This is a genomic window from Moritella sp. F3 (assembly GCF_015082335.1).
Classification (GTDB): Bacteria; Pseudomonadota; Gammaproteobacteria; order Enterobacterales; family Moritellaceae; genus Moritella.
Genome location: NZ_BLRL01000005.1, coordinates 173015 through 281493, shown reverse-complemented (window position 1 = coordinate 281493; position 108479 = coordinate 173015). Strand labels below are relative to the sequence as shown.

Sequence of the window (108479 nt, the reverse complement as noted above, 5' to 3'; positions counted from 1 at the left end):
AGTTGGTAGAACGGTGGACTGTTAATCCATATGTCGCTAGTTCAAGTCTAGCAAAGGGAGCCATATTACCTAAACGGTTTATTACATAGCTGTTTATAAAAAGAATAATTCCCCTTTAGTTCAGTTGGTAGAACGGTGGACTGTTAATCCATATGTCGCTAGTTCAAGTCTAGCAAGGGGAGCCAATTTGTTTAAGTCAAGAATAAGACTATATTGAAATAACCTATGAAGTGTTATTCAACAGATTAGCTTCAACAGAAGCACACAATTTATTCCCCTTTAGTTCAGTTGGTAGAACGGTGGACTGTTAATCCATATGTCGCTAGTTCAAGTCTAGCAAGGGGAGCCAATTTGTTTAAGTCAAGAATAAGACTATATTGAAATAACCTATGAAGTGTTATTCAACAGATTAGCTTCAACAGAAGCACACAATTTATTCCCCTTTAGTTCAGTTGGTAGAACGGTGGACTGTTAATCCATATGTCGCTAGTTCAAGTCTAGCAAGGGGAGCCAAATTCTTTTTAATTAAAGAACGAAGACCCAGTTATGTACATAACTGGGTCTTTTTTCATTTACGATAAAAATAGTGTCCCCTATCTCATATTCTCTATCCCTTTCCACCTATACGTATTTTTATATACCTAAACAAGGTACCCTAGCCACTACAGGGATGTAAAAAATACTATAGGGATAATGAAAATGACGGATTATTTTCGCTGCAATCTTTTTATCACATTTGTTTTCTTATGCATGATGTTCAGTGCATTAGGTTTCAGCTATAACTCATTAAACTCATCATTGGCAGTTCAAGGCAGTGCGGTTAATGATGCATTAAGTCAAAAGATAACGATTGATGCAATTACTGATGATAATACCAAATTACTGACAGACAGCCTCGCGTTAAGCCAGCTATTCATTCAAACAGAATCAATATCTTCAAGTTGGAAATCCAATTTCAACTACCCCACTCTAATCCAACTTATCTTTCCGCAGTTAGCGAAAAATTTTTCAGGGGCGACTGACTTATTTAGTTATAAGTTTAAGTTAAGGTTCAGTGAAAAAGATAATGTCGTGATCCAACTGTTAAGTACTTTTACTATTTCACTCTTGATCGCTTACTTATTATGCCTAGCCTCAGTTAAACGATTATTCGTACGTTTAGAAAAAAACATTTTGCTTGAAATCGGTAATACCACAAAACCAAAGCACCCATCATTTCCAGCTGTAACGCGTCTTTTAGCTCAACATAAAGCCGAGCATCATAAAGAATTACAAAGCCAACACGATGAAATTGAAGCACTATCAAAACAAATCAACATGGATAATTTAACTGGTTTATACAATCGGTTTTATTTTCGTGGTGAGCTTGTGGATATTTTATCCGAGAAAAAACAATCTCAGTCGGCCATCCTCGCGTTAGTGCGAGCGTCTGCGTTAGGGCATATCAATAAGCACAGCGGCTTTCAACTCGGGGATAGTTATTTAAAAGATATATCCAATATGCTGAAGCAATGCACTAAACGCTATCCGGATAGCCAGTTATACCGTGTTTCCGGACCTGATTTTGCGATTATAATTCCAAATATGACGGCCGCAGTCGCACATAAATTAGCGCGAGAGATCAAAGCCAACTTAGACGAATATCAATCGCTGCATGAATTAGAAAATGTCGCTTATATTGGCATAACCACCATTCATTCAGGCCATCACCCCGAACAAGTACTGGCTCGTGCAGATACGGCATTAGCCAAAGCGCAACTTGAAGGTCCAAATTATTGGGCTTTCCAACAACAAGATAGCCAGCAAGATAATCAAGGGCAAGCTTACTGGCAGGATGTGATAGAAGATATCATCAATAAGCGTAGTCTGATGCTACTAAGCCAACCGGTGCAGCCAATTCATCGCAATATGAAAAACTATCAAGAGATATATACCCGCTTTATTGGTAGTAATAATTCGATGTTGCCTACACACACCTTATTTGCGATGGCACAACGCTTAGATTATACCGTCAAATTAGATCAACTCATCATTGAAAATATTATCAGTAATAGCCGCACCCAAATGGATGGTAATAGTCACTGGGGGGTGAATTTAACCTCGCATTCTGTACAAAGTAGCGCATTTATCGTCTGGTTGGAGCGGCTGTTGTTACGTGAACCTAATATTGCAGCCAACCTTGTTTTCGAAATAGATGAAGTCATATTAGAACGAAATATCGTCTCGAGTAAACGCGTCATTGATATGCTACGTCGTGTCGGTAGCCGGTCTGCAATCAGTAAGTTTGGTCACGGCATTAGTTCATTCAAGTTGTTTAAAGAACTGAAACCAAATTATATTAAGATAGACAGCGGCTTAATTAAATCAATTACTGACGATAATGCTAGCCAACAATTTTTGCGCATGATTGTCGATGTCGCCCATCGCATGAGCTGCCAGGTCATTGCAGAAGGTGTTGAAGAGTTAGCACAAAAACAATTACTTGAATCTATGCACGTCGACGGAATTCAAGGTTATCTCATTGCAAGACCTGCCCCGCTCAGTAAAATAGCCAGTTAAAGCCTAGAAACCCAAGATAACGTATGGAGACTAATTGATTATTAGCCTTTTTACGTTATCAATTTACGACTTTTCTATTGTAACAATGATACAGATACCCGATAATATAGCCTCCCATAGTAACTGTATTACTTCATCATGACCGAATATCTCTTACTGCTTGTAAGCACTGTGCTTGTTAACAACTTTGTGCTCGTTAAATTTTTGGGTCTATGCCCATTTATGGGTGTTTCTAGTAAATTAGAAAGTGCAATAGGTATGTCGTTTGCGACAACGTTTGTATTAACCATCGCAGCAATGTCTTCATACCTCGTCGAAACTTATATTTTAACGCCGCTCGGCTTAGAATATCTTCGAACGCTCAGTTTCATTCTAGTGATCGCCGTGGTTGTGCAATTTACCGAAATGGTAGTGCATAAAACCAGCCCTACGCTTTATCGTTTGTTAGGTATTTTCTTACCGTTGATCACGACTAACTGCGCTGTACTTGGTGTGGCATTACTAAACATTAATGAAAAACATAACTTTGTCGAAAGTGCTGTGTATGGCTTTGGTGCTGCAGTCGGTTTCTCATTAGTGCTTATATTATTTGCTGCTATGCGTGAGCGTATCGCAGCTGCAAACGTCCCGGCCCCTTTTAAGGGTACTTCAATCGCTATGATCACTGCAGGTCTTATGTCACTTGCGTTCATGGGCTTCACGGGCTTGGTTAAACTTTAACTATTGATAACTATGACTACTATTCTGATTGCAATTATTACCCTTGTTATTCTCGCCGCTTTGTTTGGGCTGGGCCTCGGCTGGGCTGCTATTCGTTTCAAAATTGAAGGTAACCCTGTCGTTGAACAGATCGATGCAGAGTTACCACAAACACAATGTGGCCAATGTGGCTACCCTGGTTGCAAACCCTATGCTGAAGCGGTTGCTAACGGTGAAGAAGTAAATTTATGTGTGCCTGGTGGCGCTGATACCGTTGAAAAGCTTGCCGATATTATGGGCGTTGAAGTTAAACCAATCGCAGAGCAAGAACACGACGCCAGTATTAAACTGGTCGCTCGTATTATTGAAGAAGACTGCATTGGTTGCACTAAATGTATCCAAGCCTGCCCTGTTGATGCAATTGCAGGTGCAACACGTGCAATGCACACTGTGATTGTTGATGCTTGTACGGGTTGTAAATTATGTGTCGCACCATGTCCGACCGATTGTATCGTGATGGAACCAGTACAAACTGCCTGGAAATGGCAGCTAGATTCTATCCCAGTAATCAATATTAAATAGGTCACATGATGTCATTAATCGAACAAATCAAAAATGGTAAACTGTGGCGCTATCTTGGTGGTGTACATCCACAAGAAAACAAAACGCAATCTACAAGCTTAGCGATTACTACAGCAAGTATTCCTGAACACCTTATTATCCCTGTTAAGCAACATATTGGCCAAAGCGGTAAAATCATAGTCGCAGTCGGCGATCGCGTTCTAAAAGGTCAGCCACTAACAGCGTCAGATTCATTTATGACGGTGCCAGTTCATGCCCCTACATCAGGCGTAATCGAACATATAGCCCAGTACCCAAGTACTCACCCATCAGCAACACCTGAAATTGCGATCAAGCTTGTTTGTGATCAATTAGATGATGCAATACCTGCGCAACAAGCGTTAGATTATAAACAGTTATCAACGGCAGAATTACAGCAACATATTAGCCAATCAGGCGTTGCTGGTATGGGTGGTGCAGGTTTCCCCACAGCCGTTAAATTAAGCGACCGACAACCGATCGAATTCTTATTAATCAATGCAGCAGAGTGTGAACCTTACATTACTTCTGATGATGTATTGATGCGTGAACGTGCTGACGATATTATTCAAGGTATTGAAATATTACGTCACATGATCAACCCTGCACTTTGTGTTATTGGTATTGAAGATAATAAACCTGATGCAGCACAAGCGTTAGAAAGCGCGATCAGCAAGCTTAAGCTAAACGATGACATTGTCGTGCATAAAGTACCGACAAAATACCCGAATGGCGGTGAAAAACAGCTCATTAAAATGTTAACCGGTAAAGAAATCAGCAAAGGTCAGATCCCAGCACAATCTGGCATCGTGATGCAAAACGTCGGTACCGTTTATGCGGTTAAACAAGCGATTATTGATCGTCAGCCACTATTAAGCCGTATCGTGACGTTAACAGGTAAAGCCTTTCCACAGCCACGTAATGTACAAGCTTTGATTGGCACACCGATTAAAGCACTGCTTAACGAATTTGAATGTAATGAAAAAAAAGCGGCGGCCATTATTTATGGTGGCCCGATGATGGGCTTCACCTTGCCGCACGCACAATTTTCATTAACCAAAACTGGTAACTGCATTTTAACGCCAATTAAAGATGAGATCCCACAAGTCAGAGATGCCGATGCTTGTATTCGCTGTGGTGAATGCGCCGAAGCCTGCCCTGTTGATCTATTACCACAACAATTACATTGGTACAGCCAAGCTAAAGACGTTAAAAAGTTAGCAGATTACAACCTGATGGACTGCATTGAATGTGGCGCATGCAGTTATGTTTGCCCAAGCCAGATCCCGCTTGTGCATCAATATCGTATTGCTAAAGTTGAGGTCCGCGAAAGCGATGCTGAACTTGCTGCTGCAGCCATTGCCAAAGAACGTTTTGAAAAACGTAACGAACGCTTAGCCTTAGAGAAAGCACAACGCGAACAACGCCAAAAAGACGCTGCTGAAAAACGTCGTGCCACAGCTAAAGCTACAACAGGTGAAGATCCCGTTAAAGCGGCAATGGAACGTATCCAAAAAGCCAAAGCTGCCGAGCAAGCCGATGGCCAAGCAAGTAAAGGTTCTGCTGTTGCAGATGCAATTGCACGTGCTAAAGCGAAGAAAGCCGCCACTTCAAATGACTCAGGTACTGCTGTTCCAGACAATGCAGCTGTAATTGCTGAGCGTAAAGCGAGAAAAGCCGCAGCGAAAGCAAAACGTGAAGCTGAAAGTGCACAACCAACTGCGGTCACGACAAGTCCAGCAATTGAAGCTAAAAAAGCGGCGGTTGCTGATGCTATTGCTCGCGCGAAGGCCAAAAAAGCGGCCGAATCAACTATAGCGCCATCTGTTGATGGGAAGAAAGCCGCTGTTGCTGCTGCAATCGCCCGTGCGAAAGCGAAAAAACTGGTTGCTCAAGAAAATACAGTAACAACAACGGCTGATGAACCAGAATCACTAGCGCCTGCTGTTGATACCAAGAAAGCCGCCGTTGCTGCTGCAATCGCCCGTGCGAAAGCGAAAAAACTAGCTGCTCAGGCAAACACAGCTGTAACAACGGCTGATGAACCTGAATCACCTGCGCCTGATGTTGATGCCAAGAAAGCTGCCGTTGCTGCTGCAATCGCCCGTGCCAAAGCGAAAAAACTGGCTGCCCAGGCAAACACAGTGACAGCAACGCCTGATGAACCTGAATCACCAGCGCCTGCTGTTGATACCAAGAAAGCTGCCGTTGCTGCTGCCGTCGCCCGTGCGAAAGCAAAGAAACTGGCCGCTCAAGAAAATACAGTGGCAACAATGGCTGATGAACCTGAATCACCAGCGCCTGCAGTTGATGCCAAGAAAGCTGCCATTGCTGCTGCCGTCGCCCGTGCCAAAGCAAAGAAACTGGCCGCTCAAGAAAATACAGTGACAACAACGGCTGATGAACCTGAATCACCAGCGCCTGCAGTTGATGCCAAGAAAGCTGCCGTTGCTGCTGCAATCGCCCGTGCCAAAGCGAAAAAGCTTGCTGCTCAAGCAAACACAGTGACAACAGCTGATAACCCTGTATCTGTAGAAATAAATGATGCAAGTGACACAGTTCAAACAACCGAACCTGTTGATAAGAAAAAAGCAGCTATTGCCGCGGCGATAGCAAAAGCGAAAGCAAAAAAACTAGCCCAACTTGGTGACAAATAACATGGCATTTAGATTAGCAAGCTCTCCCCATAATCACAGTGGTAGCAGCACCAGTAAACTGATGCGTACCGTTATTTTAGCTACAATTCCAGGCATTGCCGCACAGTGGTATTTTTTTGGTGCCGGTAATCTGATTCATATCGTCCTGGCTTGTTTTGCAGCCATCGTGACTGAAGCTGTGATCCTGAAATTACGTAAACAACCCATACTCAGTCGAGTACAAGATAACAGTGCTTTATTAACCGGTCTATTAATCGGTATCTCAATTCCTGGTTTCGCCCCTTGGTGGATAAGTATCATGGGTGCAGTCTTTGCGATCGGTATTGCCAAACACCTTTATGGTGGATTAGGTCAAAATATTTTTAATCCTGCGATGGTCGCTTATGTGATGCTGCTTGTATCATTCCCACTGCAAATGACCACCTGGCCACCAGTAAGTGAAATTACAGGCTATGAATTATCATTATGGGATGTATTCAACGTTATCTTTGCTGGCGTGACCCTCGACGGACATACTGCACATCAACTGATGCAAAACATTGATGGCATCACGATGGCAACCCCGCTTGATACTTTAAAAACAGGTCTGGCAATGGGTCATACCGTTGCAGAAATACAAACCAAAGATCAATTTAGTTGGTTATCAGGTTTAGGTTGGGAATGGATTAACTTAGCCTTTCTTGCTGGCGGCGTGTATTTAATGAGTAAACGCGCGATCCTCTGGTACATCCCAGTTGGCTTGTTAGGTGGCTTGTTTGCCATTAGTTTCATCGGTTACCTGTGGGAACCAGATTCTGTTGGTTCGCCAATATTCCACCTGTTCTCAGGGGCAACTATGTTAGGTGCATTCTTTATTGCAACGGATCCAGTATCAGCATCTACAACACCAAGAGGCCGCCTTATATACGGCGCATTAATCGGCGCATTAATCTATATTATCCGAACTTGGGGCGGTTACCCTGACGCAATGGCGTTTGCAGTCTTACTCGCCAACATGTGTGTGCCATTAATTGATTATTATACTCAACCCCGTGTATACGGTCATAAATAGGAGATCACCATGTTAGTATCAATGAGAAAAAATGGTGCGATCCTGGCCATATTCGCCTTAGCTTGTACCTCTGTTGTAGCCATCACCAATGCTGTCACAAAAGATCGTATTGCAGAGCAAGAACAAACTCAGCTTTTGAAAATTATTAATCAATTATTACCTGAAGATGCCCATGACAACAATATATTTCAAAGCTGTAAATTAATGACAAATGAAGCACTGTTAGGCTCTTCAGAACCACAACGTATCTTCACTGCAACCAAGAATAATGAACTCGTCGGTTATGCTATCGAAGGTATTGCACCCAAGGGCTATAGCGGTAATATTAAGCTTGTTGTCGGTATAGATACCATAGGTAAAGTAACCGGTGTACGTATTCTTGGTCACAATGAAACTCCCGGATTAGGTGACAAAGTTGAATACCGAAAGTCTAATTGGCTAGATGATTTTGTTGATCAAACCTTAACCAAAGAAAATGCGCATACTTGGGCTGTAACGAAAGATGGCGGTGACTTTGATTCGTTCACTGGTGCTACAATTACACCTAGAGCGGTGGTAGGTTCAGTGAAAAATATCCTTACATTTTATCAGTCAGAACAGTTTTCTAATTTAAACAGCGCGCCTTCTTGTTGGAGTAAATCATGAGCCAATATCGCGATATTATCTACCAAGGATTATGGAAAAATAATCCTGGCTTAGTACAAGTATTAGGACTATGTCCCCTACTTGCTGTAACAGCAACCGTTACCAATGCTATGGGCTTAGGCATCGCAACCTTATTAGTACTTGTGGCATCCAACATTACTATTTCACTAATACGTGAATACGTACCGAAAGAGATACGTATTCCCATTTTCGTGATGATCATTGCTTCATTTGTAACAACGGTACAGTTATTAATGAATGCCTACGTTTATGAATTATATCAATCCCTTGGTATTTTCATTCCGTTGATTGTAACCAACTGTATTATTATTGGTCGTGCTGAAGCATTCGCATCACGCAATAAAGTATTACCTTCTGCTGCTGACGGCTTCTTTATGGGACTGGGTTTTGCTAGTGTGTTGATCGTATTAGGTGCAATCCGTGAAGTGCTCGGTCAAGGTACCTTATTTGACGGGATGGACTTGCTATTAGGTGATTGGGCAAGTGCATTACGCATTGAAGTTTTCCATGCCGATACCAGCTTCTTATTGGCGATCTTAGCACCAGGCGCATTCATTGGCATGGGCTTTTTGATGGCATTCAAACATGTAATTGACGACCAATTGGATAAACGTCGTAAAGCGCAGCCTATTGTTGAAATAAGTGATGATGCTGAATCCACAACAGCAACCGAATCAACGACTAATTAACTATTAATCCGTTACCATAACCGATAATTAAGACTACTTACTTAAGCCATGTTGATTTACGATCAGCATGGCCTTTTTATAGGATAAAGGCATGAACAAAGATAAACGCCGCATCATTTTAGAGCGTCTGCGTGATAATAACCCCCATCCTGAAACTGAGTTAAACTTCTCTTCAGCATTTGAGTTACTTGTAGCTGTAACACTGTCGGCGCAAGCAACCGATGTGAGTGTCAATAAAGCCACGGATAAACTATTTCCAGTCGCTAACACACCTCAGGCTATCTTTGATTTAGGTGTTGAAGGGCTAAAGACCTATATTAAGACCATTGGCTTATACAACTCGAAAGCCAATAACGTTATTAAAGCCTGCCAGATATTAATAGAGAAACACAACAGTGTGGTTCCCGAAAGTCTTGAAGACTTAGTTGAACTGCCAGGCGTCGGTCGTAAAACTGCAAATGTGGTATTAAATACCGCATTTGGTTGGCCTACAATTGCTGTTGATACACACATTTTCCGAGTATCGAATCGTACTAAACTGGCGATGGGTAAAAACGTAGACCAAGTAGAAGAAAAGTTACTTAAAGTAATTCCAGCTGAGTTTAAAGTAGATGTACATCATTGGTTGATCTTACACGGTCGTTATACCTGTATCGCCCGTAAGCCGCGTTGTGGTTCTTGCATAATTGAAGATCTGTGTGAGTTCAAAGATAAAATCTACCCTGAAGAATAATGACTATACCCAACAAGCCAAGATCCAGCTACTCGCTGGATTTTCGCTGCTCTCAGTCCTCTGCGGTTAACGGTAATATAGAACACCAAGATGAACAGATATATAAGCTAATGATATTTAGTGTAAAGACACAGTTTCAATATTGACTTAAAGTATCATAAAACTTACAATCCGCTCGAATTAATCAAGCAAAGGAAATAACATGGAAAGCGATCATTGTAGGAGAGCCTATATATAGATGTTGGATAGTAAATAATCCCCCCCCCTCCCTCTATTTATACCTCTCTCATTATATAAAACGTCCATAATCTAAATACCCATCATGATTAGACGAATTAAACTCATTATAATTAATGCTTCGTTACGATTTTTTAATCGTCAGTGTTAATAAATATTATATTGAATCATCAACTGTGTTTACAGGTTGGCTATATTGTAATAATCAACAATTATTACCCAAATCATCACAGCCATAAATAAAGTAAGCAATTGATATATAGGAAAGTAAATAAAGTAAGCAATTGATATATAGGAAAGTAAATGGAAATCGACATTCCTCCTAGTCTACTACTGTTCCAGAAATGCGATGTGTAGTGGTATGTGAAATAATATTTAATACGTTCAGTTAAAATAAATCACAATAAAATATCCCCGCAATCGCTGTTATTCACATTATAAAATATTTAATCCTATTATATTGGAGGACTAATCATGTCCAATAATACAGCGCTCATAAACAATAAAAACACATTAACATTAAATAATGAAATTAATCATCCATTTGAATTATGGAATAATGAAACGAAGCATAAATTAATTTCATTTTTAACAAATAATTCAATCGAGGAACTACGTCATTGGTTTAGTAATAAAACCTTAAATCAATATTATCAAATAAAGAAATTATCATTAGATAATATTGATTTAAAAAAACTATTACCCGCTTGGCTACTTGCCGATATCGAGTTATTAGCAACGGCCAGCAGCCCCGTCTTTTCTGTGATATCACCAACCTCCCCTCTATTGCTAAATCATAATATGTCAGTTGCAGAGACTATAAACCACGTTAAGTCGATGAACAAAGACCTCAATGCTAAAGTGGCAATGCTTGTTGACCAGTATGGACGCTATTATGCGCTGCTGGAATTACACACACTGCTTCAGCATGATGAGGACCTGTTATTAGCAGATATTGCATTACAAGTTGAGCCTTGCCATGTTGGTGAAGATCAAGAATATGCAGTCAGCCAACTACAAATTGCCAATTCAGAATACCTACCTATTATCGATATACGTGGACACCCTGTTGGCTTATTTCAATGGCAACAAGCCTCACAAGTGATGCAAGTTGAGCAAACGGAAGACGTCAATTTACAGATGGGGATTCAAAGTAGCCTAGACGAACCAAGTTATCTTGATATGTCGGTAATTGATCATGTGCGTAAACGAATCATTTGGGTTTTGGGTTTAGCTGCTATCGGCATTTTTTCAGGTATGATCATTCAGAGTTATGATGACGCGATAGCGGCATTAACAATACTCGCGTTGTACATGCCTATGATTGCAGACACAGGCGGTAACGCTGGAAGCCAATCAGCTACCGTGATTGTACGATCCCTAGCATTAGGGGAATTAAAAGTTAAAAACTGGTTAGCAGTTGTCTGGAAGGAGTTACAAATCGCTAGTCTGATCGGTTTAGCATTAGCAGCCGCTTCTTTCGTCAAAGTCGAGTTTCTATCAAGTAGCGCGGTACTGCCGGGTAATATCACCTTAACATTATTAGGTTCAGCGATTGCATTGGCCTTGTTTCTGCAAGTACTTACGGCGACCGTTATTGGCGCAACCTTACCTTTAATAGCTAAATCCTGTCGATTAGATCCAGCCGTTGTAGCAAGTCCTGCGATCACTACCTTTGTTGATATTACAGGGCTACTCATTTATTTCTATATCACCACGACATTACTGGGTATTGCCGCTTAGTCATTCCGATTTAGTCGTACTCATAATCACAAAGTAAAATCAGGGTATATAATGTTATATTTCAAATCTATAAATACAAAAATGCAATACACACACGCAGTGCACTTTAAATTAGCACTGCAATGGCTAGCGGCTACTACAATGGTTATTTTGATGCTTGGCTGCTCTGAGCCTCAGCTAAGCAATAGCACTTTTAAAGGTCAAACCATGGGCACATTTTATGACATAAAAATAGCCCACTTTCCATTATCGACGAGTAAACAGTCGTCTATACATGCTGAAATAGATCGACGATTAGAGCAAGTTAACGAGCAGATGTCGACTTATCGCCCACACTCCGAGCTATCCCGTTTTAATCTAAGCCCGGCTATTAATAACTTTCCTGTATCAGAAGACACAGCCAAGGTGGTTGCAGAGTCTATTCGAATATATGAGATAACATCAGGTGCATTCGATATCACACTTGGCCCACTCGTTAACTTATGGGGATTCGGTCCTGGTGATGTACCACAGCAAAAACCAACAACTGATATGATAAAATCAGCACTCTCACGTGTTGGCATTCAGCACCTAAGTAGCACTAAGCATACTTTAAGTAAGAATATTGATAGTCTTTATGTCGATTTATCAGGCATAGCAAAAGGCTATGGTGCTGATGTTATCGCAGAATATTTAGAATCGTTAGGCATTGATAATTATATTGTTGGCCTTGGTGGCGATTTACGAGCAAAAGGAATAAATGGGAATAATGTAGATTGGCAAATTGCCATTGAAAAAGCATCGACAATAGAGCACTCAGTACAGCATGTTGTCAGTGTGGGAAATAACGCCATCGTTACATCAGGTAGCTATCGTAATTATTATGATCTTAATGATGAACGTTTTTCTCATACTATAGACCCAATAACAGCTCTGCCAGCACAGCATAATTTGGTTTCCGTGACAGTGATCCACCCTTCCGCGATGACTGCAGATGGCTTTGCTACTGCATTTATGGCGATGGGCGAAGAACAGGCAATGGCGTTGGCAAAGCAACAAAGATTAGCGGTGTACATGATCTATAAGTCTGGGGACTCGTTTAAAGAAATGTTTACGGAAGAATTCTCACCTTTCTTTCAACCTGATTCGCATTAATTAACGCACTAACAATCAAAAAGGCGCGTTCAATGCATTGAACGCGCCTTTATATTTCTCACTGTATGTTACGTATAGTACTCAGTGTTTAATCAGCTATATTTTCCTGTTATTCAGGATAAAGCTTAGCAATGATTAAAAAACAGGTTTACCTACAGGTAATACTTCACGGCCATATTCGCCATTCAGGATTTGCGCCATGCTGAAGTACATCGCGCTTAAACCACAGAAAATACCAACATAACCAGCAATAACGCCAATCACTTCACTACCGCTAAAGTCACGGATAGAAAGTAAGAAGAACAATGCCGTTAGTGAAGCAAATACGATCTGTTTTGCACGTGGATAACGTAATGAACCGATAAATAAGCCCGCAGTAAATAGACCCCATAACAGCAGGTACCAACCCATAAAGCCAGCAGGACTCGCAGCAACACCCATTTTAGGCATCAAGATCAGACCAACCAATGTTAACCAGAAAAAGCCATACGAAATAAAAGCAGTCGTGCCAAACGTATCATTACGTTTGTAACATAAAATACCCGCAATAATTTGGCTAATACCACCGTAAAAAATACCCATCGCAAGTATCATAGAATCCATTGGGAAAAATCCCGCATTATGGATATTTAATAAAACGGTAGTCATACCGAAGCCCATTAGGCCCAGTGGTGCTGGATTAGCTAGTTGTGTAGACATTAATAATAAAACCTGTCGGATATAAAGAGGCGGCGATTGTAGGTTAATAATTCTGGCGGGGCAATTGCAAATAGTTTAAAAATCCAGCTAATTAATAATTATCATCATTTAAAGTGGGCTTTGTATCTATATAAACAAATTAAATATTATGGCGTTCATTAATAACTAATTAATATTAAAAACAACACGAACCACGCTACACCATTGTTTTATATGGCTATTTAGATTTCACTTGTGGATATTTAGGCTGGGATTAATGTGTTAATTGAGTGGTAGTCGCATGAGAATCATTAATTTAAATTTAGTTATTCTCATTATTTATAATAAACAACATAAATATATCAATCAGCTATATAAGCATGTTTTTATATATTTATAGCCATAAGAACTTATTTATTATAACTTTAAAGCATATTAATCTTAATTTGCGCGTATCACTATTTTTATTAATTGGGCGCATTAATTGAGCGCAATAGATTAATCATAATGAGATATTACTAGTTGCGCTCATACGTAGTATTTTTACGGGGTATTTATACGGGCTTAGACTTATCAAGGCAGCTATATTACGAGCCTATTACCTTACAAGCTTATTATCTTAAAACCTTAGCTTACCACTCACCAATATTTTGCATTGAAGCCCATGGTTCTTGGGGTGTTAGTCTGTCACCTTTCTGCAATAACTCGATAGAAATACCATCCGGTGAACGGATAAATGCCATATAGCCATCACGCGGCGGACGATTAATTATCACACCAGCAGCCTGTAGTTCAGCGCATGTTGTATAGATGTCGTCAACTTCATAAGCAAGATGACCGAAGTTTCGACCACCTTCATACGCTTCTTCATCCCAGTTATAGGTAAGTTCAAGTGTTGGTCGAGAAGTTTGTTTCGCTTGTTCAGCATCGCTAGGCGCAGCTAAGAAGATAAGAGAAAAGCGAGCCTCTTCATAATCATTACGTTTAACTTCGATTAAACCAAGTTTATTACAGTAAAAATCTAAAGATGCTTCTAAGTTTTTAACACGAACCATAGTATGTAAGAATTGCATAACACGTCCTATTACAACTGAGTGATATTAAAGAGTCGGTTGACCCAATGATATCACAACTCGTTGATTTTTTTGTCGCTCAATAATATTACTATTCGATGCTATTTGGCTTTTCTCGCCATAACTATTGGTTTTAATTTCGAGGTTTTCAAATCCGTTAGCTAAGAAGTACTGCTTGATATTCTCAGCTCGTAATGAAGAGGTTTCTAAGTTTTGTAGTTCATCACCATAACTGGCGGTATAGCTGTCTACAACAACGACATTAATATCAGGGCTGTACTGTAAAAACTCGCTAATCATCGCCAAGCGTTGCTGGCTTTGCTGTGTCAATTCATCACTTGACGCATTGAAATCAAGCACTGAATAAGCAATATCATCCAAACTGTAAGGTAATAGGTTACTTACACACTCTAAGAATTCTTGATATTTATTTTGGAAGTTAACAGAGGATAAACCAACACTAATAAATTCACCGCCACGATACCAATCTCGGAAATAAAATGTTGGGTAATCACCAGAATCTAATGCATCAAGCATGCGCCAAGCAGGTTGCTCGCTCACATATCCTGAAAATTGGCGATAGAGTTTAACATCAGCCAGATCTTTCGCAGCACTGCCTGGTTTCCAACTTGGTGGAACCGAACGTAATGAAGCCATTTCAGCTTGAGCGGGTAAACGTTTCATGTCTAATTCAAAATTAAGGTTAATTAACTTCGATGCTCTACTGGTGAAAATTGCTTGACCATAACGAGGAATATCATGCTCCAGGCTGCATTGTACAGGCGTAGAACGACTATTTTCCCATTGAGAAAATTCGTAATTAGCCGCATAATTTTTCATGCTAGCTGAAGCGCTTGTTGAACCGACAGCAACAAGTGAAGCAATTATAAAATGTTGACAATTATTCATACGGTTCAAAATCCTGTTTCTTCGGTGCCTATATAGCTTATCGGTATTAACTCAAATAACTTGAGCCTATTTTCTAAAAGATTTAAAAATACCTAACTAAACAGCCCTAAATGTCATTCCTTGTAGATTATCCCGACAACTAACAACAAATTCGCAAAGTTGATTAGAGGACATGCAATTATTATGGCATAATCCCAACCAAGTCAACACTAAAAAATGATCACATGAGCACAACTGAAAAATCAGCTTTTAGCCAACGATTCCGTGGCTACTTCCCTGTTGTTATCGATATCGAAACAGCGGGATTTAATGCACAAACAGATGCTATGTTAGAGATTGCCGCTTCAATCCTCGAAATGGATGAAGATGGTTATCTTAAAATTTCGCATACCCTGCACTTTAATGTAGAGCCGTTTGAGGGTGCTAATTTAGAGCAAGCAGCCTTAGATTTTACCGGTATCGACCCAACGAATCCATTACGTGGTGCAGTACCTGAACGCGACGCGATCACTGAGATCTATAAAGCAGTTCGTAAAGGCTTAAAGGATACTGGTTGTCATCGTGCAATAATGGTTGCCCACAATGCCGCGTTTGACCATGGTTTTTTAAGTGCAGCATCGAGTCGTGAAAAGATTAAACGTAATCCTTTCCACCCTTTTGCTACATTTGATACCACTACGCTTGCTGGGTTAGCCGTTGGTCAAACTGTACTTGCTAAAGCATGTATGGCTGCAGGTATTCCTTTTGATCATAAACAGGCACACTCCGCTAAATATGATACAGAGCAAACAGCAAAGTTATTTTGCTACATAGTCAATAAATGGAAAGACATGGGCGGTTGGCCACTTCCTGTACCAGAAGACGATGTTGAAGAAGCTAATGCTGTTAATGACAGTAGCTTAACTGATAGTACGTTAAGTAATGGCATCTTAAGTACGGGCACTGAAACAGAATAAGCTATTATGCCCCTGCGTGATGAACAATACAGACGCTATAACTCTCGAGTTAAGCACTGGATTTTGACGCGTAAAGGGGCAAAACTCTAATAATATAAATAGTTGTTAAAACTTGCCTTCCACACCAATTATCGTCGTATCAGTCTCACTTTCATAATGAAAATATAATACAGTCGCACCATAACTAAGCCCTGCCACGCAACCTAACATATTTGCAGCCATATCATTTTTATCGAATTTATTCCCTTCCTGAGTACTATCATAAGTCTCTTTCAGCGCACCAACCGTTAAACCGACCAGCATGGTTTGCCACCAACTTTCGGTATACATCATAGTCGCTCCGCATATTACGGTCTCGGCAATAAAATGTTGCTGCTTATCATCATCAACACTTTCTGCACGTACAGATAAAGACGCAAATAGCATGGCGATTATCATTACATTGCGAGATAAACGGTATAGTTGATAGAAATTCAAGGTCAATACAGAGCGACAAAAACCTTTAATATTGGAAAGAAAATAAGTGTTAGCGTATGTTGTTGGTACATTACTACTTATTTGATAACGATTTACTTCAGCTATATGGATCATGAGTTTTTAAGCGCCATAACGAATCTAGCAAAGTGGCCTAAGCAAACTCAAGCGAGTCATAACACCTTAAAAATCAGGCTTAAATGCTAAATTAAATTTATATAAAGCATCCATGCGCCATGTGTAATCACAAGTCAGAATAAAACACCAAGTGATTAACGCAATGCTAGCAGCCAAAGTGCAATCTGCAACAAATTTTCAATTCATTATTAATCATCAAATCGTTAATATCATGAAGTTAAAGCTTAAGTTATTCACTAAACCTATATAAATACCCATAAATAGACGTAAAATTCACTTATCTTATTCACTATAGTTTTATATACTACATTTAATGAAATTATTAACATTGGAAAGTAGATAGATGAATCCTGTAGTTATCGCGGTGCTGACTATGTTAATCCTGAGCTTTATGCGGATTAATGTTGTTGTAGCGCTCACAATTAGTGCCATTTTAGGCGGTTTAATTGGTGGTTTACCTTTAGAAGAAGTTATTGCAGCGTTTAACTCAGGTTTAGGTGGTGGTGCATCAATTGCATTAAACTATGCCATGTTAGGTGCATTTGCAGTTGCTATCTCAAAGTCAGGTATTACTGACATATTAGCGGCTAAAATTGTTAGTCGTTTAGGCACTGGCGGCACGCAACGCCAAATAAACGGTTTTAAATATGGTTTGCTCTTTACGCTGCTATTAGTCGCAATCTCATCACAAAACGTTATCCCTGTTCATATTGCGTTTATTCCGCTACTTGTTCCGCCTCTACTTGGTGTGATGAATAAATTGAGATTAGATCGCCGTGCTGTCGCTTGCGTGATCACCTTTGGTTTAACTGCAACGTATATGTTCTTACCAATTGGTTTTGGTGGTATTTTCTTAAATAATATCCTACTTAAAAACCTAAATGATAACGGTGCAAACGTCGTTGCCGAGCAATTACCTACCGCAATGGCACTGCCTGTACTCGGTATGGTTATAGGTCTTATTACCGCAGTGGTGTTTAGCTATCGTAAGCCACGCGAATACTTGACTGAAAGTGAATTAACAACGAAAGAAGTACAGAAAGTTGAATATAATCCTCGCCATATTATCGTTGCGATGGTTGCGGTTGTTGCTGCGCTTAGCTTACAGTTAATCTATGATTCAATCATTTTAGGTGCGCTAACAGGCTTCATTATCTTTACACTCGGTGGCGTGATTAAATTCCACGAGACTCAAGATATCTTTACCCGTGGCGTTCACATGATGGCGATGATTGGTTTTATCATGATTGCAGCATCAGGCTTTTCTGAAGTAATGAAAGCAACAAGCGGTGTTGAATCATTAGTTGGTTCGATTGGTAGTGTTATTGGTGATAACAAGGGCTTAGCAGCACTGTTAATGCTAGTAACTGGTTTATTGGTGACAATGGGGATTGGTTCGTCGTTCTCGACTATTCCAATTCTTGCGACTATCTATGTGCCATTGGCACTGCAGTTTGGTTTCTCTCCACTTGCAACAGCATCACTAGTTGGTACAGCTGCAGCACTGGGTGATGCCGGTTCACCAGCATCAGATTCAACATTAGGTCCAACATCTGGTCTAAACGTTGATGGTCAGCACGATCATATCCGAGATTCGGTGATCCCAACATTCATCCATTATAATATCCCGCTTATTATCTTTGGTTGGATCGCAGCTGTTACCCTGTAATCGTATAAAATATGTTAACGATTAAATCGTAGATATAAAAAAGGGAAGCAATTGCTTCCCTTTTTCGTATGCTCATTATAGTTAGTAGCGATTAATACCACCGACTAAGCATAATCAACCCATTCAATATTACTCAGCTTTTGCTTTTGCAGCAGCTTCAGCGATTAATGGCTGCAATTCGCCTTGTTGGAACATTTCCATGATGATGTCACAACCGCCAACAAGCTCGCCGTCAACCCATAGTTGTGGGAATGTAGGCCAGTTCGCGTATTTAGGTAGCTCAGCACGGATATCTGGATTCTGTAGGATATCAACGTAAGCAAATTGCTCACCACAGTTGATTACAGCTTGTGATGCTTGTGAAGAAAAACCACAGCTAGGTAGTTTTGGTGAACCTTTCATGTATAGGATGATTGAATTCTCAGCAAGTTGCTGTTTGATTTTATCTAAAGTTTCCATTGTGTCCTCACAAATCTTAGCGTTTACATCTATTGTCGTTATTATTTGAATCTAGCTATTTGAATCTAGTTATTTAAACTCTAACTATAGAATGCATTATATAAATACAAATTTAGTCAGTCATTTTATGCTAATTATAGCTCCGTTAACACCGTTATTTTGTAGGGTTATTTTGTTTTATATTTAGTCTAATTGTTAAATTTTTACTTTGCTGGTTACAATTTATTAATTGAGCAGTACAATTACGCTCAAATACTTGAATATATTCAACGCTAGCGTTAGTATTCTTGCAATAATTAAATCAATAATGAGCAATGGATAGCCTTTGGCTATCAATACATAAGGAAATACCTATGAGTATTACACTACCAGCTTTACCGTACGCGCAAGATGCACTTGAACCACATATCTCTGCAGAGACTCTTTCTTTCCACTACGGCAAACACCACAACACTTATGTGGTTAAGCTTAATGGTCTAATCGAAGGTACTCCTCTTGCTGAAAAGACTTTAGAAGAGATAGTTAAATCTTCTACTGGTCCAGTATTCAACAACGCTGCGCAAGTATGGAACCACACATTCTATTGGAACAGCCTTACTCCTGCTGCAAAAGGCCAACCAGAAGGCGCTCTAGCTGACGCTATCAACGCTAAATTCGGATCTTTCGAAGCGTTCCAAGCTGCATTCAACGATAAAGCTGTTAACAACTTCGGTTCAAGCTGGACTTGGTTAGTTAAAAACGCTGAAGGCGAATTAGAAATCGTTAATACTTCTAACGCTGGTACGCCAATCACAGAAGCTGGTGTTACACCGCTAATCACTGTTGATCTTTGGGAACACGCTTACTACATCGATTACCGTAACCTACGTCCTAGCTACCTTAACGGTTTCTGGGCACTAGCTAACTGGGATTTCGCTGCCGCTAACTTCGCAGCTTAATTACTTGTTAGCCTTAGGCTAGATAGTAATAAATCGATTGTATTAAAAAAACCGATAGTGAAGTGATTCACTATCGGTTTTTTGTTATTGAACTAGCATTATCTATACTTAATTGTTATTCTTCCGTCATTAGATTGATGACAAGGATGTTATTACTTATTTTTAAAGACCGAGGTCATTATGAATTTTAGTAGTACATTGAAAGCCTTGATAACATTGTCTATCCCAACAACACTCATGTTTACTGTTCTGTACCTATCAATTAATTAGCTAATTCGTTGTCGACCAAGTAGTGAATGGGACAAGGTCGTTCCATCTACATACTCTAATTCACCACCCACAGGTACACCATGCGCAATACGGCTTGCTTTCACGCCATATTCTTGTGCAATCTCAGCAATATAATATGCAGTAGCCTCGCCTTCCACAGTTGGATTGGTTGCCAGAATAAGTTCTTCATAATGGCCAGACGCTAATAGTTCAGCTAATTTATCTAAACCAATTTCATCCGGTCCGATACCATCTAATGGTGATAAGTGACCCATCAATACAAAATATTGACCACTAAATTGGTTGGTCTGTTCAATCGCAGCGACGTCAGCCGGCCCTTCAACCACACAAAGGGTCTTTTCTGTTTGACGTTTTGGATTGGCACAAATAGCACAGATATCTAATTCAGTCAGTGTATTGCACTGTTGGCAGTGGCCAATCTCAATCATTGCTTTCTCTAAAGAATGCGCCAAAGAAACTGCACTATCACGCTTACGCTCTAAAATATGAAAAGCAATACGCTGGGCAGACTTAGGGCCAACACCCGGTAAAATTTGTAGATCATTAATTAATTGATCTAACAAGGGACTGAACTTCATTAATAACTCCAAAAAATGTCGGCACAAGCTAAATTCACCGTCTATATTGAGCGCAATACTACATTAATTCGATTGCTTTAGCATATAATTTTACTTAAGTGTAAGTAGCTAGGCTGCAGATTGATTCGATGTTTATCTAGGCTTTAACTAAACTTCAAATAAGCGTTAAAATATATACAATAAGAGGGAAATAATAATGTTAAATCCCGAGATCTGTTCGTTAGCGTCCAGGAAACACATTAAGCCTCAACAATAGCGGATTTGTGTTGTGCTATGACCTTTCAGCCGTTAAACTTTGCCTCCCAAATTATTGGTTGCGCTAAACTCTCACAGGTAACATTATGATTAACCACTTTAGTGTGCTTGGTATCAAGCCGAACGCAAATGAAGATGACGTTAAAAAAGCCTATAAACGTCTATCGAATCGCTTTCACCCAGATAAATTACTCGGCGCATCAGACGATGAAAAAAAGCATGCTGAAGCTCAGCTGCAACGCGTAAGAAACGCCTATGAAGTGCTTTCAGATCCGAAGCTAAAACGCGAATTTGTAAAAAACTTCAGTAATGTTATTGTGACCGACCCTGCTGCCGCGATGCGCGAGCTGTGGGATCAATTTTATTCTATAAGTTAATTTCTGAGCATTTATGACAAAAGCACTAGATCTATCACGTATTGATGAATTAAAAGAAAATGCATACAGCAATATCGAATCTTATAACGATCCCGATACGCCAGATGCACTTGCGAAATTTACCAGCCAAATTAAGACTGTTTTATTAGCTGATCCGGAGTTACTTGAGTCTGTACCAGAGTACTTGCCGATTGCACTTTATGAAAAAGTTAAATTTCCACCTGAAGCTAAAATCCAATGGGCTCATTGGGTCAAAGAAGGGATTCAGCCTGAGTGGGATGATTTTAAAACTACCGTCGCATTTAATAAGGAAGACTTACCGCTTGTATTAGCTGTAAAAAACTTCTCTGAGACCTTATTAATAGAGAGCTGTATCGTCCTATTCTTGTTGGCAAATGAAAACCAGTCGACGCCAACTAGCCAAGCTCAAGAACAAGATGATAATGACTACCTAGATAGCGAAGAAGGTTATTACGATCAATTTGACGAGGAAGAGCATTAATGAATAGCTTAATTGAAACAGCCGTAATTGAGATCAAACAACTTGCTGATGTAGAACCGCAACAAGCAAGTAAGAAATTTGAGTTAATGGCAAACACCATGACTGATGAAGTATTAGTTGAAGTGATCGAGCAGATGGATATCGTCACATTAACACAAATAAACAGTCACCATGATATCTCTTGCCCTTCTATCATGTCAGAACTGATGACGCCTGAACAGATCCGCGACATCGTTTGCCAGCAACCGCTGTATTGGGAAGAAAAAGTAAAAAACAACGCTGATGAATTAATTCAGCACACGTTTGATTTTTTAACTTATCTTATCCGTATTCAAGATAATGAAGCTAAACAAGCCGCTATTCTAGAATGTATTGCTGAAGATCAAGCGGGTCTGTTTTATCTGTCGATCCCGTTTATTGAATACCTGTTAGCACCCAAGGTCGAGGCTGATCACCACAGTCACATCACAGACAATTACGATGATGAAGATGATGGCGAAACAGTTGGCTTTACAGACCGTAGTGTTGAAGAAGAAACACACAGTTTAAGTATTGACGATCCACGTAGCTTATTAGCCTTGATCCGAGATATAGCACCGGAAGTTGAAAAATCAATTAAGAACTTACTGCGTAGCGAAAACTCAAGCTGGGTTGCTATCATCGACAGTTTCGTTAATGAATTAGTACTGCAAGCAAAAGAAAAGAACGCAGTAGAAGATGAATACGAAGAAGTTGATGACATGTTTAGCTTTCTTGATTAAGGGTTCCGTTAATGAACATTGTACTAAGAGACAGTAATCAAGGCCCTTTTTTAACGAAAGTATTAGATTATGCGCAAGCAGAATCGTTATTGGATGAATCTCAACTTGCTGAAATAAAAAACAAAGCGATACTAATGAGTCTTAAGCTAGCAGATAAATTTTATAACAAGCATAAAATGCACCTGCTAGAAAATGCCGCGTTCGATGTGATCGGAGTCGCTAGCTTAGGATTAATGTCGCTAAGTAATCACGACAAGGCGATAGCATTTAAACTGCTTATCGCGCCAAATGGCATGGTAAAGTCCTTCCAGAAAGGCTGGAGCATGCTTAGTCGTGTGAGTAAGTACAAGCTCAACGGTAAGTCAATATATGGCGATATCGATCCACTACTACTCGATAAAATTTCAACACCGAGTGATGCGGATGAATGGCAAGGTTGGCAGAGCTACCAAGACGCACTATTAGACTTTAATAGTGAAGAGTCTATTGTCGGTCTACTAAACCAGTTTTACGCGCAGTCTACCTATGATCCACTAGACTGTTTAAGCTTAGAAAACGTATTTGCAGAAGTCGTGTTATATCGCCTTCTTTTTGGTCCAATAAAAGTAAGACAAAATCTGAAGCAAAATATCGCTAAGATTGAGCTGGATGATGCTTGGTTTACACTTGAGTTCATTGAACAACAGATTGAAGTCACGCTATCTGAGTTACCGTCGACACTCGCTGAGACAATCAGAACAGACCAAGGTAAATACTTTTCCGCAGGTTTACTACGCACATTAACGTTCGCTAAAAACTATCGAAAACTGCGTTTAGACAATGCTAGTCCAGAACGTTTAGAGCGATACGAAGATAAAGAAGGTCTTATTGGTTTATTAGGCTGGCCTGTTTATCTCGTCATGTGATAGTTAAAGAAGCTAAAGCATTTTAAACAATAACTAATAACATAACGGGGACATCCAATTGGGTGTTCCCGTTTTTCTTAGCTTATGCTCTAGCCGCTGTATAACTATACGTAAGCATGTACGGTTAGAGACACATTGAAAGGATTCCAAGGGAACAAGCCGCGTGATAATATCTACGCAAAAGATATGTATTTTGTGAAGTAACAGCTATAAAAAATGGCAAGTACCAATCTTATATTAAGAAAGGTTACTTGCCATTTTTTCGTTGTATCTAGCTAACAAATATTAACTATCAACCATCATTCTAATTAAAGAATTAGAACGGCATTTTCATACCCGGTGGTAATTTCATACCGCCAGTAACATCGGCCATTCTTGATTTGTTTTCTTCTTCAACACGACGAGCAGCATCGTTGATAGCAGCAGCGATAAGATCTTCTAACATCTCTTTATCGTCTTCCATCAATTCAGGGTCGATTTGTACACGACGTACGTTGTGGCTACCAGTCATCGTAATTTTAACCATGCCTGCACCAGATTCACCAACTACTTCCATGTTAGCTAGGTCTTCTTGTACTTTAGCCATCTTGTCTTGCATTTGTTGAGCTTGCTTCATTAAGCCGCCCATTCCGCCTTTACCAAACATATTAAACTCTCTTTCTATTGACTATCGCGAACAACAATAAGTTAATACTAACTGTTACGCATTGAATATCCATACTATATGGGTATCACTGGAAAAAAATCAAGGTTGATAACGATTGATATCAACACTATAAAAAATTATAACGGCACGATTGAGCTATCATCAATAACAGCGCCGAGGCGGTTCATAAAGAACTGAATATACTTATCATCATACAAGTTTTTAGTCGCATTCGCTAAACGTTGTTGATAAATAATTTCTTCAAGTTGCGCTGGCGTTGATTTGTTTGGGTTTTCACCGAAATTAATCACGAGCTCAACAGGCTCAGATAATACTTGCTGCAACGCATCGCTTAATTGCTGACGCGACTTATCATTAGCAAAGTAGCGTTGGTCTGGATTCATAGTCAATGTAATTCGACCAGGCTCCTGCTCCATGACACTATGCAATGCCAATTGGCGTACACGTCCACCTAAGCTCATCTGATTAATATAACAACACCATGGGTCATTTTCATCTCGTAGCTTATTATCTAGCGGTGCAGTCGCTGTTGATTTACCTGATTTTTGCGGCTGGAAAGCCGGTGATAAATCATTAATATCAACCTTAACCTGGCTGAAACGATCAATTTGACGTACAGCTGGTTCTGCAAAACCTTGTGCTGGCATTTGGTTGTTATAACCACCCTGCCCTTGGTTCTGTGCATTACCTTGATAATGAGCAGGGCCAGAATCTTGATATTGTCCTTGATCTGGATAGTTACCTTGATCCTGATAAGAATCAAGTGGCGGCAACTCGTCCCATGTCGGTGGAGACTGTTGCTGTGTTTGTTGTTGCTGCATAGATTGGCTTGCAGGCGTATTAAAACGACTCTGCGACGCTGGTGTATGCTGGATAACAGGTGCTACCGCTTTTTTCGGCGGTACATACGACGATGGAGCCTGTTCACTCTTCGCCGCTGTCGACTTTTTTGCAGTTGTACCTAAACGACTGCGTAAAAAGTTACGTGTTTTACGTCCTTGGTCAACACCGCTTTCAGGCACAGCAGCTTGCGCTGGCACTTGTTCTTGTGATTTCAGTGGCTGCTGTTGCGACGCAGGTGCAGTGCTTACTTGCTCTTGCTGAATTGGCGCAACTTGTACAGGTACGTTATTCATTGGCTGCGGAGCGTATTCTGGTGTCACACTATTTTGCGGAACGGCATAATGTTGCGGCTCTGCGGTTTGCGGCTCTGCTATCTGTTGCTCTGCCGTTTGTAGTTCGAAATGACCCATCGCTTGCGCTGCTTGTAATAGCTCGTTTTGCTCTAGGTTTAAATTCATCACCGCGTCATCAGGTTGTTCAAGTGCTGGCACTGCGACAGGTTGTACTTGCTGCTGTGGTTCAAGCTGTTGAATTTGCTGCGGTGCTTGTTGTTGCAATGGTGCAAGCTCAGGTGCTGAAACTTGTGCCTGTATTGGAGCGGCTTCAAGTACTTCAGAAACTGGTGCTTGCGCAACGGGCGCTGCCACGACAGTTTCAGCCATCACCGGTGCGATTGTCACAGGTGCAGGCGTCACATCTCTTTCAGGTGCTTGTAAGCGTCCCTGTGGACGGAATGCAAGCATACGTAATATCGTCATTTCTAACGCACTACGTGGATCGGGGGCTAGTGGCAGCTCTTTGCGACCTGTTAAGGTAATTTGATAATACAACTGCACATCTTCAGGTGACATTTCATCACATAAAGCTTTCACTTTATCTGCATGCTCAGAATCAACCACAGATGACGGTAAAATCTGCGCCATCGCAATGCGGTGTAACAAACTTGCTAACTCTATGTGTAATTGGTCAAAATCAGGCCCTAACGAACTAACCTCAGCAATTTTAGCCATACAGCTATTTGCATCACCAGTGACAATTAGGCGCAGTAGCTGCAACATATGACTGTGATCGAGAGTCCCTAGCATATCTAATACGGTTTGATGTAAAACTTCACCCGCACCATGTGATAACGCTTGGTCAGTTAAACTCAACGCATCACGCATACTGCCATCAGCCGCTTTAGCGATTGAATTTAATGCTGATAACTCGTACTGACAATGTTCACGCGATAAGATATGCACTAACTGCTGAGAAATCTGCTCAGGCGTTAATACCTTTAAATGGAACTGCAAACAGCGCGATAAAATGGTAATCGGCAATTTTTGTGGATCTGTTGTCGCCAGTAAGAACTTCACATATTCAGGTGGTTCTTCTAACGTTTTTAATAACGCATTAAAACTGTGCTTAGAAAGCATGTGTACTTCATCGATTAAGTACACCTTAAATCGGCCTCGAGCTGGCTTATACTGTACGTTATCAAGTAGCTCACGCGTATCTTCAACTTTAGTTCGTGATGCCGCATCGATTTCGAGTAGATCGACATAAGAGCCTTGATCAATCTCGACGCACGTTGAACATTCACCACAAGGTTTACTGGTGATGCCTTTCTCGCAGTTTAAGCTTTTCGCTAAAATACGGGCGATCGTTGTTTTACCAACACCGCGCGTTCCACTGAGCAAATAAGCATGGTGTAAACGGTCTTGCTCTAGCGCATTAACTAAAGCGGTCAGCACGTGTTGTTGACCAACAACTTGCTGAAAATTATGCGGGCGCCATTTACGCGCTAAAACTTGATAACTCATAACAGTTCAACGATTACTTAATATTGAGAAGCACTAACATGCTCGGGACTGAAAATAGCTGGCAGTCGGCCACCAGCTAAGAACGATTATTACGATGATGAATGTAACAACGAATTACTCGCCGTCAAAATCCACTAATTTAGTAATATTAACATTAAGATTCTTCAATACCGTTTCACCACCTAGATCAGGTAGTGAGATAACAAATGCCGCATCTTCAACAATACCACCAAGCTGGCGAATCAGTGAAACAGTTGCAGCTACAGTACCACCAGTTGCTAATAGATCGTCAACGATAAGAACTTTATCGCCCGCATCAACAGCATCAACGTGAATTTGTAACGTATCAGTACCGTACTCAAGCTCGTAGCTTTGTTCGATAGTTTTACGTGGTAGTTTATTCGGCTTACGCACAAGAATAAAACCTAAACCTAGTGCTTTAGCAAGTGGAGCACCAAAAATAAAGCCGCGCGCTTCAGTACCTGCAATTTTAGTAAAACCAGCATCTTTAAAACGCTCAGCAAGTAAATCGATTGTCGCAGCGAATGCTGGACCATTTTCAACAAGGCTTGTTACGTCACGGAAAATAATGCCCGTTTTTGGATAATCTGGAATCGATTTAATACTGTCTTTAATAAACCCGAGTGTATCTTGGTTCATGCTTTAACCTACTAATTTGATGAGCGAACTGTCATATCACCAAATAACTTGGGTATAAAACATGTGCTCAATATATAAGAATAATAATGGGGATAAATTTTATGTAACTGCTTGTTGATATGCAAGCGAGTATTAAGATTAACGCCCTTTTGAAGAAATTATTATACGATATATTTGGCAATTATGGTTAATTCTGTTTTAATCGCTCATTTTGCCAACGCAGGACCATCATATGCGCGTAGTTTTAGCCCCAATGGAGGGCGTTGTTGACAATTTGATGCGCGAGTTACTCACTGCGCAAGGCGGTTACGATTTGTGCGTAACCGAATTTATTCGAGTTGTTGAACAGCTATTACCAGAAAAGATTTTTTATCGTTATTGTGCCGAGTTAAATAACGGTTGTCGTACCCAAGCTGGTACACCTGTTCGCATTCAATTATTAGGTCAGCACCCACAATGGATGGCAGAAAATGCCGTGCGTGCAATTGAACTAGGCTCTCACGGTTTAGATATCAATTTTGGTTGCCCAGCAAAGCAAGTGAATAAATCTTCAGGTGGTGCAGCCTGCCTTCGAGAACCTGAACTTGTGTACCAAATCGTCAAACAAGTACGAGAAGCTGTATCATCAGAGCACACTGTTAGCGCGAAGATCCGTCTCGGTTGGGAAGACAGTAACCAAAAATTAGAAATCGCTGATGCAGTGCAACAAGCAGGCGCTAATGAGCTAACAGTACACGGGCGAACAAAGGCCGATGGTTATCGCGCAGCGGCTATCAACTGGGAAGCCATTGCCGATATTAAGCAGCATGTATCAATTCCTGTTATTGCTAATGGTGAGATTTGGAACTACGAAGATGGCCAGCGTTGTCTCGCAGTCACCGGTTGTGAAGATCTTATGGTAGGCCGCGGCGCCTTAAACTTACCAAACCTAGGCTCTGTGGTTAAATACAATCAAGCACCTATGCCTTGGGCTGATGTAGTGACTTTATTACAAAATTACTGCCAATTAGAGATTCGAGGCGATAAAGAGAAGTATCTGCCGAACAGAATAAAACAATGGTTTAGCTACTTACGTAAGCAGTATCCTGAAGCGGTTGACTTGTTTACCCAATTAAGAGCCTTACGTCAGTCAGAAGAAGTGATTAATACACTAAATAACTATCGAAGTTAATAAGTTAAGTACACTTGACTCCATTAAATCGCGATGTTAATAATAGTGTTCAAGTCATATATTATGCATAATTCAAGGATGAATTACCGTGCGTATTACCATAAAAAAAGCCCTCATTAGCGGTGTGATCCTACTACAATTTGTCACATTAACCACACTGCTCGTCTCGAGTTACGTCTCTAACCAGCGTTCTTTTAATTCTCACGCCCATAAGTTAATGATTGATTATGCCGATAATATTATTAACAACTCAAAACGTTTTCTGGATACCGCAGAAGCCACCACGTTATTAAGCAGCGAGTTATTGAGTGCCGATGTATTATCGATAGACCGCCCTGAAGATCTTAGCTTATATTTTTTTCAGCAGTTAAAACAATCTCCGCATATCTCAGGGATTTACTTTGCAAACACCCAAGGCACCTTTGTACACGTCCAGCGAGAACAAGGTTTCAAAGATCCATTATTTTCACGTAAGTTCATCGTATTTGATAACAAGGATGTATTAACATCATCACAGCTATTCACCCACGATAATATTTTCACCCAACTTTCCGTCAAAAATATACAGCAAGAATCCTACGACCCACGCGATCGTATCTGGTTTAATAAAGCACTGGATAACGGCGCTTTATCTTGGACCGACCCCTATGTGTTTTTTTCCTCACGTAAGCCAGGTATCACTAGTTCAATGCCGGTTTATGATAAAGATAATAAACTCATTGGCGTCGTGGGTGTCGATGTATCACTCGCCACCATTTCATCTTTTTTCGATAACCTTGATCTCGGCGAAAACAGCACGGCTTTTGTCACTAACCGCCTCGGTGAGATTATCGCTTATCCCGACCAAAAAATAATTCAAGATACTGCAAGTGAAAGCCTACGATTCCCCCGTATCAATGAGATTAATAATCCAATCGCTTTAACGGCTTGGCAGGCTTTGCAAGAAGAAACCCAGTTGTTTTCGACCGGCAGTACAGCAACAGCAGTGGCATTTAGTTTCGGTAATAATAAATATCATGGTTTATTTAAAGAGTTTACCCATCATGAATGGCCTTGGATTATTGCGATCTACATGCCTGAGCAATTTTTCCTCAGTGAGCTCATCACCAACCAAAAGTTGAATATTTTGTTTGGCTTAGTGATCAGTATTTTCGCCTGTCTCACGTCTTTCTTTTTCATCAATCATATTACTGATTCATTACGAAAAATTAAAACCATTGCTGAGAACATACGCTGTGGTCAATTCATCAAAACCAATATCACCGAATCAAGTTTTATTGAATTACAACAAACCCAATACGCCTTTAACAATATGATTGATAGCTTGATTGCATCCCGTAAAGAAAATGAGCAATTACATTTAATGCTAGAAAAGACCAATGTCGAAACGATTACACGACTTGGGTTAGCCGCAGAATACAAAAATGATTCATCGCCAAACCATATTCGCCGAGTATCTCGTTATTGTGAGTTAATTGGTTTAAACATGGGGATGTCAAAAGACAAAGCAAAAGAATTATGCGCCGCAGCAAAATTGCATGATTTAGGTAAAATTGGTATTCCAGAGCAGGTTTTATCCAAACCAGCCGCGCTAACAATGCAAGAGTGGATCATGATGAAAACGGCACCCGTGATTGGTGCTAAAATTTTACAAGATGCAGAGTCAACCACATTGCAACTCGCGCACAATCTCGTCCTGACCTTACACGAACATTGGGATGGTAGTGGCTACCCTAATCAACTGCAACATAATGACATCCCATTGTCGGCACGTATTGTCGCCGTTGTAGATACTTTTGATACAATGATCCACCCACGCTGTTATAAAAAAGCAATACCGATTGAAGTCGCCATCACTCAGATTCATACATTATCAGGTAGCAAGTTTGACCCGAACGTAGTGGCCGCGTTTGACCACTGCTTAATGGATATACTCAATGTTTATAAACAGTTATCACCGAGTGTTGAAGTTAGTCAACTACCTCGACGATGTGGGTAGAGGCAGTAAACTCGCAATTTAAACAAGTTCACCTGCGCCTTTAACTGATTGCTCACTATTTTCAACCAAGAGTGCCGTCGCCGTGCGTTTCAATACTTCCCATTCACCCTCATCTACTGAAATACCCTCGTACCAGGTATCACGTTGTGCATTATTTAGCGATGAAGACTTAATGTGCTTTGTGTAACCAGCTGAGTAACCGGCAATATCGAAATTTTTCACTGATAATTGAATGGTCATATCGTGTAATGTTCGGCCTGCTAGATCGAGATGGTCAGATAGAAACAGTTCCGGTGACACACACCCTTGATTCAAAATATACAGGGTATTTTGTGGTGACGAACCATTATTCCACTGCGCTTTACACGCCAACCCTTTCGCCGCTAGTTTCACCAGTTCGTTATACGCAAGCCAGCGGTTGTGACAATTTTTCAATTCAATCGTCAGGTGCTTTTTACCGACCATTTTTTCAAGCGCGTAATCGATCACAACTGGTAGGTGACAAGCTAAGCTACAACCATGTAAATCAACAACCAGTCCACCTTCATTAGTAATAAAGATATCAACAGGGGAGTCTTTTTCCGCCGTTAAAAACTGCGCAGCGTTGTTAAAGTGGCCGATACCATTTAATCCAACAATCTGTAAACCAGCAACCATATTGGCTATCACATCGGCTTCACCACAGCTACGACGCATCCCTAAAAAGGCTTTATTCACCACCGAGACTAATTCATTATGTGAAACGATCATGATACTTCCCCTTCGACTACAGCTTGATTTAAGGCATTACTTGGTAATAACGGAAACAACCACTCTCCATCATGGAGTTCGTTAAGTAACGGTGCGCCTTGGAAAAAAGTAACACGTACCCAACGTTCAGAGCGAGGGTCAAATTTAGTTGCACCCAGCACCGCTAACTTACAGCGCAAGAGATGCATAGGTAACGACTTCTTATGTAATACATTCATCTGTATTTCACCCATTTGCTTATTCCCTAGCGTCCAAACACGACGTGAAATGGCTCGGTATTGAGGCTGTAATACTAAAAATTCAGCCAACTGCATATTGGGTTTACATATCAATAACGCATGATAAAGGCGATTAGCTTGACGACCAATATCCAAGGGTAATTCACGATCTTCACCCGGTTCTTCACCGCGAACACCTAACCGTGGTTCTTCTTTGTCTTGTGAGCGATACCAGAACCAATAGTTATTTTCCGGTTGCTTAAAATCAGTCTCAATAGCCCAGCGATAACTACTTTCCAATACCGCTAACAAATCTTCAATACGCTTACCACTCGGTAGGTTTAAGCTTTCATCACAATTCATTTTAGTTTCATAGTTATCCACCAACGCAGGATAGATCTCCATCAAGCACGACAATAGAATTTCTTGCGTTTCCAAACTATAACGACTGGTATATTCAACTAACTCTGACCAAGTTTGACTCTGTATAAGCAAGGTTTCGAGTTTAGTCAATAGATCATGTAATTCAGTTATTGCAGTATTATTAAGGTCATCTTGATTTTCATTAATCGTAATGATTTGCTCTAAATGGCAAAGCCCTTTTTGTAATAAATGCTGTAGTGGTGCTAATTTATGTACTTCAACAGCAGCATTTAATACAGCCGTCAACGCAGACTCTCGTGATGATAACCATTTATCCACAACACAAGGATGATTGATCAAGTACGGTGCCATGCCCAAGCCTGTCGCATTACCGATCCCTAGGTAACGTTGTAAGCCAAGATCTAAACTAACCGCTTTATCTCCACCTTGCTGCCGCGCTAAATAATGCACCCAGTCGAGGCTGAATTCACGCAAGATATACACAGCACACATTTGCGCACTGAAGGACTGATTAAAGTCTTCGGTCGTTTCCAGCCAGCCAAAATCAGCAATACCAAACTTACCATTACCGTAAACAGCTGTCGTACGTAGGATATAACCAACTTCTGCGAGTTCTTTGGCATTCGGCTGCTGCCCTTTAGCAAGGTGTGATACTAAATGTTCAAACACCCGTACACTTTTGTTCGCTCTTGCCAATACCAATACTTTATTTGGATTTCGTCCAGCTTCTTGCAACGGCACGTTAGTGCGTAAGCGACTCAATAAATCAACATCAACATCGCCATAAACCAGGGCGAACGTTACGTCCCACTTTTCGGCAATAACACGATCATTACGATCTTCATCGGCAATCTCATCACAAAAAATAACTAAGTGATAAATATGATTCAGTGTTGTCAGTTTGTAAATCACATGACCAAAGCCTTCTGCTGACAACTGCCAGTCGTGCTTAGTCACTTGCCATTTTTGTTGTGCCATTTTACGAATTAAAGAGCGCACAAAGCTGATCCGGTTCTGATGCATTGCACCAAGTCTTTCTGGCGCCATAACGGTTACAGGATCACGCATATAAGTGCCACCGCAAGTTGAAGGACGAGCATCCATATTATTAACTTCCATTGTAAATATAAGAATTTTAATTAGGCGGCTTGCTAACCGCCCTGCTTCACATTGTTATTCACGGTCAGTCAATCAATCGACTGACCATTAAGACGTGCTATAAACCTTGGTCTTTCGCCATCTGAATCGCGATTTGTGGTGCGTTCCAGAGCGAAGGTAATAAGATTAAAGAAACCGGTACTGCAGTTATAACAATGAAAGATTGCAGTGCGGATATCCCTCCCGAGCCCAGTGAAATAAGCACCAACGCAGTGATCCCCATCACCACACCCCAGAATGTACGAATAAAGGCATTTGGTTCTTCTTCACCACTGATCACCACACTAATGGTGTAAGTCATCGAGTCACCCGTCGTCACGATAAAGATCGTAGTCAGGATAAGAAACAGTACAGACGTAATCATCGGAAATGGTAACTGCGACGTTACAGCCAACAGTGCACCAGGTAAGTTAAAGCCCTCAAATGCAGAACTAACAGACCCCGGATTTGCTATTTCAAATGCTAAACCTGAACCACCGACAATCGTGAACCAAAAACAGGTAGTAAGTGGTGCAATGATACTGATCGTGGTGACCAATTGACGGATCGTTCTGCCACGTGAGATACGTGCAATAAAGATTGCCATCATCGGGCCATAACCCAAGAACCACCCCCAGAAGAATACGGTCCACCAGCTCAACCAACCTTCATCGCCACGGTATGTTGCCATCGGGATGAAGTTATCAACCATGCTACCCACACCTTGGATATAGCCATTAAATATAAAGTTAGTTGGACCAAAAATAAGAATGTAAGCCATCAATAAACACGCTAAAACAACGTTGTAACGGCTAAGCATTTGCATGCCTCGATTCAAGCCACTCAATGCCGAAATGGTATATAAAGCAATGGCAAATAAAACAATGATAAGCTGCGTAGTAAATCCGTCTGGGATCTCAAACAAAACGTTTAATGCGTAGCTCACCTGTAGACCAAGGAAACCAATCGGACCGATAGTCCCTGCCGCAACAGCAACAATACAACAAGCATCAATCAACGCGCCGGTGTGTCCCGTTAACACCCGTTTACCAAACACAGGATAAAGTAGGATACGCGGTTTCAGCGGCAAGCCTTTATCATAATGCAGGTGCATTACTACGATAGAAGTAAGACTACCGACAATAGCCCAAGCCAGAAAACCCCAATGCATGAACGATTGTGATAAAGCATTAACAGCCGTTTGTTGAATGTTTTCTTGAGCACCATACAGAGGTGGCGGGTTAACAAAATGTGCTATCGGCTCAGCTGCAGCCCAGAACACACCACCACCAGCAAGTAATGTACAAAAGATAATAGCCATCCAACGAAAGCCATCCATTTCAGGCTTAGGTAATGCACCTAAAACAACTTTACCTGTACGACCAGCGGCTAACGCGATGCCAATCAAAAAAGTTAATAGCAACAATACCTGCCAATAAGGACCGAAGACTGTAACAGCCCATGAGAATCCCGTATTAACAAGACTTGATAACAATGCTTCATCGTATAGTGCTAATAGTACAAACAAGGCAAGAAAACTGCCGCTGTACCAAAAAGCGGGATTACTAAAACCCAATTTATCCGCTGTAGAATTACTATCACTTACTTCGCTATTATTTGATGAGCTTACGGTATTACTACCATCACTATCTAAGCTCGCCGCTTTCGCGATTTTGGTTAAATCTGACATGCTCTGACTCCAGAGGTATGCTTTGCAACTGCAAAGGTGTGTTTACGTCAGTCCTCTCGATTTATAATAATGGACTGACGTTCTATGTGTCGTAACGATTTACGAAATAGGCTCTAATCCTTGCTTTAAAAAGTTAAACCAATTTTCGCCTAATACTTGCCCCGCTTCAGATTCTGAAAATCCGTAGCGCATTAATCCGTTATAAATATTCTCCATGCCTGCGCTGCCGCAGAACCAAGGCAATGAATCAGGCCACCCTGAATTGTTTGCTGAACCTTCACCGTAATCCATCGCTTTAGACCAGCGACCATTACGCATCCATTCCAATACAGCTTGCGGTTGGTTAAGACACAAGTCACTACCAATCCCCAAGTGTTCAACCCCTACCATATCTGCCGTTTTAGCAACCATCTGACAAAAATCATCTAAGCTGCATTGACTGCCATTAGGTAAGTGAAATGGGTATAAACTGAACCCTAATAATCCGCCGCGTGCTGCTAATGACTTAATCACCGTATCCGACTTGTTACGCAACGCTTCAAACGCAAACGTCGGGTTAGCATGACTAATACAAATAGGGCGAGATGATAAATCAATCGCTTCAAGTGTAGATCGCTCTGCACTATGTGACATATCGATGATCATGCCAACACGATTCATCTCAGCAATTGCTTGCTTACCAAAACGGGTAATACCATTATCATTTTTTTCATAACACCCGGTTGCCAATAGGCTTTGGTTGTTATAAGTCAGCTGCATAATAAGTAAACCTTGTTGGCGCATTACTTCAATTAAACCGATTTCATCATCAATTGATGAGCAATTTTGTGCGCCAAAGAAAACCCCCACTTTACCGAGAGCTTTGGCCTTTTCGATATCAGCAACAGAGTGAATCGGCATGATCAAGTCCGCATTTTGTTCAAACCTTAAATTCCACTCAGCAAAACGGCTCAACGTTTCACGCGCAGTCTCGTGATAAACAATCGTTGCGTGCACAGCGGTAATGCCACTGTTTTTCAATGTCTGGAAGTACTCTCGATCCCAATTGCAATACTGCAATCCATCAATCACAATCCTTTGGCTATACATACCGACTCCTAATTATTCACCTGACTTTCATCCATTTAGCTATGCTCTAGCTCGACTTAAGACCAGCTAAAGCACAGCATTAAAAACCGCTTAATAAGCGCGTTGATAAGCAGTTTTCACCACGGTATAGAATTCTTTTGCATACTGGCCTTGTTCACGAGGGCCAAAGCTTGATTCTTTACGGCCACCAAACGGCACATGGTAATCGGTACCTGCGGTTGGCAAGTTAACCATCACACAACCTGTTTGTGCTTGCTGTTTAAACAATGCGCTTGTACGTAGACTTTGAGTGATGATGCCACTGGTTAAACCAAAGCGAGTATCGTTTGTTGTGGCTATCGCTTCCTCTAAATCAGCAACACGAATAACACTCGCCATCGGCGCAAATACTTCTTCTTGGTTCACCGACCAATCATTTTTAGTATTAATAAACAGTGTAGGCGACATGTAGAAACCTTCATGTTCTAAGTTTAAACGTTCACCACCAAATGCCAGTTCACCACCGCTTTGACGTGCTGTATCAATCCAATCGAAGTTCGCATCTAACTGCTTACCATCCACAACAGGGCCCATAAATACGCCATCTTTCAAGGCATGTCCCACTTTGAGTTCGCTCATACGCTTAATCAGTGCTTCAACATATGCATCATGAATACCATCCATCACGACGAGGCGAGAAGATGCGGTACATTTTTGCCCTGCGCCCGAGAATGACCCCGCGATAGTCGCTTCAACGGCGATATTAATGTCGGCATCATCAGCAACGATTAATGCATTTTTACTGCCCATTTCTAATTGGCAACGCACAAAATTGGGTGCGGTTGCAGCTGCGATCTTACGACCTGTATCTACTGAGCCCGTAAAACTAACGCCATTAACTTCAGTTGAATTAATTAGTACATTACCCACTTCCGAACCACTACCAAGCACAAGGTTAAACGTACCTGCTGGTAGGCCTTGACGGTGAATAATTTCAGTTAATGCCACCGCACTTGCTGGTGTTAGATTTGCAGGTTTCCAGATAACACTGTTACCAAACGCTAAAGCAGGTGCAATCTTCCATGCTGCAGTCGCAGTAGGGAAATTCCACGGAGAGATAATGGCTACAACACCCACAGCTTCACGTGTTACTTCAACTGACACACCAGGTCTAACAGAGGCTGCGCTATCGCCAATTTGACGTAGTACTTCTGCTGCAAAATACTGGAAGAATTGACCCGCACGATAAATCTCGCCACGGCCTTCTAAGAAGGGTTTACCCTCTTCACTTGATAGTAAGCGACCCAGCTCATCACAACGTGCGATCAACTCATCACCAATGCCTTGTAGCACAGCTTGCTTTCGTTCTAGTGGCGTCTTTTCCCATGTTGGCTGTGCATGTTTTGCAGCCGAAATAGCCTGATGAACTTGCGCCGTATTAGCTTGGGCGAAGTTACCTAAATTTTGGCTGATATCAGACGGGTTGATATTAGCAATAGTGCTTACACCTGATTGCCATTCGCCGCCAATATAAAGTGAGTTTTCTGCTTGCCATTCACCACCGATATGAAGTGAGTGCTGTGTTTGAGTTGTCATACGACTTTCCTTGTTGTTCTTTATTGCTACGCAGACTGGTAACAAATAGGCGATACGTTAAGTTAAATTGATTCGTTAAAATAGATCATATTCGTTAGTATAGTTCGGGTTTATAGCGTTATAAATATTGGTTTTATGTTGCTTTTGTTTAAGTTAAAAATGTGCTGATTATTCACTGACAGCAGCGTAGACAACAAACTCAACGAGCATTTCTTCACGTGCAAGTCCTGCGACGACCATGGCAGCGCGATTTGGGTAAGGCGCATCAAAGTATTCTGCATATACTTGATTAACGGTGGCGAGATATTCACGGTCAGTGACATAGATTAAGACTTGCAGTACTGAATTAAGAGATTCGCCGGCACATTCTAATGTGTGGACTAGATTGTCAAAGGTTTGGCGAGTTTGTGCTTCAATGCCACCCGCAACAACAGCGCCTGTTTGATCAATCGGGATCTGCGCAGTATATAAAGTACCATTATTTACAATCGCCCATTCGAGTGGCGCTTTAGACGCAAATAATTCAGTTTTTACAGGGTAGCTTTGAGTTGTCATGTTTACATCCATTTTGTAACAGCTTTGTTTCGATGTTGTGAATATTGCCAGTTGACTCCTGATAAATCTAACGGTAAATTCTGTTCAATTGATAAGTAAAATTTATCACCCCGTAAAAGCGTGATCACAACATACTTTTTATGATGATGTTCTTTTTTATGAATACAGAGTTTTATCACTACACATTGCATGGATTATTAAATATGGATATTAAAATACAACAACTGAGACATTTTGTTTTAGTCGTCGAAGAAGGTGGATTTCGCGCCGCATCAAGCAGAGCAAATCGCTCTCAGGCCGCGCTATCGACCTCTATCAAAGAACTTGAGCGTACATTAGAGCAGCCACTCTTTGAGCCAGGAAATAAATCCACGCTTACGCCTTTTGGGCAAATATGTTTACCCAAGATCACGCAGTTTTTATATATTTATAAAACCCTAGACAACGACCTACGAGCCGCAGCGGCAGGCCAACAAGGGCGCGTCCGCATTGCCAGTGTCCCCTCTGTTGCAGCAAAATTGATCCCTAATGTGCTAGGACGATTCTGTAAGGAATACCCTAATGTTGAAGTCAGTTTGATTGATGATAATGCCGCTGGTGTTGAAGCAAGATTAGTGTCAGGTGAAGTCGATTTAGCACTCGGAAATTGTGCGAACCTAGATGCTGATGCTGTGGATTTTACGCCGCTAATTTCAGATCCTATTGGTGTGGTATGTTTAAAGGATAATCCAATAGCGAATAATGTGAATGGCATTGAATGGCAGGCGTTATTAGATCAACCATTCATTCATAATGGTACCTGTAGACTGCTAGAGCCGACTGCCGCAAGGGTTCTGATTGATAAGGCGCTCTACTCTGTTGAGAATATCACTTCGTTGTTTTCAGTATTAAAACTGGGGATTGGTATAACCACACTACCAAAACTGGCTTTTTCTAGTAATGAAACTGATCTCGTGTGGTTACCTTTGCTTGATCCATCGTTAGAACGCAAGATGGGGATTTTTCGTCTGGCTGAGCATACTATTTCACCGCAAGCTCAAGCATTTTATGATCTGTGTATTGAACACCTAATCTGCTCCGATGAGTTTAATGGCTGATAAATTAGTCAAGTATTTACTCAGTCATCTATTTACTATGTATATAGTACTATTTTGCCCAGCGCTATTTATTCAATACTCGTTATTCGACAATTAAAACATTGCCATCTACCGCGACGATTTTAACTCGTAAACCAACATCGAGGGAGCTAACCGTCGCCGATTCACTTAAGCGGGCATTCCAATTAATACCGGAATGGCGAACCTTACCACCATTAATAGTGACAGTTTCACTCACCGGTACGGTTTGACCAATCATATCGCTACTCGTATCTTGCACAGTGCGATTGCCCTGAAATTGCTTAAGTGGTTTCCATAATAATAACGCCACGACACCTGACAGTAAGCCAACCGATAATACTTCAAGCTCCCAGCCTTGGATAACGCCAATACTCACCAATAACCCAGAGATCAGACAGCTAAGACCAAAAAATAATAATGGCCCGCTTAACCCAGTCACACTCAACTCAATAATCAAGGCAATCGCGCCAACCACATAAAGCAATTGGTCATGATTGTTCTGTAAGTAGTCAATTAATGTATCCATTTAGTAAACTCCATGATAGAAGATAGCCTCACTATTCAGATAATTTTAGTGCGCTTGAAACTGCAATCGCTTGAGCAACTGTATTACCGATATTCTCACTGGTTTTACCATCCGTTAAAATAACCGAACCTTCAGCAGCGATCGCTTTGTGTGCTGAAATAGCATCTTGTGCGAGCTTTAAGCGTACCGCTTGTTGTCCTTCGCTAGTAATGGCAACTTCACCAACAACATGTAATGCCGAAGAGTCTGCATTTGCCACTAATCTGATCGCCTCAGCTTTACCCGTTGCTTCTAATATTTGTGACTCTTTACTTGCTTCAGCGGCCAGTACCTGCTCTGCCTTAGCCGCTTCCGCATCTAAAACTCGGGCTTGTTTCAAACCTTCAGCTTGCGTGATCGCAGCCGTCTTAACACCTTCAGCAGTCAGGATCACAGAACGTTTTTCACGTTCTGCAGCCATTTGTTTTTCCATGTCTTCTTTAATTGAAATCGGCGGGGTAATATCTTTGATCTCGTAACGTGTCACCTGCACACCCCAAGGTTGAGTTGCTTCAGTCATTGACGCTAAGATAGACGCGTTAATGTTATCTCGATTCTGAAAACACTGATCGAGTTCCATTGAACCAATGGCATTACGCATTGTTGTGGTCGCCAGTTGTACTACCGCTAATTTATAGTCAGTGATGTTGTTCGTCGCTGCTGCGGCATCAATCACCTTCATAAATAAAATACCATCAAGTTCCAAGGTAATATTGTCCTTGGTAATAGCCAGTTGTGAAGAGATATCTAATGACTGTTCTTTTAAATTACGATCTGCAGCGACTCGTTGTATAAAAGGCACTATAAAGTTAAGGCCAGCTTGTAATGTGCCGCTATAACGTCCAAAGGTATAAATAACATACCCTCGGTTTTGCGGAATAAATAATACGCTTCTTTGAATGGTAAAAATAACAACAATCGTAATCCAAAGCCACGGAGTTAGGAGTATATCAATAGCAGTATTCATAAGTGTATTTCCTTAGTAATTAGAACAAACAAGATATGGTTCATCATAGGATAAATGATTACAGACCACGGCACAGTCGTTTATATAAAATTACCCTTAAGGTTTTCACCTTTACCTCTAAAGTGTGACCTGGAACTATAATATTCTTTATGTCACCTCGTAACACCTTCGAGATACAGCAGCATAAACCTAAAATCCCTTTTTATTATAGAAACAAAGACATATACCTCATCATATATCCAATCTCAATCAGAAGATAAACTTTAGCATTAGTTTCATCAGCCTATCTAGCCCAAATAGATGACCAATAATAAGGCTAATTAATCCTTTAAAATTAACATAAACATTAACAATCTCATCATAAAGTTGATGGTTGAATACCCTGATAATCCAATACTTAATCCAAGTAACATCATGTTGCTTTAACAAAAACAAGGTCATAAGGGTACTTATATGACAAGGATAAATAATATAAGCGCTTGTTGCTTATTAACACTTTCTGGTTATACATTCGCGGGGGGTCTTTCTCCCTACGAACCGCCGCCAGAGTTAGCTGCTTTATCAGAGCTAGCTCCAAGTGGTAACTATTCAAATATTGAATTTGATGGTGCTTATCTCTCTAAAGTAAAAGTTTTACAAAATCGCAATGGTGGATTAGGTAATAAAGCACATGTCCAACAAAGTGGTGTTCGGAACAAAGCAAAAATAAAACAAGAAGGGAGTAATAACAGCGCTTATACCAAGCAAAGTGGTCGCTTCAACATTGCTAAAACGATTCAAGTAGGTGAAGGGCATGAAAGTGCCATTATACAACACGGGAATCGTAATGTTGCAGTACATATTCAAGGTGGTAATGCGCAACATAAAGGTACGATAAATCAGTCTGGTAATCACAACCTGGCTTTTATTAAAGATACAACGAATAGCTCACATGATTTTTCGGTCAACCAAACCGGGCATGCGAGTATTATTATCAACAATACTTTTTAATCAAAATATAAGATCATTAAGGGAATTACTATGAAAAAATTAACAATCGCAATCGCAGTTTCTTCGGCACTTGTATCTGGCGCTTCTTTCGCGGGCAATGTCGATACCATGATTTTTCAAAATGCAGACGACAATAATGTGACCGTAACACAAAATACCAGTGGTACTAGCCTCGCCGATGGCAATGAGGCTCACGAGACCATCATCTATGGTGATCATAATAAAATCGACATTTTACAAACAGGTAAAAGAAATCTATCTAAGACTGCTATTAATGGCGAAGCTGGAAAAAACAGTAATCGTAATAAATTGAGCGTAGATCAATATGGTGATGATAACAAAGCCAAAATCACGCTTAACGGTGGTAAATCTGACCATAATAAATTAACGATAATACAAGAAGGTGATCATAATAAATCAAAAATCATGTTAGAGAAGGGCACTGACCGCAACACTGCGAAAGTAAATATTCATAATGACTCTAATTACAATAAAACCAAGAGTACATTTGGCCGTGGCGCTGACGATAACCGATTAAATATTGAAATTGAAAAAGGTGCTTATAATAAAGTTAAAACAAGTGTAGCGAATCATTCAGATGATAACAAAGCGAAAGTTGGGATTCACTATGGTTTAGGTAATAAGGTGGTTATCGCACAGGATGGTAATAAAAATAAAGCAAAAGTGTATATGACAGCAGCGGGTTACAACGATGTAAATATAGCCCAAGATGGCGCTAGAAACAAAGCAAAGGTGGATATTCACTATGGTTTAGGTAATGTCGTCGCTATTGATCAAGCTGGTTATAAAAATAAAGCGAAAGTTGATATTACTGCAGGTGCCTATAATAACGTCGATATCGACCAAGATGGTGCTAGAAATAAAGCCAAAGTTGATATCTCTCTCGGCTTTGCCAATAACGTAAATATCGCCCAAGACGGTCATCATAATAAAGCCAAAGTTGATATTACTCATGGCGCTCATAATGACGTCGATATCGATCAAGATGGTTATGACAATGTAGCTAAAGTTGATATCTCTCACGGTAATGGTAATGACGTGGATATTGAGCAAACTGCGCATAATGCAACGGCCAAAGTATCTATGTATCAGTCAAACTATAATACTATTGATGTCACGCAAAATATCAATGATAGCTCAACGATAACAGCGAACTACAGTAACAATAATAGTGCAATCGTTGTACAAAACTAAAGATCTGTGACTTATTTAGTCAATCGTAAAAAATCAGCGGCGTTTAATGCCGCTATTTTTTTATTTGCACTACAGCAATCACAAATGTTGCATAGTGAAGAGCAGCTGAGAATAAAGCAAGATGAAGTGAAACAAGAGGCTAAAGAAATGAATATTCTTTGTCAAGATATCGGTAGCAGTATTAACCTGCAGATTACTAACCAAGATGATAATCATCATACAATTAAGCTAACCTCGAATACCAGTAATCAATTCACAACCAGTATTAATAAAAATGCACAAGTTAATTTAAGCTTATCAAAAGAACAGTTCCCTATAAAAATCATCACTTCCTCTTCTAATAAAATCACTACTTTCATAATTGATAAAAATTGTAAAATATCATCATCCCCCCACTAAGCGGCAATAACTAAAAGATTACCAGATCCCCCAAAAATACTACACCATGCTTAGTTCAGCACTCGATATACTGATGTAGTTTAATTCTACCGGCCACTGCTAAAATAATTTAATGTTAATTAAAGTTGAATATTGTACGCAGCTAGGCAGGAACTAAACAATAAAGCACAGGCAGTAAATACCATACTGATCAGGACATCATAAACTTAAAATGCTATGCCCCACTCTAATAGCTACAGCAAAAAGACATTGAAAAACTCAGTCTTCATTGCCAGGGAAAGCGATTAAGATTTCATTTCAATGCAGAGCCTATGAAGATATACCCTACCCGAGTTGCATATAAAACAATGAGCCTAAACCTTTGTGCTTTCTACTACAGGTTATCAAATAGAGCACAAGCTAATGGGGTCAGTACACATAACACACCAACAACACTATTTATTAGCAGCTTCAAACACAAGCATATGTACTATTATCGATTTAAAACAAAGAAAGACGCAGAACTTGAAGCGGCCAACTATGTATTTTGGCTCAACTATTTATTTGGGGTCGCTATTTATTTGAGGTCAACGATGTGTTTTGGATTATCTTGCCGGTTACTGTCGCACGCGACAACATACAACATACAACATAAGGGGATTTATCACCAACGGTATTTGGGCAACAAATATTGCTTCCGAATACCGTTATCGGATATCGTTCACTCAATATATGGAGGGGGTGTAGTAGTGATTAAAGTGAGGGAATGGTCTGAATTGTAGATAGGTTTATATTAATCAAGGAGGTTATCCATTGATATGCCGCTAGCATAGGTATTCAAGGCTTTATCATCCTTCGATGGCCCCTGAGGATCTGGGGACATCGAAGTAACTATAATTATTTATTAGAATACAAAAGCGTGACTAAAGTTCGATAAATAAGCACACTAATTTGTAGCTCTGTAATTTTTAGGGGTCGACGCATTTTTGGCCTTCAATTCAGAAGCATACTTTTTAAATCTGTCATTCGTATTAAATTTGTCAGTCGTACTAACCTGTTTAGCATTTGTATCTAGGGTGCTAGGTTGAGAAGCATACTTTTTAAATACGGGAGAATCTAGGCTATCTAAGGAACTCGGAGACCATAATCCTTGCTCTACACCATTAACAATCAAGTGAATAACGGCTGCATCAATGGCTGACATTAAAGCAATATTGACCGGTTCATTATTGGTATAACCCATTTCTACTTCAAGTAACTCTTTATAATCGACAAAACGAAAGGCACCCGCCGCTAACTCATAAGAAAGAATTGTTTTGGTTGTGGTAATACTTGATAGAATTTTACCGCTGCGAATATCCACAGCGCGAATATTTACCGTAATTTGATCTGTTCTGTATTTACCAGAACCACCAATACCGAGATATTTAGCGCCTATCCCCCCTGTTTTTATATTGGTATCATAAGCCACTATCCCACCTTCTATCATCACATTTGCTGATTGTAATGAAGGCAAGTCAGCACCATGATTAGATACGACTTTATCTTTATTCTGTGCAGCTCGGATTATCTTTCTTTCCGTCAACAGGTTTTGTAAACCTTGTCGCTCTAATGGATAAAACCACTGAGAATCCAAGAGTGCCATGGTTAATAGTGCCGTAGCCCCCTGCGGAACGGCTGTTGAGAAGTTACTATTTGGTTGCGGTTTATATTGACCAGTTTGATCTCTGAAGTCATACACTGCAACATAGATTTTCCCTTTTGGTTTCGGTAATGCTACCAGGTCATTATAGGTATTACCCCTTTGCATTAAACTCGGTGTATCCGAAGTATCTGGAATACTCAATGAGTTTGAGCATCCAGTCATAATCATTATAAAAAACAGCCATAAAAACTTCATTTATTGCATCCTTTATTTGCTTTTTAATTCGAAGTAATGCCGCCAACTTGAATAGTTGAGCTCTCACCAGTTAAATTATCCACGAGGTGAATGAGCAATGCGCCCCCCTCACCTTCAACAACATTGACAGTAAAAGCCTCGGTTATAAGTTGCCCGGTTTTCCCCTCACTTGCATCGGACAATATTTGACTTATTAACCTCGATTCCAAGCTAGATGCCAAACGCTCCAAAGCTGACTTCTCTTCAAATCCTGAGTCAATTTTTGGCCCAGAGTAATCATTGTTCGCGGCAGCTGTACCTAATAAGTAGCTACTATTTAACGGGTTACCACCAAAACTCGGGTTCACAGGTGTATAAACTAATTCACTCGCGATTACATGACTGCTGCTTAAAATAAATGAAAGAGTGAATAGTTGCGTAGTTATCTTCATCATATCCTCCTTATAACTCTGATCGTTCTAGATCAAAAGTATCTTGAAATTGTTTTTCGGCTTTCCATTTAACAATATAATTTCGCGTTACATACATAGCTTCCTCTGCACGTTGTTCTGCTTGATACCTCCCTGGTGAAAGAGCTGTTTTATAAATAACCCGATTAAAATGATGGATTGTAATAATACTTCCCGATAGAGCGGTTGGTACTTCAGAGATCGTTAAGTTAACCTCAAGATCACCATATTCACTGTTCATTTTCATCGCAAAGGTAAAGTAGAAATCTTTGCCAAGGCGAGTTAATGTTCGATCGATAAGAAGCCCTTGAATTTCGACGAGACTATCATCATTACTGCTTGATTCTTCTAGCGGAGATTTATCATCAATTGCCTGTAGGTTTGTGCTAATACAGAGCCCACTAATACACAAGGCATAAAACAAAACCTTTCCTCGTTTTGACTTCATTATTGAGCCCTTTGAAATTGTTGTCCCTTTGCCCACATCACAGCTTGCAGCCTGCTTCTTACTTTTATTTTCTTAAACACATTATGTAAATGCGTTTTAACCGTGTTTTCGCTCACGAATAATTGCTCTGCGATTTGAGAATTTGAAGCACCTAAAGTGAGTAACTTCATAATTTCTTCTTCGCGCCGAGTCAGTTCAGCGATCACACTGGAAGTGAAATATTTATCTTTTCGATGCACTGTAATAATAGACGTCGTAATATCTCTAGAAAGCCAAAGCTCGCCATCTAATATTTTTTGCATACCTTTCGACATCAATTCCATGGTATCGCTTTCATAAAACAGTCCGGTTAAATTAGGTAGTTTCATCAAGTCATCAACAATGACGGAAGGTTCTGAATTTATTAGAACCTCTTTAGTATTAAGATGTTTTTCATCGACAATAATTAAATACTTGCTGAGGTAATCGTCTTGTAAATGGTTTAAATCAATAATAATGTAATTGAGGTTGTTATTAGTTTGCTTAGAAGAGATCGTTTGAAGTAGTTCGGTAAAGGATACATCTAAAATAATGATATCAAGTGATTTCTCTAGACTTTGTTTTAATAAAGAAGATTGTAAACTTGATTTTGATACTAAATAACACGTATATTTTTCATTCATCATAAGATTCAAGCTCTTGAATATAAAAAAGGTGCTTTGGTCTTTTTTAAATTATAAACCCGCAAATTAATCATTCCGAGTTTGTCCTGCAATAACATGAATATAGTTTAAAAAAAATATATGGAGAAAGCCTTTTAAATTATTTATTAATTGTGTTCATATCTGTGCATATTCAATAAAGTAAGCTAAGTATTACCATATACTTTCAGCACAGATAGACACATAAAATACTATTTTTCTATTAATATCAGCCCCCTTAAACTATATCGCCAGTCTGAAAAATAATAGCCATTCTACTATCACACTTTCCTCCTGATGAAACGTCATCAAAGTCACCTTAATTATAATTATTTTTACAGTACAACCTTTTAACTGCTCCGACCTTTAGCTAAAGAGCGTGGATTTGTGCATAAAGTGGTAGTTAAATATTGAGTCGTTTTGATCTGCGCAGTAGTATAGACACTCTATTTTTATTGATTGTCATTTTTAGGAAGTGTTATGTCATCTATACGCGGCTGTTTGGCCTTTGTATTGTGGTTTGTAAACTTACTGTTTTGGGTTATCCCAATCATGATTTTAAGCCCGATCAAATTACTACCAATTAAAATTATACAAAGAATCTGTTCTTCATTATTAGTCTTCTTTGCAAGTAGTTGGATCCGCGTAAATGGCGTCATCGAACACTTTATTCATCCCGTTAAGGTCCATTTGCATAATGCTGACATAGAGCTGTCTGAAAAAGAATGGTACATGGTCATTGCGAATCACCAATCTTGGGTTGATATCCTGATCTTGCAACGTGTATTAAATAAAAAGATCCCCTTCTTAAAATTCTTCTTAAAAAAAGAACTCATTTTTGTGCCTTTCTTAGGCATGGCTTGGTGGGCATTAGACTTCCCTTTCATGCGTCGTTACAGCACAGCACAACTAAAGAAAAATCCGAAATTACGCGGGAAAGATATCGAAGTAACACGTAAGGCTTGCGCTAAATTTAAATCCAGTCCAGTGAGTGTGATGAATTTTGTGGAAGGTACGCGCTTAACCACTGAAAAGCATAACAAACAAAAATCACCGTTCAAGCACCTGTTAAAACCAAAAGCAGGTGGACTGGCATTTGCACTTTCTGCATTAGGTGATCACATTCATAAAATTGTGGATGTTGCCATTTATTACCCAGGTCAAACGCCTAGTTTCTGGCAATACCTGTGCGGAGAGGTGAAAGATGTACATGTACATATTCGAGTTGCGGATATTGATGAGAAGATGCGTGGTGATTACCAAAAAGATCGCGCATTTAAAATTGGCTTTCAACAACACCTCAATGATGTTTGGATAGAAAAAGACGCTATCTTAGAAACAATGGCACAAAGCCATAAGGCCTACGCAGGTAAAACTAAACTGCAGAAGTAAGTAACGTTTCGTATATCACTTAAAAGACCGGCTCATTTATTCACCGAAATAAATGAGCCGGTTTTTTTCGTTCACACCCCAACGTGAACTTTATGCACAAAATGCGCGAAACGTTATTAATTACCATTATTTACACTTTTCACTCCATCACAACAACACCGGCAACATTAAATTAACATCACCTTCCATAAGCGTTAACCCCACCAACAATGGAAAAGCGCTAGCTATTAACATGTAATGTTAAATTCAACTTTTCAACAATGAACACAAGGAATGGAAACCATGCTAAAGCAATTTAGAAAATGTGTAACCTCATCACTGATTGTCGCCAGTATTGCCACATTATCGTCAGCCGCTTGGGCTGCTGATTTAGAAAAAATACACTTTATCGTACCAGGTGGTGCAGGCGGTGGTTGGGACATGACAGCCCGAGGGACTGGTGATGTATTAATGAAAGCGGACTTAGTTGAAAAAGTCTCTTATCAGAATCTTTCTGGCGGCGGTGGCGGTAAAGCTATTGCTCACATGATTGAGACAGCTGCACGTCAACAAGACACTTTAATGGTTAACTCGACTCCGATTGTGATCCGTTCTTTGACTGGTATTTTCCCACAATCATTCCGAGATCTAACGCCCGTTGCCACAACGATTGCCGATTATGGCGCAATTGTCGTGGCAGCAGATTCGAAGTTTGAAAACTGGCAACAAGTAGTAACAGCATTTAAAGAAAATCCACGCAAAGTTAAAATTGCGGGCGGTTCCGCACGCGGTAGCATGGATCATCTGATTGCAGCAGCCGCATTTAAAGGCGAAGGATTTGACGCCCGTAAAGTACGCTACATCGCTTATGACGCTGGCGGTAAAGCGATGGCAGCAGTATTGTCAGGTGAAACCCCACTACTTTCAACCGGTCTAGGTGAAGTACTGGAAATGTCTAAAAGTGGTCAAGTACGCATTCTTGCAATCACAGCACCAGAGCGTCTAGCCGCGGCACCAAATGTACCGACGCTTACAGAAATGGGCAATGAAACCGTCTTTGCTAACTGGCGTGGATTCTTTGCTTCACCAGGTATCAGTGACGCTAAAGTTGCAGAGTGGAACAAAGTACTAACTGAGATGTATAAGACAGATCAATGGGCAACTGTGCGTGACCGTAACGGTTGGATTGATAATTACAAAGCAGACAAAGACTTTTATGCATTCTTAGAACAACAAGAAGAACAAATGGGTGCCTTGATGCGTGAGTTAGGTTTCCTAAAATAAACTAACTCATCTCTATGATCCAGCCACAGTCATTATTCACTGTGGCTTTCTTTTAAATCGGAGCATCCCATGCAATCAACAGCTTTACCGCGCTTAAACCGAGATCGAGTCAGTGGATTAATATTTCTACTTGTCTGCTTAATCTACGGATACCAAGCGACCCAAATTCAGCTTTTCCCTGGTGACGAATACGAGGCCTTCACGGCACGTACTTTACCCTATTTACTTACCGCCAGTGGCATTATCATGTCACTGCTGCTTATCGTCATGTCACCCACAAACATTTGTAGTACTAGTACTTGCGAAAATACCAATGAAAGCAGTTTAGATTGGCGCTTGCTTGGTGCGTTCGTTGCCTTAATGACAGCCTATGGTGTCGGACTCACTTGGCTCGGGTTTGTATTAGCCACCAGTTTATTCTTATTGGTCGGCTTTTGGCTGCTTGGCGAGCGACGTAAAGCAGTCTTGTTTGGTGCATCTTTTCCTTTTGTAACTGTGTTTTGGTTACTACTAACTAAAGTTCTGGATATTTATCTTGAACCTGGTTACCTCTTTTTAAGCTTCTAGGACGATAATTATGTTAGATGGAATTTTAGCAGGCTTATCCACAGCAATCATGCCAACCAACTTAATGATGGTTATGGTCGGTTGTTTTGTCGGTACTTTTATTGGTATGCTGCCAGGTCTTGGGCCAATTTCCGCGATTGCGTTAATGATCCCCATTACTTATGGATTAGACCCGTCTTCGGGGATGATCTTAATGGCTGGCGTTTATTATGGTGCTATTTTTGGTGGTTCAACATCCTCAATCCTGATCAATGCACCCGGCTGTTCATCCACTGTGGTCACCGCATTTGATGGGTACCCGTTAGCTAAAAAAGGCCAAGCTGGTAAAGCATTAGCACTTGCTGCTTATGCTTCATTCACTGGCGGCACCTTATCGGCGATCATGTTATTAATCGCCGCACCAGCCCTGGCCAAAGTATCATTAAGTTTCCAATCATCGGATTATTTTTCCTTAATGCTCGTAGGCCTTTCTGCCGTTGCAGCATTTGCTGGTAAAGGCCAGGTATTAAAAGCTTGGATGATGACTATTTTTGGATTGATGTTATCCACCGTCGGTATTGATAAAGGCATTGGCGTTGAACGTTTCACCTTTGGCTTAACCGATTTGATGGATGGTTTTAGTTTCTTATTATTAGCGATGGCTACCTTTGCTCTCGGTGAAATATTATTCAGTATTTTAAAACCGGAACCAGATACCTCCGCTGAAGAAAATAGTGCCTTATCTGAAATTGGTAGCATGAAAGTAACAAAAGAAGAGTTCAAAGAAGTTGCACCCGTGGCCGTTCGTTCTTCGATTCTGGGTTTCTTTGTCGGCGTATTACCCGGTGCAGGTGCAACAATTGCAGCCTTTTTAAGTTATGGCTTAGAGCGTAACCTTGCGCCTAAAGATAAACGAGATGAGTTTGGTAAAGGTAGTATCCGTGGTCTCGTTGCCCCTGAAGCGGCGAATAATGCCGCATCAAGTGGTTCATTTGTACCGCTACTAACCTTAGGTATTCCAGGTTCTGGTACTACAGCTATTATGCTCGGTGCAATGATCTCTTACGGTATTCAACCTGGCCCGCGTTTGTTTGTTGATAACCCAGAGATTTTCTGGTCTGTGATCATCTCAATGTACTTCGGTAACCTCGTATTGATGGTGTTGAATCTACCGCTGATCCCGTATATTGCCAAACTGCTTGCGGTACCAAGAACGGTATTGCTGCCGATGATTATCTTCTTCTCAATCACAGGTGTTTATCTGGTTTCCTTTAATACTGTTGATGTCTTTATTATGATCTTAGTCGCGGTGATAGCCATATTCCTCAGGCTCGCGACCTTCCCCTTAGCACCATTATTACTGGGCTTTATTCTGGGTGGTTTAATGGAAGAAAATCTACGTCGTTCATTAATGATCAGTGATGGTGAATTAAGTTTCTTATGGGAACGTCCAATAACACTGACTTTCACTGTTATTTCAGCCTTAGTACTAATTGCACCGATACTGCTAACCGCATTTAATCGCCGTCGTGCAAAGAAAGCAGTATTTGTTGATGAGTGTGATTAATAATCGCAAGAATCGTCACCGTAGGCGTAATTGAAACTATAAATAATATGGAAAAAAAACAGCGCTCGAAGCGCTGTTTTTTCATTTAACTTTTAATTCAATTTTTATTTATCTAATTATTAACGATTAACCAGCAACCACAGTTAGCATGAACAAGTATTATCTAACTTGTTTTTTATAGGTTCTTTCAGGGCGGCCTACAGTGCCGTAATTTAAATCAGCCATCAGTTCGCCCGTACTAATCAAGTGTTCTAAATAGCGTCTTGCCGTGGTGCGACTCGCGCCAATTAATACCCCTGCATTATCCGCAGTAATATCAGCATGTTCAGCAAACAAACCGCGTACTTTATCCAAAGTGACACTATCGATACCTTTCGGCAAACGCGATGCCGTAGGGCTTTTAACACTAACAGATATCATGGCATCAACCATGTTCTGATCTACATCATCGAGATGAACAAATTGATTCTTCTGTTTAAGATACTTATTTAATGATTCTTCTAAGCGCGCAAAAATCACCGGTTTTAAAATGTAATCAACCACCCCACCACGCATAGCAGCTTGTAGTGTATCCGCGTCACGATCTGCTGTAATTAAGATCACATCACAGGCATGCTGCTGTTGACGTAAATCACGTAGAATATCCAAACCGTTACCATCAGGTAAATACACATCTAGCAAGATTAAATCAGGCGTTAGTACATCAAGCAGCACTTCAGCTTCAGCTTTAGTTGTCGCTATCCCAATGACGTCTAAGCCATCTATTTTCATTAGATTTCGGCGGTGGATTTCAGCGATACCCACATCATCCTCAATGATTAATACTTTAATCGTATTAGCTGATGTCATGTTTAATATCCTTATCTGCATGCTGTTTTGGTAAATACACCGTCATTCTTGTTCCTTTATTATCAATACTTTCCATCATTAACTGACCGTTATATTGGTTAATGATTTTATCGACAAGATGCAGCCCTACGCCTCGGTTACTGTCCGATTTGCTGGAAACACCTTGCTTAATTAATTCTTGTTGGGCGATACCTTCAGGTAAGCCACAGCCATTGTCTTCAACTTCCATGATGATTTCATCACCAAAGTCAGAAATACTCACCGATACTTTTCGTTCTGACTTTAGCGTGTTACTGCTAATACAAGCATCGAAACCATTATCGATAAAGTTACCCAATATAGTCACTAAATCTTCTGCGCGAATATGCTCAGGTAAAGCTAATAACTGTGAACCATCATCAATATCTAATAATAGCCCTAACTCTCGCGCTCTTTCACTTTTACCCAGTAATACGCCGGCAATCATCGGCTCGTGAATCGCTTCACGTAAAAACTCAATTAAATGCTGATAACGTTCCGTTTCCTGTCCGATCAAACCGAGTACTTCTTCATTTTTACCTAGGTGGATTAGGCCACTGATGGTATTTAATTTATTGCTATGTTCATGGGTTTGCGAGCGTAATAAATCAGAGTATTCACGCACTTGTGATAACTGTTTAGTCAGCTCGCTGATCTCATCTTTAAGACGAAAACTCGATACAGCGCCCACAACTTGATTATCAACAATGAGGATTTGCCTGTTGGCTACGATAGCTTGGCCCTTAATCATCATTTCAACATTATATTCGTTGGCTTTAGTGGTCAAAATTTCCGTTAAGTTATTCTCGGGTAATACTTCATCCATTCTATGATTAAGCACATTTTCCGCTTTGACCTTAAAAATATCACAGGCGCTACGATTAATAGAGCGTAAGTAACCATTCGCATCAATACTCACCACCCCTTCTTTAATCGTACTCAGGGTAACCTCAAGTTCCATATACAAACGGCCAAATTCTTCAGGCTCAAAGCCAAATATCGCATTCTGAAATTTCTTCGCGGTAAAGTTAGAAATCAAGGCATTCGTCAGTACGACCAACGTAATCATAATAAGCAGGAATATAAGGAAATGATCGGCTTTACTCTCAATGCTCGTTAGCAGGTAACCAACCGAAACGACACCAATAATATTACCTTTGCTATCAATAATCGGGGTTTTTCCTCTGACAGACCGACCTAATGAGCCGGTGGCAACAGAGACATAAGATAACCCTTGTTTTAAGGCTCTATCATTATCATCACCTTTCATCGGTTTACCAATCCGCGCGTCAATAGGATGAGATAAACGAATACCGTCTTTATTACCCACGACAATAAACGCAGCATTAACCGACGCGCGTAAATATTCAATTTTATTACGGATCAGTTCAGGGTTATTAGTTTCTATCGCTTTTACAACACATGGCGATGTAGACAAAAATTTAGCGATACCAAGGGCATTATTACCACTGTCTTGTTCTTCCCAGTGCTTTAAATAAATAAATCCGGCAATAGATAAGATCAATAATTTAACAATACCTGACAAAGTCATGATCAATAATAAGCGCCGTCTAAAGCTTAATTTTTGCCAATTAAACAAGGCGTTATTTTTTAAAATTGTAATCATGCCAATAAAACCGATGGTAAAGAGAAGCTAATGATAACATTAATCCGTATTTATAACTCGGAATTAGCATAAACTCTGCTTAACACCCTGTTCAATAAAATAGTATTAACATTATTATAAATACTGTCCTGCTAAAGCCTTGATTTAAAAATAGTGAACAATAATATAGTGAGTAATAATATATTTACACAAATTTAACTTTTGAACCGCTATTATCAAAAAATTTAAGGTATCATGCACCCTATTAAGAGGCATATTAAATACCGGTTTAATATGCGTGATGCGGCGACAATGGAGATAAACAAGTAATGAATAAAAGAAACACTCAGGTCATTAATGAAGAAGTTTCATTTGATGTGCAAGATGAATTAGTTTCTACCACCGATAATCGGGGGATCATTACATACGCTAACGCCACATTCTGCCAAGTCGCAGGTTTTGAACTTGGTGAATTAGTCGGTAAAAATCATAATATTGTCCGCCACCCAGATATGCCCGCAGCAGCCTTTAAAGACCTTTGGACTAACCTACAAGCCGGTAAACCTTGGCGCGGCGCAGTTAAAAACCGCTGTAAAGATGGGCGCTATTATTGGGTTGATGCCTTCGTTACCCCAATCTATGAGCAAGGCCAATTAGTGGGTTACCAATCAGTTCGAAAAAAACTAGCCCTACAAGATAAACAAAGAGCAGAATCAGCCTACGCTACCATCAATAACGGTAAAAGTTTATTTAAGTGGTATCAGCGTCCAGTATTAAAACCACTGGCGTTTTCTATCATCAGCGCATTGATCTTGTTTTTCGGTCTGAGCATGCCTTATTTAAACATCGCATTACCCTTACTGCCTTTTATCATATTCTATAATGAGTTGATCACAGTACCACGCTACTTTACCAGCTTGAAACAAGGTTACGACAGTGTCTCACGCTATGTATTTTCGGGTTTTAAACCACAAGGTATTGTCGATTTTCAGCTTAAGATTGAAGAAGGCAAGATCCAAACTATTCTAGGCCGCGTGGTTGATAGCAGTCGCGCACTAGAAACAGGAGCTGATAACCTCACCTCTGCCGCGCATCGAGCGAAAGAAGGTGTAGAGCAAGAAACAGCTGAATTGCATCAAGTCGCCACAGCAGTAACAGAAATGGCATCAACGATTGCCGAGGTATCGCAAAATACACTATTAACATCAGAGAAAGTACAGCTCGCCCACGACGATTGTGAAAATGCCACCAAAGCCATGTCAGAGACCATGTTACAGGTAGGCCAACTCGCCACGGATGTTGCACAGTCTGCCGCATCAGCGAGCATGCTATCTGATGAAGCTCAGAAAATCAGCGCGATCATGTTAGAGATCCGCGGCATTGCAGACCAAACTAATCTATTAGCATTGAATGCTGCTATTGAAGCAGCGCGTGCTGGTGAACATGGACGTGGATTTTCGGTTGTTGCCGATGAAGTGAGAGCATTATCGACTCGTAGCCATAAAGCCACAGAGCAAATTCAAACCTCGATTAACGAGATCCAACAAACGTTAGTAAAATGGTCCGCAACCATGCAACAAGGTAAAGAGTCTGCCGAATTGTGTGTCGGTGAATCGCAGCGAACTCAAACCATGATGCAAAATGTATATGGTGCTATCACCGATATTTCAGATCTTGCGATCCAAATATCTAGTGCGTCAGAAGAACAGAATATGGTGTCGCAAGAGATCAGCCGTAATATCGTCAATATCAGCGATGCTTCACAGCACAACTTACAACAAACAGAGTTAGTCGAGCGTGAAGCCGATGATATTAATACCAACTCTAAATCGCTAGCAGCCTTGGGCTTAACCTTCTAACTCTTGATTTTAACACTCGATTTTAATAATCGTAAACCAGGTTAGTATCATAAGTGTTGTTTAAGATAATCTAAAAACACCCTAATTTTAGGGGAAATAAGATCTCGCTTTAAGTACAGCGCATACGTTGAACTTAGTCTTTCATAAGGACTAAAACGGTGTTGCGCGAGTACTTGCACCAAACTGCCATTGATTAACTCACTATTCACCGCCCAGCGTGCAGCTAACACCAAACCGGCATGGTTTAATACTAATTGCTTTTGACCATTCACTGAATTGACAATCAAGCCTTCTTTGATAGCAAGCTTACGCGGTTTATCATCCATCAAATACCAATCACGCCAGCCACTATAACCATAACAAATACAGTTAAAATTGATTAAATCATCCGGCATTTCAGGCGTGCCATGTGTGGCTAAGTATTGCGGTGTTGCACACAACAAAAAATCATTATCAGCTAACTTACTGGCAATCAGGTTAGAATCTGGAATGCGGCCACTGCGAATGGCGATATCGGCATTGTCCTCGACTAAATCAACCACTCTTTCTGTCAGCTCTAACTCAATATTTACATCGGGATAAGTCTGCATAAACCCCGGTACTAGTGGTAATACACACGATTCTCCAAAACCCACTGTCATGCTGACTTTTAAATTACCTTTTGGGCTTTGCTGTAAGTCATTCACCGCGCGATTAGCTTCATCCAGTTCAGCAACGATGCGTTGTGAATAGTGATAATAAGTTGAACCCGCCTCTGTTAAACCGATATTACGCGTAGTGCGGTTGAGTAAACGAATACCGAGTTCAGCCTCTAACGCCGCGAGTTGTCTTGATATAGATGAAGGTTGCACATCGAAAAAACGACTTGCCGCAGAGATACTGCCTGTTTCGACAACACAATTAAAATAATGCAGCCGTGTGATCATACTCATTTTCTTATTACCTAATTATTTAACTAAAGTAAGTTTGTTATATGCATTGATTTTAGCCCGTGAGCCCTCAGCTGTTACACTGCCCTCAACGATTGCACTACACACACGGTTCCGACCAAGATCTTTGGCTCTATAAAGTGCGCTATCAGCCGACTCAACCAAACTATAATGATGCGTATTTAATTCTGGTCGACATACAGATACGCCAACACTAACAGTCACTGTCTGCGCACAATCCGAAAAAGAATGTGGTATATCAAGGTTAATAACCGCGACCCGACATGCCTCAGCAACCGCTTCGGCATTATCAGTATCCGCGAGTACTAATGCAAATTCTTCACCACCATAACGCGCAGCCAAATCACTAGAGCGACGAGAAACATCGCTTAGCGCTAAGCCGACTTGTTTTAAGCATTCATCCCCCATTACATGGCCATAATTATCGTTGTATTGTTTGAAAAAATCGATATCGATAAGAATAAATGCCAGCTTAGCATTACTTCTTAACGCTCTTAACCATTCTTTATCCAACGTCTCATCAAGTAGACGGCGATTGGCAATACAAGTCAGTTCATCTGTGCGAGATAATAGCTCGAGTTTATTGTTCGCTTCAATCAGCTCATTTGTCTTCTTTTTCACGAGTGATTTAATGATCTCTGTTCGCTGAGTATTAGTGCGGATATACCACATCATCAACAATGTTAACCCAAGTCCGACAATAAAAATTAATTGTGGGAGAATACTTCTTCTTGATTCAATATAAGCAACGGTCGGCCGCGCCATCAGGCACCACTTACGTCCCCAGATTGCAGGTAAATCTTTACGGTAAGTCAGATTATCATCGATAGCAGAATGAATTCGGGATTGATGCCGATACAAGATCTCAGGGCCTGCTCTTGAAGTTTTATCAACCAATGTCATTTGAATACCAATGGCTTTATTACTTAATGCCGAACTGGTAAAAATATCCTTAATACGATAAACACCGAGTACAAAACCCAGCAAATTATTTTGACGCTCACTAATATTAGCGGACTCACCACGGTAAATGGGCAAGAATGCTAAGAAGCCTCGTTCTTTACCACTATCTTGCACTAGACTGATACTCGAACTTGCAAGTGCTTGGCCTGAATCTCTCGATTTCTCTAAAGTTTTCAAACGTTTCAAGTTTGAGGACACGTCAAACCCTAACGCCGTTTCGTTACCTATTAGCGGGGTAACAAAAGTGACCGGATAGTATTCATCTCTGACTGTTGCCGCCTTCATCACTCCTTGTTCATCTAGTTGCCGAAGCTGATAGCTGGGGAAATTTTGTTTATTATTTTTCACATGTTGCAGGCGTGATTCATCACTAACACGTGGGATCCATTCAAATGCTTGAATATCATCATGACGCTGCAGAATACGCTCAGCTTCTACGTTAAAGCGCTTATATTCAGGCATATCGTCGCCACTAAATAAAATAGCAAGCGATCTTAATGTTTCAAAATTAATGAGCAATTCACGATAAATGGATGCGGCACGTTCATCGACATCTTTTTGAAATTCATGTGCTATCGTTTTAGTTTCATGCTGATAAAACAACAACGCACTCATGCTTGATAGCGTAATAGCAACCATCCAAGTAACGGCAACAAACATTTTCATCCGTGAGTTTGAGTGCATAACCTCTCCAAAAATACATAAATGATTCAATTTCTTACATCATACTAGTACATCAATAACGCTAAGGCTGATTTCGATGATGTTTACTGTATAAATTTGCGAAAGGTTGTGCGCTAAGTCCATGTGCAAAAATACTCATTAGAATCGTAATCGTTACTGTGGCATAAACAACGTCAAATCCTCCAATATCGCCGACGTTATGCGCAACAATCAACACATATAAGATAGAGGCAATACCACGGGGACCAAACCAAGCAATGAAGATACGACTCGACAAGTCTAGTTTTGTGCCGAGCAATGCGATAATAACAGGAGCCATACGCAATACAGTTAGACTCAATAGCGCATAGATAATCACATTCAAACTAATATCATGTAGTGTTAATGGTACAAACGCGAGCCCAAACAAAAAGAAGCTAATGAGGATAAATAGCTCCCCTTCACTCTCTGCAAATTCTTCAATATGCTCCCGCGCTTGTTGACTGGTATTGCCAATGTATAAACCAGCAAAAAACGCGGCGATAAAGCCATTACCCAGTAAAAGTTCAGCAAGGTAGAAGGCTAAGATCGCCAAGGCTATCGGGATCAAGTTTTGATAGCTTTCTTCTATCCAATTAAATTGAATCGCTTTATTTAATAGCTTAGCCCCAAGATAACCAACAACGCCACCGACCAACATACCAAAAACGATTTGCTCGATCACATACCAAACCCAACCATAATCATCAGCTTTGGTTAAGCCACTGGTTATCAGCGCCACAACCGTCAATATTACAGGGAATACAATGCCATCGTTTAAGCCACTCTCGACATTGATACTCGAGCGAATAACTTTAGGGACTTTCGGGTCAGACACCACCGCTTTACCTAACGCCGCATCCGTTGGCGTTAATAGCAACGCGAGTAAAATCATATAAGTGAGCGGTTGCTCTGGGAATAACCACACTGCAACAGCTGTGCCAGTAATAATGGTCAAAGGCAGGCCGATAAAGAGTAACCTTGCGGGTATCTGCCACGAACGTCGGAGTAACTTAAGATCTAATAATGCCGCATCACTAAATAATACCAGCACCAGTGCAATTTCCACCAGGACAGTGACAAATTCAGCATCAATTTCCACCGCGGTAATGTTCAATCCAAACGGTGAAAAAATAAGTCCCAATACGGTAAACACCATAGGACCGGATATATCATACTGTGCAAGTTTTTTGGAAATGAAACCATAAAACAAAACAATTAAGGCGATCATTAAAATAACGACATGTTCGTCCATGACTAAAACTCCAATCTAAAGTGCATTGATTTCTTTGACCATCGCAATCACTTGCTGATGGGTCTTGGCGTTTATCTTTGCTGAACAACAATAATTTTCAATGGCAGCATGCTTACGCACTAACTCGACAAACTCAGTCACTTGAATTGGTTTGTTCAAACTCGAAAACTGGCCATAGACTGCCACACTGTTAGTCGTAGGCAATAAAAAAGTAGCGCCTGAGCCATCGATTAACCGGTCTTCTGTTTCATAATTAGGTTGGTTCAAGTCTGCGTCATTTAACCACTCCGTCAATGACTCAACATGAACAAGTTCATCTTCACCGTGATACTTGATCACTGCTGGCCAGTTCACCATTTTCAGGTTCCTTACATGCTTAGCTGTTAGCATATGTAAATAGACTACTGTAACAGCTTGTTATTCGCATTTCAGTTATCAAATTCAGATACTTAGCTTTTAGTCTAGATACCTATCTCTACAATAGTTATTTTTTATCATATTTATGTGGATGAAACTGGGTATAATGCAGCCATCATCACCTCACATAAATGACCAATGTGGAAACAGAACAAATAACCTCAAAAAATAACTTTCGTGCAACGATGGATACCATTTTAGATAATATCCATGAGCATGGCTACGCAGTCATCGAAGATGCATTTCCAGAAGGTGTTATTGAAGCATTACTGGCAGATTGTCTTGAAAACCAACCTGATTTTAAAGCGGCAGGTATAGGTCGTCATCAAGATTCACAATTAAACAAACAAATACGCAAAGATAAGACGCTATGGTTAACAGGATCAAGTCCTGCACAAGCTGATTTCATGGCGCTAACGGATGAGATTAGACTGGAAGTTAATCGCAATTTTTACTTAGGCTTGTTTGATTACGAATGTCATTACGCAAAATATGAAGTCGGTGACTTTTATCAAAAACATCTGGATGCGTTTAAAGGTAAATCTAACCGCGTGTTTACGACTGTCTGCTATCTCAATACACCAGATGCTGGCGGCGAGTTACTTGTCTATGCACAAGATTCAGATGATGTGATCGCACGCGTATCACCAAAAGCAGGTACCTTGGTGGTATTTGAAAGTGAACGTTTTCCACATGAAGTACTTGCAGCTGAGTCTGAGCGTTATTCAATTGCAGGCTGGTTTAGAACGAACAATTCAATTGCTGGCACCATAGACCCAACCTCATAGGCTGTTCTCAATACAGCTATCACGCTGCTATACCTGTGATCCAAGTATAAAAAGACGAGTGATATTGCTATCGCTCGTCTTTTTTCATTCTACAAAATACTGTCTCAAACTAACACTGAAAATAGTGTTTAGCGTTCTCCTTGTACTTCAAAGTCATCAGCCGCTAATAACGCGCTGCCATCTGCTTGAATACGCCATTGTTCGTGGTGAACTTCGCCAAATGCTTTATTCATTGTCCATTTAGCTGTTAATACATAGCTGTCGTCATTCATCGCTACCCATTCAACGTCTGTGTAATCAACATCGTTAAAACCTTGATCTATGATACCTTGCCAAAATGTTTGGATCTCTTCACGACCAGTGAATGTGCCAAACGGACGCGCGTGCATCACAGTCCCTTCTTCATATTGCGCAGCACAACCTGCTGCATCTTGATGGTTAAAAGCGGTCTGCCATGCTGTGATTGCTGTTTTACATGCTGCTAAGATTTGATCTTGTGTCATTGTTCTTGCTCCGATGAAGTATCTGGCTGTTATATAAGTGTATGGCGTTACTTTAGCGTTATAATTAACAAACAAAAACAGACTAATTAGAAAACACTGTTAAAATAAACAGAACAATAGCCGTAGCCAATAGTCATAACCAACAGCGCTAAATGATATTAGGTAAGCATAAACCATGAGTAAATTGAAACAGATGACGGTATTCATGTATGTCGTCAAACTCGGTTCGATAACCAAAGCAGCAGAAAAGCTAGACGTATCGAAGTCGGTTGTCAGCCAACACCTTAAACAATTGGAGTCAGAGCTTGCTGTTACCTTGCTTAAACGTACTACGCGTAAGCAGAGCCTGACAACCGCAGGTGAGCACTTTTATCAACAATGCTGCACCATGCATGAACTTGCCGAGCAAGCTTGGCAAGACGCTCAGCAATTGCAAGTTTCCCCGCAAGGGTTAATTAAGATCACTGCACCACATGCGTTAATGGATCATTTGGTGTTGCCTGCGCTGCACGAAGTCTTTCATGCCTATCCTGATGTTGAGCTGGAACTGATTAGCCATGATGGTCGCTCTGACTTGATGCAAGAAGGCATTGATATAGCAATACGCGTTGGCGAATCAAAGGTAAGTAACCTCAAACAAAAACGTATTGGTGACTTTAGGGATGTGCTGTGTGGTTCAGTCGCAACGATTAACAACCACCAAGCAGATATAGCGGCATTAGAAGTGGAGAATATCAGATACGTTGCTAATCACTGGCAAGAAAAATCGATTCATCACAGCTTTAGTCGTAAGAACAGTCGCAGTGATAAAAGTGGCTCAAATAGGAATGGCACACCACGCGTTGAACTTAATTTTAAAACCCATCATAAGGCTAATACCCTGCCCACCTGTTTGAGTATGCTAGAACAAGGTTTTGGTGTTGGTATTATTCCGGACTTTATCTTTGCCAAGCATAACAATACATTGGCAGAGCTGTTACCAGACCATCAACTCGACAAGGTCAATGTCTATGCATTGCATTCTTATCAAGCTGCGGTGCCGATTGGCGTGACGATGGCCATAGAGGCTATTGCCAAGCGGCTTGGGTAATTTATGGCGGCTTTATATAACGATCTATAACGTTAAGTTTTAGCTTTTTGGCGGAGTTCAGTCACCACTTCGCCACCGATACCCCAGTTATCCGTATTCACTTCATCGATCACGACAACGGTGGTTTTCGGATTCTTCCCTAATACATCCACCAGCAATTGCGTTGCCCCTGCGATTAACTGGGCTTTTTGCTCTTTAGTGACTTGTTCATCAGTGATTTTAATATTGATATACGGCATAGTGTTGCATCCTGCATTACTTTAGAGGTAATAACTTTACCTGAGATATAGTATTTATGCTATTGGCAGTGTTGGTTTTTGAGGAGTTTGGCTTGGAGTTTAAACTTTAAATAGTAGTGTTAGCATTACAGAAAATATGCCTAAATTGAGATTAACGTCCAGCTAATATGTGAAGTAAATGCTGGGCGGACGATTTTCACGAAAATGGCGTGACAACTTGGTGAAGCTTAATTTAGCTGTTTGTCATGTTTAATTCTGTTCAAGGCGTACGAAAAATTTTACTATAAAGACTATCACACAAGCAAAGATAAATGGGCTTAACAAAAGCACCATCTTTCGGTCTAAGCCAATCACCACAGACCAATAAATGGCATATAAAAAGCAGTAAGTTAAACCTAAGTATTGCCATGGCGCAACCAAGGGGTTTTTAATCCAAGTACCTCCCACCGCTTTCATAGAAACATAAAGGCCAGCAATCATGTACGTTGCAATCCAGATGCACGTGACGGCTATATCAAACCCTTTCTCGTACCACATTATAGAAAAAATAACTGGCAACAATAAAATGTAACGTATTTGAGGTGTAGTCATAAGCCTTTTAAACATAGCATTTGTATAACAGGACTCTTGATTTTTCAAATTAATTCACCTCAATAAAATTAGATTATACTTCAAATTTATTAATCACATGTTTATGGGAAAATGAACCGTCCTGTAAATTATTTATTTAACCTTATAAGTTATATACAAGGCTAACTATATAATTGATTATATTGACATTAAACTGAGTCTACAAGATAAAGCTGACTGCATTTTGAAAAATTGAGACTGCGTTCACCGAAATATCAATAACGCTGTATAAAATCAGCCTATTTAGTTTTTTCATTACACATAAGTAGGATTAACTTAGTTGGTAAATTTTGCATGATAAAATGTATGGTAAATTGATGTGGATAAATACTTGGTGAGTAGATACTCTAAGCCACTTTGGGGCAAGAATTTGTCAGAATCGCGGTTAATTGGCCCCCAACAAAATAGGGTTCCTTTCGACTAACAATCAGTACCTTCTGAAAGTAACAATGCGTCTTCTAATTCAACGCCAAGGTAGCGGATCGTGTTTCTACCTTTGTATGTTCCAGTAAAAGCTGCACCGCTCGAATATTTTTCGTTTTTGCATAGACTAATGTCGCTTTGGTTCGCCTCATCGAGTGAGCACTGTAGTTGGAAGGAGATGAACAAAGACGTGTTTCAAGTTGACCTAATGAATGTCCGGAAATAACTTTAGCAACTAAATCTCTACGACATTATCCCCTAATAGTGATAAAATCTCCGCACCAAAATAACCGAGAAACTCTATGTTAATCCATCATGTTAACGGCATCGACTGGCTGGTGATTACAGCTTTTGAAGAACTGAAAACTATATTTATCGAAGAAGCTGGTGCGATCACCTTTTGCTTCTCTACCGCCAGCGAATTGAACCTGATTGATCAAGCCAAGCGCACTTATGGATATTTGCCTACACTCAGGGGCGTAATTACCGATACCGGCACTTTTCAAAGCCAGGATAACGAAGAAGATTTGAACCCACAGCTTGCCTGCCTAGTTGAAGGGCGTGGTCGGGTATTTATCATCACGGCGGCTTTGTAGCTTTTGTGGATGACGAGCAAACCTTTATTACCCGAATGGACTGAAAATTATTCAGCTAGCCTATATGTGGCTAGCCAAATCCTCTCATCCACTACACCCTTAGCTAGAAACTAAACGACTTTTATCAAAAGCAAAATGCAAGGCCTGACCGTATTCGCTGTATTACCTCTATTTTGCACGCATTGACGCTAGTTCATTTTTGATACTGCGTGCTGCTCTACCATGAACGCAATCACTTCATCACTTAAGCAAGATTTACTGACGTATTGGCGCTGTTTTCCCATATGAAGGATAAACCCTAAATCGGTTTGTTGAAGTTGGTCGATTTCAGTCCATGCGATATTGCGGGTGTTTTTACCGTTTTTATAACTCACACCGTTAGCGTCACCCTGAAATACCACTTTACTGCCTGAGTTCAAGCTGAACTTTTGTCGGCATAACCACCAGCTTCTCTTAAAATAAATACTGAACGCCTCAATGATACTCAAAGCAATAAAGAACCAACCAACGTAACCGCTGGGCAATAGCTCAAACTTCACTAAAACCACACCAAAAATAAGAAAAATTATTCCTTTAAAATAGGCTTTTGGAAATTTAGCAGGACGGTTAGTTTGACCATAACACTCAGCAAAAAAGGGCTTGTCGAGGGTGTATTCTGTGGTGAAATCAAAATCTTTAAACATATGTGACTACTTTGAAGTTTTCTGTGAATGAGTATCCATGCTGCGATCTTGCAACTCGAGTATTGTATAGCTTTTGGTGCTTTTCTTTAGCTGTTTTGATCCTCTTTTGTAAATCTAAGACTTAGCTAACTTTATTGCCCATCTTAGAATATCCAAATACTAAATGAAGCACTTCGGCCTGACTTTTACCTTCAGACATTAATCGTGTGATGTCTTCAACGATATTTTCTTGAACAGCTAGCGGAGGTGGTGTTTCTATCTCCATATTCATAATATCGTCGATGCTAATTTCCATTTTATTCCTTATCATTGATTTGTTCATGTTATTAAATAGCCGACTCAGTTTAACATGTTTGCTATATTAAAATTCAGTCCATCCCCTACCCACGATTAAAATACTGGGTATTCGCAAACCAAACGCCGATACTTACCGCCGCCATCGCAATAAGCAAGCTCAGCTTAACTGGTTCATCAAACACAAACAGCGCACTGATACCAGCAATCACGGGTACCATTGCCATCATAGTACCCATATTCGCAGCGCCAATAATCTGCACCGCGCGTACATACAACAGCATTTGAACTATGGTCGCCATGAACCCCTGATAAAAGCTTTGCAGTAACATATCGCGCCACAATCCAGCGTTAATCAATTCCAAGCTGATATTAGTCGGTAGAAACAGCAAATAAATCGGCATGTAAATGCTGCAGGTGATCATAGCGAGGCTCGCGGTCGCTTGCCAAGGCGTGACTTGCCAGCGGCTTAACAACACCGAAAATATGCCCCAGCAGAACGCCGCGCCAGTCAAACTTAAATGACCAATAGATAACATCCCTTGAGCAAGAAACTCTTGTAAAAACAACACAACAATGCCCAGCGTAATAATGCCAACGCCGAGCCATTTACTCCAAGGGTGTTTTTGCTTATTCATCACCACAGACAACGTAATAATCATCACCGGGATCAAGCCAGGTAGCAACACCGCAGATTGCGAACCCGGTGTGGTTTCAAAACCTTGGAAAGCAAATAACGCATAGCCCAAGCCGCCAAATAGGCTGCAGATAATAAACTTGGGTTGCCACAATTTGAATCGAAATCTAAACAGCCAGAAAGGAAACACTAAAGCCGCACACGTGACATAACGAATGGCTATAACATCATAAGACAACAACTCGCTGATCCCGCCCATGCGTGACACTAAAATAAACCCTGACCAGATCAGCACTGCGCCAAATGCAGCCAAATATCCCTGTCGTGTTGAATTATCCATAATCAGTCCTTAATTAAGCTTATGTGCCACAGTATAAGAGCAAGATACTCATATTAATATTAAATTTCAGTTATTTAAAAGCATCCGACCAGACGCCTAAACAATGATAAATTATTTTATTGCTTTATACTGCGATGAAATTCTGTGTTTTCGTACTTCAACAAGGAAAATCAATGAGCCTGCTGCTTATCTCTTTACTTATTATCATCTTTTTATTACTGCGTTTCTTTAACTGTCACCGCACCAAGTCAGTCGTATTATGCATCACGGTGTTACTCACTCTACTCATCAGTACAGGCGTTATTCCTAAGTATTTACTGGATAAACTTCAGCAGGATTACGCGCAAAAGCCAACAATACAATGGCAAAATAATAACGCCATTATTGTACTCGGCGCAGGTTTAGAAAAAGTCGATGACCATATTGATGATACTGCGAATAAGGTTAATAATATCGAACCGCCTTTCCATGCTTTTGGACGTATCTACGAGGCCGCAAAGCTTTACAACGAATGCATAGGCGAAGAACAGCAATGTAAGATCATTGTCAGTGGTGGTGATACCCATAAATTAGGCACGACAGAAGCAGTTGTTTATAAACAACGTTTAGTGAAAATTGGCATTAACTCTGCTGACATTATTACCGAAGCAAACAGCCTTAACACGTGGCAAAATGCGCAATTTACCAGTGAAATACTCAGTAAGGGTAATTTCGACAATACTGTGTTAGTTTCATCAGGATTACACATCAAACGCAGCCAGCTGTATTTTGAACACTTCGGCGTACGTGCAACGCCTATCAGAGCCGATTATATGTCAGCACAAGTATCATGGCTGCCACTAGGTTATAATTTTGCCCTGACTGACTTTGCTCTGCACGAATGGATTGGTTTTTGGCGATATGATATCTACAACATGATTGGCGCAAACCAAAAACGTGTCGATGCAGGGGATGCCTAGTTAAATACTCTCGTGAATAGATAAAGTTAGTGTGGCCAACGACCACTACGTTTAAGTCGTTGGCTCACGAGATAATGATAAGTACGCGCCAACATAGGTCTGAGTAGTGGTAAACCTATGAGGTAAGCTAAAGGCCGTAATAACGGTACCCTCAACATTAATTCAATATAAGCATCCAATTCAGATACTATCCGACCATCACTTGTTTTGACATGCAACTCAGTTAAGGCTTTTATTGGATCTATACCCAACGTGAGTAACACCGACTCCTGCCCCGTTATATCGAACCAATATACTTGCTGGGCATTACGACCAGCAAGTTTCAGATAATTATCACGGTCTTTCACACAACGCGGACAAGCCCCATCATAATAAACCGTAATTTGAATCCCCTTGTTATCCACAGTTGTCACCTTTATAACAGCCCTTCATTAATCATAGCCTGTTATAGCAGCAACCAAATGTATCTATTTAGCCTGTACTCCAGTAACAGGGATCTGTAACTCAGCGCAAATATGATGAGCAAAACCAGCACCCGCTTCCTGGTACATGTTGAAAACCGGATTAACCCCCAATGCTTTTAGCTCATCTTCATCACTTTTAAAATGTGCCAGTGCGGCCACTTGAAAACCACAACGATCCATTTTCTGTAATTGCTCTGCCGCATAGTGGTTACCATGGTGATCAGGCATCGCCAATAACACCAATTTGATGTTGTCAGTCATTTCTAGCTTATTCCAAAAGTCCGTATCCAATGCATCACCGGTGATCACACGGCGGCCTAATTCAACATGATTCAAGGTCTTTTGGTTATTGTAATCAAGGCCTAAAACTTTATCACCGTATTGAGTTTTCAATTCATCATAAGCACCCGCACCGATACGACCCATCCCCATGACTAATATTTCCGCGTCACCTAGCGACACAGGGCGATCTTCAATGTGCAATACTGTCGCCTGAAAACGCGCTAACTTGTTAGTAAAGCGGTTATAAATATCATCAGCGTATTTATTTAATAACGAAGCAATGACAAAGCTCAATGATACGGCCAGTGCAGTGATAATCAACCAATCCTGTGATAACCAACCTTTATACGTCGCCAGTGCCGCTACAATCAAACCAAATTCACTGTAGTTAGCCAGTGAGAATGCCGCAAACAGAGATGTACGCGCGCGTAGTTTAAATTTAGCTAAGGTAACGAAGTACAATGCTATTTTACCAAACAGAACCACCGCTAAGATCACCGCGACGAACAAGTGATCAATGGTTGGCAGCCCACCCAAGCCAATACTCAAGAAGAAACAAACCAACAGCATTTCTTTCATATTAAACAGCGCTCTTGCCATCTGTTTCGCACTTGCATGACCCGCTAATAACATACCGGCAATCAAGGCACCTAAATCGGCTTTCATACCAACAGATTCAAACAGTCCCGCACCCAGTACTAACGCAAGGAAAATACCGTACAAGACCAATAGTTCACCATGACCAACGCGGTCTAATAATTTGAACAACAAAGGTCTAATCAATGGTAGCGCTAACAGAATTACCGCAAATAATGATGGGATCTTACCGACAGATACCGTTAAAAATACCACTGCAAAAATGTCCTGCATGATCAGGATACCAATCGCGATACGCCCATAGAGCGAGTTAGTCTCACTCTTTTCTTCAAGAATTTTAACTGCAAATACCGTACTTGAAAAACTCAATGCAAAGGCAACCAATACCAGTGAGAAGGTATCGAGGTTGGTGAAGAAGGTCAAACCGACCTGTTTTAAAATAAACAATACCACCGCATAAAAAGCAATGCTGGCAAAGATGTGCACACTTGCCCCGCCCCATACCTCAGCTTTAAACAAGGTACGAATATCTAATTTCAAACCAATCGAGAACAACAGCAAAGTAACGCCAAGATCTGCAAATGTTTGTAGGCCTTCCGTCGCTTCAAAGCCATAAAAATTAAGCGCAAAACCCGCTAATAGGAAACCAACCATAGGTGGTAACCCCGTAAGATTAACTAACATGCCAAAACTGAACGCGGTGGCAATAAAGAGTATAAGAGTTGTATCCATTAACGAGGCCTATTTAAGGTGAACGAAGTGCTGATACCCTCGGTAAGATACCGTGAGCCAGACTCGCATTAGCGTTTATGCTTAGAAATAATACATAAACTTAGGTTACTAATTTTAAGATAATTAATGGCATAGAACAATCTCTTTATACTACTTAAGCGTTAAATTTATATTACATATAACTAATGTTTATATCTGCCTGCCTATTAATCGTCCAACTAACCTACATATTTATTCTTACGGGGCAAGCTTCGTAAACACTCTACATACAAAGCAAACAATGAATATAACAAATAGTGTATATAACATTTGACGCATATAACTTTTGGCGCATATACTGTATATAACAAAACGCACATATAAGTGAATCGATATGGAACCAACACAACTTTTTAAAATTCTCTCAGATGAAACCCGACTCAGAATATTAATGTTAATTGATATTGAAAAAGAGCTCTGTGTATGTGAATTAATATCTGCGCTAACCGCAAGTCAGCCGAGTATTTCGCGTAATTTAGCGCAACTGCGCAAGTCAGGATTATTAGTTGGTAGAAAGTATAAACAATGGGTGTTCTACGCCATTAACCCAGCACTACCAGCATGGCAAAAAACTATTTTAGATTTGAGTTCACAGCAAAATAACAGTTTAGTGAGTGCTGACATACAACGACTAAACGACATGGGTAAACGCCCAGAGCGTACACAACAACTCTGCGGGTAGGAAAAAACATGGGTATATTTGAACGGTATTTATCAGTATGGGTAGCGCTTGCTATCGCTGCAGGGGTTATTCTTGGCGTTTGGCAACCAGACGCTTTTCAGTTAATCGCAGGGTTAGAAATAGCGCACGTTAACTTAGTTGTCGCAGTCTTTATCTGGATCATGATTTATCCAATGATGGTGCAAATAGACTTTTCAGCCATTAAAGACGTCGGTAAAAATCCAAAAGGCTTATTCCTCACAGTCTTTATCAACTGGATCATTAAACCTTTTACCATGGCTGCTTTTGCCTGGTTATTTTTCAAGGTTTTCTTCGCTGACATGGTTGATCCTAGCTCTGCGCAAGAATATATCGCTGGTATGATCTTACTGGGTGTAGCACCTTGTACTGCGATGGTATTTGTATGGTCACAACTGACCAAAGGCGATGCTAACTATACTTTAGTACAAGTATCGGTGAACGATATCATTATGGTATTTGCATTTGCCCCTATCGCCGCCTTTTTACTGGAAGTCAGTGATATCAACGTGCCTTGGGAAACCTTGCTATTCTCTGTTGTACTCTATGTGGTACTACCATTAATTGCAGGCGTTCTGACCCGTAAAAGGTTAAACAAAGGCAATGATGATGCGGCTATCTCACACGTACTTGCTAAACTAAAGCCTTGGTCTATTTTAGGCTTGTTAGCGACTGTGGTTTTACTGTTTGGTTTTCAGGCCAATACACTCATCAACGACCCTACGACCATCGTACTTATCGCTATTCCGCTGGCGCTGCAGACCTACATGATCTTTGCTATCACGTTTTTGGCAGCTAAAAAACTAAAACTACCGCATAACATCGCCGGACCTGCATGTTTGATTGGTACATCAAATTTCTTTGAACTCGCGGTAGCGGTGGCTATTTCGTTATTCGGTTTGCATTCGGGCGCTGCACTTGCCACTGTGGTTGGTGTACTTGTCGAGGTACCCATTATGTTATCGCTGGTTGCCATTATTAACCGCAGCCAAAATTCGTTTAGCTATTCAAAAGATGAACAATAAATAAAGCATCTATATAATTAAAGCATCTACATTATGGAGAATAAAATGACTATTAAAATCGGTATTAACGGCTTTGGTCGTATGGGTCGCCTAGCAATGCGTGCGGCGTTCAACTGGGATGACGTTGAGATTGTCCAAATCAATGATCCTGCAGGTAATGCAGAAACGTTGGCACACTTACTTAACTTTGATTCAATTCATGGTCGCTGGGAACATCAGGCTGATTTTCTTGGTGATCGCATGATCATTGCCGACCACTTTATTCCTTGCACTCGTAATACTGCCGTTGCTGATACCGATTGGTCTGGTTGTGATGTTGTGCTTGAGGCGTCAGGTAAAATAAAAACCAGTGCACTATTACAAGCTTACTTAGACCAAGGCGTTAAACGTGTAGTAGTAACTGCGCCAGTGAAAGAAGAAGGTGTATTAAACGTCGTCATGGGGGTCAACGATAACCTATATAACAAAGACCTACACCCAATTGTAACTGCAGCGTCATGCACGACTAACTGCCTAGCCCCTGTGGTTAAAGTGTTAAAAGAAAAGCTCGGCATTAAACACGGTTCAATGACGACGATTCACAACATCACCAACACCCAAACCATTCTTGATGCACCCCATGCTGATTTACGCCGTGCGCGTGCTTGTGGCACATCATTAATACCAACAACAACAGGTTCTGCAACAGCTATCACCAATATATTCCCTGAATTAACTGGTAAGCTAAACGGTCATGCTATCCGCGTACCGCTAGCAAATGCTTCATTGACTGACTGTGTTTTCGAAGTGGAACGTGAAACGACGGCAGAAGAAGTGAATGGTTACTTCAAGCAAGCAGCGAAAGCAGAACTAAAAGGCATATTAGGCTATGAAGAACGCCCATTAGTGTCTATTGATTACAAGACAGACCCACGCTCAAGTATTATTGATGCGTTATCAACGATGGTCGTTAATGGTACACAAGTTAAGATCTATGCGTGGTATGACAACGAGTGGGGTTATGCCAATCGCGCAGCTGAATTAGCGCGCATGGTTGGTCGTTCAGACAAATGATAAAAGCGTTAGCGGGTATTTCCCCTCAAATAAAACAATATCTTATCATTACCGGTAATTATTGGGCGTTCACCTTAACTGACGGCGCATTGCGCATGTTGGTCGTGCTGTATTTCCACCAGCTGGGTTACAGCCCGATTAATATCGCCATGTTATTTGTGTTTTATGAAGTGTTCGGCGTCATCACTAATTTAATTGGTGGCTGGTTAGGGGCGCGTTTAGGCCTCAATAAAACCATGAACATTGGCTTGGCGATGCAAATAATAGCCTTGGTGATGTTAGCTGTACCCGCTGACATGTTGACTGTCGTTTATGTGATGATCGCACAAGCTTTATCTGGTATTGCCAAAGACTTGAATAAGATGAGCGCCAAAAGTGCCATTAAGTTGTTAGTACCAAAAAGCAGTGACGATATTCATAACAATAGTGACAGTAAGCTCTACCACTGGGTGGCGGTCTTAACGGGATCTAAAAATGCGCTCAAAGGCGTCGGCTTTTTCTTAGGTGGTGTACTGCTAACGGCATTTGGTTTTAAACAGGCCATTCTGCTCATGGCGGCGATGTTATTGCTCGTCTGGATCTGGAGCTTAATCAGTTTAAAAGCTGAATTAGGTAAAGCCAAAAACAAACCAAAGTTTACCGAAATATTTTCCAAAAGCCGCTCGATAAACCTATTGTCAGCTGCGCGGTTATTTCTATTTGGTGCACGTGATGTCTGGTTTGTCGTCGCCCTGCCAGTGTTCCTGGCAACGACCTTTAACTGGGATCATTGGTGGGTTGGCGGCTTTATGGCAAGTTGGGTTATTGGTTATGGCATGGTGCAGTCAATCGCGCCACGCTTTACTGGCAACACGCCAGCGCCCCAGGCTGCAGCACGTTGGGCTGGTTACTTAGCGGTGGTACCGGTATTGATCGCCATTGCCCTGCACTACCAATTCTACGTGCAATTTTCCATTGTCATTGGTTTATTAGTTTTCGGCGGGTTGTTCGCGATTAACTCATCATTACACAGCTACTTAATTGTCAGTTTAGCTGACAGTGATGGCGTGTCGATGGACGTTGGCTTTTACTATATGGCGAATGCGATGGGTCGATTGATTGGTACTCTGTTGTCAGGCTGGGTATTTCAAGTTTACGGTTTGGAAATGTGCTTATGGATCTCGGCGCTATTTATCACTATTTCAGCTGGCATTGCATTAAAGTTAAAACGTTAGGAAGCACGCCCCTCACATCAGGCCAGTTTACGCTGGCCGTTAAATTAAATTCAAACCTAATTGTTTATTCTAAAATATAACTCTATCTTCATTTGTATACCCTACAACTTGAGTTAGCGACATGATTATTGATTTTGGATTAAAAAATTTAGTACGCGCAAACAGGTATTTGCGCTTTGGCAATACCATACACCTACCAGAATCACTCGCCACTGTAACAACGATTAATCGAGACGAAGAAGTGGAACCTTTATCCGTTGGCATGACCCGTGATGGCGTCGATGCGATCTGGCAATCCGTCGAAGAGATCTATAAAACGGCAACCCACCCCGCTATATCGCTGTGTTTTCGCCGCCAGGGTAAGATTATTTTAAGCCGTTCTATTGGCTATGCTAATGGCCATAAGCCCAATGAAAAAGCAGATATAGATGCCCGATTAATGCAACCTGAGACGCCTATTTGTTATTTCTCGGGATCAAAGGCAGTGACAGCATTTTTAATCCATTTGCTCAATGAAGATAAGCTCATCAATTTACACGATACGGTGAGCACACATTTACCTGAATTTGGCCAACACGGTAAACAGGGCATCACTATCCATCAAGTCTTATCGCATCGCAGTGGTATGTCAACGATGCCAAGTTCACTGGGTATTAATGCGCTGGCCGACAATGATGAAATTTGGCAGCAGCTTTGCGCCAAACAATTACCGACAACAGAAGTGGGTAAACTCGCTTATCACGCGGTAAGTGGCGGCTATATTTTAGAGCGCATAATTAAGCAAGCCAGTGGTATGAGCATACAAAAATTTCTTGATTTAAGAGTGCGAAAACCAATGCAAATGAAATACTTTTGCTATGGCTTAGATGACACAGAAGCCTGTGCTTTAGCGGATAACTACGCGACTGGAATCAAAGCCATGTACCCGATTTCATACTTTATTAAACGGGTATTAGGTGGTTCATTTGAGCATGTGGCCGAAGTCAGTAATACCGCCATTTTTCAACAAGCAGTCATACCGTCTGCAAACCTAATGGGAACAGCAGAAGAAATGGGGCGTTTCTATCAAATGCTATTAAATGATGGAGTCTGGGAAGGCAAACAAATATGCCAGCCGGTAACAGTACAAGGTTTGACCCAAGAAACGGGCACACTCGAATTTGATCGTACGCTGATGGCGCCAATGCGTTATAGCGCTGGCATGATGCTCGGCGCAAGCCCTGTCGGTTTATGGGGTATAAATAGTGCTCAGGCATTTGGTCATATCGGTTTGATTAATAAACTATTGTGGGCTGACCCTGAACGTGATATTACAGTCTCTTTAGTTAATACAGGGCTACCGTTTGTGGCGAATCATGTGCCGTCATTAATCAATTTCATGGCGAATATCAATAAGCATTGCTCGCGCTAAACACGATTATTCTACTATTTTACTGTTCAACTATTCACCTATTCACCTATTCACCTATTCACAGTTCGCTATTCTACAAGCTGGGCAATACGCTCACTGGCCCAGCTTTCAAACTTCCAATTTTTAATAAACGCACAGTGCCCGCCTTTAGCTTGTAGATCGATGGTCAGCCATTGCGATTGGTGTAACTGAGCGAGGTGACCAGGTGGGATCATAGGATCGTCTTCAGACGTAATGATCGTGGTTGGTATTGCCAGTTGGCTCAACCCTGCATCAACAACCGAGTAAGCCTCAAAGTATTCATCTCGACTGGTAAAGTTTGTATAACGATCAACAAAAAATAAATTCATTTCATCGAGTGTCTTTAGTTTTTTCAATGCTTTGCCATAACCTAACTGTGGATAATAGCGTAACTTTTTGACTAAAGAACGTTTCCACTTGGCGACGAAGTACTGCTCATATAATGGAAAACCGGCACTTAATTCGGCCATAGTGGTGGTTGGATGTAACACAGGACAGATCGCAATCGCTTGGTGTAACGCAATACCCGCAGACTTGGCGGTATTTGCTACGCGTAAACAGAAATTACCACCGAGTGAATAACCACATAACACGTTATGGTTACCACCAAAATGATGGCAAAGGTATTTAACCGCTTCAGCCACCTCTTCTAAACGTGACGAGTTAAATAGTTCCGCGTTTAAATGGTGGGTATCACCATGATCGCGAAAGTTAAGACGAAACACATCGTAGCCCGCATCAAGTAACTTTTGGCCACTGGATAATACATACAACGAATCAGCACAGCCTTCCCAACCATGTAAGATTACAGCAAGTCCTTTCGATGGTGTAGTGGTGTTATTTCGGCTTAAAAAACCCTCTAATCTAACCCCTTGCGGCGTGGTGATAATATGCTGCTTTGCCAAGCAGAGTAATTGGTTAGCACGTCGTTTCTCGAAATATTTTCTAGGGCCAGAGCTAGACAACATAGATTGCAGGTGGTTATTGCTCAGGCCCTGTGCTGGTTTAAATTTAGTCATACTTTTCGCTGCTACGCTCTTAACCCAAAATGAAGCCTTAACTGTACAGCATTATTTACCTTAGGTAATTCTGTTCTGTCATATCCATGCCCGAGCGAGTCACACTTCTAACATCTTGATGTAATTTAACTAGCTACAACTAAGATGAGTATATGAATATGATTACAATGCGTTATAATTCATTTTATAGACATTGCAGGCAGTCATGTTCGCTCAACTAGAAAAAGGAAATTTCATGCATAAACTATTCGTTGGTTTTAGCTTATTGTTAATCAGTGCACTTGGCCAAGCCACAGACCTAGATTGGCCAACTGTAGAACAAAAAGCCAAAGGACAAACCGTTTATTTTTATGCATGGGGTGGCAGCCCTGAAATCAATAACTACTTACGTTGGGCTGATAAACGGTTAAGCAGTGAATACGGCGTGCACCTTAAGCACGTTAAAGTCGGTGATATTGCCGAAGCCATCACCCGCTTAGCCGCAGAGAAAACCGCAAAAAAGAATACTAACGGCAGTGTTGATATGGTTTGGGTAAACGGTGAAAACTTCAAATCAATGAAGCGCTATGACCTTATTACAGAGTCATTCGCCACACAATTACCTAACTGGCGCTATGTTGACAAAACCTTACCTGTCGACAGCGACTTTTCAGAACCCACTCTCGGATTAGAAGCACCTTGGGGGCTTGGTCAGCTCGTGTTTATTTATGACACTGAAAACTTAGATAACCCACCAACAAGTTTTAACGAATTGCTTGCTTACGCAATTGAGCACCCAAATAAAATTACTTACCCAAAACCACCCTCATTTCACGGCACCAGCTTTTTAAAAGCGGCCTTGTTAGAGTTAGCCAGTGATAACACAAAGTTATATATGCCCGTAGATACTCAGACGTTCACCGCGATATCGGCACCGTTATGGGATTATATCGACAAATTAAATGCCGTTGCTTGGCATCAAGGTAAACAATTCCCAAGTAGCGCATCTGAAACTATTCAACTGCTCGATGATGGCGAACTCGATATTGCCATTTCGTTTAATCCCAATGAAGCGACCACATCACAGCAGAGTGGCAAGCTCAGCGATACCACGGTTGCTTATGCAATGAAAGCCGGTGCATTATCGAACATCCATTTCCTCTCAATACCATGGAATGCAGCAGCGAAAGAAGGCGCACTCGTGGCGATTAACTTCTTATTAAGCCCTGAAGCACAGTCTCGTAAAGGGGATTTAGCGATTTGGGGCGACCCTACAGTATTAGCACCGCAGCACATCACTGGTTCGGCACAAAAAACCAAATTGTTTAAATCAATCCCAGAACCACACCCAAGTTGGCAAGCAGCACTTGAAGCTGAATGGCAAAAACGCTACGGACACTAGCTACGGATATGAATTGAACGCTTTATTAAAATCAGTAAACAGCCAGTCAGTCGCATCCATCACTTTTAAAATGGTTGTGCTGCTGACGGTCATTATTAGTTTTTTACCTTTATTGCCTGGGCTGGTTGGACTAATTTTTTCCGCCTTCGGTTATATCCCCGCGATTGATCAATACACATTTTCATTTACTGGTTTTAATACCCTGCTTGCTTGGCCGGGGTTAGACCAATCCATCATACTGACTTTATTTGTCAGTATTGCTAGTACATTATTATCTGCAGTCTGTTGCTTCGCTATTTTACAATCTTGCTGGCATAGCCGATGGTGGAAAAAAATAGAAACTTTATTGGCGCCTATTATGGCGCTGCCACATGTTGCGTTTGCGGTCGGTTTTGCATTCCTATTCACCCCCAGTGGCTTTATTGCCCGGATATTTGGTGAGCAAATACACTGGCAATTAATTCATGATCAATATGGTCTTGGCCTCATTGTCGCGCTAACACTGAAAGAAATCCCCTTTCTACTGTTCATGAGTATTCCACTTCTCAAACAATTAAATATTAATACCACGCTTATCACGGCGCAGAGCTTGAGTTATAACAATGCCCAAGCATGGCAAAAACTCATCTTGCCGCAATGGTTACCTAAGATCCGTTTCTCATTGTTTGCCGTGATGGCTTATAGTATTTCTGTGGTGGATGTCGCCCTTATCATTGGTCCTACACAGCCGCCAACACTCGCTGTGTTGGTATGGCAATGGCTCAACGACGCCGATCTTGCCACACTACCTAAAGCCTCTGCTGGTGCGTTAGTATTATCACTACTATGCTTGTTCACCCTGTTTAGTATCCGCTTTGCGGAGTGGTTAATAACGGTAAAATGTAAGACTTGGCAATCAAATGGGCGCTATTCGCTGCCAATTGGTGGTAAAAGTATTATTATCGTCACTTACCTTATCGCCCTTATTACCTTGCCTATACTATTAATCTGGTCGTTTGCACAACGCTGGCGATTCCCAGATATAACCCCTTCTCGTTGGTCACTGCGGTTTTGGCAACAAGAATGGCATTACTTACTCGACATTATCGCTAATAGCATGATAATCGCGTTAGTTAGCGCCACGATAGCTTTAATATTCGCGATTATTGTGCATGAACATAGCGCTAAAGCAGAAACCAATAAACGACGGTTAAAAGTACCAAGGTTGTTAATTGCAATCCCGATGCTGGCCCCGCAGCTGTCCTTATTATTCGGTATTCAAGTGGCGACGTTATACATCGCTAATCAGTATTATTATTTGTGGGTGATCTGGGCACATATCTTCTTTGCTTTCCCTTATATCTTCCTTGCACTTGATGGGCCATGGCGCAGTTACGATCAACGTTTAGATAATGTTGCACTGAGTTTAGGCATGTCGCCGTTTAAAACCTGGTGGCAGATCAAACGGCCATTATTACTCCCGGCTATTTGGATAGCTTGGGCAGTAGGGATCAGTGTCAGTCTAGCGCAATACCTACCAACATTAATGCTAGGGGCTGGGCGTATATCAACCTTAACAACCGAGGCGGTCGCGTTATCGAGTGGACAAGATCGTAGAATAAGTGCCATTTATGCGTTATTACAATCAATTACACCGTTCATATTTTATATTATCGCGATACTGGTAAGCCGTAAAACGGGCTCACTCGAACAACAAAGCGCAGGCTCAAATCATCATACTAATACGACGAACTCAGCGCCGAACTCGTCATCAACATCAACATCAACAAATAGTAGAGTAACGACACGCAATGTCTCTATCAGTAAATAACCTCTGTATTCTTGATAATAACAAACAACCTTTGTTTGCACCTATCTCGTTTACTGTGAAACCCGGTGAAATATTAACATTAATGGGGCCGAGTGGCTGTGGAAAGTCGAGTTTATTAAGCGCTATCGCTGGACATAAGTCAGCTGATTTTAGCTATCAAGGTGAATGTTATTACCAGCAGCGATTATTAACGACATTACCTGCGGAAAAACGTAATATCGGTATCTTATTTCAAGATGATTTATTATTCCCCCATTTAAATGTTTGGGAAAATTTAGCGATCGCACTACCCAACCAGGTCAAAAAATCACAGCGAAAAGCCCAAGCACTAAAAACACTAAGCGACCTCAACCTAGCCGAATTGGCAGATAAATCACCCATGCAAATATCTGGCGGCCAACGTGCGCGAATTAGTATGATGCGCATGCTACTTGCCGAACCTGCCGTGGTATTACTCGATGAACCATTTAGCAAATTAGACAAATCATTACGCAGCGAATTTAGAAATTGGGTATTTGCCCAAACAGTCAGCAGACAACTGCCCGTATTAATGGTAACGCATGACGCTGACGATGTCCCAACAGGGAGTCAATGCCTACACTGGCCTTGGAATAAGGAAACTCAAAATGCTTGATCGTTATACAATTAAAATTATCCGTTGGCCGATCAACACTACGGCCAAACTGGTACATAAGGCCGGTATAAAAGCCGATCAAGTCACCTTATTAGGGTTTGTGCTTGGGTTGATGTGCTTTCCAGCATTAGCACTGCAAGAATACAATATCGCCTTGGTATTCATCGCTTTAAATCGCATACTTGACGCGGTCGATGGCGCTGTCGCACGTATACAAGGAATTAGTGACAGTGGTGGTTTTTTAGATATTACTTTGGATTTTCTATTTTATTCATTGGTGCCGTTTGGCTTTGTGGTGGCCGACCCTGGCGCTAACGCCGTCGCAGGTGCATTTTTGATTTTCGCGTTTATTGGCACTGGTACCAGCTTTTTAGCTTTTGCGATCATGGCGAGTAAGCAAAACATCGAAAATCCGGTTTATAAACATAAATCTATGTACTACATAGGTGGACTAACCGAAGGCACCGAAACAATATTCTGCTTTATTTTAGTGTGCTTATTACCACAATACTTTGCCATCATTGCTTACACGTTCGCGGCGCTATGCTGGATCACAACAGCGACGCGTATTTGGGCTGGCTATCAAACCCTAAAGTAGCATAACACCGAATACAGTTCGATTTAAGCAAGAACAAGGGCTGAATCTAAGCCCTATGAATTACCTTCGCGTGTATTAAATCTCAGCTACTACTTTTTGTAATAAGCGTACTATTTCTTGTTGCTCTTCGCCTTCTAACGCGCTAAGTAAATTAGCATTAATCGCCATAGGGATTGGCAGTAAATCCGCTTTTAAAGCGCGCCCAGCATCCGTTAAATAGATACGAAAAGAGCGACGACTATTCGGATCTTCTCTGCGTTCAACCAATCCTAAAGTGACTAATTTATCTAATGTGCGGGTTGTCGTCGAGCTTTCGACTTTAGATTTTAAGGCTATTTCACGTTGTGTCACGCCCTCTTCTTCCCACAGACACATTAATGTCGGCCACAGCGCTATCGATAAGCCTTGTTTTTTTAATTCGTTATCAAAATCTTTTGCTGCTTTATTCGCAACTACATTAAGTAACCAACCAAAGCTTTTTTGACGGTCAAACTTGTTTTCCATTTTGTACCTATGCTAATTATGAACACGCAGCACTAATTATGAACGCGTAACTAATGCTATGGTAACGAATACTGTCACAATAAGCACCAATAAGGCTTTTAAATTTGATTCAAAGCGTATAGAAATGGCTGTATATTTAGCTTGATAACCCGTGAACATCGCCAATAACAAGGGTTTATCACATAACTTATAACCGATAATCGCACTAACATGCATAAAGATTAATAGCGGTAAAACGTAAAACAGCCAATCGTGAATTAAAGAAAAAATATCGAAAAGCCAATCTGTTAACCATAATTCAGCCAATGGTAAACTATCAGCGAACCCCGCAAGCACTAAGCCTGAGATACATTGTAATAACAAACAAAGTAATAAACTTACCACCATCCAACCACCGGCTGGATTATGGCCAACACTCTGCTCTTCCTGCCCTCGAAAATATTGCCACATAAATTTTGGCGAACGAACGAATTGCTTAAAACGATTTGTTTCACTACCAACTATGCCCCACACTATCCGCCACATCACTAACGTAAATAAACCTAGGCCTAACTGTATATGCGGCCCTTCGCCATTATAGCCAGTAATAATCAGCGCCATAAACAATATAGCCTGTAACCAATGATATAACCGTGTTGGTAAATCCCAAATTTTCATTTTAAAACCCTGTTGTTAAGTGCGATTACAATAATTTACACGACAACTGTTGCGCACGCAACGATTTTTATGTAAATTAAATAGCAAGTCCATTCAGACAAACTTAAATATTCAATCAGGAGCTTTATATGCCGGTATCTAAACGCATAAATACATTAATAGCAGTACTTTCACTCACATTCGGTTTAACCGCTATGTCAGCGCAAGCATCTGATAGTGTATCTGCAGAAACAAAAATACGTGATGTAGAATCACGCCAACATGCATTTTCACAAATTGCTAAACAACAAAAACAAATAGACAGAGCACTTGGTAAGTCATCACCAGACTGGCAGCAACTCGAAATATTAAGTGCCGATCTGCTCGCTAATTCTGCGTCATTGCAGTATCTTTTCGTGCCGGGAAGTCAATCAGGCAGTAAAGCAAAAAGTAAGGTGTGGGATAACAATATAAAGTTCAAAGGTGCATTAGCCAAAATGGATAATAGCTTTGTTTCCATGGATACTGCGATACAACAGCAAGATAAGGGCATGGCTAAAAATGCATTGAAACAAGCAAACAGTACGTGCAGAAATTGTCATCGCCAATACCGTTCACGCTAGTAAGCAATTGATTAATATCGTAATAAGAAAATAGTATTTCACCTTCGTCACACGACTTTATTTACACTTACAGAGAGACTTTATAATGAATACTAAGACACTGAAAAAAATACACAAAACGGCGGCTATTTTTGCATTTTTATTCATTACATCGTTTTTGACAAGTACCATCGTTGCCGATTTTTTCGCAACACCACAGCAGATTGCCCACGTTAAAAGTAGCGTCTTGATGTTCATCCCAGGGCTAATTTTAGCGATGATGATTACTGGTATATCCGCAGCAAAACTATATCCTGGTGTGGCGAAGGGGCCATTTAAGGTCAAGCAAACGCGAATGAAGATCGCTGCCATCAATGGGGTGTTTATTTTATTACCCGCTGCGATCGTATTAGCAAAATGGTCTGGATTAGGTCAATTTAATGATTTATATTGGACGGTTCAAATTGTTGAGATCATCGCTGGAATGGTAAACTTGGCCATGATTGGTCTTAATATTAGAGATGGAATACGTTTAGGTCGTAATGCGAATAAAGAGGCTATTCGTTATTGATGAGTAAGTGGTTCACAAAGGTTTTGTCGAAATAGTGGTGTCTTAAGTGCTCAATTAGCCAGTTAGAGCACTTCAAGCTAGGCTGTTATATAGAATTTAACTTCATCTAGTTTTTAACTTCATTACTGACGTCTTTAGCAATATCCCGAGAGGCGTGGCCAATTGATGTTGTCACGTCTCTTGTTGCATGACCAATATCACGGCCGACTGTTTTTAATTCTGCACAGGCCGTTAATCCCAGTGCAAATATTAAAGTCGTTATCGCTATAACTAATTTTTTCATTTAAGCTAAATCCATCTATCAATTAAATATACAACTGAGTATACATCACAATGTAAATTTATTATCCCAATAAATAAGGGCTGATAAATTCAGCGACTGCACGTTGGCAAACACCGATTTCCACATCAATACCCGCATCAGTTAACACAGCAATTCCTTTTCCACTGTTACGTGGATCAGGATCAACGGTTGCGACAACAACACGTTTAATATTAAGCCCTGCAAGTGTGTGCGCACAAGATGGTGTTCGACCCACAAACGAACAAGGTTCTAATGTCACATACGCTGTAACATCTTCTAACCCGTGTTCATAGTTTGCAATTGCTTGTGCCTCTGCATGATGTTGGCCTGGTGCTTGGGTAAACCCCTCACTGACAATTTGGTTATTTTTGACTAACACACAACCCACGGGTGGATTAGGTCGACAATTTGGTAGTGCCAATTTTGAAAGTGCTAATGCGCGCAGCATAAACTTTTCATCATTCATTAAATCCAAAACTTATCCTTTCACCTAATATTCATATCATGCAGCAACATACATATTACAAGTGACGAGCATGCTGCCGTTACATGTAATCATCTCAGACTACAGACTAATTCATAATGGTAATCGTTTTACCTGCAAAGATCGAACTGTGTACAAAATTACAGCAAATAGATGAGGATAAGTCTGTCGTTATTTTTTATAACGAATACCCTTATTTTGATTATCAGGCATCGTTTTAAAGCGTCGATGTAACCACATCCATTGATCGAGTCCGCGCAGGATCACTTTTTCTAATGCGCTATTCATCACCCGTGCAGCCCCCTCGGGATCACGACGTGGGAACTGACTACTAATATCAGGGTCTATTTCGAGCGTGTAAGTCTCATTTTTACGAAAGCTTGATGCTGTGATCACCGCGCATTTACTGGCATCAACAAGTATACTCGTTCCTGATGTTGTCGCTGCCTCTTCGACAGCAAAAAATGGGACAAACACAGCATGTTCAAAGCCATAGTCTTGATCAGGTAGATACCATAAACGCCCGCCATTTCTAAGTACGCGCAACATGCCTTTTACATCTTTTCGATCTACCATTTTATTACCATGATGCGTGCGCCCCCAATGCTGAATAAAATTATACGCCGGGTTACTGTGCTGACGATAGACACCATACCCAGGGGCAAACAATGCAAATGCTCGCGCTGTGATTTCTAAATTTAAAGCATGAACTGCGACAACTAATACGCCCTTCCCCTGCTGCTCTAGCGCTAATACTTCTTCTGCGTTGTTTACAATCAGGTGTTTTTTAAATCGCCACGTTGGCCAAAACCAAGCAATGCCCATTTCAATCATCGCTAAACCAGTATTTTTGATATTTTCTTCGCTAAGGTTTTGACGTTCAGTATCGGTCATATCAGGAAAAGCCAGTTCTAAATTACGTTGCACGATTGCCACGCGGCTTTTTGCTAACTTAATAACAACATAACCAAGGCCGCGCCCAAGGTGTAATAACAAGCGATAAGGTAATAATAAAACAGTCAAGGCCAACAGACCGACAAAGAACCAAACAGGCCAGAACTTGGGATGGAGTAATGCTAATGTAAAGGTAGGAGCTTGAAATTTTGGCATAATGCTTTCTAATATTGGATTATTTCATCGCATCCTACAAAGCATAATGTGGAATTTATGTTGAATGGATATGATGAAACAGAATAAAAGACATCACTATAAAGTATTTAATGATTTCATTAAGTAACTCTGACAAACGCTTACAGTTTAATCACTGTAAACGTTAAATTTATCATTCAAATTCAGGACACTATTTATTGTGCTGAAGTAAATAATCAAGACCACTAGTGATCGCGATAACCTGTGCTTGAATACAGTTTTCATCATCAACTAACGGGCTATCAGGGTAGACTTCTGTCGTCGTACCGTAAGTGCAATCACTGAAGCCAGAGCATAAACCAAGCGCTTTAGTGGCATAATTAATCACGCCAAATTGCGCCAGCTTTGCACCAATAATACGACCGCTATCATCGGCTGGTGCAATATGCGTTACTTCGCTGACCGCATTAATAATATACGTTTGGAATTCGGTGTTCGGGTTAAGCGTATCACCCACTAAATAAAACCCATCTGGAATATTCCAATTGTCATGCACAACCGCATCACGCGCAGCTAATGCGGGTCTAAATTCACTGTTATCGGTATCTGTCGTTTCGTGTAAATCGATATGTGCAGTGATCTTTACACCAAGTTTGGCAACGCATTGCATTAATGCTGCTGACTCTTCGGCCGGACTACTTTCAACGAAAGAGCGGTTCGGATCGACTGCGTTTTGATTCCAACGGTTAATAGTTTCATAACCCCAAGGACTAACACAAGGCGCGACAATAATATTAAACTGCGCACTGTAATTCAGCGCTTGAGTTTCGATAAAGCGAATAGCACCTTGTACTCCACTGGTTTCATAACCATGGACACCACCAGTCACTAATATTGTCGGTTTCGTATTGTCCCAATCACGTGTTTTCACCACAAATAACGGAAAGCGAGCAGGGTCATAAGACAAGGCACCGTACTGTTCAACATCAAAGTCTTGCTGCAGTGGTGCTAATTTCTCGAGTACTTCTTTTTTGTAAGTACGAACTACCTTTTGCTTCGCTAGCCATGTAGCTTTATCTTCAGCTGTCCATTTTTGACCTGGTGTTCCAATCTTATATACTTGCTCGTGATCCATCTAATAATCTTCCTTAGGATAATAATGTTTATATTTACATTAGTATAATGCGCTAATAAGGATGATGTTAACAAGAGAAAGTTTTATGCTTAATAAAATAAATCGAAGAAAACAACCTACAATATATCTATCAATTACAAACTATTCATCATAAATAAGGTAAACATATGGCAGGTGGTTTTGCAAAAGATGGTGGTGTACAAGAACAGATTGATGCAACGCTTGCTGATGCCGTCAGCCTAGCTCGCAGTAGACTTCACCATGAGAATCTAACTAATGAGTGTAGTGAATGTGGCCTACTTATTCCTAAGGCGCGAAGACAAGCTATTCCAGGTGTCGAGTTATGTGTAGCTTGTCAGGGGATAGTAGACAAGCAAAATAAAGCCATTGAAGGATATAATCGTCGTGGCAGTAAAGACAGTCAATTACGCTAGTCAATTTAAATTACCCAATAAAAATGCCCACCAGCGAAACAGATGGGCATTAACTCTTGCTATAACTTTAACTAAAAATATACGCTTTTATTCAATATTATCAGCGCTAAAGGCATCACTCCATAAGTCACCGAGAGCATCATCACCGGTTCCTTGCCATTCAGTGCTGCGACTAAAGAATTTTATACTGAAATCGATACCGTTGGTTTCAACAATGGCAAGAAAATCATGTACGGTTTGCGGATTATCATCGCCATCCGTATAAGCGATCACAACTTTAACAATACCTTCTTCATGGATTGTCCAATTCATTGGTAGGCTGATGTCACCGGCGCCTTCATTATAAGTAAACATACCGGTACCATCTTGATTGAATTGATACGTTTCAACATCATCAGCAGGGCTTAGCGCATCACTCGTTGTCAAAATAATACCTTGATCAATAAAACCAGCACTTAAGTCGGCAACAAGTTTACCTTCCTGACAAGATGTAATGGCTTGTTTAAACTGCTCGTAACTACGGTAATTCTGCGGCTCATTAGCAACGTCATTCCATCCAGAGCTAAGATCTTCACATGCGAGAACATCAACAGAAACATCAAGATCTTTGTAACTGGTCGTCCAGACTGATTGTTTACCGTTATCGTACACTGCAAATTTCCAATCCTCGCTTGAATTATCAATCAGGCGCATGAGATAGTTAAGCGTTTGTCCATCACCATTATAAAGTGCTAAATTGCCACTTCCATTAATATTCCATACTCGGTTGTATTTAATACCATTACGATAAAAATCGGCCGTATTATCAACATTGAATACATAGGCACGTGGTTGTATTGAACCTGTAAGACGTATAAGGGCATTACCTGGTAAATCCATTTCCGGTAAGCCTTCACAGGCTGCGATAGTGGCACTGAAATCATCAACGGACACACCTTCCGGCATATATTTAATAACACAATCTGCATACTCACTGACAGCTGGATCAAGAGGATCGGGATCAAGACTGTCTTCTACGCCATCATTATCATCATCGGGGTCTGCATTGTTACCTATGCCATCTTTATCACTATCTAACCATTCACTAGCATCAGCAGCGAATGCATCAAGCGCATCAGGCACACCATCCGTATCAGTATCGGTATCTAAATCACCATTAGTAAATAGATCACCTTCCGCCGCAAGATCATCTTCCGCTACGGCGACAACAACATCTTTAATCGAATCGCTAACAACAGCGACCTGTTTATTAAATGCTGAGGTATCAACGTCATCGCTAATAGCGACAGTAAACTCATTTTCATCTTCGGGCAGTATTTTCGAATTGACGATATTCTTTGCTACAAATGTAGTACTGCCACTGCCACTTGCAATGTAATCACTTAAAACATCCGATTCTTGAATACCAAAGTTATTTGCAACTTCAGCTATCGCAGCTTGTTTCACTACTTCAAGTGCTTCAGGCGTTTCAGTACCATCGGTATTTTGTTCTATGATAATATGAACCAAGGTCGACAGAGGGGTAACTTCAGTATCTCCAGGAGGCGCAGACATCATATAATCGCTTGTGATAGCATCGCCATCTTCATCTACCGTTTGACCAACAATAATTTTTGCATAAATAGCGTATTGTTGTGGGCTTACGATGCCAGTGACATCTAATGTAGCAACACCTCCGTCTCCTGAAAGTGTCGATGGTTCATTACTGTCGAGCTGCTTATCGCCATTAACATCGAGCCAAACTTCTGCATTTTTTAGATAACCGTCAATTATTTTTGCATTATAAAAAACAGGGGTAGCAGTAGGGGCAGCTGCGGCAGCTGAACCCGAATTGTCATCACTTCCACCACCGCAACCACCTAACATCATAGAGCTAGATAGGCCAAGGGCTACGACTAATAGTTTTTTCTTCATGTTTTCATCCTTAACACTTCAATAAAAAGAGTCAAATACAAACAAGAAAATGGTAAATACATAGAGCACTAAAATTAAAGGGACATACCATCAACATACCTAACTATACTAGACACCGATACAGCTCCTCGCACAAGATAAAGTATTGCTACGGGATCAAAACACAGTGTTTAATGTTAAATTAAGGTTGCAAAGGCAGTTAATAAGATGTGACCTTTATCAAATTTATTATATTTAACAAGATCAAACTTACAGGTAAGGAGCGACAACATTGATGATTAAATTAATTAAAAAAATTAAAAAAAAACCGCTACAAGAGCGGTCTTTACCTCATCTATTTTGTAAAATTGGTGATTTACAGCAGTTCAAACCGACTGCTGAGCAATAACTAAAATATCAAATAAAGCGAAGTGTCTGAGTATAGGTAGAGCTAACTCGCAGCCCTACCTCGTTATTATCTTAATACTTTGTATATAAACTCAGGTTTCCATTTTTATCAAAAGCAATCACGTTAAAATCTTTGTATTTTTGACCAGGTGCTGCCATGCCAGGCGAGTGCTGTGGCATACCTGGAGCAGTAAGGCCTGATATATCGCTCGGACGTTCGCTAAGCAAACGTGCGATATCCTTTTCTGGCACATGTCCTTCAACCATATAGCCGTCGACAACCGCTGTGTGGCAAGAGTTTAATTGACTCGGCATACCGAATTTTTTATTCACTGAACTCCAGTCACGTTGGTGATGAACATTCACTTTATAGCCTTTTTCTTCCATTATTTCTGCCCATTCAACGCAGCAACCACACGATGGTGACTTGTATAATTCAATCGTCGGTTTGGCGAACGCAGCAGAAGTAAACGTGAGTGTTAATATTGCAATTAATTTTGTAATTGTTTTCATTTTAAATTCCTTGAATTTGGATTCATTACTTAGTTTGAATAACTTGCACATTTTGCTTATAGACGAGTTCAATCGTTCCCTCTTTAGGTATCCATTGAACTGCTTTGGTTTCATATGGCTTAATCTCAATAAATGAGGATTTAGCAACAAACGGCAATGCTACTTTGATTGTCTCTAGTCTTTTATTTACGAGAATTAGCTGACTTAGCACACCTTTTTTTATAGATGCACTGTTACCAGTAACTTGACCATCAATTATCCATTCTACGGATGGCATTTTCCCTAGTTCGATAAGGTATGAGGAAAGTAGTTTTCGCTGTTCTCGATTAAGCACGTTGCTAAGTAGCAGCATCGTTGGCTCTTTCTCTAAAGCACTGTTAAGTTTGTCTATACCTTTCCCTCTGACATCACCGCCAATATTGCCTCCGCCTTGTGCGAACATACCGTGGCATGTCGAGCAGCCGTATCCACCTGCAGTTCTGAATAAATGTTCACCCTGCTCAAATGAATATTTGCTATCTGCATAGGCAGCATTGATCGATAAAAGTAGAGAACAAAAAAATAATATTTTCACTGGTATCTATAACCTTTAATTATCCATTAAAACATTTTTCTATTCGATAATATTTCGGATCGTCAATGCTTTCTAAAACGCGTTAACGAAAAGAATAGGTATATCTCACTCGAATAGGAGTGCGGATGTGGGTATTAGGCTGATATTAAACGATGGGAGGTCGATACAATAGATCTGGGATAGCTAAACTAACTTGTGGAATGTCTCGATGAATAAGGCTTAACGTAAAAGGCTGACGAGCATTCAACGCTGACATAGAGATAATGGCATAACTTGTCGTTGCGTTTGGGAAACAACATTGGTTTTCAATATTACTTTCCAAAAAGTCGCAGCAGCTCCCTTCTAGGGGCATTTCCATCATACATGCAGCATCACAATGCACTTCATGTTCGGTAGTTTCAACTTTAGATGACAGGTTATGAGCAGAAAGAGGAGCGTAGACAGTCATGCTTGAGAGTACAATACTCACGAGCAACAAACAGATCACTTTGATTAAATGCGTTGGTATTAGCATCATAAACTCTTTTTACTACATTACGACAAATTATCTATAAGACTGGCTATATTGTCAATATGCTGCGCACTCATAAGTCGAACAAACAAAAAAATACCCTCAATCTATACGAAAGAGGGTATTTTAAATCACTCAGCCGATCATATTTATCTTAACTGATCGACGGGAGCGACAAGAGCTGGTTTCACGTCATCGATTTTTAATGATGATTTACAGTAGTTCAACCGACTGCTGCGCAATAACGAATTCTTCGTTGGTTGGTGCACATCTCGTACTACAGTCACAAACTGTAAATATCTATGCAACCACGAAAAATGAAAGCTTTTCACTTGAAGTTGTGATGTAAATCACTATAAATGTTACAATATATACAATTATGGTGAGATATCTGTTTTCCAACATCGATTGAATTTTCTACCCCGTCATAATCAAACCAATTAAGGTTACTATCGAAAACCTTCTTCAGCCTCTAATCGAGTGGCTAGCTTCACCGTATCACTACAGTGGTAATCAGGTAAATTATTAAGTTTACGAGATATATTTCGTGATAAGTCCAACAAACCTTCGTTGTTCTTTAAATAGGTTATACAAAAGCAAGAATGATTCTGGATAGTGCGATCCCTAAAGTGACAACGCCTTGATCTACATCAATGTCGAGTATGTCATTTAGAGAAAATAGTTTCTAAATGACATACTTTAAAAAAGTTCAATATTTTATAGTAGTCATAATATAAGCATGGAATTAAAGAATGAAAAAATTAATACTAGCAGCGTTACTAATTGCTCCAGCAGTGCAAGCATCTGAATTCACTGATGTATGTAATGAGAAGGGCGCACAGGTTAGATTTAATGACATTAATTACTTTTGTAATTGGAATCCAAAAACATTAACAGGTCGCAACTATAGAAGTATAACTTTGAGATCGTCAGATAAAATTGCAATATCTGAATACTCTATGAATTACGATATAAATGCTAAAAGTCAAAACGATTTAAATAACATTATTAGAAGAAATATAGCGTTATTTGATACTCTTATCGTTGAATATAGCAATTACGGTAAGAGCATTAAGCCAAGGCATGAAAAAACAAGAAGCAATAATATATCTGAAAGCCGCCTAATCCACAACACAGATGGAAATACGTTAGTTGTTAGCAAAAGCACAACGTATGCAAATTACAATTATACAGGTTATTACATAGCATGTGAAACAGGCTGTACTTATCTAAAAAATGAATTTAAATATTTTGATAAGTAAGGTGATAAAATGAAAAAATTAATACTAGCAGCATTTTTAGTATCATTTAACGCTTCGGCTAATGACCTTATAAGCTCAGGAAAGGTTTTTGGTATTGCGTCTGTTTGTAGTATAGAACTAAAAGAATCAAATAAAGCAAAAGCAGATAAGCTACGTTTGATAGGTGGTAAAATGCTGGTGATGATTGATAACCTTGATAATGAAAGCAAAGGAATAATATTAGGAGCAACCGAGCAGCAAATACAGTTAATGTCAGAAATGTCGTATGCAGAACAAGTTAACTTATGTAATACAGTTTTTCAAGATAAATGAAATATTCATGATCGCAATTAAATAAGTAATTTATTCAGTATAAAAAAGCCCTTTGAACTTAATCAAAGGGCTTTCTGATTACCACTAATGCTCAGCCCTCGTAAACTATACTTAAATGTGTGTTGTGATGAGGTTTAGGTCATGGTTCGAAATAAAATACAGTTTCAAAAAGGCCGATGGATTATCGATGCCCTAATTGGGCGCTGTTGACTAAATCAGGGAACCTTTCGTAAATCTTGTGATCCGATCATTATCACGGATTTAAAAAGGTTCATCTGATGGGTAAGTCGAAGAACAAAGTCACAAACTGGCCAGAGTATAATCGTGCGTTAACTCAACGTGGTTCAATTACATTTTGGGTAGACGAATCTGCCATAGAGGCATGGACTTGTACTAAACATCATGGAAAGCTTTGTTGTGGTCAAGTAAAACTGTACACCTAGATATGCGTTTAAATTTAGCTTCCATAATTACAAGTTATAGATCGTTATTATACTGATGTTCAGCGTCCATATCTGTACACTGTTGTATGACTATCACTTTAACAGATATAAAAAAGCCGCTTAAATTCAGCGACTTATAGATATAATAGTAAAAGACAAAAGTTATTTCGTCAGCAATTCAACCGACTGCTGCGCAATAACAAATTCTTCGTTGGTTGGGATAACCATAACAGCAGGAGTACCTGCTTCAGTAATCAATCCGCCATTACCGAATCGTGCAGATTCATTGGCTTTTTCATCTTCTTTATAGCCAAAAATCTTCAAGTAAGCTAATACTTCACGACGAATTGGCAGTGCGTTTTCACCAATACCGCCAGTAAAGATAATACCGTCAAGTGATTCAAGCGATACCATGTATGACGCGATATATTTCGCTACACGGTATGTGAATACTTGGAATGCTAATTTAGCGCCTTGATGGCCTTTTTCCATTGCATCGATAATACCACGGCAGTCACTTGTTAGACCCGATACACCCATAAAGCCTGAGTTAGTGTTCAGTTCTTTATAAACTTCGTCTTGTGTCCAACCTTTTTTAAGTAGGAACTCAATGATGCCTGGATCTAAATCACCACAACGTGTACCCATCATAAGGCCCGCTAATGGTGTAAAGCCCATACTTGTATCAACACTTTGACCATCACGGATTGCACATACAGATGCGCCGTTACCTAAATGTACCGAGATAAAGCTGCTTTCTTCTACTGGTTTGTTAAGCATTTTAGCTGCTTCACGGCTAACAAAATAATGGCTTGTACCGTGGAAACCATAACGACGAATACCATAATCTTTGTAAAGCTTGTGAGAGATTGCGCCAGTGAATGCTTTTGCAGGCATTGTTTGGTGGAATGCAGTATCAAACACAGCGAATTGTGGTAATGATGGGAAAGCGATCATTGCAGCTTCAATACCTTTTGCACCAGCAGGGTTATGCAGTGGTGCAAGGTCAGAGAGGTTACGGATCTCGTTTAATACCGACTCATCAATTTTTACTGTGCTAGTGAATTTCTCACCACCATGAACAATACGGTGACCAACAGCAACAAGTTCTGAAGTCAGACCTAACGTTTCGATCAATGCAACAATACGCTTAATTGCAAGTTCATGATGATTGCCTTCGCCTGTGATAGCTTCTTCAGACTTCTGTCCTTCATATTTCCAGCTAACTACCGCTTCAGGAAGGCCAAAACACTCCCCTAATCCACTAAGAACTGCATCTCCAGTATTTGAATCGATTACCGCGAATTTTAAAGATGAGCTACCAGAGTTGATCACTAGTACAAATGAGTTAGACATGTGAATATGATTCCTGTTTCAAACTATTGTTGTGACTTAGGTCACTTATAATGTGCCCCTATTATTCAACATTTTTTGAATAATTCAACTTAATTTTCACTAGAATGCATTAACAACTACATTTACGTTGATCTAAGACAGCTATAGCACGACTAAAATCGCTCTGAATATCGATTTAAAAACAAGCGTAATGCTGACAAATAAAACAAAAAATACAGTTGACGCCAAATAGAAATAAATAAGCAGTCCTTTATATGTCAAAAAGTAATATCTAATGAAATTTAATTCTTTTTGCTAAGAAAGGCACTAGTGTAATCTGCTGAAATAAATACAACCCATTGTTATTAAATAGCTTAAAAACACTGCACAAAGTAGTGCTATCAGGTTACTTGAGCTATCAGCACTCACAGGAATTCATCATGTCATTAGTAGTTACCGCTAACTTAGCGGTGTTTGGTATCCTCATTTATTTAATAAATACCCAACAACGTAAAGGCCATACCCTTTCACGCCTGGTTTTATTAGGTCTTATTTCAGGTAGTGTGTTTGGCTTACTACTACAACTTGGCTACGGCGAAGGCAGCAGCACCATTCAAGAAACACTTGCTTGGGTTGATATCGTAGGTAAAGGTTACGTTGGTTTATTGAAAATGGTGATCATGCCATTGGTACTCGTATCCATGATTGCGGCGGTGGTTAAATTAGATCGTTCAGGTTCACTTGGTAAAATCAGTGGCTTAACTATCGGTGTGTTACTGTTTACAACCATGCTATCAGCTATTATTGGTATTGGTATTGCGCAACTGTTTGGCTTATCAGCTGAAGGCCTGACTGAAGGTGCTCGCGAAGTGGCACGTGTCACCGTGATCGAATCACGCGCAGGCCAAGTGAGTGATTTAAGTATTCCACAAATGTTAGTGAGCTTTATCCCAACTAACCCATTTGCTGATTTAACGGGTGCACGTTCAACGTCAATTATTGCCGTGGTTATCTTTGGTATTCTAGTCGGTATTGCAGCGCTTAAAGTCAGTACTGAAAACGCTGAACTAGCAAAACCTATCAAAACTTTTGTCGATGTATCACAAGCGATTGTAATGCGCTTAGTGAAAATGATCATGGCGATCACACCTTACGGTATCTTAGCCTTAATGATGAAGGTTGTCGCAACATCAAGTGCTGGCGATATTCTTAACCTTCTTGGCTTTATCGTTGCGTCTTATGTGGCGATCTTACTGATGTTTGTTGTACACGGCATCTTAGTATCATTTGTTGGCGTGAAACCAACAGAGTACTTCAAAAAAATCTGGCCTGTACTGACATTTGCATTTAGCTCTCGCAGCAGCGCAGCTACAATTCCACTAAATGTAGAAGCGCAAATTAACGAGCTAAACGTGCCACCAGCAATTGCCAACCTATCAGCATCATTTGGCGCGACGATTGGTCAAAATGGTTGTGCGGGTATTTATCCAGCTATGCTAGCGGTCATGGTTGCACCAAGTGTTGGGATCGACCCGATGGACTTTAGCTTCATCTTATCGCTTGTGGCAATTATCATGGTCAGTTCATTTGGTATTGCCGGTGTGGGTGGTGGTGCAACGTTCGCAGCTCTTATCGTATTGCCAGCAATGGGCCTACCTATCGCAATTGCAGCACTGCTTATTTCGATTGAGCCATTAATTGATATGGCGCGTACGGCACTGAATGTGAGTGGTTCAATGACAGCAGGTACCATTACCAGCCGATTATTGAAGTCAAAACAAGGTCAAGCAGCTGAAACGCCGATAGAGCAAACAACAGCTTAACCAATCGCAGTTCTAGAATAATTGAGTAATAAAAATGCCTATTAGTTAATCCTAATAGGCATTTTTATAGCACTGACAAAACTTACATCTTTCTCATGGTGATATAAAATACAAAGTCTTACTATATCAATAATTAGCCAATGCATATTAAATGAACATCGAAAATAAGGTATCACATGAAAAAGTTCTTCCTACTCACGTTATTATTATCAACTAATGTTTATGCCAATACAGATATTGCTAATAACTTTACCTATATCGGCTTTGGCTATAAAGCAACGAATTATTCATCAGATGCCATGACGCCGTATTTTGGCGATAAGTACAATAATTCAGAAAGTAAGGGGCTAGCAGGACTATACCTTGATGCAAGCGCTAATATTACTGACGATGTATTTGTTGAAGGCAATGCCGATTTCCAAACCCGATTTAGCTCTGAAATAAATACTTGGTCTGCCGGGCTAGGTTATGTCATCAAACGTTCATCAACATTTTCAGTTCCAGTATCTTGCGGTGTCGTCAACTACAGTGCAGATCGAGATGTGCGACATTATTCTGAAACCTCTGGCTACTGTAAGGCAGGAATAAAAGCTCAACTTGCTAAGCATTGGATGACCGACCTTTCGTACCGATATGAAGCAGTCGAAGAACATAAGAATGTGGTTGGACTGAAGAACGTGTTCCAATTAGGTTCTACCTTTGGGCTCGTAGCAGGCCTTGAATATGCAAATCGAATCGAAAGTGAATTTAGTTATAATTTAGGGGTTCAGTTCTCATTTATATAATGGGTCATATCATGACAGTTGCTCTGTTTGCAAAGCCGATCTCTGTATAGAAAAAATGCCTATTAGTTAATTCTAATAGGCATTTTTGTATAGGGGCTTATTTCTAAATTCTAATTAATATTTTCGACTAACGGCATAATGAAGCGTTGTTTAATATATCACCAGGATTACGTGCTTGTTATCAAAATATATGCGCTAATTCATTGTATTGATGCTTAAAACTTCATTTTAGCGACAAAATAAAGATCGATAGACCATACTATAATTAACAAAATAAAACGGATTGAATACGATGAAACGGATTTTAATAACAGGTGCTCTACTTGCAGCGGCGGCAACAGCCGGCTATTTAGTCAGCCAAAATACAGGTTCCAATGAATACACGGTATTAAATTATATTCCGGAAAATACCCCGCTATTTTCAGGTCAATTAACTCCCTTCCCTATCAAAACTTACCTTAATGCGATCGCAGATACTTACAGCACACCTCCCGATGAAATGATGGGCTCTATATACGCAAGTGAGAGTTATGATCCGGAGAACAACAAAGTAAACTTTTTCTTAGCATTAACCCAACGTTATCTAGACAGCATGCAAGATACAGATACATTTATGACGACGTTTGGCCTTGCTGATGAGTTACAGGCTTATTTTTACACTCTCGGTATTATGCCCGTATTCAAAATGGATGTAGTCAACCCCGATGCCATCTGGGCATTATTAGATGAGGCAGAAGCAGAAAGTGGCTTCATTCATGAACTGAGGCAGATAAAACAGCGTGATTATCGCGCCTATCAACTGACTGATGATTCAGATAAAGTAAATTTAGAGTTGATAATTAGCCAATATAATAACCTGTTGACCATCACCTTAAATAGCGGATTAAATGATCTTTTGCTGTTGGAGAATGCATTAGGGCTAACGCCAGTAGAACAATCGCTAGCTGATTCAGATTCCCTCGAGCAGCTCATTAAAAAACATGATTTTACAGAACAGTCTATTGGCTATCTAAACCACCAAGCAATCATTCAAGCGATTACAAGCCCTAACGAGAGTTTACTCGGCCAACATATCGCGCAGTTAATGGCGTTACAAACTGAAGATCCTCTACAGGTCTACCAGCAGCCCCAATGTAAAGCAGAGCTAACCAGCATTGCTAATAACTGGCCACGGACAGTATTTGGTTTTAAGCAATTTGATATAAACGATGATAATGTCACATTTGATATGTCGATGGTGATCGAGAGTAATAACCAGACCATACTCTCTGCACTCACGCAGATGACAGGCTTTATTCCCGAATACGTCAGCGATTTAAATAACACTGTATTAGCCCTTGGTATTGGTATTGACGTTGGCAGCTTATCACCCGCAATCAGTAGCGTGTGGAATGAGTTACAACAACCGAGCTATACCTGCCCACCACTGCAACAAGCACAATCGACGATCCAACAGAATAATCCGGCCATGCTTGGTGTGATGACTGCGATGGCAAATGGTATTAAAGGTGTTTCCGGCGCTGTGATTGATTACAGCTTAGATGAAAATCAAAGTGAACTGGCGATCAAGAGTTTAGATGCGATCATCAGTTTATCTGCGAATGATCCAAGAGCACTATATAATATTATCGCTACTTTTAGACCTGAACTGGCTGGCGTGAAGTTACCTGCGAACGGTAGCATAGTAGAGCTGTCATCGTTAATCCCTATCTCATCTCTGCCTGGCGTTAACCCCAAGCTGCTCATGCATAAAGAACATATGGTTATTTTTAACGGTGATAAGGCTGAAAAAATAGCGCTAGATCTCGGTAATAAGCCTATGACAGCAACAGGTATCTACAGTCTATCCATCGATTACAGTAAGGCATTTACGCCCTTGGTTACAGCTGCGGAGCTCAGCGGCCAGGAAGTACCACAAGAATTGAAAGATATGAAGGATTACAATTTACGCTTAAACACTGGCTTACAAATAAATGAGCATGGTATTGAAACAAGGTCGTATGTTGATTTGAAGTCTAATTGAAGTGAGCTTTAACTTGCCTTAACAGGTTATATACTCGCCTCTTATCTTGTGGGAAAATGAGCCGCGCCACGACATAACTAGCCATCGAACAAAAAATATTATTTTCAATGCAGTATACAAATCGGTTCTTTATATTTTGTTTCAAGTTGATAACGCCCTGATAGTTTTAAGCGTTTTAATAATTTTTTTGTTCGGCCGTGTAATGGTTTTGTGTTGCAATTAACTCTATCAATCAGCCATTCCCCATACAGCGACTATAACCATTATTATAGGATGGGCTAACATCTCGTTTTATTTTTTCCCACACCTTTCCATACCTATCTGTCACAGTCTTTGAAACCGTCATGTCTAAAGGAGACCTCAGTTTTTTTATGTTTGAAAAATCAGCAAATAAGAATGAACCAACATCAGGGAGCTGCCCCTTACTTTGTAATTCATTGGTTCCTCTACAGGATTTAATATTAATGATGTCTTCTTCACTCTCTAAATTAAATAGAAGAGGGCTTACTGGATGAGTTAAATAAATCTTAACCAATCCGTGCCCAGTTATGTCTGATGAGCTAGGGGCTACCACTGTGTTTAGAGGCGGACTCCTACGTTAGTCTATTCACAGTACTTTTCCTCTGCAGGTAAGGATATCGATACAGAGCCATCTAACAAGTTGTTGTAAGTGAGGTAGGCCATAGTGCGAGATTTAGTATTATAGGTTAAGGCCTCAATTGTACGAGATGTATTGATTACATCATCTACCAGAATTCCGACAAATGTTTTACATGCAAGAACTTTGTTATATTTATCCGCAATTTCAAGCGCTTTATCGATGTTAGCATCGTTTTTCTCACTGAAATCATGATAAAGATTTTCTTGTGTTTGTTTTGCATCTTGCTTTAGTGCTTTACGAACAGGCTCTGTCACTTCTAAGGCCTCAATAAAGGCTTCAATATCGTCACGAATGCCATCTGCATTCTCATCTGGCCCAGTGAGTGAATCTGAGCGGTCTAGAATAGGTTCAAATTTATCGTATAAAATTGAGAATTGGTCACCAATAGTCGATTGATCTTTTAACTCCTGAATAAGCTCGGGTGTTTTATCTATCTTCGTAACAGGTGTATGTTCATTATTACTTTCGTTATTGGCGTTTTTACAACCCGATAATAGGATTAAAAAAAATGTCAAAGTGAGTATTTTCATAATTTAGGGCCTTTATTTTCTGAGTTTGGTATGTGAATAAGTGTGGCTTACCTATTTTCCGCCAGCGGATGAAGCACTATACGTTGAAGTGGATGTTATGATTATCCTATTGAGTTTTAATAGCGTGTTGTAATCGGCGCTCTAGTTAGAGGTTAAATATACAATTGGTATTGCCAAATATTTAAAATTTGTATCCTGCAAGCAGAGTTATATTTTTTTCTCTTAATTTATCTTGATTGTCGTCATTACCTAGTTCAGCCTGAGTCCAGCGAACTCCAACCATAAAATCAGAAAATGATACATCCGTGCCTAATCCCCATTTTAAACCGTGAATAGTACTGTTTTTTGGTTTTAAATTTAGGTCTGTCATTGAGTAGCCTATCAACCCATAAATATCAATTGAGCTATCATCGGAAAAATAAAAGCGCTTACCTATTGGGATGTTAGCGCCCAAACTATAAGATTCATGAATCGCTTTTGTATCATAATCGATATATGAGCCTTCTAATTCACCACCTAAAAACCAGTTATGTTGGTAATAATTTCTAGCACCAAACAATACTGATATCTTATTACCTTCTATTGACTGTAATTCATGAGTACTAACTCCTGCAGATATATATACATCCTGCTCATTAGCTACAGCCATCGTAGATAGAAACAGAAGGTTAAAGTGTTTTCTAAAACACATAATAATGAAATCTTAATACTAACTATTTAATTTCCACTCGGCGATTTAACTGTCTGCCCGCTTCAGTATTGTTGTCACTTATTGGCATAGTGTCACCAACAGAAGTCGCTTCTAATCTGCCTTGGTTAACACCTAGTTGTTTAAGATACTGAGCAACAGAGCGCGAACGTTTTAATCCAAGTGAGAAATTATAATCGGCGGTGCCGGTAGTGTCAGCATGACCTTCGACAACAAGATTATTATTATTTAGCTTCAATAATTGCGTGATGGTATCTAATACATATTTAGACTTATCTGTTAACTGGGCATTATCGAAATCAAAGTATACTCGTGCAATCATTTGACCACTGTCCATTGACTGTAAGAAGCCATTGGTCAATAAAAATTCGGCACAAGTTTCACTCACACCCGCACTCACAATTTGTTGATTGATAAAATCAAGTGTGGGTTGATATTCACCCGCTTGCTCTACTTGATAAAAAGGCCCTTCATTCAAATGAACTCGGGTACCTTTACCCACAGTGATACTTTTTTCATATTCAATTTTATCATTACCACAGTAATAACTGAGCGCCTGATTACTCAAAGACTTTGCGACTGACAAATTAGGTAACACGAGACTAATAACCAGCACAACAGTGCTAAATTTTATATTCATTATAATATTCCTGATCATTAACGATAAGTTGATAACTACGCAGTATTTACTACAGTTACAATTTTAGTTTTTAACTCTATTTTAAATGTCCAATTTCTTCTGATATCAACTCTAAGATTTTATTTAATATTTCCTCAGGGTTATTGGCTTTATAGACATTGTTCGAACCAACACAATCAGCTAACGCCTTGTTGGAGTCCAAGTCGTAATCAAACCCTACAACAGCCATTTTAGTTTTAGTGAGCTCTCCTTCGTAAGATAACCCTGCGCCTAAGGTCGATAAAATTTTAGTGCACATACCTGCAGCAACAAGCTTTTTAGCTTTTTTATCATGATTATCTTGGGGAGAATCTTCACCATCAGAAAGAATAATAATAATGCGCCGAGGTCTAGGCTCTGATACTGAGTCCATCATCTGCGCGCCGCGAATAATACCTTGATAACTCGCGGTACCACTGTTACTCACAGGCTTGAAACGACTCAAGTTTTGATTAAATTGTGCATAGTTCTCGGTTAATGACAGATCATAAAAATTACCACGGTAACTCTTACAAGAGCTCGTTTTCTCGTCGAATATTTGATCAATGGTGGTGCTAACACTATTTTTTACATATTGATCTTGATAACAACGACTATTATTTTTTGCTCTGGTATAAAAACTAAAGCCTGTTAACCCAACTCGACTGGGTTTAATCCCGGTGGACTCATTGAATTTCTCTAATTCAACCGTTACATCCTTAATAATATTGATTAAATCAACGTATTTTTTATTGCGGCCTCCACTCCAAGTCGAATTCATTGAGTAAGAGAAATCACTCACAAACATAACGTCGACAGATTCACTTTGAAATTTTCTTGCTGTTGCAGCACCCACGACATCAAATGAATCACCAAAGCCAGCAGTACTATCATTACCAGGGAACCAAGATAGATGGTTGGTCTTGGCAATAATTTCATATTGAAAATAACGTGACTCACCATTATCCAGTCCGTCCATACACGCCGCAATATCGTTACACTCGAGCTTGGTGATTTTTATATCGGAAATAGCCTGCATATCTTGCATATACTGGCCAATCCAATCTCTGGCAATTTGCTTATTAATAGCACTGCCGGAATTGCTACCCGAATTATCCGCGTTATGCGCCGCTATCGCCAACACAGCCACTTCCGAGGCATCTTCTAAACGAGCTTTGCTTTGCAGTGCTCTTGCGCCATCACTCGCTAAAGTGAAAATGCCAAAAAAAGCTGGGATCATCATAGCGAATAGTATGGCAGCATGGCCGGATTGTTTACGAATTGAATGCATCTTTATCTACCTATTATCACAGACGATGAGCTCACAGTAGTAAACTCTTCACCGAGCAATTCACCGCTCCAATTATCAGTTTCATAACAGGCAGTAACGCGATATAAACTAGCCTGCCGATCCCATGAGGTGATCACCGAAAGATACTCCAATTCAGCAAGTGTATTTGTAACAACGCAGCCACCTTCATAAGAAAATGATTTTAAAATGTTAGGCGTACCTATATCAGCAAAAGTGAGCTCTTCAACCAGAACACCAAACCGCTCATTTTCATATGTCATTAGAGTTCGACGCAGAGAGTTTCTCGCAATTTCGTTAATTGATTTAGCTTCCGAACTCGTTATTTGATAGTCCTCATCAAATAACTGAGTGCGCTCTTTTAATACATTAGCCAGCGAAAAGGATAAGCGGTCTAATTTTCCTTTTACAGAAAGCTTAATGATCACATCGCCACTAAATACTAACAACAGGCTAAAGATCACGCCTATTAAAGCAAACTCAATGGTAAAGTTACCTCGTTGATTAATTGCTGAACGTATCACGCTGGTACTCCTGGATCACTATCACTTCCCGAGAGAACACACTTGTTTCATCGATAAAATAAGTAAACATAGAATTAAAGTCATAATCGATTCGATAAATGGCAATCGCACTATCTACTTCATCACCACACTCTTGCGTTGGATTATCCGCCGTAGCCAAACAAGGCTCCGTTTGCTTTGTTAAATCATCCATCGATTCAAGATATTGAATACTTAATCGAAAATCATCAATATCGATCATATTGGCCCAAACTGATTCGCCACTGTGTAACTGCTTTTTAAACGCGGACATATAATTTTCATCTTGCAATTTAGCATTGCGCGCCGCCTCAGAAATAGCGATGTCGCCCACAGCAGAAACATAAGACATATAACTCATTTCGACCCAGGCCATACACATCAACCAAAATGCAAAAAATCCGACAGCAAACTCGATACTGGCGACCCCCTTCTGCTTGCTTGGTCGATGAGTCATTGTTCTGTAATTAGGCATCATTCACCTGCTGCATTGCTGGTTTTAAATCGCGTAATATTTGGTACATGTCAAGGATTTCAGCATCAGAATACTTTGGCGTAAGCACGGATCTTACGTAGCTAAAATTGTTTAATTTCGCCATAGCAAGTAGTAGGTTCGCTGTAACCTGTGGATCTGCTACGCTACTTTTTTGCAAGAGTAATAAACGTTGAATTGATTGCTCATATTTACCCTCAATAATATCCAATACAGCTAAGTTATTTTGAATTGTTATATCATCATAAAAATGACTGCGGGCTAAATTAAAGAAGTGACGAGCCTGAATATAGCTATGTTGACTAACGTAAATCATACCTAACAGATTTTCATTCTCAGGCTCGTTTACTTGAATTTCATTTGCCGCTAACGCACTGTTCAGAGCCGTATCAAGAGTACCTAATTCATATTGGGCATAAGCTTGTAACATCAATGCTTGAACATGCTCCCTACCTTGCGCTGTAGGTTTTACGGGAGCAGTTAAGGGCTGAAGGGTAAATAATGTCGATTCAGGATCTCCCGACTTAAGATACGTATCAGCAAGCTTTAAGCGTATTTCATTATTGTCCTCACGGCTAAGCTGTTGTTTATACAATGGTATAAGCTGTTTATAATCATTAATTTTAACTAAAATAATTTCTTGACTTTCAAATGATTGCAGCTGATTGCTCTGACAACCAGATAGCAACAAAAACACGAGTAATAGGTAATTTTTATACATTAACCATCATCCTCATGATACCTGGTGCAGCAATCAAGATAACAACTGGCACCATAATGAAAACAATCAAAGGAATTGACATTTTTGCCGCTAATTTTCCTATTTTTTCTTCTAGACCGAGCATTTGAACTTGGCGAATATCACCAGAAAGTGTTGTTAGTACCTGGGAAATTGAACTCCCAAACTGCAAACTCTGTTTTAAAGTCATCACAAAACTGCGCATTTCATTTGAGGGAACACGTAAATACAGTTCATCTAAAGCCATTGCGAGTCCAACGATCCGTGCTCTGTCGTTAGTTTTAACTAAGACATTTGTCAGATCTTTATCAAAGCCTGTCATCTCTTTACTCAAATAGCTCATAGCTGATTCAATAGTCATACCCGTCTGTACACATACCGCCATGAGATCTAATAGATACGGCAGTTTATTCGATATTTTTTCAGTTAATTGTTTTGCTCTTAAATTTAAGAACGCATCAGGTAAAATGATAATAAGTACTAACCAACAGGCAATAATGGCAATCAAATTCACACTTTCAAACTCCATACTATCACTTAGAAAATACAGACCCATGCCCCCCCCAAATAATATAAAGTACTTAACAGACATAAATAATGATGCGTATTTAAACTGATAAAAACCCGCAGCAATAAATTTCGTTTTTATCTCATCCTGATTACTAGAAAATGCATTAGATAATAGCTCGAAAAAATGCTCAAAAACGCCTTTCGATTCAATTTTTTCTTGTGCATCAACAGCGAATCGATCGAAATAAGATTGGCGTTTAACATTCTTTAAAAGGACCCATAACAACAGCACAATCCCTATACCTATCAGTAGAAAACGAAGTAAGACTGTCCATTCAGGAGTCCAAATATACATAATTACTTAACTCCCTTCATCAAAGTCCAGATGATAAAAATACCGATCGCCTCACTGATTAACACGTAATATAAAATCGGTCGACCAGAAGGATGAAACATCACAAATTCAAAGTTTTCAGGGCTAAGGTATTGCAGTAAAAATAAAAAAACAAATGGAATTGAGCCCACAATTTTGGCCGAAGCCCGGGCTTCAGATGTTAATGCAAACTTCTTTTTTTCAATTGCGCGAGCATCAAACATCAGACGGTTAAGACGGGTCATGATCTCTTTTAATTGACCACCACGGCGCATGTTAGCCCTTAAGGTGATAACAAAAAATTGAAATGCTGGATAAGGAAAACGATTACAAGACTTTTTAAATACCGAGTCAGGTGAATCACCGAGTCGCAATCGGTCTCCCATTAATTTAAATTCTTTACCCACTTCCCCATCAAGCGCTGAACCTACAAAAATGATAGCGTGCATGATACTTTCACCCGAGCTAACAGCACTGGTCAACATATTCAATGCTTCAGGGAAGGCCTCTTCAAATTGTTTTTTCTCTCGGCGTTGTAACCAAAAATACGCAAATATAAAACCAAATATTTCGATGCAAGCAATGACAAAGGGTAAAGACACACGAAGAAAACTGCTGTTAATCTGCATTGCAAGGATTGCTAGAATAAACGCAAATAACATCACTTTAGCCAGTGCTAATGACCCTAATTGCCGCTGGCAATTAGACCATAATTTAGATATTTTTTGACTCCACGTTTGATCAGAAAGCGTGGCTAGATTTACAGCTTGCTGGTCTTCATAAATAGTATCAACAAAGACTGTATTATTACTCATATCCAAGTAGTTATGCTGCTGCTTTTTTTTCGGTAAAAATAGCAACAACAGCAACAAGCCACCAATAATTAATGCTAAGAAATACATTAATTAACTCCTTGCGCTGTAAAGACTGCTTTTAACTCATTTTCTAATCCAAAGAATTTCGCTTTCTCTACCAATACCGAACGTTGCATTAGACCTGAAGTAATAAAATTACCCTGCACTTTACCTTTGTTAGCACCATCATGCGTTGGCTGAAAACAAAATATTTCTTCCAATACAACATTGCTGCCTTCAACACCGATCACCTCTGTAATACTCATCACTTTTCGTGAACCATCATGCAAGCGACTAATTTGAATGATTATATCGACCGCGCTCACAATAGTCTGACGAATCGCTTCTAACGGTAGATTATTTGCCGCCATCATCACCATCGCCTCGACTCTGGCTATAGCATCACGAGGTGTGTTTGCATGCAATGTAGACATGGATCCATCATGGCCCGTATTCATGGCCTGCAACATTTCAAAAGCTTCAGGACCACGACACTCACCAACGACAATACGGTCCGGCCGCATACGCAGTGAGTTAATAACGAGGTCTCTCTGGTTCATCTCACCGTTGCCTTCAATACCAGCTTTTTGCGTTTCCAAACGTACAACGTGAGGTTGTAATAAACGTAACTCAGCAGCATCTTCGATAGTAATAATACGCTCACGCTGAGATATAAATTGCGAAAGTGCATTAAGCATGGTGGTTTTACCCGAGCCTGTACCGCCAGAAATGATAATATTCAAACGGCAGCGCGATGCAATCATAAGCATTTTTGACATCTCAGGACTCATCGCACCAAATTCAACTAACTTATCAAAATCAATACTTCGCTTTTTAAATTTACGGATGGAAATGCAGGTACCATCAAGCGCAACAGGTGGAATAACGATATTGATGCGGCTACCATCTTCTAAGCGCGCATCGCAAGTAGGCTGCGAGTTATCGACACGACGACCGACACGAGCCGCAATGCGTTTTACGATTTGCAATAACTGTTCTTCGTCAATGAAATTGATCGACGCTTGTTCAACAATACCCGCTCGTTCAATGAACACGTTCTCGTGACCATTAATCATAATGTCACTAATGCTGTCATCATCCATCAAACTTTGTAAAGGCCCAAGACCAAGTAACTCGTCGACCAGATTTTTAACAAAATCATCGCGCATAACACTAGGAACGCTAAGTCCATCTCGTTCAACAAGTAAATCGACCGCGCCACGGATCTGAGCACTCAGCTGCTGGCGATCGAGGGTATTGACCACCTCAGGTTCTAAAGCATCAAAAATAAGTGTGCGTATTTGTACATAAATGGATTTTGCATTAATCATACTAAGCTCGCTTTTTTAATCGCTTAAAGAAGCTCGATTTATCACTTTCTAATGCTTCGCCAATAAGCAAAGACACGAGACGGCGTAAACTTTTCGCAATTTCATTTTTTTGCTGAAAAAGATGTTTACCTTCGAGTGTGATAGCATCAGAATTTGGCTCAAATGGGCAAATAATGTCTATTGGTTGGCGTAAAAACTTCTCTACTTCTTCGGGCGTCACGGTTGCGTTTTTCTCAATCATCGTATAGTTCAATACGATAAAAAATCGCGCAGATGATTTTTCACTAGTAAATTGTGCTTTCACTTTTGCAGCTTCGCGAACACTGGCTACTGTTGGCTCAATAACCAATACCATCGCATCACTATTTTGTGCAACATTGCGTAAATCCTGCTTACTATTTGCAGATCTAGATAAGTCTTCAATAATGAAGTTTTGTTGTTTTTCCAGCTCATTATTTAAAGTGATAATGTATTCTTTTAACTCTAATTCATTCAAATCATCAGAGTCTAACGCAAGTAATGACAACATATTGTTGACCTTTTTAGTCATACTCATCGCAAAAGCAACATCTAAAGTGCCGGATAACGAACCACGTTGCACAAGACGTTTTTCAAACTTCTGCAGTCCCATGAGAATATCCATGTTACCGCCACTAAAATTGTGATCAACGACTAGACAGGTACTCTTCTTATTAGTTGTCAGCTGAAATGCGATTTCAGCTGTTAACATCGATGTACCAACGCCACCTTTAGAACCCCATATCGCAATTTTCTTTGCTACTCGATTCTGACCTAAACCGCTATTTCGTTTGCGATTCTCATTCACGTTACGAATGAAATCGATCAACTCTTGCTTAGTGATTGGCCAGAACAGATAGTAATATCCCATGGCTTTGAGATTACGAATTGTCGAGATAGCATCCTCACTACCAATCACAATCACCGACGCATCATTTGGTAATAAATGACTAATCAATTCCATGTCTTTACTTACATTTTGACTGTTATTAAGCTCAACGAGCACAATTTCGATACTTGATTCACGTACGTGAGTTTCAATATTCTTATCACTATTTTCTAAAATAACTGGCGCGGATATACCTTCAAATCTAAATGCTTCAATCACAAGCTCATGACAAGCTTGTGTTTGATAGAATAATACCGAAGTTAAATGCTCTTCTTTAACTTTGATTGATTTTTCTTTTTTTAAACGATCGACTAAATTAAACATCATTTCCCGCTTATCGATTAGTGTATTCAGCATCAGTAGATCTATTTAGCATATTCTCTGGATTAACCATGGATTGCCAACGCGCACTTTCTGTATAACAACCATCACCAGGACGACCATAATGAGTGACTTTAGGGTTTTGACACACTTGCAAAAGTACTTTATGAACGATAAGGTTAATCTCATAATCAAACCGGTTAACATCACGACGACCACCCTGAATAAATTTGATATTTTTGTCACTCACACCTTTTTTTAGTAATTTTTTATACGTATTATTAGCCAAACTTTCACCAGCCTCCGAATACCAAATAAGCTCCATATTTTGAGTTAATACAATGCTGTTATTCTCTTGTAAAAATAGATCC

General features: G+C 40.3%; 107 protein-coding genes, 3 tRNA genes and 3 pseudogenes (1 of these 113 cut by a window edge). 53 read left to right on the top strand and 60 right to left on the bottom strand.

All coding sequences use genetic code 11. From position 1 onward, the window contains the following. Positions 1 to 109 precede the first annotated feature (109 nt). The 13 genes from JFU56_RS11455 (at position 110) to JFU56_RS11395 (ending at position 12768) form a co-directional block, all read left to right on the top strand. Positions 110 to 185 (top strand) — tRNA-Asn (locus tag JFU56_RS11455). A gap of 88 nt (positions 186 to 273) precedes the next feature. Beyond that, a tRNA-Asn gene (locus tag JFU56_RS11450) sits at positions 274 to 349 on the top strand. 88 nt (positions 350 to 437) lie between these two features. Beyond that, a tRNA-Asn gene (locus JFU56_RS11445) sits at positions 438 to 513 on the top strand. A gap of 186 nt (positions 514 to 699) precedes the next feature. Continuing rightward, the gene (locus tag JFU56_RS11440) at positions 700 to 2559 is read left to right on the top strand and encodes an EAL domain-containing protein (protein WP_198437408.1); all 1860 of its coding nucleotides are present in this window, start codon (positions 700 to 702) and stop codon (positions 2557 to 2559) included. Between the two features lie 138 nt (positions 2560 to 2697). Then, positions 2698 to 3279: an electron transport complex subunit RsxA gene (gene rsxA, locus JFU56_RS11435; RefSeq protein WP_019443296.1), complete on the top strand. Its 582-nt coding sequence runs from the start codon at positions 2698 to 2700 to the stop codon at positions 3277 to 3279. Positions 3280 to 3291: 12 nt separating this feature from the next. After that, positions 3292 to 3840, top strand: coding sequence for an electron transport complex subunit RsxB (rsxB, locus tag JFU56_RS11430; protein ID WP_198437407.1), 549 nt, complete (start codon positions 3292 to 3294; stop codon positions 3838 to 3840). 8 nt (positions 3841 to 3848) lie between these two features. Continuing rightward, positions 3849 to 6515 (top strand): electron transport complex subunit RsxC, encoded by a 2667-nt coding sequence (gene rsxC, locus JFU56_RS11425; protein ID WP_306341624.1) that lies wholly within the window; start codon positions 3849 to 3851, stop codon positions 6513 to 6515. Position 6516: 1 nt separating this feature from the next. Beyond that, on the top strand, positions 6517 to 7566 hold the full coding sequence (gene rsxD, locus JFU56_RS11420; protein ID WP_198437405.1) for an electron transport complex subunit RsxD: 1050 nt from the start codon (positions 6517 to 6519) through the stop codon (positions 7564 to 7566). Positions 7567 to 7575: 9 nt separating this feature from the next. After that, positions 7576 to 8211, top strand: a complete 636-nt coding sequence (gene rsxG, locus JFU56_RS11415; protein ID WP_198437404.1) for an electron transport complex subunit RsxG — start codon at positions 7576 to 7578, stop codon at positions 8209 to 8211. Then, complete coding sequence (locus tag JFU56_RS11410; RefSeq protein ID WP_198437403.1) at positions 8208 to 8921, top strand: electron transport complex subunit E; 714 nt, start codon at positions 8208 to 8210, stop codon at positions 8919 to 8921. Before rsxG ends, JFU56_RS11410 begins: the two co-directional genes overlap by 4 nt. Before the next feature lie 91 nt (positions 8922 to 9012). Beyond that, entirely contained in the window at positions 9013 to 9654 is a 642-nt protein-coding gene (nth, locus tag JFU56_RS11405) for an endonuclease III (RefSeq protein ID WP_198437402.1), read from the top strand. 711 nt (positions 9655 to 10365) lie between these two features. Next, positions 10366 to 11634: a magnesium transporter gene (locus JFU56_RS11400; RefSeq protein WP_198437401.1), complete on the top strand. Its 1269-nt coding sequence runs from the start codon at positions 10366 to 10368 to the stop codon at positions 11632 to 11634. Between the two features lie 51 nt (positions 11635 to 11685). Continuing rightward, the gene (locus JFU56_RS11395) at positions 11686 to 12768 is read left to right on the top strand and encodes an FAD:protein FMN transferase (protein WP_198437400.1); all 1083 of its coding nucleotides are present in this window, start codon (positions 11686 to 11688) and stop codon (positions 12766 to 12768) included. Between the two features lie 135 nt (positions 12769 to 12903). Here the strand turns inward: JFU56_RS11395 and JFU56_RS11390 are convergent, their stop codons facing one another. From JFU56_RS11390 to JFU56_RS11380, 3 genes are all read right to left on the bottom strand, one after another. Further along, positions 12904 to 13467, bottom strand: coding sequence for an acetate uptake transporter (locus JFU56_RS11390; RefSeq protein WP_198437399.1), 564 nt, complete (start codon positions 13465 to 13467; stop codon positions 12904 to 12906). Positions 13468 to 14078: 611 nt separating this feature from the next. Further along, the gene (gloA, locus tag JFU56_RS11385; protein ID WP_198437398.1) at positions 14079 to 14519 is read right to left on the bottom strand and encodes a lactoylglutathione lyase; all 441 of its coding nucleotides are present in this window, start codon (positions 14517 to 14519) and stop codon (positions 14079 to 14081) included. A gap of 27 nt (positions 14520 to 14546) precedes the next feature. After that, on the bottom strand, positions 14547 to 15428 hold the full coding sequence (locus JFU56_RS11380; RefSeq protein WP_198437397.1) for an OmpA family protein: 882 nt from the start codon (positions 15426 to 15428) through the stop codon (positions 14547 to 14549). 224 nt (positions 15429 to 15652) lie between these two features. Between JFU56_RS11380 and rnt the strand changes: the two genes are divergently transcribed. Beyond that, on the top strand, positions 15653 to 16384 hold the full coding sequence (gene rnt, locus JFU56_RS11375; RefSeq protein ID WP_198437396.1) for a ribonuclease T: 732 nt from the start codon (positions 15653 to 15655) through the stop codon (positions 16382 to 16384). Between the two features lie 105 nt (positions 16385 to 16489). Here the strand turns inward: rnt and JFU56_RS11370 are convergent, their stop codons facing one another. Then, entirely contained in the window at positions 16490 to 16975 is a 486-nt protein-coding gene (locus tag JFU56_RS11370) for a hypothetical protein (RefSeq protein WP_198437395.1), read from the bottom strand. 364 nt (positions 16976 to 17339) lie between these two features. On the opposite strand from JFU56_RS11370, the gene JFU56_RS11365 reads away from it, so the two are divergent. Continuing rightward, complete coding sequence (locus tag JFU56_RS11365) at positions 17340 to 18665, top strand: Na+/H+ antiporter family protein (protein ID WP_198437394.1); 1326 nt, start codon at positions 17340 to 17342, stop codon at positions 18663 to 18665. Between the two features lie 129 nt (positions 18666 to 18794). Here JFU56_RS11365 and JFU56_RS11360 read toward each other — a convergent pair whose 3' ends face one another. Beyond that, positions 18795 to 19124 carry a Grx4 family monothiol glutaredoxin gene (locus JFU56_RS11360; protein ID WP_017220599.1) on the bottom strand — a complete coding sequence of 110 codons (330 nt, stop codon included), beginning with the start codon at positions 19122 to 19124 and terminating at the stop codon, positions 18795 to 18797. Between the two features lie 353 nt (positions 19125 to 19477). Here JFU56_RS11360 and JFU56_RS11355 point away from each other — a divergent pair, with 353 nt between their 5' ends. Further along, entirely contained in the window at positions 19478 to 20062 is a 585-nt protein-coding gene (locus JFU56_RS11355) for a superoxide dismutase (RefSeq protein ID WP_198437393.1), read from the top strand. A gap of 266 nt (positions 20063 to 20328) precedes the next feature. On the opposite strand, the gene recR is transcribed toward JFU56_RS11355, so the two are convergent. Beyond that, positions 20329 to 20931 carry a recombination mediator RecR gene (gene recR / locus JFU56_RS11350; RefSeq protein WP_198437392.1) on the bottom strand — a complete coding sequence of 201 codons (603 nt, stop codon included), beginning with the start codon at positions 20929 to 20931 and terminating at the stop codon, positions 20329 to 20331. A 341-nt stretch (positions 20932 to 21272) separates the two neighbouring features. Here recR and JFU56_RS11345 point away from each other — a divergent pair, with 341 nt between their 5' ends. Genes JFU56_RS11345 through JFU56_RS11330 form a run of 4 tightly spaced genes read left to right on the top strand, consistent with a single transcriptional unit; the run spans position 21273 to position 23731 of the window. Further along, a complete protein-coding gene (locus tag JFU56_RS11345) occupies positions 21273 to 21563 on the top strand; it encodes a J domain-containing protein (protein WP_019440495.1) in 291 nt (96 codons plus the stop codon). 13 nt (positions 21564 to 21576) lie between these two features. Further along, positions 21577 to 22065 carry a hypothetical protein gene (locus JFU56_RS11340; protein WP_198437391.1) on the top strand — a complete coding sequence of 163 codons (489 nt, stop codon included), beginning with the start codon at positions 21577 to 21579 and terminating at the stop codon, positions 22063 to 22065. Then, complete coding sequence (locus JFU56_RS11335) at positions 22065 to 22826, top strand: hypothetical protein (protein WP_198437390.1); 762 nt, start codon at positions 22065 to 22067, stop codon at positions 22824 to 22826. Before JFU56_RS11340 ends, JFU56_RS11335 begins: the two co-directional genes overlap by 1 nt. Before the next feature lie 11 nt (positions 22827 to 22837). Then, positions 22838 to 23731, top strand: a complete 894-nt coding sequence (locus JFU56_RS11330; RefSeq protein WP_198437389.1) for a hypothetical protein — start codon at positions 22838 to 22840, stop codon at positions 23729 to 23731. Between the two features lie 316 nt (positions 23732 to 24047). Here JFU56_RS11330 and JFU56_RS11325 read toward each other — a convergent pair whose 3' ends face one another. From JFU56_RS11325 to apt, 3 genes are all read right to left on the bottom strand, one after another. After that, the gene (locus JFU56_RS11325) at positions 24048 to 24377 is read right to left on the bottom strand and encodes a YbaB/EbfC family nucleoid-associated protein (RefSeq protein ID WP_017220587.1); all 330 of its coding nucleotides are present in this window, start codon (positions 24375 to 24377) and stop codon (positions 24048 to 24050) included. 137 nt (positions 24378 to 24514) lie between these two features. Beyond that, a complete protein-coding gene (gene dnaX / locus JFU56_RS11320; RefSeq protein WP_198437388.1) occupies positions 24515 to 27043 on the bottom strand; it encodes a DNA polymerase III subunit gamma/tau in 2529 nt (842 codons plus the stop codon). 114 nt (positions 27044 to 27157) lie between these two features. After that, the gene (apt, locus tag JFU56_RS11315; protein WP_198437387.1) at positions 27158 to 27703 is read right to left on the bottom strand and encodes an adenine phosphoribosyltransferase; all 546 of its coding nucleotides are present in this window, start codon (positions 27701 to 27703) and stop codon (positions 27158 to 27160) included. A gap of 232 nt (positions 27704 to 27935) precedes the next feature. Between apt and dusC the strand changes: the two genes are divergently transcribed. Continuing rightward, complete coding sequence (gene dusC, locus JFU56_RS11310) at positions 27936 to 28874, top strand: tRNA dihydrouridine(16) synthase DusC (RefSeq protein ID WP_198437386.1); 939 nt, start codon at positions 27936 to 27938, stop codon at positions 28872 to 28874. An 88-nt stretch (positions 28875 to 28962) separates the two neighbouring features. Beyond that, positions 28963 to 30873, top strand: coding sequence for an HD domain-containing phosphohydrolase (locus JFU56_RS11305; RefSeq protein WP_198437385.1), 1911 nt, complete (start codon positions 28963 to 28965; stop codon positions 30871 to 30873). An 18-nt stretch (positions 30874 to 30891) separates the two neighbouring features. Here JFU56_RS11305 and JFU56_RS11300 read toward each other — a convergent pair whose 3' ends face one another. The 6 genes from JFU56_RS11300 to JFU56_RS11275 all read right to left on the bottom strand — a co-directional run bounded on the left by JFU56_RS11300 (position 30892) and on the right by JFU56_RS11275 (position 38271). Beyond that, positions 30892 to 31623 (bottom strand): DUF3726 domain-containing protein, encoded by a 732-nt coding sequence (locus JFU56_RS11300; protein WP_198437384.1) that lies wholly within the window; start codon positions 31621 to 31623, stop codon positions 30892 to 30894. Beyond that, complete coding sequence (locus JFU56_RS11295) at positions 31620 to 33329, bottom strand: hypothetical protein (protein ID WP_198437383.1); 1710 nt, start codon at positions 33327 to 33329, stop codon at positions 31620 to 31622. The genes JFU56_RS11300 and JFU56_RS11295 overlap by 4 nt, the downstream gene beginning before the upstream one ends. A 112-nt stretch (positions 33330 to 33441) precedes the next feature. Further along, positions 33442 to 35052, bottom strand: coding sequence for a BCCT family transporter (locus JFU56_RS11290; protein ID WP_198437382.1), 1611 nt, complete (start codon positions 35050 to 35052; stop codon positions 33442 to 33444). A gap of 99 nt (positions 35053 to 35151) precedes the next feature. Then, entirely contained in the window at positions 35152 to 36141 is a 990-nt protein-coding gene (locus tag JFU56_RS11285; protein ID WP_198437381.1) for a membrane dipeptidase, read from the bottom strand. A 90-nt stretch (positions 36142 to 36231) separates the two neighbouring features. Beyond that, the gene (locus JFU56_RS11280) at positions 36232 to 37716 is read right to left on the bottom strand and encodes an aldehyde dehydrogenase family protein (protein WP_198437380.1); all 1485 of its coding nucleotides are present in this window, start codon (positions 37714 to 37716) and stop codon (positions 36232 to 36234) included. A gap of 168 nt (positions 37717 to 37884) precedes the next feature. Further along, positions 37885 to 38271, bottom strand: coding sequence for a RidA family protein (locus JFU56_RS11275; RefSeq protein WP_374221044.1), 387 nt, complete (start codon positions 38269 to 38271; stop codon positions 37885 to 37887). A gap of 203 nt (positions 38272 to 38474) precedes the next feature. Here JFU56_RS11275 and JFU56_RS11270 point away from each other — a divergent pair, with 203 nt between their 5' ends. Further along, positions 38475 to 39368 carry a LysR family transcriptional regulator gene (locus JFU56_RS11270; RefSeq protein ID WP_198437378.1) on the top strand — a complete coding sequence of 298 codons (894 nt, stop codon included), beginning with the start codon at positions 38475 to 38477 and terminating at the stop codon, positions 39366 to 39368. 82 nt (positions 39369 to 39450) lie between these two features. Here JFU56_RS11270 and JFU56_RS11265 read toward each other — a convergent pair whose 3' ends face one another. Both JFU56_RS11265 and JFU56_RS11260 read right to left on the bottom strand, forming a co-directional pair. Beyond that, a complete protein-coding gene (locus JFU56_RS11265) occupies positions 39451 to 39915 on the bottom strand; it encodes an NfeD family protein (protein ID WP_198437377.1) in 465 nt (154 codons plus the stop codon). 31 nt (positions 39916 to 39946) lie between these two features. Then, positions 39947 to 40921: a slipin family protein gene (locus tag JFU56_RS11260; protein WP_198437376.1), complete on the bottom strand. Its 975-nt coding sequence runs from the start codon at positions 40919 to 40921 to the stop codon at positions 39947 to 39949. A 453-nt stretch (positions 40922 to 41374) separates the two neighbouring features. On the opposite strand from JFU56_RS11260, the gene JFU56_RS11255 reads away from it, so the two are divergent. From JFU56_RS11255 to JFU56_RS11245, 3 genes are read left to right on the top strand one after another with little or no spacing between them, the layout of a single operon-like run. Continuing rightward, on the top strand, positions 41375 to 41911 hold the full coding sequence (locus JFU56_RS11255) for a hypothetical protein (protein ID WP_198437375.1): 537 nt from the start codon (positions 41375 to 41377) through the stop codon (positions 41909 to 41911). A gap of 30 nt (positions 41912 to 41941) precedes the next feature. Beyond that, entirely contained in the window at positions 41942 to 43126 is a 1185-nt protein-coding gene (locus tag JFU56_RS11250; protein WP_198437374.1) for a hypothetical protein, read from the top strand. Between the two features lie 6 nt (positions 43127 to 43132). Then, positions 43133 to 43525 (top strand): hypothetical protein, encoded by a 393-nt coding sequence (locus tag JFU56_RS11245; protein ID WP_198437373.1) that lies wholly within the window; start codon positions 43133 to 43135, stop codon positions 43523 to 43525. A 925-nt stretch (positions 43526 to 44450) separates the two neighbouring features. Here JFU56_RS11245 and JFU56_RS11240 read toward each other — a convergent pair. The 4 genes from JFU56_RS11240 to JFU56_RS11225 are packed head-to-tail and all read right to left on the bottom strand — an operon-like array spanning position 44451 to position 46966. Continuing rightward, positions 44451 to 45404 carry a CsgG/HfaB family protein gene (locus JFU56_RS11240; protein ID WP_198437372.1) on the bottom strand — a complete coding sequence of 318 codons (954 nt, stop codon included), beginning with the start codon at positions 45402 to 45404 and terminating at the stop codon, positions 44451 to 44453. A gap of 23 nt (positions 45405 to 45427) precedes the next feature. Then, positions 45428 to 45838, bottom strand: coding sequence for a curli assembly protein CsgF (locus JFU56_RS11235; RefSeq protein ID WP_374221043.1), 411 nt, complete (start codon positions 45836 to 45838; stop codon positions 45428 to 45430). Positions 45839 to 45845: 7 nt separating this feature from the next. Beyond that, a complete protein-coding gene (locus tag JFU56_RS11230) occupies positions 45846 to 46301 on the bottom strand; it encodes a curli production assembly/transport protein CsgE (protein WP_242065952.1) in 456 nt (151 codons plus the stop codon). Then, the gene (locus tag JFU56_RS11225) at positions 46301 to 46966 is read right to left on the bottom strand and encodes a LuxR C-terminal-related transcriptional regulator (RefSeq protein ID WP_198437371.1); all 666 of its coding nucleotides are present in this window, start codon (positions 46964 to 46966) and stop codon (positions 46301 to 46303) included. The genes JFU56_RS11230 and JFU56_RS11225 overlap by 1 nt, the downstream gene beginning before the upstream one ends. Before the next feature lie 495 nt (positions 46967 to 47461). On the opposite strand from JFU56_RS11225, the gene JFU56_RS11220 reads away from it, so the two are divergent. From JFU56_RS11220 to JFU56_RS11205, 4 genes are all read left to right on the top strand, one after another. After that, positions 47462 to 48373: an acyltransferase gene (locus JFU56_RS11220; RefSeq protein ID WP_198437370.1), complete on the top strand. Its 912-nt coding sequence runs from the start codon at positions 47462 to 47464 to the stop codon at positions 48371 to 48373. A gap of 282 nt (positions 48374 to 48655) precedes the next feature. Beyond that, positions 48656 to 49636 carry a tripartite tricarboxylate transporter substrate binding protein gene (locus tag JFU56_RS11215; protein ID WP_198437369.1) on the top strand — a complete coding sequence of 327 codons (981 nt, stop codon included), beginning with the start codon at positions 48656 to 48658 and terminating at the stop codon, positions 49634 to 49636. A 69-nt stretch (positions 49637 to 49705) separates the two neighbouring features. Further along, complete coding sequence (locus JFU56_RS11210) at positions 49706 to 50203, top strand: tripartite tricarboxylate transporter TctB family protein (protein WP_198437368.1); 498 nt, start codon at positions 49706 to 49708, stop codon at positions 50201 to 50203. A gap of 10 nt (positions 50204 to 50213) precedes the next feature. Then, positions 50214 to 51749 carry a tripartite tricarboxylate transporter permease gene (locus tag JFU56_RS11205; protein WP_198437367.1) on the top strand — a complete coding sequence of 512 codons (1536 nt, stop codon included), beginning with the start codon at positions 50214 to 50216 and terminating at the stop codon, positions 51747 to 51749. 159 nt (positions 51750 to 51908) lie between these two features. Here the strand turns inward: JFU56_RS11205 and JFU56_RS11200 are convergent, their stop codons facing one another. Next, entirely contained in the window at positions 51909 to 52598 is a 690-nt protein-coding gene (locus tag JFU56_RS11200; protein WP_198437366.1) for a response regulator, read from the bottom strand. Further along, positions 52585 to 54243, bottom strand: a complete 1659-nt coding sequence (locus tag JFU56_RS11195; RefSeq protein ID WP_242065951.1) for a sensor histidine kinase — start codon at positions 54241 to 54243, stop codon at positions 52585 to 52587. The genes JFU56_RS11200 and JFU56_RS11195 overlap by 14 nt, the downstream gene beginning before the upstream one ends. Positions 54244 to 54551: 308 nt before the next feature. On the opposite strand from JFU56_RS11195, the gene JFU56_RS11190 reads away from it, so the two are divergent. Continuing rightward, on the top strand, positions 54552 to 56081 hold the full coding sequence (locus JFU56_RS11190) for a methyl-accepting chemotaxis protein (RefSeq protein WP_198437365.1): 1530 nt from the start codon (positions 54552 to 54554) through the stop codon (positions 56079 to 56081). Between the two features lie 47 nt (positions 56082 to 56128). On the opposite strand, the gene JFU56_RS11185 is transcribed toward JFU56_RS11190, so the two are convergent. From JFU56_RS11185 to JFU56_RS11170, 4 genes are all read right to left on the bottom strand, one after another. Continuing rightward, complete coding sequence (locus JFU56_RS11185) at positions 56129 to 57013, bottom strand: LysR family transcriptional regulator (protein ID WP_198437364.1); 885 nt, start codon at positions 57011 to 57013, stop codon at positions 56129 to 56131. A 15-nt stretch (positions 57014 to 57028) separates the two neighbouring features. After that, complete coding sequence (locus tag JFU56_RS11180; protein ID WP_198437363.1) at positions 57029 to 58678, bottom strand: diguanylate cyclase domain-containing protein; 1650 nt, start codon at positions 58676 to 58678, stop codon at positions 57029 to 57031. Positions 58679 to 58739: 61 nt separating this feature from the next. After that, on the bottom strand, positions 58740 to 59951 hold the full coding sequence (locus JFU56_RS11175) for a sodium:proton antiporter (protein ID WP_198437362.1): 1212 nt from the start codon (positions 59949 to 59951) through the stop codon (positions 58740 to 58742). A gap of 15 nt (positions 59952 to 59966) precedes the next feature. Further along, the gene (locus tag JFU56_RS11170) at positions 59967 to 60308 is read right to left on the bottom strand and encodes a DUF4144 family protein (RefSeq protein WP_198437361.1); all 342 of its coding nucleotides are present in this window, start codon (positions 60306 to 60308) and stop codon (positions 59967 to 59969) included. Between the two features lie 191 nt (positions 60309 to 60499). Between JFU56_RS11170 and JFU56_RS11165 the strand changes: the two genes are divergently transcribed. Next, positions 60500 to 61156, top strand: coding sequence for a 2OG-Fe(II) oxygenase (locus tag JFU56_RS11165; protein WP_198437360.1), 657 nt, complete (start codon positions 60500 to 60502; stop codon positions 61154 to 61156). 128 nt (positions 61157 to 61284) lie between these two features. Here the strand turns inward: JFU56_RS11165 and JFU56_RS11160 are convergent, their stop codons facing one another. Further along, a complete protein-coding gene (locus JFU56_RS11160) occupies positions 61285 to 61659 on the bottom strand; it encodes a nuclear transport factor 2 family protein (protein WP_198437359.1) in 375 nt (124 codons plus the stop codon). Between the two features lie 175 nt (positions 61660 to 61834). On the opposite strand from JFU56_RS11160, the gene JFU56_RS11155 reads away from it, so the two are divergent. Next, positions 61835 to 62749 carry a LysR family transcriptional regulator gene (locus JFU56_RS11155; protein WP_198437358.1) on the top strand — a complete coding sequence of 305 codons (915 nt, stop codon included), beginning with the start codon at positions 61835 to 61837 and terminating at the stop codon, positions 62747 to 62749. Positions 62750 to 62781: 32 nt separating this feature from the next. On the opposite strand, the gene JFU56_RS11150 is transcribed toward JFU56_RS11155, so the two are convergent. From JFU56_RS11150 to JFU56_RS11140, 3 genes and pseudogenes are all read right to left on the bottom strand, one after another. After that, the gene (locus tag JFU56_RS11150) at positions 62782 to 62988 is read right to left on the bottom strand and encodes a 2-hydroxymuconate tautomerase family protein (protein ID WP_019440535.1); all 207 of its coding nucleotides are present in this window, start codon (positions 62986 to 62988) and stop codon (positions 62782 to 62784) included. 249 nt (positions 62989 to 63237) lie between these two features. Next, on the bottom strand, positions 63238 to 63627 hold the full coding sequence (locus JFU56_RS11145) for a hypothetical protein (protein WP_198437357.1): 390 nt from the start codon (positions 63625 to 63627) through the stop codon (positions 63238 to 63240). Positions 63628 to 64038: 411 nt separating this feature from the next. Then, positions 64039 to 64208: pseudogene (locus tag JFU56_RS11140) on the bottom strand (integrase); the annotation flags it as partial. A gap of 135 nt (positions 64209 to 64343) precedes the next feature. Between JFU56_RS11140 and JFU56_RS11135 the strand changes: the two are divergent. Continuing rightward, positions 64344 to 64681 (top strand): annotated as a pseudogene (locus tag JFU56_RS11135) (cytosolic protein). 144 nt (positions 64682 to 64825) lie between these two features. On the opposite strand, the gene JFU56_RS11130 reads toward JFU56_RS11135, so the two are convergent. The 3 genes from JFU56_RS11130 to JFU56_RS11120 form a co-directional block, all read right to left on the bottom strand. Beyond that, the gene (locus JFU56_RS11130; protein WP_198437356.1) at positions 64826 to 65320 is read right to left on the bottom strand and encodes a YcxB family protein; all 495 of its coding nucleotides are present in this window, start codon (positions 65318 to 65320) and stop codon (positions 64826 to 64828) included. Positions 65321 to 65441: 121 nt separating this feature from the next. Further along, positions 65442 to 65615 (bottom strand): hypothetical protein, encoded by a 174-nt coding sequence (locus tag JFU56_RS11125; protein ID WP_198437355.1) that lies wholly within the window; start codon positions 65613 to 65615, stop codon positions 65442 to 65444. 85 nt (positions 65616 to 65700) lie between these two features. Further along, complete coding sequence (locus JFU56_RS11120) at positions 65701 to 66591, bottom strand: DMT family transporter (RefSeq protein ID WP_198437354.1); 891 nt, start codon at positions 66589 to 66591, stop codon at positions 65701 to 65703. A 173-nt stretch (positions 66592 to 66764) separates the two neighbouring features. On the opposite strand from JFU56_RS11120, the gene JFU56_RS11115 reads away from it, so the two are divergent. Continuing rightward, complete coding sequence (locus JFU56_RS11115) at positions 66765 to 67550, top strand: YdcF family protein (protein ID WP_198437353.1); 786 nt, start codon at positions 66765 to 66767, stop codon at positions 67548 to 67550. Positions 67551 to 67576: 26 nt separating this feature from the next. Here the strand turns inward: JFU56_RS11115 and JFU56_RS11110 are convergent, their stop codons facing one another. Continuing rightward, positions 67577 to 67954 carry a thiol-disulfide oxidoreductase DCC family protein gene (locus JFU56_RS11110; protein ID WP_198437352.1) on the bottom strand — a complete coding sequence of 126 codons (378 nt, stop codon included), beginning with the start codon at positions 67952 to 67954 and terminating at the stop codon, positions 67577 to 67579. 63 nt (positions 67955 to 68017) lie between these two features. Further along, positions 68018 to 69625: a cation:proton antiporter gene (locus JFU56_RS11105; protein ID WP_198437351.1), complete on the bottom strand. Its 1608-nt coding sequence runs from the start codon at positions 69623 to 69625 to the stop codon at positions 68018 to 68020. 373 nt (positions 69626 to 69998) lie between these two features. Here JFU56_RS11105 and JFU56_RS11100 point away from each other — a divergent pair, with 373 nt between their 5' ends. The 5 genes from JFU56_RS11100 (at position 69999) to JFU56_RS11080 (ending at position 75067) form a co-directional block, all read left to right on the top strand. Further along, a complete protein-coding gene (locus JFU56_RS11100) occupies positions 69999 to 70346 on the top strand; it encodes a metalloregulator ArsR/SmtB family transcription factor (protein WP_198437350.1) in 348 nt (115 codons plus the stop codon). A gap of 8 nt (positions 70347 to 70354) precedes the next feature. Further along, positions 70355 to 71389, top strand: coding sequence for an ACR3 family arsenite efflux transporter (gene arsB, locus JFU56_RS11095; protein WP_198437349.1), 1035 nt, complete (start codon positions 70355 to 70357; stop codon positions 71387 to 71389). A 45-nt stretch (positions 71390 to 71434) separates the two neighbouring features. Next, on the top strand, positions 71435 to 72442 hold the full coding sequence (locus JFU56_RS11090) for an ArsJ-associated glyceraldehyde-3-phosphate dehydrogenase (protein WP_198437348.1): 1008 nt from the start codon (positions 71435 to 71437) through the stop codon (positions 72440 to 72442). Further along, on the top strand, positions 72439 to 73656 hold the full coding sequence (arsJ, locus tag JFU56_RS11085; RefSeq protein WP_198437347.1) for an organoarsenical effux MFS transporter ArsJ: 1218 nt from the start codon (positions 72439 to 72441) through the stop codon (positions 73654 to 73656). Before JFU56_RS11090 ends, arsJ begins: the two co-directional genes overlap by 4 nt. 121 nt (positions 73657 to 73777) lie before the next feature. Then, entirely contained in the window at positions 73778 to 75067 is a 1290-nt protein-coding gene (locus JFU56_RS11080; RefSeq protein ID WP_198437346.1) for a serine hydrolase, read from the top strand. A gap of 68 nt (positions 75068 to 75135) precedes the next feature. Here JFU56_RS11080 and JFU56_RS11075 read toward each other — a convergent pair whose 3' ends face one another. Then, positions 75136 to 76107, bottom strand: coding sequence for a YheT family hydrolase (locus tag JFU56_RS11075; protein ID WP_198437345.1), 972 nt, complete (start codon positions 76105 to 76107; stop codon positions 75136 to 75138). A 235-nt stretch (positions 76108 to 76342) separates the two neighbouring features. Here JFU56_RS11075 and JFU56_RS11070 point away from each other — a divergent pair, with 235 nt between their 5' ends. Genes JFU56_RS11070 through JFU56_RS11055 form a run of 4 tightly spaced genes read left to right on the top strand, consistent with a single transcriptional unit; the run spans position 76343 to position 80530 of the window. Beyond that, positions 76343 to 77488 carry an ABC transporter substrate-binding protein gene (locus tag JFU56_RS11070; protein WP_198437344.1) on the top strand — a complete coding sequence of 382 codons (1146 nt, stop codon included), beginning with the start codon at positions 76343 to 76345 and terminating at the stop codon, positions 77486 to 77488. A 13-nt stretch (positions 77489 to 77501) separates the two neighbouring features. Continuing rightward, positions 77502 to 79298, top strand: coding sequence for an ABC transporter permease (locus JFU56_RS11065; RefSeq protein WP_198437343.1), 1797 nt, complete (start codon positions 77502 to 77504; stop codon positions 79296 to 79298). Beyond that, complete coding sequence (locus JFU56_RS11060) at positions 79279 to 79932, top strand: ATP-binding cassette domain-containing protein (RefSeq protein ID WP_198437342.1); 654 nt, start codon at positions 79279 to 79281, stop codon at positions 79930 to 79932. The genes JFU56_RS11065 and JFU56_RS11060 overlap by 20 nt, the downstream gene beginning before the upstream one ends. Next, complete coding sequence (locus JFU56_RS11055) at positions 79925 to 80530, top strand: CDP-alcohol phosphatidyltransferase family protein (protein WP_198437341.1); 606 nt, start codon at positions 79925 to 79927, stop codon at positions 80528 to 80530. Before JFU56_RS11060 ends, JFU56_RS11055 begins: the two co-directional genes overlap by 8 nt. 75 nt (positions 80531 to 80605) lie before the next feature. Here JFU56_RS11055 and JFU56_RS11050 read toward each other — a convergent pair whose 3' ends face one another. Then, positions 80606 to 81034: a MarR family winged helix-turn-helix transcriptional regulator gene (locus tag JFU56_RS11050; protein WP_198437340.1), complete on the bottom strand. Its 429-nt coding sequence runs from the start codon at positions 81032 to 81034 to the stop codon at positions 80606 to 80608. 36 nt (positions 81035 to 81070) lie between these two features. Then, positions 81071 to 81691, bottom strand: a complete 621-nt coding sequence (locus JFU56_RS11045; RefSeq protein ID WP_198437339.1) for a cytochrome b/b6 domain-containing protein — start codon at positions 81689 to 81691, stop codon at positions 81071 to 81073. 128 nt (positions 81692 to 81819) lie between these two features. On the opposite strand from JFU56_RS11045, the gene JFU56_RS11040 reads away from it, so the two are divergent. Continuing rightward, positions 81820 to 82293 (top strand): cytochrome c, encoded by a 474-nt coding sequence (locus JFU56_RS11040; protein ID WP_198437338.1) that lies wholly within the window; start codon positions 81820 to 81822, stop codon positions 82291 to 82293. An 85-nt stretch (positions 82294 to 82378) separates the two neighbouring features. Beyond that, positions 82379 to 82843 carry a hypothetical protein gene (locus tag JFU56_RS11035; protein WP_198437337.1) on the top strand — a complete coding sequence of 155 codons (465 nt, stop codon included), beginning with the start codon at positions 82379 to 82381 and terminating at the stop codon, positions 82841 to 82843. A gap of 106 nt (positions 82844 to 82949) precedes the next feature. Here JFU56_RS11035 and JFU56_RS11030 read toward each other — a convergent pair whose 3' ends face one another. From JFU56_RS11030 to JFU56_RS11015, 4 genes are all read right to left on the bottom strand, one after another. Then, positions 82950 to 83126, bottom strand: coding sequence for a hypothetical protein (locus tag JFU56_RS11030; RefSeq protein WP_198437336.1), 177 nt, complete (start codon positions 83124 to 83126; stop codon positions 82950 to 82952). Between the two features lie 61 nt (positions 83127 to 83187). Next, a complete protein-coding gene (locus JFU56_RS11025) occupies positions 83188 to 83622 on the bottom strand; it encodes a bifunctional diaminohydroxyphosphoribosylaminopyrimidine deaminase/5-amino-6-(5-phosphoribosylamino)uracil reductase RibD (RefSeq protein ID WP_198437335.1) in 435 nt (144 codons plus the stop codon). Between the two features lie 180 nt (positions 83623 to 83802). Then, the gene (gene lpxL / locus JFU56_RS11020; protein ID WP_198437334.1) at positions 83803 to 84741 is read right to left on the bottom strand and encodes an LpxL/LpxP family Kdo(2)-lipid IV(A) lauroyl/palmitoleoyl acyltransferase; all 939 of its coding nucleotides are present in this window, start codon (positions 84739 to 84741) and stop codon (positions 83803 to 83805) included. 190 nt (positions 84742 to 84931) lie between these two features. Then, a complete protein-coding gene (locus JFU56_RS11015; protein WP_198437333.1) occupies positions 84932 to 85855 on the bottom strand; it encodes a M14 family metallocarboxypeptidase in 924 nt (307 codons plus the stop codon). Between the two features lie 167 nt (positions 85856 to 86022). Between JFU56_RS11015 and JFU56_RS11010 the strand changes: the two genes are divergently transcribed. Then, complete coding sequence (locus tag JFU56_RS11010) at positions 86023 to 86289, top strand: DksA/TraR family C4-type zinc finger protein (RefSeq protein WP_198437332.1); 267 nt, start codon at positions 86023 to 86025, stop codon at positions 86287 to 86289. A gap of 87 nt (positions 86290 to 86376) precedes the next feature. On the opposite strand, the gene JFU56_RS11005 is transcribed toward JFU56_RS11010, so the two are convergent. The 4 genes from JFU56_RS11005 to JFU56_RS10990 all read right to left on the bottom strand — a co-directional run bounded on the left by JFU56_RS11005 (position 86377) and on the right by JFU56_RS10990 (position 90194). Further along, positions 86377 to 88203: a hypothetical protein gene (locus JFU56_RS11005; RefSeq protein ID WP_198437331.1), complete on the bottom strand. Its 1827-nt coding sequence runs from the start codon at positions 88201 to 88203 to the stop codon at positions 86377 to 86379. Positions 88204 to 88662: 459 nt separating this feature from the next. Further along, positions 88663 to 89103: a DUF411 domain-containing protein gene (locus JFU56_RS11000; RefSeq protein ID WP_198437330.1), complete on the bottom strand. Its 441-nt coding sequence runs from the start codon at positions 89101 to 89103 to the stop codon at positions 88663 to 88665. A gap of 25 nt (positions 89104 to 89128) precedes the next feature. Continuing rightward, positions 89129 to 89677, bottom strand: coding sequence for a cytochrome c (locus JFU56_RS10995; protein ID WP_198437329.1), 549 nt, complete (start codon positions 89675 to 89677; stop codon positions 89129 to 89131). Positions 89678 to 89822: 145 nt separating this feature from the next. Beyond that, complete coding sequence (locus tag JFU56_RS10990) at positions 89823 to 90194, bottom strand: hypothetical protein (RefSeq protein ID WP_198437328.1); 372 nt, start codon at positions 90192 to 90194, stop codon at positions 89823 to 89825. 746 nt (positions 90195 to 90940) lie between these two features. Between JFU56_RS10990 and JFU56_RS10985 the strand changes: the two genes are divergently transcribed. From JFU56_RS10985 to JFU56_RS23080, 3 genes and pseudogenes are all read left to right on the top strand, one after another. Then, positions 90941 to 91450: a hypothetical protein gene (locus JFU56_RS10985; RefSeq protein WP_198437327.1), complete on the top strand. Its 510-nt coding sequence runs from the start codon at positions 90941 to 90943 to the stop codon at positions 91448 to 91450. Between the two features lie 9 nt (positions 91451 to 91459). Next, the gene (locus JFU56_RS10980) at positions 91460 to 91762 is read left to right on the top strand and encodes a hypothetical protein (RefSeq protein ID WP_198437326.1); all 303 of its coding nucleotides are present in this window, start codon (positions 91460 to 91462) and stop codon (positions 91760 to 91762) included. A gap of 278 nt (positions 91763 to 92040) precedes the next feature. After that, positions 92041 to 92169 (top strand): annotated as a pseudogene (locus JFU56_RS23080) (IS5/IS1182 family transposase); the annotation flags it as partial. 198 nt (positions 92170 to 92367) lie between these two features. Here JFU56_RS23080 and JFU56_RS10975 read toward each other — a convergent pair. After that, complete coding sequence (locus JFU56_RS10975) at positions 92368 to 93561, bottom strand: acetate/propionate family kinase (protein WP_198437325.1); 1194 nt, start codon at positions 93559 to 93561, stop codon at positions 92368 to 92370. 419 nt (positions 93562 to 93980) lie between these two features. Between JFU56_RS10975 and JFU56_RS10970 the strand changes: the two genes are divergently transcribed. The 3 genes from JFU56_RS10970 (at position 93981) to JFU56_RS10960 (ending at position 98171) form a co-directional block, all read left to right on the top strand. Further along, the gene (locus JFU56_RS10970; protein WP_198437324.1) at positions 93981 to 95363 is read left to right on the top strand and encodes an L-cystine transporter; all 1383 of its coding nucleotides are present in this window, start codon (positions 93981 to 93983) and stop codon (positions 95361 to 95363) included. A gap of 176 nt (positions 95364 to 95539) precedes the next feature. Next, positions 95540 to 96148: an outer membrane beta-barrel protein gene (locus JFU56_RS10965; RefSeq protein WP_198437323.1), complete on the top strand. Its 609-nt coding sequence runs from the start codon at positions 95540 to 95542 to the stop codon at positions 96146 to 96148. Positions 96149 to 96440: 292 nt separating this feature from the next. Then, positions 96441 to 98171, top strand: a complete 1731-nt coding sequence (locus JFU56_RS10960) for a hypothetical protein (RefSeq protein ID WP_198437322.1) — start codon at positions 96441 to 96443, stop codon at positions 98169 to 98171. Between the two features lie 603 nt (positions 98172 to 98774). Here JFU56_RS10960 and JFU56_RS10955 read toward each other — a convergent pair. From JFU56_RS10955 to JFU56_RS10900, 12 genes are all read right to left on the bottom strand, one after another. Further along, complete coding sequence (locus JFU56_RS10955) at positions 98775 to 99362, bottom strand: hypothetical protein (RefSeq protein WP_198437321.1); 588 nt, start codon at positions 99360 to 99362, stop codon at positions 98775 to 98777. Positions 99363 to 99543: 181 nt separating this feature from the next. After that, on the bottom strand, positions 99544 to 100053 hold the full coding sequence (locus tag JFU56_RS10950; RefSeq protein WP_256432191.1) for an outer membrane beta-barrel protein: 510 nt from the start codon (positions 100051 to 100053) through the stop codon (positions 99544 to 99546). Positions 100054 to 100075: 22 nt separating this feature from the next. Beyond that, the gene (locus tag JFU56_RS10945; protein WP_198437319.1) at positions 100076 to 100711 is read right to left on the bottom strand and encodes an OmpA family protein; all 636 of its coding nucleotides are present in this window, start codon (positions 100709 to 100711) and stop codon (positions 100076 to 100078) included. Between the two features lie 76 nt (positions 100712 to 100787). Beyond that, entirely contained in the window at positions 100788 to 102020 is a 1233-nt protein-coding gene (locus JFU56_RS10940; RefSeq protein ID WP_198437318.1) for a pilus assembly protein, read from the bottom strand. A gap of 2 nt (positions 102021 to 102022) precedes the next feature. After that, complete coding sequence (tadF, locus tag JFU56_RS10935; RefSeq protein ID WP_198437317.1) at positions 102023 to 102562, bottom strand: tight adherence pilus pseudopilin TadF; 540 nt, start codon at positions 102560 to 102562, stop codon at positions 102023 to 102025. Further along, complete coding sequence (locus tag JFU56_RS10930; protein ID WP_242065950.1) at positions 102543 to 103055, bottom strand: TadE family protein; 513 nt, start codon at positions 103053 to 103055, stop codon at positions 102543 to 102545. The genes tadF and JFU56_RS10930 overlap by 20 nt, the downstream gene beginning before the upstream one ends. Continuing rightward, positions 103048 to 103794 carry a lipopolysaccharide assembly protein LapB gene (locus JFU56_RS10925; protein WP_198437315.1) on the bottom strand — a complete coding sequence of 249 codons (747 nt, stop codon included), beginning with the start codon at positions 103792 to 103794 and terminating at the stop codon, positions 103048 to 103050. Before JFU56_RS10925 ends, JFU56_RS10930 begins: the two co-directional genes overlap by 8 nt. Continuing rightward, positions 103787 to 104677 carry a type II secretion system F family protein gene (locus JFU56_RS10920; protein ID WP_198437314.1) on the bottom strand — a complete coding sequence of 297 codons (891 nt, stop codon included), beginning with the start codon at positions 104675 to 104677 and terminating at the stop codon, positions 103787 to 103789. The genes JFU56_RS10925 and JFU56_RS10920 overlap by 8 nt, the downstream gene beginning before the upstream one ends. A 2-nt stretch (positions 104678 to 104679) precedes the next feature. After that, positions 104680 to 105597 (bottom strand): type II secretion system F family protein, encoded by a 918-nt coding sequence (locus tag JFU56_RS10915; protein ID WP_198437313.1) that lies wholly within the window; start codon positions 105595 to 105597, stop codon positions 104680 to 104682. After that, a complete protein-coding gene (locus JFU56_RS10910) occupies positions 105597 to 106880 on the bottom strand; it encodes a CpaF family protein (protein WP_198437312.1) in 1284 nt (427 codons plus the stop codon). Before JFU56_RS10910 ends, JFU56_RS10915 begins: the two co-directional genes overlap by 1 nt. 1 nt (position 106881) lies before the next feature. After that, positions 106882 to 108144, bottom strand: a complete 1263-nt coding sequence (locus JFU56_RS10905) for a P-loop NTPase (protein WP_198437311.1) — start codon at positions 108142 to 108144, stop codon at positions 106882 to 106884. Next, a protein-coding gene (locus tag JFU56_RS10900; protein WP_198437310.1) for a hypothetical protein crosses the window boundary here: on the bottom strand, positions 108122 to 108479 show its 3' portion. It continues 179 nt past the right edge of the window; the window shows 358 of its 537 coding nt (coding positions 180-537); the start codon falls outside the window, past its right edge; the stop codon is at positions 108122 to 108124. Before JFU56_RS10900 ends, JFU56_RS10905 begins: the two co-directional genes overlap by 23 nt.

Excerpts from the sequence above, each read along its gene's own strand:
- JFU56_RS11440 (WP_198437408.1), top strand. The coding sequence starts at position 700 with ATGACGGATTATTTTCGCTGCAATCTTTTTATCACATTTGTTTTCTTA.
- rsxA (WP_019443296.1), top strand. The coding sequence starts at position 2,698 with ATGACCGAATATCTCTTACTGCTTGTAAGCACTGTGCTTGTTAACAAC.
- rsxB (WP_198437407.1), top strand. The coding sequence starts at position 3,292 with ATGACTACTATTCTGATTGCAATTATTACCCTTGTTATTCTCGCCGCT.
- rsxC (WP_306341624.1), top strand. The coding sequence starts at position 3,849 with ATGTCATTAATCGAACAAATCAAAAATGGTAAACTGTGGCGCTATCTT.
- rsxD (WP_198437405.1), top strand. The coding sequence starts at position 6,517 with ATGGCATTTAGATTAGCAAGCTCTCCCCATAATCACAGTGGTAGCAGC.
- rsxG (WP_198437404.1), top strand. The coding sequence starts at position 7,576 with ATGTTAGTATCAATGAGAAAAAATGGTGCGATCCTGGCCATATTCGCC.
- JFU56_RS11410 (WP_198437403.1), top strand. The coding sequence starts at position 8,208 with ATGAGCCAATATCGCGATATTATCTACCAAGGATTATGGAAAAATAAT.
- nth (WP_198437402.1), top strand. The coding sequence starts at position 9,013 with ATGAACAAAGATAAACGCCGCATCATTTTAGAGCGTCTGCGTGATAAT.
- JFU56_RS11400 (WP_198437401.1), top strand. The coding sequence starts at position 10,366 with ATGTCCAATAATACAGCGCTCATAAACAATAAAAACACATTAACATTA.
- JFU56_RS11395 (WP_198437400.1), top strand. The coding sequence starts at position 11,686 with ATGTTATATTTCAAATCTATAAATACAAAAATGCAATACACACACGCA.
- JFU56_RS11390 (WP_198437399.1), bottom strand. The coding sequence starts at position 13,467 with ATGTCTACACAACTAGCTAATCCAGCACCACTGGGCCTAATGGGCTTC.
- gloA (WP_198437398.1), bottom strand. The coding sequence starts at position 14,519 with ATGCAATTCTTACATACTATGGTTCGTGTTAAAAACTTAGAAGCATCT.
- JFU56_RS11380 (WP_198437397.1), bottom strand. The coding sequence starts at position 15,428 with ATGAATAATTGTCAACATTTTATAATTGCTTCACTTGTTGCTGTCGGT.
- rnt (WP_198437396.1), top strand. The coding sequence starts at position 15,653 with ATGAGCACAACTGAAAAATCAGCTTTTAGCCAACGATTCCGTGGCTAC.
- JFU56_RS11370 (WP_198437395.1), bottom strand. The coding sequence starts at position 16,975 with ATGATCCATATAGCTGAAGTAAATCGTTATCAAATAAGTAGTAATGTA.
- JFU56_RS11365 (WP_198437394.1), top strand. The coding sequence starts at position 17,340 with ATGAATCCTGTAGTTATCGCGGTGCTGACTATGTTAATCCTGAGCTTT.
- JFU56_RS11360 (WP_017220599.1), bottom strand. The coding sequence starts at position 19,124 with ATGGAAACTTTAGATAAAATCAAACAGCAACTTGCTGAGAATTCAATC.
- JFU56_RS11355 (WP_198437393.1), top strand. The coding sequence starts at position 19,478 with ATGAGTATTACACTACCAGCTTTACCGTACGCGCAAGATGCACTTGAA.
- recR (WP_198437392.1), bottom strand. The coding sequence starts at position 20,931 with ATGAAGTTCAGTCCCTTGTTAGATCAATTAATTAATGATCTACAAATT.
- JFU56_RS11345 (WP_019440495.1), top strand. The coding sequence starts at position 21,273 with ATGATTAACCACTTTAGTGTGCTTGGTATCAAGCCGAACGCAAATGAA.
- JFU56_RS11340 (WP_198437391.1), top strand. The coding sequence starts at position 21,577 with ATGACAAAAGCACTAGATCTATCACGTATTGATGAATTAAAAGAAAAT.
- JFU56_RS11335 (WP_198437390.1), top strand. The coding sequence starts at position 22,065 with ATGAATAGCTTAATTGAAACAGCCGTAATTGAGATCAAACAACTTGCT.
- JFU56_RS11330 (WP_198437389.1), top strand. The coding sequence starts at position 22,838 with ATGAACATTGTACTAAGAGACAGTAATCAAGGCCCTTTTTTAACGAAA.
- JFU56_RS11325 (WP_017220587.1), bottom strand. The coding sequence starts at position 24,377 with ATGTTTGGTAAAGGCGGAATGGGCGGCTTAATGAAGCAAGCTCAACAA.
- dnaX (WP_198437388.1), bottom strand. The coding sequence starts at position 27,043 with ATGAGTTATCAAGTTTTAGCGCGTAAATGGCGCCCGCATAATTTTCAG.
- apt (WP_198437387.1), bottom strand. The coding sequence starts at position 27,703 with ATGAACCAAGATACACTCGGGTTTATTAAAGACAGTATTAAATCGATT.
- dusC (WP_198437386.1), top strand. The coding sequence starts at position 27,936 with ATGCGCGTAGTTTTAGCCCCAATGGAGGGCGTTGTTGACAATTTGATG.
- JFU56_RS11300 (WP_198437384.1), bottom strand. The coding sequence starts at position 31,623 with ATGATCGTTTCACATAATGAATTAGTCTCGGTGGTGAATAAAGCCTTT.
- JFU56_RS11295 (WP_198437383.1), bottom strand. The coding sequence starts at position 33,329 with ATGGATGCTCGTCCTTCAACTTGCGGTGGCACTTATATGCGTGATCCT.
- JFU56_RS11290 (WP_198437382.1), bottom strand. The coding sequence starts at position 35,052 with ATGTCAGATTTAACCAAAATCGCGAAAGCGGCGAGCTTAGATAGTGAT.
- JFU56_RS11285 (WP_198437381.1), bottom strand. The coding sequence starts at position 36,141 with ATGTATAGCCAAAGGATTGTGATTGATGGATTGCAGTATTGCAATTGG.
- JFU56_RS11280 (WP_198437380.1), bottom strand. The coding sequence starts at position 37,716 with ATGACAACTCAAACACAGCACTCACTTCATATCGGTGGTGAATGGCAA.
- JFU56_RS11275 (WP_374221044.1), bottom strand. The coding sequence starts at position 38,271 with ATGACAACTCAAAGCTACCCTGTAAAAACTGAATTATTTGCGTCTAAA.
- JFU56_RS11270 (WP_198437378.1), top strand. The coding sequence starts at position 38,475 with ATGGATATTAAAATACAACAACTGAGACATTTTGTTTTAGTCGTCGAA.
- JFU56_RS11265 (WP_198437377.1), bottom strand. The coding sequence starts at position 39,915 with ATGGATACATTAATTGACTACTTACAGAACAATCATGACCAATTGCTT.
- JFU56_RS11260 (WP_198437376.1), bottom strand. The coding sequence starts at position 40,921 with ATGAATACTGCTATTGATATACTCCTAACTCCGTGGCTTTGGATTACG.
- JFU56_RS11255 (WP_198437375.1), top strand. The coding sequence starts at position 41,375 with ATGACAAGGATAAATAATATAAGCGCTTGTTGCTTATTAACACTTTCT.
- JFU56_RS11250 (WP_198437374.1), top strand. The coding sequence starts at position 41,942 with ATGAAAAAATTAACAATCGCAATCGCAGTTTCTTCGGCACTTGTATCT.
- JFU56_RS11240 (WP_198437372.1), bottom strand. The coding sequence starts at position 45,404 with ATGAAGTTTTTATGGCTGTTTTTTATAATGATTATGACTGGATGCTCA.
- JFU56_RS11235 (WP_374221043.1), bottom strand. The coding sequence starts at position 45,838 with ATGATGAAGATAACTACGCAACTATTCACTCTTTCATTTATTTTAAGC.
- JFU56_RS11230 (WP_242065952.1), bottom strand. The coding sequence starts at position 46,301 with ATGAAGTCAAAACGAGGAAAGGTTTTGTTTTATGCCTTGTGTATTAGT.
- JFU56_RS11225 (WP_198437371.1), bottom strand. The coding sequence starts at position 46,966 with ATGATGAATGAAAAATATACGTGTTATTTAGTATCAAAATCAAGTTTA.
- JFU56_RS11220 (WP_198437370.1), top strand. The coding sequence starts at position 47,462 with ATGTCATCTATACGCGGCTGTTTGGCCTTTGTATTGTGGTTTGTAAAC.
- JFU56_RS11215 (WP_198437369.1), top strand. The coding sequence starts at position 48,656 with ATGCTAAAGCAATTTAGAAAATGTGTAACCTCATCACTGATTGTCGCC.
- JFU56_RS11210 (WP_198437368.1), top strand. The coding sequence starts at position 49,706 with ATGCAATCAACAGCTTTACCGCGCTTAAACCGAGATCGAGTCAGTGGA.
- JFU56_RS11205 (WP_198437367.1), top strand. The coding sequence starts at position 50,214 with ATGTTAGATGGAATTTTAGCAGGCTTATCCACAGCAATCATGCCAACC.
- JFU56_RS11200 (WP_198437366.1), bottom strand. The coding sequence starts at position 52,598 with ATGACATCAGCTAATACGATTAAAGTATTAATCATTGAGGATGATGTG.
- JFU56_RS11195 (WP_242065951.1), bottom strand. The coding sequence starts at position 54,243 with ATGATTACAATTTTAAAAAATAACGCCTTGTTTAATTGGCAAAAATTA.
- JFU56_RS11190 (WP_198437365.1), top strand. The coding sequence starts at position 54,552 with ATGAATAAAAGAAACACTCAGGTCATTAATGAAGAAGTTTCATTTGAT.
- JFU56_RS11185 (WP_198437364.1), bottom strand. The coding sequence starts at position 57,013 with ATGAGTATGATCACACGGCTGCATTATTTTAATTGTGTTGTCGAAACA.
- JFU56_RS11180 (WP_198437363.1), bottom strand. The coding sequence starts at position 58,678 with ATGCACTCAAACTCACGGATGAAAATGTTTGTTGCCGTTACTTGGATG.
- JFU56_RS11175 (WP_198437362.1), bottom strand. The coding sequence starts at position 59,951 with ATGGACGAACATGTCGTTATTTTAATGATCGCCTTAATTGTTTTGTTT.
- JFU56_RS11170 (WP_198437361.1), bottom strand. The coding sequence starts at position 60,308 with ATGGTGAACTGGCCAGCAGTGATCAAGTATCACGGTGAAGATGAACTT.
- JFU56_RS11165 (WP_198437360.1), top strand. The coding sequence starts at position 60,500 with ATGACCAATGTGGAAACAGAACAAATAACCTCAAAAAATAACTTTCGT.
- JFU56_RS11160 (WP_198437359.1), bottom strand. The coding sequence starts at position 61,659 with ATGACACAAGATCAAATCTTAGCAGCATGTAAAACAGCAATCACAGCA.
- JFU56_RS11155 (WP_198437358.1), top strand. The coding sequence starts at position 61,835 with ATGAGTAAATTGAAACAGATGACGGTATTCATGTATGTCGTCAAACTC.
- JFU56_RS11150 (WP_019440535.1), bottom strand. The coding sequence starts at position 62,988 with ATGCCGTATATCAATATTAAAATCACTGATGAACAAGTCACTAAAGAG.
- JFU56_RS11130 (WP_198437356.1), bottom strand. The coding sequence starts at position 65,320 with ATGTTTAAAGATTTTGATTTCACCACAGAATACACCCTCGACAAGCCC.
- JFU56_RS11125 (WP_198437355.1), bottom strand. The coding sequence starts at position 65,615 with ATGGAAATTAGCATCGACGATATTATGAATATGGAGATAGAAACACCA.
- JFU56_RS11120 (WP_198437354.1), bottom strand. The coding sequence starts at position 66,591 with ATGGATAATTCAACACGACAGGGATATTTGGCTGCATTTGGCGCAGTG.
- JFU56_RS11115 (WP_198437353.1), top strand. The coding sequence starts at position 66,765 with ATGAGCCTGCTGCTTATCTCTTTACTTATTATCATCTTTTTATTACTG.
- JFU56_RS11105 (WP_198437351.1), bottom strand. The coding sequence starts at position 69,625 with ATGGATACAACTCTTATACTCTTTATTGCCACCGCGTTCAGTTTTGGC.
- JFU56_RS11100 (WP_198437350.1), top strand. The coding sequence starts at position 69,999 with ATGGAACCAACACAACTTTTTAAAATTCTCTCAGATGAAACCCGACTC.
- arsB (WP_198437349.1), top strand. The coding sequence starts at position 70,355 with ATGGGTATATTTGAACGGTATTTATCAGTATGGGTAGCGCTTGCTATC.
- JFU56_RS11090 (WP_198437348.1), top strand. The coding sequence starts at position 71,435 with ATGACTATTAAAATCGGTATTAACGGCTTTGGTCGTATGGGTCGCCTA.
- arsJ (WP_198437347.1), top strand. The coding sequence starts at position 72,439 with ATGATAAAAGCGTTAGCGGGTATTTCCCCTCAAATAAAACAATATCTT.
- JFU56_RS11080 (WP_198437346.1), top strand. The coding sequence starts at position 73,778 with ATGATTATTGATTTTGGATTAAAAAATTTAGTACGCGCAAACAGGTAT.
- JFU56_RS11075 (WP_198437345.1), bottom strand. The coding sequence starts at position 76,107 with ATGACTAAATTTAAACCAGCACAGGGCCTGAGCAATAACCACCTGCAA.
- JFU56_RS11070 (WP_198437344.1), top strand. The coding sequence starts at position 76,343 with ATGCATAAACTATTCGTTGGTTTTAGCTTATTGTTAATCAGTGCACTT.
- JFU56_RS11060 (WP_198437342.1), top strand. The coding sequence starts at position 79,279 with ATGTCTCTATCAGTAAATAACCTCTGTATTCTTGATAATAACAAACAA.
- JFU56_RS11055 (WP_198437341.1), top strand. The coding sequence starts at position 79,925 with ATGCTTGATCGTTATACAATTAAAATTATCCGTTGGCCGATCAACACT.
- JFU56_RS11050 (WP_198437340.1), bottom strand. The coding sequence starts at position 81,034 with ATGGAAAACAAGTTTGACCGTCAAAAAAGCTTTGGTTGGTTACTTAAT.
- JFU56_RS11045 (WP_198437339.1), bottom strand. The coding sequence starts at position 81,691 with ATGAAAATTTGGGATTTACCAACACGGTTATATCATTGGTTACAGGCT.
- JFU56_RS11040 (WP_198437338.1), top strand. The coding sequence starts at position 81,820 with ATGCCGGTATCTAAACGCATAAATACATTAATAGCAGTACTTTCACTC.
- JFU56_RS11035 (WP_198437337.1), top strand. The coding sequence starts at position 82,379 with ATGAATACTAAGACACTGAAAAAAATACACAAAACGGCGGCTATTTTT.
- JFU56_RS11030 (WP_198437336.1), bottom strand. The coding sequence starts at position 83,126 with ATGAAAAAATTAGTTATAGCGATAACGACTTTAATATTTGCACTGGGA.
- lpxL (WP_198437334.1), bottom strand. The coding sequence starts at position 84,741 with ATGCCAAAATTTCAAGCTCCTACCTTTACATTAGCATTACTCCATCCC.
- JFU56_RS11015 (WP_198437333.1), bottom strand. The coding sequence starts at position 85,855 with ATGGATCACGAGCAAGTATATAAGATTGGAACACCAGGTCAAAAATGG.
- JFU56_RS11010 (WP_198437332.1), top strand. The coding sequence starts at position 86,023 with ATGGCAGGTGGTTTTGCAAAAGATGGTGGTGTACAAGAACAGATTGAT.
- JFU56_RS11005 (WP_198437331.1), bottom strand. The coding sequence starts at position 88,203 with ATGAAGAAAAAACTATTAGTCGTAGCCCTTGGCCTATCTAGCTCTATG.
- JFU56_RS11000 (WP_198437330.1), bottom strand. The coding sequence starts at position 89,103 with ATGAAAACAATTACAAAATTAATTGCAATATTAACACTCACGTTTACT.
- JFU56_RS10990 (WP_198437328.1), bottom strand. The coding sequence starts at position 90,194 with ATGATGCTAATACCAACGCATTTAATCAAAGTGATCTGTTTGTTGCTC.
- JFU56_RS10985 (WP_198437327.1), top strand. The coding sequence starts at position 90,941 with ATGAAAAAATTAATACTAGCAGCGTTACTAATTGCTCCAGCAGTGCAA.
- JFU56_RS10980 (WP_198437326.1), top strand. The coding sequence starts at position 91,460 with ATGAAAAAATTAATACTAGCAGCATTTTTAGTATCATTTAACGCTTCG.
- JFU56_RS10975 (WP_198437325.1), bottom strand. The coding sequence starts at position 93,561 with ATGTCTAACTCATTTGTACTAGTGATCAACTCTGGTAGCTCATCTTTA.
- JFU56_RS10970 (WP_198437324.1), top strand. The coding sequence starts at position 93,981 with ATGTCATTAGTAGTTACCGCTAACTTAGCGGTGTTTGGTATCCTCATT.
- JFU56_RS10965 (WP_198437323.1), top strand. The coding sequence starts at position 95,540 with ATGAAAAAGTTCTTCCTACTCACGTTATTATTATCAACTAATGTTTAT.
- JFU56_RS10960 (WP_198437322.1), top strand. The coding sequence starts at position 96,441 with ATGAAACGGATTTTAATAACAGGTGCTCTACTTGCAGCGGCGGCAACA.
- JFU56_RS10955 (WP_198437321.1), bottom strand. The coding sequence starts at position 99,362 with ATGAAAATACTCACTTTGACATTTTTTTTAATCCTATTATCGGGTTGT.
- JFU56_RS10950 (WP_256432191.1), bottom strand. The coding sequence starts at position 100,053 with ATGTGTTTTAGAAAACACTTTAACCTTCTGTTTCTATCTACGATGGCT.
- JFU56_RS10945 (WP_198437319.1), bottom strand. The coding sequence starts at position 100,711 with ATGAATATAAAATTTAGCACTGTTGTGCTGGTTATTAGTCTCGTGTTA.
- JFU56_RS10940 (WP_198437318.1), bottom strand. The coding sequence starts at position 102,020 with ATGCATTCAATTCGTAAACAATCCGGCCATGCTGCCATACTATTCGCT.
- JFU56_RS10930 (WP_242065950.1), bottom strand. The coding sequence starts at position 103,055 with ATGCCTAATTACAGAACAATGACTCATCGACCAAGCAAGCAGAAGGGG.
- JFU56_RS10925 (WP_198437315.1), bottom strand. The coding sequence starts at position 103,794 with ATGTATAAAAATTACCTATTACTCGTGTTTTTGTTGCTATCTGGTTGT.
- JFU56_RS10920 (WP_198437314.1), bottom strand. The coding sequence starts at position 104,677 with ATGTATATTTGGACTCCTGAATGGACAGTCTTACTTCGTTTTCTACTG.
- JFU56_RS10915 (WP_198437313.1), bottom strand. The coding sequence starts at position 105,597 with ATGTATTTCTTAGCATTAATTATTGGTGGCTTGTTGCTGTTGTTGCTA.
- JFU56_RS10910 (WP_198437312.1), bottom strand. The coding sequence starts at position 106,880 with ATGATTAATGCAAAATCCATTTATGTACAAATACGCACACTTATTTTT.
- JFU56_RS10905 (WP_198437311.1), bottom strand. The coding sequence starts at position 108,144 with ATGCTGAATACACTAATCGATAAGCGGGAAATGATGTTTAATTTAGTC.